Below are 113,561 nucleotides of genomic sequence, written 5' to 3'. Positions count from 1 at the left end.
GCACGGGCTCGACCCTGATGCAGATGGCCGAAGAACTGGCCCGGGAGAAAAACTGCGTGGGCATCTGGCTGGACACCTTCGACTTCCAGGCGCCGGAGTTCTACCGCAGGCACGGTTTCACCGAGTGCGGCCAGATTGACGACTACCCCCCGGGCCACCAGCGCTTCTTCTTCCAGAAACGCCTGACGCCTACAGATTGAAACGCAAACCCTGTGGGAGCGAGCTTGCTCGCGATCGGCCTATCTGCTTAAAGACACGTCGCCAACGCCGCCAACCGGCGCTTGGCCACGAAGTCGTCATGCTTGGCGTAATAACTCAACTCGGTGCCTGTCGCACCGTCATGCAGATCGACAAACGATTCGGCAGAGCGGGTGTAGACCGTCGAGCCGCCCTTCTTGCCCGGTTGCAGGTAGGCGCCGGCATCGACACCAAACACCGCTTCGTCCTGCCAGGAGAACTGCACACACTGGGCCACGACCTGTTCGGGTTTGTCCGAGGTCAGGGTCTTGTAAGGGGCCTGGGTCCGGGCCTCGTTCATCGCCGAACCCGCGCAGCCGGCCAGCAAGGTTGCGGCCAGGGCCACGGTCAACATTCGCATTGCGTTCACTCATCTAGAAAAAAACGGACTGTAGCACTGCGGCCCGGGCCTTCGTGCTGCTTTACTGAAATTTACACGGGACATCGGCCTGCGATTCGCGCACCCTGTCGCGCCATTGCCACCAGCCACGCGGAACACCCCATGACCCCCAACGCCGAATTCTACAAACCCACCGCCGAATACGCCGACAAACTGATCAGCCAGATCGGCCAGACACCGTCCTGGATCGCCAAGCGCCTCGGCGTCACCGACAAGCGGATTCGCTACATCCTCGACGGCGAACGCACCGTCAAGGGCGAAACCACGCCGATCCAGATGACCTACACCGAACAATTCGCCCTCGAATGCCTGGCGGCTGCGGCCAAGGCCAGCAAGAAGCAGTCTGCATCCCCCAAGGAGTGACCATGGCGGCAACCGAACAGCAACACGAACGAGCCCTGGAAAAATTCCTCGACGAGCGCCCCGAGCTGCGCGTCGAGCTGGACCACCTCAACCCGCTGCTGGCCCAGGCCAAGGGCGAGACTGCCGCGCAGTACCGCGCCGAGCGGTTGCATGAAGCCTTCGAAGCCGAGGCCGAGCGCCTGGGCCTGTTTGCCTGGGAACTGACCCTGCAACTGACCGCCGCTTCACCCCAGGACTACCAGGCCCAGCGCCTGGAAGTGCACAAGGAGGTGGCGGAGATGGCGGGGATGGAATGGGCGGAGTATTGCGAGTTGCATGGCCTCAAACTCCAGGACTGAGCACTTTCCCTGTGGCCTGTAGGAGCTGCCGAGCAGGAGCATTCTTTAAATGCCCCTGAACCAAACAGGTCTCGCCCCCTTCCCTGGCAATCGCCCCACCGCCCATAAAGCTTTATCATGGCCGCAGTTTTGCTGATCGGGTCTGTCATGAAGTTCGCCATCGCGCTGTTTTCCGCCGCCCATGCGCCCTCCTCGCGCCGTGCCCTGCTGTTTGCCGAGGCTGCGCTGGCGGGCGGGCATGAGATCGTGCGGCTGTTTTTCTATCAGGACGGCGTCTATAACGCCTGCGCCAGTGTCGTCACGCCCCAGGACGAACAGGACCTGCCCCGGCAATGGCGAACCTTTGTCAGCGACAACCAGCTCGACGGCGTGGTCTGCATCGCGGCGGCGTTGCGTCGTGGGGTGTTGAACGAGGAAGAGGCCCAGCGCTACCAGCGTTCGGCGGCCAGTGTCGAGGCGCCCTGGGCCTTGTCCGGGCTGGGCCAGTTGCACGATGCGATCCAGGACGCCGACCGTTTGATCTGCTTTGGAGGCGCGTGATGGCCAAGTCTTTATTGCTCATCAGCCGCCAGGCCCCATGGTCCGGCCCCGGCGCCCGTGAAGCGCTGGACATCGTCCTGGCCGGCGGTGCGTTCGACCTGCCGATCGGCCTGCTGTTTCTCGATGACGGGGTGTTCCAGCTCACCGCCAACCAAAACGCCAAGGCGGTCCAGCAAAAGGACCTGAGCGCCAACCTGCAGGCGTTGCCGATGTTCGGCGTCGAGGACCTGTTCCTCTGTGCCGACAGCGCCGCCGAACGAGGTATCGCCACCGATACCTTGGCGCTGGGCGACGTGAAAGCTCTGACCGCGCCGCAAATCGCCGCGCTCATTGACCGTTACGACCAGGTGATCACCCTCTGATGTCGACTTTGCATGTGTTGTCTCATTCGCCCTTCGGCGATAACCGCCTCGCCAGTTGCCTGCGGGTACTGGGCAATCAGGATGCGCTGCTGCTGTGCGGCGACGCGACGTACGCGTTGCAACCGGGCAGCCCACCGTTTGAGGTGCTGCAGGCCGCTGGGGTGAACCTGTTCGTGCTCGCCGAAGACCTCCAGGCCCGCGCCCTGGACACGCCAGACTGGGCCGAAGCCATCAACTACTCAGGTTTCGTCGAGCTGTCGATCGAGCACGACAAGGTCAACACCTGGCTATGAAGACGCTGAACGTGGGCGACCGCGCCATCGCGCTGGACAAGGACGGCTACCTGGCCGACCTTGACGACTGGTCGGCCGAGGTCGCCACGGCCCTGGCAACCGCCGAAGACATCGAGCTCGGCCCCGAACACTGGGAAATCCTCGAACTGCTGCGCGGCTTCTACAACGAATTCCAGCTCTCCCCCGCGACCCGGCCGCTGATCAAGTACACGGCACTGAAACTGGGCGCGGACAAAGGCAATAGCCTGCACCTGAACCGATTGTTCAAAGGCACTCCCGCCAAACTCGCCGCCAAGCTGGCGGGCCTGCCCAAACCGACGAATTGCTTATGACCGACTTCCCATCGCTGACCCTTGAGACCCCGGCCGAACACCCGTTCGCCCAGTTCGTGCGCATCCTTGGCAAAGGCAAGCGCGGTGCCCGCAACCTGACCCGCGAAGAAGCCCGCGAAGCCATGGGCCTGGTGCTCGACGAAAAGGTCGAGGACACCCAGCTTGGCGCCTTCCTGATGCTGCTGCGACACAAGGAAGAAAGTGCCGAGGAGATGGCCGGTTTCACCGAGGCCCTGCGTGAACGCCTGGTAGTCCCGGCGTTGGCGGTGGACCTCGACTGGCCGACCTACGCCGGCAAGAAACGCCATTTGCCGTGGTACCTGCTGGCGGCCAAGTGCCTTGGGCAGAACGGCGTGCGGATTTTCATGCACGGCGCCGGCGCTCATACGGCAGGTCGGCTCTACACCGAACAATTGCTGGGCTTGTTGCAGATCCCACTGTGCCGGGATTGGCAGCAGGTCGGCAGCGCGCTGGACAACGGCGGCCTGGCCTTCATGCCGCTGGTGGACTGGGCGCCGCAGATGCAGCGGATGATTGACCTGCGCAACACCCTGGGCCTGCGCTCGCCGATCCACTCCCTGGCACGCATCCTCAACCCGCTGGCCGCCCGGTGCGGCTTGCAAAGCATCTTCCACCCGGGCTATCAGGCCGTGCACCGCGATGCCAGCGGCTTGCTCGGTGATACCGCCATCGTCATCAAGGGCGACGGCGGCGAGATCGAAATCAACCCGGACGCCGACAGCCACTTGTACGGCACCACCGGCGGCGTCAGTTGGGACGAAGAATGGCCGCGATTGGCCGAGCAGCGCCACGTCAAACCGGAAAACCTCGATCCCGAGCACTTGAAGGCGATCTGGCGTGGCGACGTCGAGGACAGCTACCCACAACTGGCGCTGATCGCCACCATGGCCCTGGCCTTGCGTGGCCTGGGCCTGGCGCGCGAAGAAGCGTTCGACAAAGCCCGGCAGTATTGGGATGCCCGGGATCGTTCGATTTAACCGATCATTAGCGCCCAACCTTTGCGCTTTTACTCCGAACCTATCGGAATAGACTCGCCTCCAACGTTTATTGGCCGAGGAGATCGAGATGGGTTTGTTAGTCGAGGGCCGCTGGCAGGATCAGTGGTATGAAAGCAAGGACGGCACCTTCCAGCGCGAACAGGCGCAACGCCGTCACTGGGTGACTGCCGACGGCAGCGCCGGCCCTTCAGGCGACAGCGGTTTTGCCGCCGAGGCCGGGCGCTACCATTTGTACGTGTCCCTGGCCTGCCCCTGGGCGCACCGCACGCTGATCTTGCGCAAGCTCAAGGGCCTGGAAAACTTGATCGATGTGTCGGTGGTCAGCTACCTGATGTTGGAAAACGGCTGGACCTTCGACAAGACCCACGGCTCCACTGGCGACAAACTCGACAACCTGAGCTTCCTGCATCAGCGCTACACCGCCGACACGCCGGACTACACTGGCCGCGTTACCGTGCCGGTGCTGTGGGACAAACGCCAACAACGCATCGTCAACAATGAATCGGCGGAAATCATCCGCATGTTCAACAGTGCCTTCGACGACTTGACTGGCAACGACCTGGACCTGTATCCCGAACACCTGCGCCGCGATATCGACGCCTTGAACGAGCGGATCTACCCGGCGGTGAACAACGGTGTGTACCGTGCCGGATTCGCCACGACCCAAGCCGCGTATGAAGAAGCCTTCGACCGGCTATTTGCCGAACTGGATTGGCTGGAAGCGTTGCTGGCAACCCGCCGTTACCTGGCTGGCGAATACCTGACCGAGGCGGATATTCGCCTATTCACTACGATCATCCGCTTCGACGCGGTGTACTTCGGCCACTTCAAATGCAACCTGCGGCGCATCGCCGATTATCCGAACCTGTCGAACTGGCTGCGGGAGTTGTACCAGTGGCCAGGCATTGCCGAGACCGTGGATTTCACCCACATCCAAGGCCATTACTACGGCAGCCACAAGACCATCAACCCGAATGGGATCGTGCCCAAGGGGCCGAAGCAGGACCTTACGGTCGCCCATGATCGGGGAAGGTTGAGTGGGAAAGGGATTTGGCGTGGGGCTGGGGATTGAACCTGGGTTTTCGCTGTATTTGAGGGCCTCATCGCGAGCAAGCTCGCTCCCACATTGGACTGTATTCAAACACGGTCCACTGTGGGAGCGAGCTTGCTCGCAATCGGGACAACACGGTTTCAGACCTGGCCTTGAGCCCCTTCAAACCACGCCAGCTTCTCGCGCAGTTGCACCACTTCCCCAACGATCACCAGGGTCGGCGCATGCACTTCGTGCTCGGCCACCAGCCGTGGCAAGTCCGCCAAAGTGCCGGTAAATACCCGCTGGTTGGACGTCGTGCCCTGCTGGATCAACGCCGCTGGCGTATCCGCCGCACGGCCATGCTTGATCAGCTCGCTGCAGATCATCGGCAGGCCGACCAAGCCCATGTAGAACACCAGCGTCTGGGCCGGAGAGACCAGGTCGGCCCATGGCAAGTCGCTGGTGCCGTCCTTGAGATGGCCGGTGATGAAACGCACCGATTGGGCGTAGTCGCGATGGGTCAGCGGGATTCCGGCGTAGGCCGCGCAACCACTGGCCGCGGTGATGCCCGGGACGACCTGGAACGGGATGCCATGGGCCGCCAGCTCTTCGATCTCCTCGCCGCCGCGCCCGAAGATGAACGGATCGCCGCCCTTCAACCGCACCACGCGCTTGCCTTGGCGAGCCAGGTCCACCAATTGCTGGTTGATCTGGTCCTGGGGTACGGCATGTTCGGAACGGCGCTTGCCGACGTAGATGCGCTCGGCGTCGCGCCGGCAGAGCTCCAGGATCGCCGGCGCCACCAGGCGGTCGTACAGCACCACGTCCGCCTGTTGCATCAAGCGCAAGGCGCGGAAGGTCAACAGGTCCGGATCGCCCGGCCCGGCGCCCACCAGATAAACTTCGCCCGGCGCGTCCGGCGCCTGGCCATCGATCTTTTCCCGCAGCAGGCGCTCGGCTTCAGCGCCCTGCCCGGCCAGTTGCCGGTCGGCGATAGGACCCTGGAACACTTCTTCCCAGAACGCCCGTCGTTGCTGCACATCGGGAAACAAGCCTTTGACCTGGCTGCGAAAACGCGCCGCCAGCCCAGCCAACTGCCCGTAGGTCGACGGAATCCAGGTTTCCAGCTTGGCCCGGATCAGCCGCGCCAGCACCGGCGCGTCGCCGCCGCTGGACACCGCGATCACCAACGGTGAGCGGTCGACGATCGCCGGGAAGATCACGCTGCACAGCGCCGGCGCGTCCACCACGTTGACCGGCACACAACGCTTATGAGCGTCAGCCGAGACCTGGGCATTGAGCGGTTCGTCGTCGGTAGCGGCAATGATCAGCCCGCAACCGTCCAGGTCCGTTTCAAGGTAACCGCGCTGGAGGCACTCGCCGCCGCTGCCACTGACCAGTTCCCGCAACTGCGGTTCGATGTCGGGTGCGACCACCCGCAGCAACGCGCCGGCATCGGCCAGCAGGCGGGACTTGCGCAAGGCAATCTCCCCACCGCCGACCACCAGCACGCGGCTGCCGCGCAGGTTGTGGAACAGTGGCAAATAGTCCATTTAGCCGATGACCTCGATGCCGCCCATGTAGGGCTTCAACACTTCAGGCACACGGATCGAACCGTCGGCCTGCTGGTAGTTTTCCAGCACCGCCACCAGGGTACGCCCCACCGCCAGGCCGGAGCCATTGAGGGTGTGGACCAGTTCCGGCTTGCCGGTTTCCGGGTTGCGGAAACGCGCCTGCATGCGGCGGGCCTGGAAGTCGCCGCAGTTGGAGCACGAGGAAATCTCGCGGTACTTGTCCTGGCTCGGGATCCAGACTTCCAGGTCATAGGTCTTGACCGCACTGAAGCCCATGTCGCCGGTGCACAGCGCCAGGGTGCGATACGGCAGTTCCAGCAGCTGCAAGACCTTCTCGGCGTTGGCGGTCAGGCTTTCCAGCGCTTCCATGGACTTCGAAGGCTCGACGATCTGCACCATCTCGACCTTGTCGAACTGGTGCTGGCGGATCATGCCACGGGTGTCACGGCCCGACGCCCCGGCTTCACTGCGGAAGCACGGCGTGTGGGCAACGAACTTGATCGGCAGTTGCTTGGCGTCGACGATTTCGCCGGCCACGATGTTGGTCAGCGACACTTCGGCGGTCGGGATCAGGTACAGGTCTGCCTCGCCTTCGCGGCTGATCTTGAACAGATCTTCCTCGAACTTCGGCAACTGGCCAGTGCCTTGCAGGGCCGGGGCCTGGACCAGGTACGGCGTGTAGGCTTCTTCGTAGCCGTGCTCGGTGACATGCAGGTTGATCATGAACTGCGCCAGGGCCCGGTGCAGGCGGGCAATCGGCCCGCGCAGCAAGGCAAAACGGGCGCCCGACAGCTTGGCGGCGGTTTCGAAGTCGAGCCAGCCGAACTTCTCGCCCAAGGCCACGTGGTCCTGCACCGGGAAATCGAAGGCTTTCGGCGTGCCCCAACGGCGCACTTCGACGTTGCCCTCTTCGTCTTCACCGACCGGCACCGATTCGTGAGGCAGGTTCGGGATGCCCAGCAGGATCGAATCCAGCTCGGTCTGGATCGCGTCCAGCTCGACCTTGCCGGCGCTCAATTCTCCCGCCATGCGCTCGACATCAGCCATCAGCGGCGCGATGTCTTCACCGCGCTGCTTGGCCTGGCCGATGGACTTGGAGCGCGCGTTACGTTCAGCCTGCAGGGCTTCGGTGCGGGTCTGGACGGTCTTGCGCTGTTCTTCCAGCGCTTCGATGCGCGCGACGTCCAGGGCAAAGCCACGGGATGCCAGGCGGTCCGCTACGTCCTGAAGGTTGCTACGTAACAGTTTGGAATCGAGCATGTCGGTCTCTCGTTATCAAAGTTTGGTCAAGGACAGGCCAGCCCAGGTGGCGAGCAGCCCGCCGAATACGCTGATGGCCGCATAGCCCAGGGCCAGCGGCACTTGCCCGCTTTCCAGCAAGCGCACCGTATCCAGTGAAAAGGATGAAAAGGTCGTCAGGCCGCCAAGAAAGCCGACGATCAGGCCCGCACGCACCTCGATAGGCACTTCCGGGCGCATCAAAAACAGACCGTATAGAACACCGATCAGCAGACAGCCCAAGATATTAACGGCCAGCGTCGCGGTATAGAAGTGCCGCGGCCAATTTGCGTTGATCCAGTTGCCGGTCGCGAAGCGCACCAACGTACCCGCAACGCCACCGGCGGAAACTGCAAGAATCAAGGGGATCAAGGTTTTCTCCGCTGCCGTGGACTCAAGCGGTCCAGTTGCGCCAAGTGGTTGAGCTTCTCGCCGATCTTCAGCTCCAGGCCACGAGGCACCGGCTGATAGAAGCGCTGGGGTTCGAGTTCATCGGGAAAATAGTCTTCGCCGGCGGCATAGGCGTCCGGCTCATCGTGGGCGTAACGGTATTCTTCGCCGTAGCCCAGCTGCTTCATGAGCTTGGTCGGCGCGTTGCGCAGGTGCAGCGGCACCTCGAGGGAACCGTGCTCGGTAGCGCTGCGCATCGCCGCCTTGAAACCCATGTACACGGCGTTGCTTTTCGGCGCGCAGGCCAGGTAGGTGATCGCCTGGGCCACGGCAAGCTCGCCTTCCGGGCTGCCGAGGCGCTCCTGCACGTCCCAGGCCGCCAGGCACAGGCTCAGGGCCCGCGGGTCGGCATTACCGATGTCTTCGCTGGCCATGCGCACCACCCGCCGCGCCAGGTACAGCGGATCGCAGCCGCCGTCGATCATGCGCGCAAACCAGTACAAGGCCGCGTCGGGGTTGGAACCGCGGATCGATTTGTGCAGCGCCGAAATCTGGTCGTAGAACGCCTCGCCGCCCTTGTCGAAGCGCCGACGGGTGTCACCCAGCAGGCTTTGCAGCAGCTCGACGCCGATCTCGCTGTCGTCTTCGGCCAGGTCCGAGGCGTTTTCCAGCAGGTTGAGCAAGCGCCGGCCATCGCCATCGGCGGCTGAAAACAGGATCTGGAAGCCTTCATCGCTGAGGCTCAGATGCCGCTTGCCCAGGCCGCGCTCCTCGGTCAGCGCGCGATGCACCAACTTGCGCATCGCCGCCTCGTCGAGGCTCTTGAGCACATAGACCCGCGCCCGCGACAGCAAGGCGTTGTTGAGTTCGAACGAGGGGTTTTCGGTGGTGGCGCCGATGAAAATCAGCGTGCCGTCTTCGACGTAGGGCAGGAATGCGTCCTGCTGGGACTTGTTGAAACGGTGGACTTCGTCGACGAACAGGATCGTGCGCTTGCCGTATTGCCCGGCCTGCTGCTTGGCCACTTCCACCGCCTGGCGGATCTCCTTGACCCCGGCCAGTACCGCCGACACCGTTTCGAAATGGGCGTCCGAGACTTCCGCCAGCAGTCGCGCCAGGGTGGTCTTGCCCACGCCCGGCGGGCCCCAGAAGATCATCGAGTGCAACGCACCCTGCTCCAAGGCCTCGCGCAGAGGCTTGCCGCGGGCGAGCACATGCTCCTGGCCGACGTACTCATCCAGGTTGGTCGCGCGCAGGCGGGCGGCCAAGGGCTGGGCAATCGGGGCGCTTCGAAACAGGTCCATCACTACTTATGCAACCTCCACTGAATCCTGGTGCCGATGATCTCTGCCGGAGCAGACCTGTGGGAGCAAGGCTTGCCCGCGATTGCATCGCCTCGGTCTACCAGATACACCGAGGTGCCTGTATCGCGGGCAAGCCTTGCTCCCACAGACCAATTCCCACAGACCATTCCTACAGGCCATTTCCCACAGGGGGTCTTGGTTTATTCCTGGATCACGTCCGCACCCTTGGGGATATCGAACTTGAACTTGGACGCGGCGATCGGCTCGTTGGCCTTGACCCCGGTGAACAGGATATTGGTGCGCTGGCCAACACTGTCGATCAGTTGCATGTCGTTGACCAGGCCGTTACGGAACGACAGGCGCAGACTGTCGAACAGGCTATCCTTGGTCTTGGGCTTGAGGGTGAAGTCAATCACGCCACCGGCCTCCTTGGAGGTGATCTCGAAGCTCTGGCTGATCTCGGAAATGTCACCGGAGAGCAGCAGCGCCGGCGTCTGGGTCAGGCGCTGGTCGAGGGTCTTGATGGTCACCTGCTCCAGGTCCGGGTCCCACAGGGAAACTTTCTTGCCATCGGAGACCATCAATTGCTCGGCTGGCGCATCGGTGTGCCAGTAGAACAGGCCTGGACGCTGCAGGGCCATGTCGCCAGCGGTTTCCTGCAACTGGGTACCACTGCCATCGAGAGTCAACTGGGAGAAACGCGCGGTCAGGGTCTGGGAGCCTCCCAGCAATTGGGTCAGGCGAGCCACGTCCTTTTCGCCGGCGTGGGCCGACAAAGTAGACAAGGCCAGTACGGGCAACAGCAACATGCGAATCAGGCGCATGGGAGTCCTCATGAAGTCGTGGGGGTCGAGCGGTCTGTCAGCAGGCCGCCCGGGTCGTTAGTCGCGCATCGGGCCCGGCGCCAGTACTTCGCGCGAGCCGTTGGTGTTCATGGCCGTCACCACCCCGGCCATTTCCATGGCTTCGATCATGCGGGCGGCGCGGTTGTAGCCAATCTTCAGCTTGCGCTGAACGGCAGAAATCGAGGCCCGGCGGCTTTCCAGGACGAATTGCACCGCTTCGTCATAGAGCGCATCGGTTTCAGCATCGTCGTCACCGCCGCCGCTGCTGCCCTCGAAACCGCTGCCGGCTTCTTCGACACCGTTGAGGATGTCGTCGTTGTATTCAGGAGCGCCACGCAGTTTCCAGGCCTCCACCACGCGGTGCACTTCGTCGTCGGAGACGAACGCGCCATGCACACGGATCGGCAGGCTGGTGCCCGGCGGCATGTAGAGCATGTCACCGTGACCAAGCAGCTGCTCGGCACCGCCCTGGTCGATGATGGTCCGCGAGTCGATCTTGCTCGACACCTGGAACGCCATGCGGGTCGGGATGTTGGCCTTGATCAGGCCGGTGATCACGTCCACCGACGGCCGCTGTGTGGCGAGGATCAGGTGGATACCGGCCGCACGGGCCTTCTGGGCAATACGGGCGATCAGCTCTTCGACCTTCTTGCCGACGATCATCATCATGTCGGCGAATTCGTCCACCACCACCACGATGGTCGGCAGCTTGTGCAGCAGCGGCGCTTCGTCGTGGATATTTTCGCGGTGATACAGCGGATCGCTCAACGGCGTACCGGCCTCTTCGGCTTCCTTGACCTTGGCATTGAAGCCCGACAGGTTGCGCACGCCCATCTTCGCCATCAGCTTGTAGCGGCGCTCCATCTCGGCGACGCTCCAGCGCAAGGCGTTGGCGGCGTCCTTCATGTCGGTGACCACCGGGCAGAGCAGGTGCGGGATGCCTTCGTAGATCGACAGCTCGAGCATTTTCGGGTCGATCATGATCAGCTTGGCGTCTTCGGGACCTGACTTGAACAGAATCGACAGGATCATCGCGTTCACGCCCACCGACTTACCGGAACCGGTGGTACCGGCCACCAGCAGGTGGGGCATTTTCGCCAGGTCAGTGATGACCGGCTTGCCGCCGATGTCGTGGCCCAGGGCCAGGGTGACCGGCGACTTGTGGTTGTCGTACTCAGGCGTCGACAGCACTTCGGAGAAGCGCACGATCTGCCGGTCTTCGTTGGGAATCTCGATGCCCACGGTGGTCTTGCCGGGAATCACTTCCACCACCCGCACGCTGGTCACGGCCAGGGAACGCGCCAGGTCTTTCGCGAGGTTGGAGATGCGGCTGACCTTCACGCCGGCGGCCGGCTGGATTTCGTAGCGGGTGATGACCGGGCCCGGGTGAATCGAGTCCACCGAGACCTCGACGCCGAACTCCTTGAGCTTGATCTCCAGCAAATGGCCGACGGCCGCCAGGGATTCGGGCGAGTAGTTGAGCTGTTTCTTCTCGGCCGGGTCCAGGATCGAGATCGGCGGCAAGGTGCCTTCCACCGCGCTGTCGACGAACAGCGGCGCCTGTTTCTCTTTCTGGACGCGCTTGCTTTGCTCGGGCGGCTTGGCCGGGGCCATGGTGATGACCGGCGGCACCTGTTTCTCGCGATCGGACATGTGCTTGCTCAACGCCTGCTCACGCTCGATCAGGCGCTCCTTGACCTTGGCCTGCTCGCGCTTGTCCGGCGTCGTCGGGGCTACCACGTCGTGGACACGGTCGTCGACTTCACGCAGTTGCGCCACCAGTTGCTTGCGCTCGGTGCGCGCCGCCCACCAGCGATTCATGGCGCCCTGGATCAGCTCGATCAGGTCGAGGGTGATCTTGCCGGTGACGTCCATGACCTTGAACCATGACAGGTCGGTGAACACCGTCAGGCCGAACAGGAACAGGGCGATGAACAGCAGCGTGCTGCCCTGGATGTTCAGGGCGTTCCTGGCCAGGTCGCCGAGGCTTTCCCCCAGCGCCCCGCCCGCCCCGGCCGGCAAGCCGGTGGGCGCGTGGAAATGGATATGGGCCAGCGCGGCCCCCGACAACACCAGGAACACCAGGCCGATCAGGCGCCAGGAGAACAGCCAGCCGCTCCACTGCCACGGCTCGTGGCGCTGGCGGAAGATCTGATAGGCCTTGATCGCCAGCAGCAGCGGGAAGATGTAGGCGAAATAGCCCAGCACCATGAACAGGATGTCGGCGCTGTAGGAACCGGCCGGACCGCCGAAGTTCTGCACGTCGTCGATCTTGCTGTTATGGCTCCAGCCCGGATCGTCCTTGCCGTAGGTCAGCAGGGCCATCATCAGGAACAGGCACAGGGCGCCGATGGCGATCAACGCACCTTCCTTGAGCCGGTAGTGCAATTGCTGGCGCCAGAGCGGAACGACTGGTTTGGGTGCTGCGGTGGATTTCTTCAAAACGCTTCTTTTCCTGCGCCAACGGCGCGTCCATCTGTTGAATGACTATAAAAAACTGCCCATGACGAGCAGGTAAAAAAGTGAATGTGCACAACCGGTACTACTTTTACCACTGTGGGGTGCATCCAGAAAACCGCAGGTGTTGCCGAAGATTTTGATCTTTAGCCCATCCTGCGTTCAAAACTCAAGCATTGTACGGGTTTGTCCGCGCCAAGGCATTGCCTGACAGCATAGCCGGATACAGGGTGTACACGCGCCAATTGGACCATGCATTCTCTTTTGTGACAAAGGCTTATGAGGTGTTTTTTATGAGCGAAGTGAAGCATTCACGCCTGATCATTCTCGGTTCCGGCCCTGCGGGGTACAGCGCTGCCGTCTATGCTGCCCGCGCCAACCTCAAACCCGTTGTCATTACCGGTCTGCAGGCCGGTGGCCAGCTCACCACCACGGTGGAAGTCGATAACTGGCCCGGCGATGTCGAAGGCCTGACGGGCCCGGTACTGATGGAACGCATGCAACGGCACGCCGAGCGCTTCGACACGCAGATCGTCTACGACCATGTCCACACCGCCAAGTTGCAACAGCGCCCATTCGAATTGATCGGCGACAGCGGCACCTACACCTGCGATGCGCTGATCATTGCCACCGGTGCCTCAGCCCAATACCTGGGACTGCCTTCGGAAGAAAGCTTCGCCGGCAAGGGAGTTTCGGCGTGTGCGACCTGCGATGGCTTTTTCTATCGCAACCAGGTGGTGGCCGTGGTCGGCGGCGGCAATACCGCGGTCGAGGAAGCCCTGTACCTGTCGAACATCGCCAGGGAAGTGCACCTGATCCACCGTCGCGACAAGCTGCGTTCAGAGAAGATCCTGCAGGACAAACTCTTCGAAAAGGCCGCCAGCGGCAATATCAAGCTGCACTGGAACCAGAACCTGGACGAAGTCCTGGGCGACGCCAGCGGCGTGACTGGCGCGCGCCTGCGCCACAGCGAGACCGGCGAAACCAGCACCCTGTCCCTGGCCGGCGTGTTCATTGCTATCGGCCATAAACCCAATACCGAGCTGTTCCAGGGCCAGTTGAAGATGCGTGACGGCTACCTGCTCGTACGCGGCGGCAACGAAGGCAACGCCACCGCGACCGATATCGAAGGCGTGTTCGCCGCCGGCGATGTGGCCGACCATGTCTATCGCCAAGCGATTACCTCCGCCGGCGCTGGCTGCATGGCCGCACTCGACGCAGAGAAGTATCTCGATGACATCCCGGCCGTTTGACGGTTAACCTTCCAGGCGGGCGCTCGCTGATGGACGAGGCCCGCCACCTGCCGCCCTCCCCTTCTACTAAGCCGGATACCAATGCTGACCTGGTTACAACGCAACACTTTCGAGTTCCCGCCACTGGCAAAAGCCATGCGCGATCCCAACGGGTTATTGGCCGCCGGTGGCGATCTATCCGCCGACAGGCTGATCCAGGCCTATCGCCATGGTTGCTTCCCATGGTTTTCCGAGGGGCAGCCGATCCTCTGGTGGTCGCCGGACCCGCGCACGGTGCTGTTTCCCGACGAACTGCACATATCCCGCAGCCTGGGCAAACTGCTGCGCAAGCAGCGCTATGAAGTGACGTTCGATCGGGATTTTGCCGCGGTCATCCAGGCCTGCGCCGCGCCGCGGGACTATGCCGAGGGCACCTGGATCACCGACGCCATGCAAACCGCTTATCTGGAACTGCACCGACGCGGTTTCGCCCATTCGGTGGAAGTGTGGGACCAAGGGGCATTGGTGGGCGGCCTGTATGGCTTGGCCATGGGCCAGCTGTTTTTTGGCGAGTCCATGTTCAGCCGGGCCGACAATGCGTCGAAATTCGGCTTCGCGAGGCTGGTCCAACACCTCAAGGCCGCCGGTTTCGTGCTGATCGACTGCCAGATGCCCACCGAGCATCTGCACAGCCTGGGCGCCCGCTCGATTCCACGGACTGAGTTTGCGGGCTATCTCAAGGCCCATCTGGATCAACCCAACCACGCAACCTGGGTTTGCTGAGCGACATTCGCGCTCGTGGCTTACACTTAAATTTAAAAGCTTATCCGAGGGTTGATCATGACCGAGTTGGCGCGCTTGAAGTTCTATGCCACTCAGCCCCACTCTTGCAGTTACCTGCCAGAGGAGCAGGCCACGACGCTGTTCCTCGACCCTAGCCAGCCCATGGATGTGCATGTCTACGCAGACCTGTCGGAAATGGGCTTTCGTCGTAGTGGCGACCATCTCTACCGGCCCCATTGCCAGCATTGCAACGCCTGCGTCCCGGCGCGCATCCCTGTGGCGCAATTTTTGCCCAATCGTCAGCAGAAACGCATTTTCAAGCGCAACGCCGACCTTCAGGTCCGCCCAGCCAAGCCGCAGTTCACTGAAGAATATTTCGACCTGTACCAGCGCTACATCGAACAACGCCATGCCGATGGCGACATGTATCCGCCCAGTCGGGATCAGTTCTCGACCTTCCTGGTACGTGATCTGCCGTTTTCCCGCTTCTACGAATTCCGCCTCGAAGGGCGTCTGGTCGCCATCGCCGTCACGGACCTGCTGCCCAATGGGCTTTCGGCGGTGTACACCTTCTACGAGCCAGACGAAGAACGGCGCAGCCTGGGGCGGTTTGCCATCCTCTGGCAAATCAACGAAGCCCGGCGCCTGGGACTGGAAGCGGTGTACCTGGGCTACTGGATCAAGAACTGCAAGAAAATGAACTACAAGACCCAATATCGCCCCATTGAACTGCTGATTAACCAGCGGTGGGTTGTCCTGAGTTAGATCCCTTCGGCTTAAAAGCTAGAACCCCTTGGCTTGAACCCCCTTTTTCGGGCACAATGCACGCCGCTTTTGCCTGGCGCAGTTGCACCGGGCCATTCACTGGATACCGAGGGCTTTACTGCATGTCGAAAGAAGACAGCTTCGAAATGGAAGGCACTGTCGTCGACACCCTGCCCAACACCATGTTTCGTGTGGAGTTGGAAAATGGGCACGTCGTAACCGCGCATATCTCCGGCAAGATGCGCAAGAACTACATTCGTATTCTTACCGGTGACAAAGTGCGCGTCGAGCTGACGCCCTATGACTTGAGCAAAGGGCGCATCACTTACCGCGCTCGCTAACAAGTCAATACAAAACGCCCGGCTGATGCCGGGCGTTTTTGTTTGTGGGAGCCAAGCTTGCTCGCTCCCACAAGGGATTGGTGTGGGGCTGGAATAGCAAAAAGGCGCCTTTCGGCGCCTTTTGCTGTGTTGCGACTAACGATCAGGCCATTTCGGCCGTGGTTTCGAAGTCGAAGGTCAGTTCGCCGTCCTTGATGTCGATGTGGACCACACCGCCATGCTCGGCCAGTTCGCCAAAGAGGATTTCCTCGGCCAGCGGACGCTTGATCTTGTCCTGGATCAAGCGAGCCATCGGCCGCGCCCCCATCGTCACATCGTAACCACCTTCTGCCAGCCAACTGCGGGCCGCATCGGTGACTTCCAGCAATACACGCTTGTCCTCGAGCTGCGCCTGAAGTTCGGTAAGGAACTTGTCCACCACGCTCTTGATGACTTCATGGCTGAGGCGACCAAACTGGATAATGGTGTCCAGGCGGTTGCGGAATTCAGGCGTGAAGCTCTTCTTGATCACTTCCATCGCATCGGACGAGTGGTCCTGATGGGTGAAACCGATCGAAGCTCGAGCCGCGGTTTCGGCACCGGCGTTCGTGGTCATGATGATGATCACGTTGCGGAAGTCCGCCTTGCGCCCGTTGTTATCGGTGAGCGTACCGTGGTCCATGACCTGCAGGAGCAGGTTGAAGACTTCCGGATGCGCCTTCTCGATTTCATCGAGCAACAATACGCAGTGTGGCTGCTTGGTGATGGCTTCGGTCAGCAGGCCGCCCTGGTCGAAACCGACATAGCCTGGAGGCGCACCGATCAGACGCGATACGGTGTGGCGCTCCATGTACTCGGACATGTCGAAGCGAACCAGCTCGATACCCATTGCCTTGGCCAGCTGCCGCGCGGCCTCGGTCTTGCCGACACCGGTAGGACCGGCGAACAGGAACGAACCCACTGGCTTGTCTGGCGACTTGAGACCGGCGCGGGACAGCTTGATGGCGGTCGACAGCGAGTCGATGGCCGCATCCTGGCCGAACACCGTCAGCTTCAGGTCACGCTCCAGGTTACGCAGCAGCTCCTTGTCGGAACTGGTGACGTGCTTAGGCGGAATACGCGCGATTTTCGCCACGATGTCCTCGACCTGAGGCACTTCGATGCGCTTGACGCGTTTCTCCACCGGTTGCAGGCGCTGGTAGGCACCCGCTTCGTCGATGACGTCGATGGCCTTGTCCGGCATGTGCCGGTCGTTGATGTAACGCGAGGCCAGCTCAGCCGCCGCGCGCAGGGCTTCATCGCTGTATTCGATGTTGTGGTGCAGCTCGAAACGCCCTTTCAGGCCGCGCAGGATACCTATGGTGTCTTCCACCGAAGGCTCCGACACATCGACCTTCTGGAAACGCCGGGCCAGGGCACGGTCTTTCTCGAAGATCCCGCGGAATTCCTGGAACGTGGTCGAGCCGATGCAACGGATATCACCCGACGACAGCAACGGCTTGAGCAGGTTAGACGCATCCATGACCCCACCCGACGCCGCCCCGGCACCAATAATGGTGTGGATCTCGTCGATGAACAGGATCGCTTGCGGACGTTTTTTCAACTCGCCAAGCAACGCCTTGAAGCGTTTCTCGAAATCACCGCGGTATTTGGTACCGGCCAGCAAGGCACCCAGATCGAGGGAGTACACCACGCTGTTGGCCAGCAGGTCCGGCACCTGGTTGTCGACGATGCGCTTGGCCAGGCCTTCGGCGATTGCGGTCTTGCCCACGCCCGCCTCGCCCACCAGCAATGGGTTGTTCTTGCGACGCCGAGCCAGGATCTGTGCGACACGCTCGACTTCCGCTTCGCGCCCGACCAGCGGGTCAATGCGTCCCTGGCGTGCCAGTTCGTTCAGGTTGCTGGCATAGGCATCCAATGGGTTGCCTGAAGAAGAAGACTCACCGCCCTCGTCGTCCTGCATATCCTGCTCACCCTCGGAATGATCGCCATGCCCCGGCACCTTGGAGATGCCATGGGCGATGTAGTTGACGACATCGATACGCGCAACGCTCTGCTGCTTGAGCAGGAACACCGCCTGGCTTTCCTGCTCGCTGAAGATGGCAACCAGCACGTTGGCGCCGGTGACTTCACGCTTGCCCGAGCTCTGTACATGGAAGACAGCACGCTGCAGGACACGCTGGAAGCCCAGGGTTGGCTGGGTTTCGCGATCCTCGTCATGGACGGGGATCAATGGCGTGGTGGAGTCGATGAACTCCTGCAGATCATGCTTGAGTTTATCGAGGTTCGCGCCGCAGGCACGCAAAACGGTGGCGGCAGCCTCGTTATCCAATAGGGCCAGCAGCAGGTGTTCGACGGTCATGAATTCATGACGCTTCGAACGAGCCTCCTTGAAGGCAAGATTGAGGGTGACTTCGAGCTCGCGGTTTAACATAGCTTCACCTCATACCCAAGTGGTCGGCGTTAACCGTCCTTCTCGATTTCACAGAGTAGCGGATGCTGGCTTTCCCGGGCGTACTGGTTGACCTGCATGGCCTTCGTCTCGGCGATGTCGCGGGTAAACACTCCACATACTGCCCGTCCCTCTGTATGGACGGCCAGCATGACCTTGGTCGCCAGCTCGCGATTCAGGTTAAAAAACACCTCGAGCACTTCGACGACGAAATCCATCGGTGTGTAGTCATCGTTGAACAAAACCACCTTGTACATCGGTGGCGCCTGTAATGCAGGCTTTGCCTCCTGAACAGCAATGCCTGCGGAATCGTCGTCGTGTAGATCCGGGCGATCCTGATTGAATGTTAGTCGAATCTGGCTGACTGCATGCATGGAAAGAAAGGTTCGTTTAGTTGGCGAATACAGTGATGGGGGCGCTTGTGGGCGATTTCAACCACGACCACCCGGCCACCTTGACTATCGGCAAAACGGTGTTACAACCAATAGAGCCCATCGTGGGTTAAAAAGGTCCGTGGAATCTATCCTTACTTCAAGATTAGCCTGCGGATGGACTGGATGATACTCCAGTGATGGAGTGCGTTGCAGAGGGAAATGGGTTATGTCGGTCGTCAAGATGAATGGCAAGGTGAAATGGTTCAACAATGCCAAGGGCTACGGTTTCATTATCGCGGCCGGCAGGGATGATGAAGACCTTTTCGCCCATTACTCGGCCATCAACATGGAAGGCTATAAAACCCTGAAGGCCGGACAGCCTGTGACGTTCGACGTCATCCAGGGACCCAAGGGCCTGCACGCGGTCAACATCAGGGTTGTCACCGTCGAAGAAACGCCCGCCCCTGTCCAGGTCAGGGTCACCGAGACCCATTGACCGGCCGCCGCACCGGACAAATGAAAATGCCCGACTCGATCACTCGAGCCGGGCATTCGCGCTGAGCGCCGATCCGCTTACATGTGCGAGATCAGGGCATCACCGAAGCCCGAAGACGACACCAGCTTGGCGCCCTCCATCAGACGTTCGAAGTCATAGGTCACGGTCTTGGCCGAAATCGCGCCGTTGGTGCCCTTGATGATCAGGTCGGCCGCTTCGGTCCAACCCATGTGACGCAGCATCATTTCCGCCGACAGGATCAGCGAGCCAGGGTTGACCTGGTCCTTGCCGGCATACTTGGGCGCGGTACCGTGGGTGGCTTCGAACATTGCCACGGTGTCGGACAGGTTGGCGCCTGGCGCAATACCGATACCACCCACTTCCGCCGCCAGGGCGTCGGACAGGTAGTCACCGTTCAGGTTCAGGGTGGCGATCACGTCATATTCGGCCGGACGCAACAGGATCTGCTGCAACATCGCATCGGCGATGGCGTCCTTGACGACGACATTCTTGCCGGTCTTCGGGTTCTTGAACTGCATCCACGGCCCGCCGTCGAGCAGGGTCGCGCCGAACTCCTCGGCCGCCACTTCGTAGGCCCATTCCTTGAAGGCACCTTCGGTGAACTTCATGATGTTGCCTTTATGCACGATGGTCAGCGAATCGCGGTCATTGTCGACAACATATTGCAAGGCCTTGCGAGCCAGGCGCTGGGTGCCTTGCTTGGAAACCGGCTTGATGCCGATGCCGCAGTCCTCGTCGAAACGGATCTTGGTCACACCCATTTCTTCTTTCAGGAACTTGATGACCTTGGTGGCTTCAGCCGAACCGGCCTTCCACTCAATGCCAGCGTAGATGTCCTCGGAGTTCTCGCGAAAGATGGTCATGTCCACGTCGCCAGGCTTCTTGACCGGGCTTGGCACGCCTTCGAACCAGCGCACCGGACGCAGGCACACGTACAGGTCGAGCTGCTGGCGCAGGGCCACGTTCAGCGAACGGATACCACCGCCCACCGGCGTGGTCAGCGGACCCTTGATGGAAACCACGTAATCCTTGACCGCGTCCAGGGTTTCCTGGGGCAGCCAGGTGTCCTGGTCGTAGACCTGAGTCGCTTTCTCACCGGCATAGACTTCCATCCAGGAAATCTTGCGCTTGCCGCCATAGGCCTTCTGAACCGCAGCGTCCACAACCTTGATCATGACCGGACTGATATCGACGCCAATGCCGTCGCCTTCGATGAAGGGGATGATCGGGTTGTCGGGAACATTAAGAGAATGGTCTGCATTGACGGTAATTTTGTCACCGACGGCTGGAACCTGAATCTTTTGATACCCCATGCTGAACTCCGTTGCTTGGATTGAACATCTGGCTGCGTTCGAGCGTACCCCACTTGAATCGGCGCGCAAACCCTACGTTAGGCTCATCCGGGGTAAAGCGTTGCAGTTCGCGGTGTACAACCCTGAAAACCAAGGGAAAAGCGCCAAACATGAGCATAGCCTGCTCCTTGGGTACTGCGACGTTTAGACCAATGGACGTGTACGGAAGTCTATGAACCATCGGCAGATTGCCAGCTACCTATGTATAATGCCGCCGCTGACCACAGGGTCACACTGGCTGAGCGCTCTATCACAGGTCTTTCCGCCAGTTTAAAAGCCGGACCGTTACCGCGGCCCAACCGCTTGACGCTCGACTGATGCACCCAACATCACCGCGAAGAAACCTCGACATTCGGTTCACGGATGACTTTGAACGAACGCGCTTACCCGGCGCCCCTCGAGTTTCTGCGCATGCTTTAGCAAAGAAGAGAGTTAATCCGAATATGCCCACCCGCTCGAAGATCATCTATACCTTCACCGACGAAGCGCCCGCCCTCGCCACCTACTCGCTGCTGCCGATCGTCGAAGCCTTTACCGCTTCGGCCGATATCGCCGTGGAAACCCGCGATATCTCCCTCGCAGGGCGCATCCTGGCCAGCTTCCCCGAGCAACTGGGTGACAAAGCCGTAGCCGACCACCTCGCCGAACTGGGCGACCTGGCCGTTACGCCCGAAGCCAACATCATCAAGCTGCCGAACATCAGCGCCTCGGTACCGCAACTGCAGGCCGCGATCAAGGAATTGCAGGCCCAGGGCTACGCACTGCCGGACTACCCGGAAACCGTGACCAGCGACGCCGAGAAAGACGCTCGCGCCCGCTACGACAAGATCAAGGGCAGCGCCGTGAACCCGGTCCTGCGCGAAGGCAACTCCGACCGTCGCGCGCCGCTGTCGGTCAAGAACTACGCCCGCAAGCACCCGCACAAGATGGGCGCCTGGGCAGCCGACTCCAAATCCCATGTAGCCCACATGAGCACCGGTGATTTCTACGGCAGCGAAAAAGCCGCCCTGATCGACGCCGCCGGCAGCGTGAAAATCGAGCTGATCGCCCAGGATGGCACTGCCACTGTCCTGAAGGAAAAAACCACCGTACAAGCCGGTGAGATCCTCGACTGCGCCGTGATGAGCAAAAACGCCCTGCGCGACTTCATCGCCGCTGAAATCGAAGACGCCAAGCAAAAAGGCGTCCTGCTGTCGGTTCACCTCAAGGCCACCATGATGAAGGTCTCCGACCCGATCATGTTCGGCCAGATCGTTGCCGAGTTCTATAAAGACGCCCTGGCCAAGCACGCACAGGTGCTGGAGCAGATCGGCTTCAACCTGAACAACGGCATCGGCGACCTGTACGCCCGCATCAAGGCCCTGCCGGCCGAGCAGCAGGCGCAGATCGAAGCCGACATCCAGGCGGTCTACGCAGCGCGTCCATCCCTGGCGATGGTCAACTCCGACAAAGGCATCACCAACCTGCACGTGCCGAGCGACGTCATCGTCGACGCCTCGATGCCGGCCATGATCCGTGACTCCGGCAAGATGTGGGGCACCGACGGCCAACTGCACGACACCAAGGCCGTGATCCCGGATCGCTGCTACGCCACCATCTACCAGGCGGTGATCGAAGACTGCAAGCAACACGGCGCCTTCGACCCAACCACCATGGGCAGCGTGCCGAACGTTGGCCTGATGGCCAAGAAAGCCGAAGAGTACGGCTCCCACGACAAGACCTTCCAGATCAAGGTCGACGGCGTGGTCCGTGTTTCGGACAGCAACGGTCGCACCCTGCTGGAGCAGAGCGTCGAAGCTGGCGACATCTTCCGCATGTGCCAGACCAAAGACGCGCCGATCCAGGACTGGGTCAAACTGGCCGTCAACCGCGCCCGCGCCAGCAGCACCCCGGCGATCTTCTGGCTGGACCCGATGCGCGCCCATGACGGCGTCGTGATCGAGAAAGTCCAGACCTACCTGAAGGACTACGACACTGCCGGCCTGGACATCCGCATCATGTCGCCGGTCGACGCGATGAAGTTCACCCTGGCCCGCACCCGCGAAGGCAAGGACACCATCTCGGTGACCGGCAACGTACTGCGCGACTACCTGACCGACCTGTTCCCGATCATGGAACTGGGCACCAGCGCCAAGATGCTGTCGATCGTGCCGCTGATGAACGGCGGTGGCCTGTTCGAAACCGGCGCTGGCGGCTCGGCCCCCAAGCACGTGCAGCAGTTGCTGGAAGAAAACTTCCTGCGCTGGGATTCCCTGGGCGAGTTCCTGGCCCTGGCTGCGTCCCTCGAGCACCTGGGCGTGACTTACAACAACCCTAAAGCACTGGTGCTGGCCAAGACCCTGGACCAGGCTACCGGTGAGTTCCTGGACCGCAACAAGTCGCCTTCGCGCAAGGTCGGCGGCATCGACAACCGCGGCAGCCACTTCTACCTGACCCTGTTCTGGGCCCAGGCACTGGCCGCTCAAGACGACGACGCAGCCCTCAAGGCTCAGTTCGCTTCCCTGGCCAAGACATTGACCGACAACGAAGAAAAAATCGTTGCCGAACTCAATGCCGTGCAAGGCAAGCCCGTGGACATCGGCGGTTACTACTTCGCCAATCCGGAGCTGACCAGCAAGGCCATGCGCCCGAGCAACACCTTCAACGCGGCGATTGCTGCGCTGGTGTAAGGTTGTAGGCAGTACCACAAACCCCGGCCTAGTGCCGGGGTTTGTGTTTCTGGCATTTAGAACCCACCCCTGTGGGAGCGAGCTTGCTCGCGATTGCAATTCATCATTCAATTCAAATATTGACTGACCCACCGCTATCGCGAGCAAGCTCGCTCCCACAATAAGATCGGGGTACGGTCGGAGAGATAGGCCGGCTGTTAGGCCGCCTCGCGAGCAAGCTTTGCTCCCACAGATCTGACAGGTGTATGACCAGGAGAACCAGGCCGGCCGTTAGGCCGCCTCGCGAGCAAGCTTTGCTCCCACAGATCTGACAGGTGTATGACCAGGAGAACCAGGCCGGCTGTTAGGCCGCCTCGCGAGCAAGCTTTGCTCCCACAGATCTGACAGGTGTATGACCAGGAGAACCAGGCCGGCCGTTAGGCCGCCTCGCTTTTGATCTTGATCTGGGGCGCCCCGTTAACCACGATGGCCGAACGCAGGCATTGTGGAGTGGGCATCCCGGCATGGATGCCGGGATAGCCGCGCTGGGCCATGGATGGCCCTTCGCGGCGGCCCACGGAGCAATGCCGGAGAGAGGGCATGCCGAGCCTAAGCGAGGCACCGAGTGGTGGGGCAAGAGCGTTTTGCTTACTTTTGCGCTTTTCAAAAGTAAGCCGCCGTCAGGGCGGAACCCTAAGCGGCCGTTACTACAAAAACGGATATGTACTCGATCCCCCCCAATCTGAGCAATAAAGGAACCTTATGAACTGGCAACCCCACATCACCGTCGCCACCATCGTCGAAAACAACGGCCGCTTCCTGATGGTGGAAGAATCCAAGGCCGGACGCGCAGTGCTCAACCAGCCCGCCGGCCACCTTGACCCGAACGAAACCCTGATCGAAGCCGCCGTGCGCGAAACCCTGGAAGAAACCGGCTGGGACGTCGAACCCACGGCCGTGGTGGGTATTTACCTGTACACCGCCCCCAGCAACGGTGTGACCTACCAGCGCGTCTGTTTCGCCGCCAAGGCCTTGAAACACCACCCCGAGTATCAACTGGACGACGGCATCCTCGGCGCCAAATGGCTGACCCGCGACGAACTGCTCGAACAGCGCGAGCACTGGCGCAGCGAGCTGATCATCCGCTGCATCGACGATTATCTGGCCGGCCATTGCCACAGTCTGACGCTGATCCGTCCTTCTCTTTAGCCTTGTGCGCCCGGGCCTGATAGAATCGCGTCCTTTTTCAAGACACTCATTGAACTCCTATGCGTGATCCAGCTCCTTCTGACACATCCAAGAAGCGCGTCATTGTCGGCATGTCCGGCGGCGTGGACTCTTCCGTTTCCGCCCTTCTGCTGATCGAGCAGGGTTATGAGGTGGAAGGCCTGTTCATGAAGAACTGGGAAGAAGACGACGGCACCGAATACTGCACCGCCATGGACGACCTGGCGGACGCCCAGGCCGTGTGCGACAAGATCGGCATCAAGCTGCACACCGCCAACTTCGCCGCCGAGTACTGGGACAACGTGTTCGAGCACTTCCTGGCCGAGTACAAGGCCGGCCGCACGCCGAACCCGGACATCCTCTGCAACCGCGAAATCAAGTTCAAGGCGTTCCTCGACTACGCCATGATGCTCGGTGCCGACCTGATCGCCACCGGCCACTACGTGCGCCGCCGCGACATCGACGGCCGCACCGAACTGCTCAAGGGCCTGGACCCGAACAAGGACCAGAGCTACTTCCTGCACGCCGTCGGCGGCGAGCAGATCGCCAAGACCCTGTTCCCGGTAGGCGAACTGGAAAAGCCCGAAGTGCGCGCGATCGCCGAAAAACACCAGCTCGCCACGGCCAAGAAAAAAGACTCCACCGGGATCTGCTTTATCGGTGAGCGCCGTTTCAGCGACTTCCTCAAGCAATACCTGCCGGCCCAGCCGGGCGAGATCAAGACGACCGAAGGCGAAGTCATCGGCCGTCACCATGGCCTGATGTACCATACCATCGGCCAGCGCCAGGGCCTGGGCATCGGCGGCCTGAAAGACGCCGGCGAAGAGCCGTGGTACGTGCTGGTCAAGGACCTGGAGCACAACGAGCTGATCGTCGGCCAGGGCAACGACCACCCATGGTTGTTTTCCCGCGCCCTGCTCGCCTCCGATATCTATTGGGTCAACCCGATCGACCTCGGCGAACCACGCCGCCTGACGGCCAAGGTTCGCTACCGCCAGAGCGACCAGCCCTGCACCCTGGAAAAAACCGCCACGGGCTACCGTGCCACCTTCGATGACCCGCAGCGGGCGGTCACCCCCGGCCAGTCCGTGGTGTTCTATGACGGCGAAATCTGCCTGGGCGGCGGTGTGATCGAAGTCGCAGAGCCCTGGAGCAGCAAGGCATGACCCCCATCCAGGAACAACTGACGGCATTGGGCGGCGTATTCCTCGCCGCCGTGCTGGTGGACAGGATCGCCAAGACCGGCCAGGCCACCGAAGCGGGCGTGGCCTGCATGCTCGGCAGCCTGCTGGTTCGCGACCCCAAGGACACCCTGGAAGTCTACGGCGGCGACGACTTGAACCTGCGCGAAGGCTATCGTGCGCTGATTGGCGCCCTGGAGCGCGATCCCAGCGCCCTGCAACGCGAACCGCTGCGCTATGCCCTGTCGATGCTGGGCCTTGAGCGTCAGCTGGCCAAGCGCGACGACCTGCTGGAAACCATCGGCAAACGCTTGCCGCAGATCCAGTCCCAGGTGGAGCACTTCGGCCCGTCCCACGAAAACGTCGTCGCGGCCTGCGGCGCGCTGTACCAGGACACCCTGAGCACCTTGCGCCAGCGCATCCAGGTGCATGGCGACATGCGCAACCTGCAGCAACCGAGCAATGCCTCGAAGATCCGCGCCCTGTTGCTGGCCGGTATTCGTTCGGCACGGCTGTGGCGGCAGTTGGGCGGCCATCGCTGGCAACTGGTGATCAGCCGGCGCAAATTGCTTAAAGAGCTTTACCCGTTGATGCGCAACGAATAAGTCGCCTCAACCCGTTTTTTTAGTTCGTTACGCGTAATACGCCGGTCAGTTGGCGACGGACCGGCGATTGTTTTCATGTATGATACGCGCCCCATTTCGTTGCCCGACTGTCCGAGAACACCCCATGCAGCTCTCTTCGCTCACTGCGGTTTCCCCTGTTGACGGCCGCTACGCCGGCAAAACCCAGGCCCTGCGCCCGATTTTCAGCGAGTACGGCCTGATCCGTGCCCGCGTCCTGGTTGAAGTGCGCTGGCTCCAGCGCCTGGCCGCCCACCCTGCCATCAGCGAAGTCCCGGCGTTTTCCGCCGAAGCCAACGCGGTGTTGAACGCCCTCGCAGAAAATTTTGTGCTGGAGCACGCCGAGCGCGTCAAAGAGATCGAGCGCACCACCAACCACGACGTCAAGGCCATCGAATACCTGCTCAAGGAGCAGGCGGCCAAGCTGCCGGAACTGGCCAATGTCAGCGAGTTCATCCACTTCGCCTGCACCAGCGAGGACATCAACAACCTGTCCCACGCCCTGATGCTGCGCGAAGGCCGTGATGAGGTGATGCTGCCACTGATGCGCCAGACCGCCCAGGCCATCCGCGAGCTGGCGATCCGCTTCGCCGACGTGCCGATGCTGTCGCGCACCCACGGTCAACCGGCTTCGCCGACCACCCTGGGCAAGGAACTGGCGAACGTGGTCTACCGCCTGGAGCGCCAGATCGCCCAGGTGGCCGCCGTGCCGCTGCTGGGCAAGATCAACGGCGCCGTGGGCAACTACAACGCCCACCTGTCGGCCTACCCGGACATCGACTGGGAAGCCAACGCCCGCGCCTTCATCGAAGACGAGCTGGGCCTGAGCTTCAACCCCTACACCACCCAGATCGAACCGCATGACTACATCGCCGAACTGTTCGATGCGATCGCGCGCTTCAACACCATCCTGATCGACTTCGACCGTGACATCTGGGGCTATATTTCCCTGGGTTACTTCAAGCAGCGCACCATCGCTGGCGAAATCGGTTCCTCGACCATGCCGCACAAGGTCAACCCGATCGACTTCGAAAACTCTGAAGGCAACCTGGGCATCGCCAACGCGCTGTTCCAGCACCTGGCGAGCAAACTGCCGATCTCCCGCTGGCAGCGCGACCTGACCGACTCCACCGTGCTGCGCAACCTGGGCGTGGGTTTTGCCCATAGCGTCATTGCCTACGAAGCCAGCCTCAAGGGCATCAGCAAGCTGGAACTGAACGAGCAGAAGATCGCCGCCGACTTGGACGCCTGCTGGGAAGTCCTGGCCGAACCGATCCAGACCGTGATGCGTCGCTACAACATCGAAAACCCGTATGAAAAGCTGAAAGAACTGACCCGTGGCAAGGGCATCAGCCCTCAAGCGTTGCAGACTTTCATCGATGGCCTGGACATGCCTGCCGACGCCAAGGCTGAGCTGAAAAAGCTCACGCCGGCCAGTTACATCGGCAACGCAGCAGCACAAGCCAAGCGCATCTGATCCACGGCTTTACCTTTGAGACGCCCGGCCGCGCCGGGCGTTTTTATTCGCGTCTGAAAAGTATATTTTTTCAATAGGTTACACATGAATCCTGATATTCCTCTGCAACTCCTGGGCGGCATCACGGCACGGGAGTTCCTGCGCGACTACTGGCAGAAAAAACCCCTGCTGATCCGTCAGGCGATTCCTGACTTCCAAAGCCCGATCGATGCCGACGAACTGGCCGGCCTGGCCCTGGAAGAAGAAGTCGAGTCGCGCCTGGTGATCGAGCATGGCGAGCGTCCCTGGGAATTGCGTCGCGGCCCGTTTGCCGAAGACGAATTCAGCAAGCTGCCAGAGCGCGAGTGGACCCTGCTGGTACAGGCGGTCGATCAGTTCGTACCGGAAGTCAGCGAGCTGCTGGAGAACTTCCGCTTCCTGCCGAGCTGGCGCATCGACGACGTGATGATCAGCTTCGCCGCACCCGGTGGCAGCGTGGGTCCGCATTTCGATAACTATGACGTGTTCCTGCTGCAGGGCCACGGCCAGCGCAACTGGAAAATCGGCCAGATGTGCGACTCCGAAAGCCCGCTGCTGCAGCACGCCGACCTGCGCATCCTCGCTGAATTCGAAGCCACCGATGAGTGGACCCTGGAACCGGGCGACATGCTCTACCTGCCGCCGCGCCTGGCGCACTGCGGCGTGGCCGTGGACGACTGCATGACCTACTCGGTGGGTTTCCGTGCGCCGAGCGCCGCTGAAGTCCTGACCCACTTCACCGACTTCCTCAGCCAGTTCCTGCCGGACGAAGAACGCTACACCGACGCCGACGCACGCCCTGTAGCCGATCCGCACCAGATCCAGCAGGACGCCCTCGACCGCCTCAAGGGCTTGCTGGCCGAGCACATGAGCGACGAGCGCCTGCTGCTGACCTGGTTTGGCCAGTTCATGACCGAGCCGCGCTACCCGGAACTGGTGGTGGGCCCGGAACTGGAAGAAGACGACCTGCTGGCCAGCCTGGAACAAGGTGCCGTGATCATTCGCAACCCGAGCGCGCGCCTGGCCTGGTCGGAAGTCGATGACGACCTGCTGCTGTTCGCCAGCGGCCAGAGCCGTTACCTGCCGGGCAAGCTGCGCGAGTTGCTGAAAATGATCTGCGCCGCCGACGCCCTGCACATCGAGAACCTCGGTCCGTGGCTGGCCGACGAAGACGGTCGCGGCCTGGTCTGCGAGCTGGTCAAGCAAGGCAGCCTGGGGTTCGCTGATGAATAAAATTCACGTTCGTGTCGCAGACTGGCAAAAGGATAACGCCGAGATCCGGCGCATTCGTGAGACCGTGTTCATTGCCGAGCAGTCCGTTCCACCTGAGCTGGAATGGGATGCCGACGACCAGAGCGCGGTGCATTTTCTGGCGTTTGAAGGCGACTTTCCCATCGGCACCGCCCGCCTGCTGACCGACGGCCATATCGGCCGCGTCTCGGTCCTCAAGGACTGGCGTGGCCTGAAGGTGGGCGATGCGCTGATGCACGCCGTGATCGCCGAAGCCGAGAAGCGTGGGCTCCAGCAGCAGATGCTCAGCGCCCAGGTGCACGCCACGCCGTTCTATGAGCGGCTGGGGTTTGCAGTGGTCAGCGAGGAGTTCCTGGAAGCCGGGATTCCGCATGTGGACATGGTGCGGCGCTCGGCCTGAAACCTGTGGCGAGGGAGCTTGCTCCCTCGCCACAAATGAATCATGCAACCTCGAAACGCCCCGCCATCTACCGATGCCGGGGCGTTTTGCCGTCTAACATTCAACTTGCGCCACCCGGGGCCGACAAACTGGCAATATCAGGCCTTTGTCTCATGGAGAAATGGACATGCTTCTACGCACCCTGCTGACCCTCTTGCTGCTTGGTAGCAGCCTGTCAGCCGTGGCCGATACGCAAATCGTGCCGCTGAACTACCGCACCAGCGCCGACCTGCTGCCGGTGGCACAGAACTTCATCGGCAAGGACGGCCAGGTCAGCGCCTACGGCAACCAACTGATCGTCAACGCCGAGCCCGGCAAGATCGAAGAACTCCGGCAGTTCCTGGCCCAATTGGACACTGCGCCCAAGCGCCTGCTGATTACGGTCGACACCAACGAAAACAACCTGCAGGGCGACCAGGGTTACTCGATCAACGGCGCCGCGCCCAGCCAGACCCGCATCATCAACCGCAGCACCGCCAGCCGTGACGGCGGCGTGCAGCAGGTGCAAGCCAGCGAAGGCCAGCCGGCGCTGATCCAGGTCGGCCAGAGCGTGCCCTTCACCAGCAGCCAGACCGACAACTACGGCCGCCTGCAAAGCCAGACCGAATACCGCAACGTCACCCAGGGTTTTTATGTCACGGCGAGCGTCACCGGCGAGACCGTTCATCTCAGCATCAGTACCAACCGTGACCGCATGAGCCAGGAACGTCCCGATGTAGTGAACGTTCAGAGTACCGACACAACCGTCAGCGGTCGCCTGGGCGAATGGATCACCCTGGCCGGCGTGAATCGCCAGACTCAAGCCGACAAGCAGGGCCTGACCCGCAGCTACTCTACCCAGGGCCGCGACGACATGATTTTGCGGGTCAAGGTCGATACCCTGAACTGAAGCACCAAAAACTGACTGATGAGTCGTATTAGACCAAAGATGTAGTGCTATAAAAAAAGCACTACAAAACGTTTGACGAGGCAAAAAACCGAAGGCATGATGGCCTCGCTCCCGCTAATCAGGGGCCCTGGCAAGGGCCTTCGGGTCGACGCTTGCAACTACCCTGCGAGCCGATTCGTGTCTGTACCGCCCACAAGGTGTGTTTGACGAGGTTGCGACTGGAACGAAGTTGTCCCGAGGGACGGAAGCGTAACTAGGTAACCCGGCATCACTCTGAGTTCGTATGGAGGCCCACGACGCCCGAATGCGCCCGCAGTTCGCCCCTACCTGCTCACTTTCCCCTCGAGCCCATCGTTCATCCCGTCGCCTCCCCGCCTGAACCGACTTGTACGCCAACCCCTGGTCGGCAGGAGCAGGAATTTTCCACCAAGACCTATGCGACGAGGTTTATCTCCATGGCACTGACACGCGAACAGCAAATTGCAGCCCTTGAAAAAGACTGGGCTGAAAACCCGCGCTGGAAAGGCGTGAAGCGCAATTATTCCGCTGCTGACGTCGTCCGTCTGCGTGGCTCGGTTCAACCTGAGCACACCCTTGCGAAAATGGGCGCCGACAAGCTCTGGAACCTGGTCACCCAGGGCGCCAAGCCAGCCTTCCGTCCCGAGAAAGATTTCGTCAACTGCATGGGTGCCCTGACCGGCGGCCAGGCTGTGCAGCAAGTCAAGGCCGGCATCCAGGCGATCTACCTGTCGGGCTGGCAAGTGGCCGCGGACAACAACTCCGCCGAGTCGATGTACCCCGACCAGTCGCTGTACCCGGTGGATTCGGTTCCAACCGTGGTCAAGCGCATCAACAACTCGTTCCGTCGCGCCGACCAGATCCAGTGGAAAGCCGGCAAGAACCCGGGCGACGAAGGCTACATCGACTACTTCGCGCCGATCGTGGCTGACGCTGAAGCCGGTTTCGGTGGCGTCCTGAACGCCTACGAGCTGATGAAAAGCATGATCGAAGCAGGCGCCGCCGGCGTTCACTTCGAAGACCAACTGGCTTCGGTGAAGAAATGCGGCCACATGGGCGGCAAGGTACTGGTTCCAACCCAGGAAGCTGTGCAGAAGCTGACCGCTGCCCGCCTGGCCGCCGACGTTGCCGGTGTACCAACCATCATCCTGGCCCGTACCGACGCCAACGCCGCTGACCTGCTGACCTCCGACTGCGACCCGTACGACCAACCGTTCGTAACCGGTACCCGCACCCAGGAAGGCTTCTACAAGGTGCGTGCCGGTCTCGACCAAGCCATCGCCCGTGGCCTGGCCTACGCACCGTACGCCGACCTGATCTGGTGCGAAACCGCCAAGCCGGACCTGGACGAGGCGCGTCGCTTCGCCGAAGCGATCAAGAAGGAATACCCAGACCAGATCCTGTCGTACAACTGCTCGCCTTCCTTCAACTGGAAGAAAAACCTGGACGACGCGACCATCGCCAAGTTCCAGCGCGAACTGTCCGCCATGGGCTACAAGCACCAGTTCATCACCCTGGCCGGCATTCACAACATGTGGCACAGCATGTTCAACCTGGCGCACGACTACGCCCGCAACGACATGACCGCCTACGTGAAGCTGCAAGAGCAAGAGTTCGCTGACGCCGCCAAGGGCTACACCTTCGTCGCTCACCAGCAGGAAGTGGGCACCGGCTACTTCGACGACATGACCACCGTGATCCAGGGCGGCACTTCGTCGGTGACCGCACTGACCGGTTCCACCGAAGAAGAACAGTTCCACTGATACACGCCGTAAACGGCCCTTGCGGACCGAGTAAAAGCTAACCGCAAAGCCGATGATCTGAAGCCCCGACTGGTTCGGGGCTTTTTTTTGCCGGTTTTTCCCGCTCCGTTTTTCACACCTTGAAGTGACTGACCAACTGCTGCAACTGGTTACCCAGGCGCGCCAGTTCGATGCTGGAGGCTGCGGTTTCTTCACTGGCTGAGGCGGTCTGCTCGGATACATCGCGCACGCTCAGGATACTGCGGCTGATTTCCTCGGCCACCGAACTCTGTTGCACCGCGGCGGCGGCAATCTGCTGGTTCATGGCCTGAATGCCGGAAACCGCCTGGGTGATGTTGCCCAGGGAGGTGCCGGCTTTGCCTGCCAATTCCACGCTGCTGTCGGTCAGTTCGCGGCTGTTTCGCATGATGCTCGATACCTGGCGCGTGCCGTTCTGCAAGCCCGCCACCAGGCTTTCAATCTCTTCGGTGGAATGCTGGGTACGCTGGGCCAATCCGCGCACTTCATCGGCGACCACGGCAAAACCGCGCCCGGCGTCACCCGCGCGAGCGGCCTCGATGGCGGCGTTAAGGGCCAGCAAGTTGGTCTGCTCAGCCACCGCCCTGATCACGTCCATGATCTTGCCGATGCGCCCGCTTTCCTGTTCCAGCTCGTTCATGGCTTCGACTGAACGCCCGACCTCGCCGGCCAGGCGCTCAATCTGAACGATGGCTTGCGCGACCACCTGGTCGCCAATACGAGCTTGTGCATCGGCCTCTGATGCAGCTGCGCGAGCTTGTTCGGCATTACGCGCGACTTCATGCACGGTGACCGACATTTCGTGCATGGCGGTAGCCACCTGATCGGTCTCGGTCTTCTGACTGTTGACCCCGGCACTGGTCTGCTCGGTGACAGCCGAGAGCTCTTCGGCGGCACTGGCGATTTGGGTAACGCCATCGCGGATGCCACCGATCAGGTCGCGCAAGGTGCTGCCCATGCGCTCAATACCCTGCTGCAAGACACCCAGCTCATCACGACGGGTCACGATCACGTGCTGCGTGAGATCACCTGCTGCAATGCGATTGACCACAGCCAATGTGTCCTGCAACGGCCGTGTAATCTGGCGGGTGATGATCAGGGCGGCAAAAATCCCCAACAACATCGCCAAGGCCGTACAACTCAGCTGCAGGATGCGCGCCTGGGCGCTGTCTTCGTCACGGGAGACCAGTTGGCTGGCATACATTTCGTCAGACAGACGAGTGATGGTTTCACCCAGATCGATAGTGTCCTGCACGGCCTTGCCAATGGCCTGATTGCTGGCAGTGAAATCCTGCACCGAACGGCGGTAAGCAATCAGCGCGGTTTCCAGCTGCTTGATGGTGTCGGCATAGGTCGGACCGAAAGCGCCGTTGAGGGTTTCGATGCCCTTGAGCGCATTTTCCAGCTGGCGGGCGGCGGCGAGCTCGGTGGCGCTGTTGGGGTTGCCGGTATAGCCACGCACTTCATAACGCACCAGTGCCAAGTCCTCTTTTGCCTTGAGGATGACCCTGTACAGCTCGAAACGGCGCTCATCCGAGGCAGGCATTGCTTCTACGTCATTGATGACCTTGGCAATCAGCGCGGCACCCTTGACCGCATTGACGCCCATCTCCTTGCGCATGGCCGCGTCATTGCGATAAGCCTCGCGCATCGTATTCAGTGCCACTTGATACTGCGTGCTGGCCTGCTCGATCAGCGCAAGTTTTTTCAGGTTTTCAGGTTTTCTCAACTCGTTTGCGAGGCTTTTCTGCTTGGCGACAAACTGGTCCAGCGACGCCTGGATCAATGCACCCTTTTGTTCATCTCCCCGGTCCAGCTGGTATTGCAAGCGTGCCCTGCGCAGGTGATCAAGACGGTTGCCGAGTTCGGTGATGCTGGTCATTCGATCAGTACGCTCGATCATTTTCCCCAGGCTGAACCAGCCGGTCGCGGCGAGGATAGCGGTCAGAAGCAGCACAACGGCAAAGCCCAAAGCCAGCTTGAGCATAACGCTCATATTCGCGATCCAAGAGTTCATGGCATTCCTTGTGGTCATCAGCCGCGAACGATGAAACCTGGCGCGGCTATCTAAGAAGGGACGTTAGCCTAATCAAGTATTGATATAGATGATTAGATGAATGAAGCACAAAGATAGCCATTTGACATCATTCATTCAAGGAAAGTCGAGGATGCATCGATTGGACGGGGGCTGGCGAGCAAAAATTGGCACGAGACCGGGCCTAAAGCACCACAGCGGTGTCGCTTAAACGTGCAAACCCCATGGCCACAGGTTCTGCATTGGCTCAACTGATCGACATTGATCTGACGAACCTGGTTTTTTCACCCGTTTTTTTTGAAGCAACCTACGCTGTAAGAGCAAGCCTGCATCTGTGGGAGTCAGGCTTGCCCGCGATGAACGATTACGCTGTCTGCCTCGGGACCGCGTTGCCGGCATCGCGAGCAAGCTTGGCTCCCACAGGAGCAGTCCCCGACACAGATCCAACCTTCACCGCCCCCTCCTCCACAAAACTTCGGCGCACGGGTAGAAAAATTGATCGAACGCAGTATTGGGCAGTCCGAAAAGGAGTAAAACGTTCGGCGCTGACAATTGCAGTAGCGGCGATGTAAGACAGTCTTTCAGGCACAACACAAAGTGCACCGTAGAAAGGCCGCCACAAATAATAATAATTATCATTTGGAAGTCATTATCATTGTTGCATTCCGCACAAAATATTATTGATGAATAACCGGCCAACGCCCACCAGGCCTGGGCCGCAGGGTCTTGGAGGCACGCTATGTCCTTATTCCAATAAATAATTTCGCTATAGGAATTTTACTTGCCCGGTGTTTAGCCATAAAATCACCGCGATTGATTGCTGCGACATATCGTCACTGCGTTATTTCATTCAAGCTCAGAGACCTTTGCTCTCTGTTAAGGATTTCCAGCATGTCCGAAGCGACAGGACTCATGGCCCACAATTGGGGCTTTGCCATTTTCCTTCTGGGCGTTGTTGGCCTGTGTGCTTTCATGCTCGGTGTGTCGAGCCTGCTTGGGTCAAAAGCCTGGGGCCGCAGCAAAAATGAACCGTTCGAGTCCGGCATGCTACCTACCGGTGGCGCCCGCTTGCGGCTCTCAGCCAAATTCTATCTGGTCGCGATGCTCTTCGTGATCTTCGATATCGAAGCCCTCTTTCTCTTTGCATGGTCTGTGTCCGTCCGCGAAAGCGGCTGGACCGGATTCGTCGAAGCTCTCGTTTTCATAGCAATTCTGTTGGCAGGTCTTGTCTACCTTTACCGAGTGGGGGCGCTTGATTGGGCTCCGGAAGCTCGGCGCAAGCGGCAAGCGAAGCTGAAACAATGAGGCTTTGGCAATGCAATACAATCTCACCAGGATCGACCCCGATGCTCCTAACGAGCAGTATCCGATTGGCGAACGGGAAACCGTTGCCGATCCGTTAGAAGATCAAGTCCACAAAAACATCTTCATGGGCAAGCTCGAAGACGTGCTGAACAGCACGGTCAACTGGGGTCGCAAGAACTCCCTGTGGCCGTACAACTTCGGCCTTTCGTGCTGCTACGTGGAAATGACCACCGCCTTCACGGCGCCCCACGACATCGCGCGCTTTGGCGCCGAGGTGATCCGGGCATCGCCACGCCAGGCGGATTTCATGGTTATCGCCGGTACCTGCTTCATCAAGATGGCGCCGATCATCCAGCGTCTCTACGAGCAAATGCTCGAACCTAAGTGGGTTATCTCCATGGGTTCGTGCGCCAACTCCGGTGGCATGTACGACATCTACTCCGTCGTTCAAGGGGTGGACAAGTTCCTGCCCGTGGACGTCTACGTGCCCGGCTGCCCGCCTCGCCCTGAAGCTTTCCTGCAAGGCCTGATGCTGTTGCAGGAGTCGATTGGCCAGGAGCGTCGCCCACTGTCCTGGGTCGTTGGCGATCAAGGCGTCTATCGCGCCGACATGCCATCGCAAAAGGAACAGCGCCGCGAACAGCGTATCGCAGTCACCAACCTGCGCAGCCCCGACGAAGTCTGATCCAGCTCTGCTCTGCATAAGAAACGAGAACCTGGCTTCATTCTTTACGTTGACCGAAAGCGATAAATAACCATGACTACAGGCAGTGCTCTGTACATCCCGCCTTACAAGGCAGACGACCAGGATGTGGTCGTCGAACTGAACAACCGTTTTGGCCCCGAGGCGTTCACCGCCCAGCCGACCCGCACCGGCATGCCGGTGCTTTGGGTTGCCCGCGCCAAACTCGTCGAAGTCCTGACCTTCCTGCGCAACCTGCCCAAGCCGTACGTCATGCTCTATGACCTGCACGGCGTGGACGAGCGCCTGCGCACCAAGCGTCAAGGGCTGCCCGACGGCGTCGATTTCACCGTGTTCTATCACCTGATGTCGATCGAGCGTAATAGTGACGTAATGATCAAGGTCGCCTTGTCCGAGAGCGACCTTAGCGTGCCGACCGTGACCGGCATCTGGCCGAACGCCAACTGGTACGAGCGTGAAGTGTGGGACATGTTCGGGATCGACTTCCCCGGCCACCCGCACCTGACCCGCATCATGATGCCGCCGACCTGGGAAGGTCACCCGCTGCGCAAGGACTTCCCGGCCCGTGCCACCGAGTTCGACCCGTTCAGCCTGTCCCTGGCCAAGCAACAGCTCGAGGAAGAAGCCGCGCGCTTCAAGCCTGAAGACTGGGGCATGAAGCGTTCGGGCGCCAACGAGGACTACATGTTCCTCAACCTCGGCCCGAACCACCCTTCGGCCCACGGTGCGTTCCGCATCATCCTGCAGCTGGACGGCGAAGAGATCGTCGACTGCGTGCCTGACATCGGCTACCACCACCGTGGCGCCGAGAAAATGGCCGAGCGCCAGTCCTGGCACAGCTTCATCCCGTACACCGACCGCATCGACTACCTCGGCGGCGTGATGAACAACCTGCCGTACGTGCTGTCGGTCGAGAAACTGGCCGGGATCAAGGTACCGGAGAAGGTCGACGTCATCCGCATCATGATGGCCGAGTTCTTCCGTATCACCAGCCACCTGCTGTTCCTGGGGACCTATATCCAGGACGTGGGGGCCATGACCCCGGTGTTCTTCACCTTCACCGACCGCCAGAAGGCCTACACGGTGATCGAAGCCATCACCGGTTTCCGCCTGCACCCGGCCTGGTACCGCATCGGTGGTGTTGCCCACGACCTGCCACGCGGCTGGGAAAAGCTGGTCAAGGACTTCGTCGAGTGGATGCCCAAGCGCCTGGACGAATACACCAAGGCTGCCCTGCAGAACAGCATCCTCAAGGGTCGTACCATCGGGGTCGCCGCCTACAACACCAAAGAGGCCCTGGAATGGGGCGTCACCGGTGCCGGCCTGCGTTCCACCGGTTGCGACTTCGACCTGCGCAAGGCGCGCCCCTACTCCGGCTACGAAAACTTCGAATTCGAAGTACCGCTGGCGGCCAATGGCGATGCCTACGACCGCTGCATGGTTCGCGTCGAGGAAATGCGCCAGAGCATCAAGATCATCGACCAATGCATGCGCAACATGCCGGAAGGCCCGTACAAGGCGGATCACCCGCTGACCACGCCGCCGCCAAAAGAGCGCACGCTGCAACACATCGAGACCCTGATCACGCACTTCCTGCAGGTTTCGTGGGGCCCGGTCATGCCGGCCAACGAGTCCTTCCAGATGATCGAAGCGACCAAGGGCATCAACAGTTATTACCTGACGAGCGACGGCGGCACCATGAGCTACCGCACCCGGATTCGCACCCCAAGCTACCCGCACCTGCAGCAGATCCCTTCAGTGATCAAAGGCAGCATGGTCGCGGACTTGATCGCGTACCTGGGTAGTATCGATTTCGTTATGGCCGACGTGGACCGCTAAGCATGAACAGCACGCTTATCCAGACAGACCGTTTCGCCCTGAGCGAAACCGAGCGCTCGGCCATCGAGCACGAGCTGCATCACTACGAAGACCCGCGCGCGGCGTCGATCGAAGCCCTGAAGATCGTCCAGAAGGAACGTGGCTGGGTGCCTGACGGCGCGCTCTACGCCATCGGCGAGATCCTCGGCATCCCGGCCAGCGACGTCGAAGGCGTGGCCACCTTCTATAGCCAGATTTTCCGCCAGCCAGTAGGCCGTCACATCATTCGTGTCTGCGACAGCATGGTCTGCTACATCGGTGGCCACGAATCGGTGGTCGGCGAGATCCAGAACAAGCTGGGCATCGGTCTGGGCCAGACCACCGCCGACGGTCGTTTCACCCTGCTGCCAGTGTGCTGCCTGGGTAACTGCGACAAGGCGCCAGCGCTGATGATCGACGACGACACCTTCGGTGACGTCCAGCCTGACGGCGTCGCCAAACTGCTGGAGGGCTACGTATGACCCTGACTTCCTTCGGGCCCGCCAACCGCATCCAGCGTTCGGCCGAAACCCATCCCCTGACCTGGCGCCTGCGTGACGACGGCGAAGCCGTATGGCTGGACGAGTACCAGGCCAAGAATGGCTACGCCGCTGCGCGCAAGGCGTTCAGCGACATGGCCCAGGACGACATCGTCCAGACCGTGAAAGACTCCGGCCTCAAGGGCCGTGGCGGCGCGGGCTTCCCCACGGGTGTGAAGTGGGGCCTGATGCCCAAGGACGAATCCATCAACATCCGCTACCTGCTGTGCAACGCGGATGAAATGGAGCCCAACACCTGGAAAGACCGCATGCTGATGGAGCAACTGCCCCATCTGCTGATCGAAGGCATGCTGATCAGCGCCCGCGCGCTGAAAACCTACCGTGGCTATATCTTCCTGCGTGGCGAATACACCACCGCCGCCAAGCACCTGAACCGTGCCGTGGAAGAAGCCAAGGCCGCCGGCCTCTTGGGCAAGAACATCCTGGGCTCGGGCTTTGATTTCGAGCTGTTCGTCCACACCGGTGCCGGGCGCTACATCTGCGGTGAAGAAACCGCACTGATCAACTCCCTGGAAGGCCGTCGCGCCAACCCACGTTCCAAGCCGCCCTTCCCTGCCGCTGTAGGCGTGTGGGGCAAGCCGACCTGCGTGAACAACGTCGAGACCCTGTGCAACGTGCCGGCGATCATCGCCGACGGCGTGGACTGGTACAAATCCCTGGCCCGTGACGGCAGCGAAGACATGGGCACCAAGCTCATGGGCTTCTCCGGCAAGGTCAAGAACCCTGGCCTGTGGGAACTGCCGTTCGGCGTCACCGGCCGCGAGCTGTTCGAAGACTACGCTGGCGGCATGCGCGACGGCTACAAGCTCAAGTGCTGGCAGCCTGGCGGCGCCGGTACCGGGTTCCTGTTGCCGGAACACCTGGACGCCCAAATGTACGCCGGCGGCATCGCCAAGGTCGGCACCCGCATGGGCACCGGCCTGGCCATGGCGGTGGACGACAGCGTGAACATGGTGTCGCTGCTGCGCAACATGGAAGAGTTCTTCTCCCGTGAGTCGTGCGGTTTCTGCACCCCTTGCCGCGATGGCCTGCCGTGGAGCGTCAAGCTGCTGCGGGCCCTTGAAAACGGCGAAGGCCAGGCCGGCGACATCGAGACCCTGCTGGGTCTGGTGGGTTTCCTCGGCCCAGGCAAGACCTTCTGTGCTCACGCACCGGGTGCCGTGGAGCCGTTGGGCAGCGCGATCAAATACTTCCGTCCAGAGTTCGAAGCCGGCATCGCGCCCACCAGCGCCGTCGTCCCGCCTCTGGCAAAGCCGATCGTAGTCGGCGCGTAAACGCTTAAAAAGGCGAAGGGTCCGTGCCCTTCGTCTTCTCGTGTGATGACGCCGTAAACGGCTGTGTTGATTCACGCGAATAACAAGATTCCATTAGCCACGCCCGCTGACACCGGGCCAACGAAGAACTTTGAACCATGGCCACTATCCACGTAGACGGCAAAGAGCTCGAAGTCGATGGCGCAGACAACCTGTTACAGGCATGTCTGTCGCTGGGCCTCGACATTCCTTATTTCTGCTGGCACCCCGCCCTTGGCAGCGTTGGCGCTTGTCGCCAGTGCGCGGTCAAGCAGTACACCGACGAAAACGACAAGCGTGGTCGGATCGTCATGTCCTGCATGACCCCTGCCACCGACGGCAGCTGGATCTCCATCGACGACGAAGAAGCGAAAGTGTTTCGCGCCAGCGTCGTCGAATGGCTGATGACCAACCACCCTCACGACTGCCCGGTCTGTGAGGAAGGCGGCCATTGCCACCTGCAAGACATGACGGTGATGACCGGCCACAACGAGCGCCGTTATCGCTTCACCAAGCGTACCCACCAGAACCAGGACCTCGGCCCGTTCATCTCCCACGAGATGAACCGCTGCATCGCCTGCTACCGCTGCGTGCGTTTCTACAAGGACTACGCCGGCGGCACCGACCTGGGCGTGTTCGGCGCCCACGACAACGTGTACTTCGGTCGCGTTGAAGACGGCACCCTGGAAAGCGAATTCTCCGGCAACCTCACCGAGGTCTGCCCGACCGGTGTGTTCACCGACAAGACTCACTCCGAGCGCTACAACCGCAAGTGGGACATGCAGTTCTCGCCGAGCATCTGCCATGGCTGCTCCAGCGGTTGCAACATCTCCCCGGGCGAGCGCTACGGTGAACTGCGTCGCATCGAAAACCGCTTCAACGGTTCGGTGAACCAGTACTTCCTGTGTGACCGTGGTCGTTTCGGCTATGGCTACGTCAACCGCAAGGATCGTCCACGCCAGCCGCTGCTGGCAAACGGCGCCAAGCTGAGCCTGGACCAAGCGCTGGACAAGGCCGCCGAGCTGCTGCGCGGTCGCAACATCGTCGGCATCGGTTCGCCACGGGCCAGCCTGGAAAGCAACTACGCGCTGCGTGAACTGGTCGGCGCCGAGCACTTCTACAGTGGCATCGAAGCCGGTGAGCTGGAACGCATCCGCCTGGTGCTGCAAGTGCTCAAGGACAGCCCGCTGCCCGTGCCGAACATGCGCGACATCGAAGACCACGACGCGGTGTTCGTCCTCGGTGAAGACCTGACCCAGACCGCCGCCCGCATGGCCCTGGCCCTGCGCCAGTCGGTCAAGGGCAAGGCCGAAGACATGGCCGACGCCATGCGCGTCCAACCTTGGCTCGACGCTGCCGTGAAGAACATCGGCCAGCACGCGCTGAACCCACTGTTCATCGCCAGCCTCGCTGAAACCAAGCTCGACGACGTGGCCGAAGAGTGCGTCCACGCCGCCCCTGACGACCTGGCCCGCATCGGTTTCGCCGTGGCCCACGCCCTGGACGCCAGCGCCCCGGCCGTCGACGGCCTGGACAGCGAAGCGGCCGCTCTGGCCCAACGCATCGCCGACGCCCTGCTGGCGGCCAAGCGCCCACTGATCATCGCCGGCACCTCGTTGGGTTCCAAGGCGCTGATCGAAGCCGCGGCCAACATCGCCAAGGCCTTGAAGCTGCGCGAGAAGAACGGTTCCATCAGCCTGATCGTGCCGGAAGCCAACAGCCTTGGCCTGGCCATGCTCGGTGGCGAATCGGTGGACGCCGCCCTGCAAGCGGTGATCGACGGCAGCGCCGACGCCATCGTGGTGCTGGAAAACGACCTGTACACCCGCACTGACAAGGCCAAGGTCGATGCCGCGCTGAACGCCGCGAAAGTGCTGATCGTCGCTGACCATCAGAAAACCGCCACCACCGACCGCGCCCACCTGGTGCTGCCGGCGGCGAGCTTCGCCGAAGGCGACGGTACGCTGGTCAGCCAGGAAGGTCGCGCCCAGCGCTTCTTCCAGGTCTTCGACCCGCAATACCTGGACGCCAGCATCCTGGTTCACGAAGGCTGGCGCTGGCTGCACGCCCTGCGCGCCACCCTGCTGGACCAGCCGATCGACTGGACGCAACTGGACCACGTTACCGCCGCCGTCGCTTCGAGCAGCCCGCAACTGGCCGCCATCGTCGACGCCGCACCGTCCGCCTCGTTCCGCATCAAAGGCCTGAAGCTGGCGCGCGAACCGCTGCGCTACTCCGGTCGCACCGCCATGCGCGCCGACATCAGCGTTCACGAACCGCGCACCTCCCAGGACAACGACACCGCGTTCTCGTTCTCCATGGAAGGCTACTCGGGCTCGACCGAACCGCGCTCCCAGGTGCCATTCGCCTGGTCGCCGGGCTGGAACTCGCCGCAAGCCTGGAACAAGTTCCAGGACGAAGTCGGTGGTCACCTGCGTGCAGGCGACCCGGGCACCCGCCTGATCGAAAGCCAGGGCGATCACCTGAGCTGGTTCGCCAGCGTGCCGCGCGCCTTCAATCCGGCACCGGGCACCTGGCAGGTCGTGCCGTTCCATCACCTGTTCGGCAGCGAAGAGAACTCTTCCAAGGCCGCACCGGTGCAGGAACGCATTCCGGCCGCCTACGTGTCGCTGGCCAAGTCCGAAGCCGACCGCCTGGGCGTCAACGACGGTGCCCTGCTGAGCCTGAACGTGGCCGGCCAGACCTTGCGTCTGCCGCTGCGCATCAATGAAGAACTGGGCGCCGGCCTGGTGGCCCTGCCGGCTGGCCTGGCAGGCATCCCGCCAGCTATTTTCGGCAAAACCGTCGACGGTCTGCAGGAGGCAGCGCAATGAGCTGGTTCACCCCTGAAGTGATCGCTGTGATCCTGACGGTCCTCAAGGCCATCGTGATCCTGCTGGCCGTGGTGGTCGCAGGCGCACTGTTGAGCTTCGTCGAACGTCGCCTGCTGGGCTGGTGGCAGGACCGCTACGGTCCGAACCGCGTCGGCCCATTCGGCATGTTCCAGATCGCCGCCGACATGATCAAGATGTTCTTCAAGGAAGACTGGACGCCGCCGTTTGCCGACAAGGTGATCTTCACCCTGGCACCGGTGGTCGCCATGAGCGCCTTGCTGATCGCCTTCGCGATCATCCCGATCACCCCGACCTGGGGTGTGGCGGACCTGAACATCGGCCTGCTGTTCTTCTTCGCCATGGCCGGCCTGTCGGTGTATGCGGTGCTGTTCGCCGGCTGGTCGAGCAACAACAAGTTCGCCCTGCTGGGCAGCCTGCGGGCCTCGGCCCAGACCGTGTCCTACGAAGTGTTCATGGGCCTGTCGCTCATGGGCATCGTGATCCAGGCCGGCTCGTTCAACATGCGCGACATCGTCGAGTACCAGGCCCAGAACCTGTGGTTCATCATTCCGCAGTTCTTCGGTTTCTGTACCTTCTTCATCGCTGGCGTGGCCGTGACTCACCGTCACCCCTTCGACCAGCCGGAAGCGGAGCAAGAACTGGCCGACGGTTACCACATTGAATATGCCGGCATGAAATGGGGCATGTTCTTCGTCGGTGAATACATCGGGATCATCCTGATCTCGGCGCTGCTGGTAACGCTGTTCTTCGGTGGCTGGCACGGTCCGTTCGACATCCTGCCGCAACTGTCCTTCGTCTGGTTCGCCCTGAAGACCGCGTTCTTCATCATGCTGTTCGTCCTGCTGCGCGCCTCGATCCCGCGCCCACGCTACGACCAGGTGATGGACTTCAGCTGGAAATTCTGCCTGCCGCTGACCCTGATCAACATGCTGGTGACCGCTGCGATCGTTTTGATGAACGCGCCTGCGGCCGCGGTTCAGTGAGGATTTGACCCATGTTCAAATATATTGGCGACATCGTTAAGGGTACCGGTACCCAACTGCGAAGCCTGGTCATGATCTTCGGCCATGGCTTTCGCAAGCGCGACACCCTGCAATACCCGGAAGAGCCGGTCTACCTGGCACCACGCTATCGTGGCCGCATCGTCCTGACCCGCGACCCCGACGGCGAAGAGCGCTGCGTGGCCTGCAACCTGTGCGCCGTGGCGTGCCCGGTGGGTTGCATCTCGCTGCAGAAAGCTGAAACCGAAGACGGTCGCTGGTACCCGGACTTCTTCCGTATCAACTTCTCGCGCTGCATTTTCTGTGGCCTCTGCGAGGAAGCCTGCCCGACCACCGCGATCCAGCTCACGCCGGATTTCGAAATGGCCGAGTTCAAACGTCAGGACCTGGTGTACGAGAAAGAAGATCTGCTGATTTCCGGTCCCGGTAAAAACCCTGATTACAACTTCTATCGTGTTGCAGGTATGGCCATTGCCGGTAAGCCAAAAGGCGCCGCGCAGAACGAAGCCGAACCGATCAACGTGAAGAGCTTGCTGCCTTAAGGAAGAAAGATGGAATTCGCTTTCTATTTCGCATCGGGTATCGCGGTGGTGTCCACGCTTCGTGTGGTCACCAACACCAACCCCGTGCACGCCCTGCTCTACCTGATCATTTCGCTGATCGCCGTGGCCATGACCTTCTTCGCCCTCGGTGCACCGTTCGCCGGTGCCCTGGAAGTGATCGCCTACGCCGGCGCCATCATGGTGCTGTTCGTGTTCGTGGTGATGATGCTCAACCTCGGCCCGGCCGCGGTCCAGCAGGAACGCTCCTGGCTCAAGCCCGGCATCTGGGCGGGACCGGTGATCCTGTCCGCCCTGCTGCTGGGTGAACTGCTGTATGTGCTGTTCGCTCACCAGAGCGGCCAGGCCATCGGCCACACCACCGTAGACGCCAAGGCCGTGGGCATCAGCCTGTTCGGTCCGTACCTGCTGGTGGTCGAACTCGCCTCGATGCTGCTGCTTGCCGCAGCCGTCACGGCGTTCCATTTGGGCCGTAACGAGGCGAAGGAGTAATCACATGCCTGCTATCCCTCTCGAGCATGGTCTGGCGGTTGCCGGCATCCTGTTCTGCCTCGGTCTGGTTGGCCTGATGGTCCGCCGCAACATTCTGTTCGTGCTGATGAGCCTGGAGGTCATGATGAATGCCTCCGCCCTGGCTTTCATCGTCGCGGGCGCTCGCTGGGCGCAGCCGGATGGACAGATCATGTTCATCCTGGTGATCAGCCTGGCAGCCGCCGAGGCCAGTATCGGCCTGGCGATCCTGTTGCAGCTGTATCGCCGCTTCCACACTCTCGATATCGACGCTGCCAGCGAGATGCGCGGATGAACCTAATCTTTCTGACTTTCGTATTCCCCCTCATTGGTTTCCTGCTGCTGTCGTTCTCCCGTGGACGCTGGTCGGAAAACCTTTCGGCGCTGGTTGGCGTGGGTTCCATCGGCCTGTCTGCCATCGTCACGGCCTACGTGATCTGGCAGTTCAACGTCGCCCCGCCCGAAGGCGGTGTGTATGTGCAGGTGCTGTGGCGCTGGATGGCGGTGGAAGGCTTCACGCCGAACTTCGCCCTCTACCTGGACGGCCTGTCCATCACCATGCTCGGCGTGGTGGTCGGCGTGGGTTTCCTGATCCACCTGTTCGCCTCCTGGTACATGCGCGGTGAAGCCGGTTACTCGCGCTTCTTCGCCTACACCAACCTGTTCATCGCCAGCATGCTGTTCCTGGTGCTCGGCGATAACCTGTTGTTCCTGTACTTCGGTTGGGAAGGCGTGGGTCTGTGCTCGTACCTGTTGATCGGTTTCTACTACAGCAACCGCAACAACGGGAATGCCGCACTCAAGGCGTTCATCGTCACCCGGATCGGCGACGTGTTCATGGCCATCGGCCTGTTCATCCTGTTCCAGCAACTGGGCACGCTGAATATCCAGGAACTGCTGGTAAAGGCGCCCGAGCACTTCAAGGTCGGTGACTTCTGGATCGTCCTGGCGACCCTGATGCTGCTGGGCGGCGCCGTCGGTAAATCCGCGCAACTGCCGCTGCAAACCTGGTTGGCGGACGCGATGGCCGGCCCTACCCCGGTCTCGGCACTGATCCACGCCGCGACCATGGTGACCGCTGGCGTCTACCTGATCGCCCGTACCCACGGCCTGTTCGCCCTGGCGCCGGACATCCTGCACCTGGTGGGCATCGTCGGCGGCGTGACCCTGGTACTGGCCGGTTTTGCCGCGCTGGTACAAACCGACATCAAGCGCATCCTCGCCTACTCGACCATGAGCCAGATCGGCTACATGTTCCTGGCCCTGGGCGTTGGTGCCTGGGAAGGCGCGATCTTCCACCTGATGACCCACGCCTTCTTCAAGGCGCTGCTGTTCCTTGCTTCCGGTGCGGTGATCGTTGCCTGCCACCACGAGCAGAACATCTTCAAGATGGGCGGCCTGTGGAAGAAACTGCCGTTGGCCTACGCCAGCTTCATCGTTGGCGGCGCGGCCCTGGCGGCCCTGCCACTGGTCACCGCCGGCTTCTACTCCAAGGACGAGATCCTCTGGGAAGCGTTCGCCAGCGGTAACCAGGCACTGCTCTATGCCGGCCTGGTGGGTGCGTTCATGACCTCCCTGTACACCTTCCGCCTGATCTTCATCGCGTTCCATGGTGAAGCCAAGACCCAAGCCCATGCCGGCCATGGCATTGCTCACTGGCTGCCACTGTCGGTGCTGATCGTGCTGTCGACCTTCGTCGGCGCCATGATCACCCCACCGCTGGCCGATGTGCTGCCGCAAAGCGTCGGCCATGCCGGCGGCGAAGCCAAGCACAGCCTGGAAATCGCCTCGGGCGCCATCGCCCTGGCAGGTATCCTGCTGGCCGCCCTGCTGTTCCTGGGCAAGCGTCGTTTCGTCACGGCGATCGCCAACAGCGGTATCGGGCGATTCCTTTCGGCCTGGTGGTTCGCCGCCTGGGGCTTCGACTGGATCTACGACAAACTGTTCGTCAAGCCATACCTTGCGATCAGCCACATTCTGCGCAAAGACCCGCTCGACCAGACCATTGGCCTGATCCCGCGCATGGCCAAGGGCGGCCACACTGCCCTGAGCCGTACCGAGACCGGTCAACTGCGTTGGTATGCGGCTTCCATGGCGGCTGGCGCCGTGCTGGTTATCGGCGCCATCGTGCTGGTAGCGGTCTGATATGAACCTTGCGAACTTGCGAAAGGAAACGAGCCCGTCATGATTCTGCCCTGGCTAATCCTGATCCCCTTCATCGGCGGCCTGCTGTGCTGGATCGCGGAGCGCTCCAGCTCCACGCTCCCGCGCTGGATTGCGCTGCTGACCATGTCCCTGGAACTCGCGCTCGGCCTCTGGCTGTGGGCGACCGGCGACTATTCATTTGCTCCGGCTCCTGGCGCCGATCCAACCTGGGCGCTTGAATTCAAGCATGCCTGGATCGCGCGCTTCGGCATCAGCGTGCACCTGGCCCTCGACGGCCTGTCGCTGCTGATGATCCTGCTGACCGGCCTGCTGGGTATCCTCTCGGTACTCTGCTCCTGGAAAGAGATCCAGCGTCACGTGGGTTTCTTCCACCTGAACCTGATGTGGATCCTGGGCGGCGTCATCGGCGTGTTCCTGGCGCTGGACCTGTTCATGTTCTTCTTCTTCTGGGAAATGATGCTGGTGCCGATGTACTTCCTCATCGCGCTCTGGGGTCACAGTTCTTCGGACGGCAAGAAAACCCGGATCTACGCGGCGACCAAGTTCTTCATCTTCACCCAGGCTTCCGGCCTGATCATGTTGGTGGCGATCCTTGGCCTGGTGCTGGTCAACTTCAACAACACCGGTGTGATTACCTTCAACTACGCCGACCTGTTGAAAGTGCAGATGTCCAAGACCACCGAGTACGTGCTGATGCTCGGCTTCTTCATCGCCTTCGCGGTGAAGCTGCCAGTGGTGCCGTTCCACTCCTGGCTGCCGGACGCCCACGCCCAGGCGCCGACCGCAGGTTCCGTGGACCTGGCGGGTATCTTGCTCAAGACGGCGGCCTACGGCCTGCTGCGCTTTGCCCTGCCGCTGTTCCCCAATGCGTCGGCCGAGTTCGCGCCGATCGCCATGACCCTGGGCCTGATCGGGATTTTCTACGGTGCGTTCCTGGCGTTCGCCCAGACCGACATCAAGCGCCTGATCGCGTTTTCCAGCGTTTCGCACATGGGCTTCGTGCTGATCGGGATCTACTCCGGCAGCCAGTTGGCCCTGCAAGGCGCGGTGATCCAGATGTTGGCTCACGGCCTGTCGGCGGCGGCGCTGTTTATCCTCAGCGGCCAGTTGTACGAGCGCCTGCACACCCGGGACATGCGTGAGATGGGCGGCATCTGGTCGCGCATCGCCTACCTGCCGGCCATCAGCCTGTTCTTCGCAGCCGCTTCCCTGGGCCTGCCAGGCACTGGCAACTTCGTCGGCGAGTTCCTGATCCTGATCGGCACGTTCGCCAGCGCTCCGTGGATCACCGCCATCGCCACCTCCGGCCTGGTGTTCGGTTCGGTCTACTCGCTGATCATGATCCACCGTGCCTACTTCGGCCCGACCAAGTCGGACGAAGTGCTGCGCGGCATGGACGGTCGCGAACTGATCATGGTGCTCGGCCTTGCGGCGCTGCTGGTTTACCTCGGCGTTTCCCCGCAACCGTTCCTCGACACCTCTGCCGCCACGATGCATGGCGTGCAGCAGTGGCTCGGCACCGCCTTCTCTCAACTCGCTTCGGCCCGGTAAGAGCGCTATGGAATTCACGATTCAACACTTTATCGCGCTTGCGCCGCTGTTGATCACCAGCGCCACGATCATCGTGGTGATGCTGGCGATCGCCTGGCGCCGCAATCACTCACAGACCTTCCTGCTGTCGGTGGCGGGGCTGAACCTGGCCCTGCTGTCGATCTTGCCGGCCCTGAAAGTCGCGCCCCTGGCGGTCACCCCGCTGATTCAGATCGACAGCTTCGCCTGCCTGTACATGGCGTTGATCCTGGTCGCCACCCTGGCCTGTGTCACCCTCGCCCACGCCTACCTCGGCGATGGCGGTTCGGGTTACCCGGGCAACCGCGAAGAGCTGTACCTGCTGATCCTGATGGCCGCCGCCGGTGGCCTGGTCCTGGTCAGCGCGCAGCACCTGGCCAGCCTGTTCATCGGCCTGGAACTGCTGTCGGTACCGGTCTATGGCCTGGTGGCCTACGCCTTCTTCAACAAGCGCTCCCTGGAAGCCGGCATCAAGTACATGGTGCTGTCGGCGGCCGGTTCCGCGTTCCTGTTGTTCGGCATGGCCCTGCTCTACGCCGAAGCCGGCACCCTGAGCTTCGTCGGCATCGGCCAGGCCCTGGCCGCCACCGGCCTGCCTAGCCCGATCGCGCAACTGGGCCTGGGCATGATGCTGATCGGCCTGGCGTTCAAGCTGTCGCTGGTACCGTTCCACCTCTGGACCCCGGACGTCTACGAAGGCGCCCCGGCGCCAGTGGCGGCGTTCCTGGCCACCGCTTCGAAAGTGGCGGTGTTCGCGGTCATGGTGCGTCTGTTCCAGATCTCGCCAGTGGCCAGCAGCGGTGTGCTGAGCAACGTACTGACCATCATCGCCATCGCGTCGATCCTGTTCGGTAACCTGCTGGCACTGACCCAGAGCAACCTCAAGCGTCTGCTGGGTTACTCGTCCATCGCCCACTTCGGCTACCTGCTGATCGCCCTGATCGCCAGCAAGGGCCTGGCCGTGGAAGCCATCGGCGTGTACCTGGTCACCTACGTGATCACCAGCCTCGGCGCCTTCGGTGTGATCACCCTGATGTCCTCGCCGTACAACGGCCGCGACGCCGACGCCCTGTACGAATACCGCGGCCTGTTCTGGCGCCGTCCGTACCTGACCGCCGTGCTGACCGTGATGATGCTGTCCCTGGCCGGCATCCCGCTGACCGCCGGCTTCATCGGCAAGTTCTACATCATCGCCACCGGCGTCGAGGCTCACCAATGGTGGCTGGTCGGCTCCCTGGTGCTGGGCAGTGCCATCGGCGTGTTCTACTACCTGCGCGTCATGGTCACCTTGTACCTGATGGAACCGAACCTGCGTCGCCACGACGCCGAGTTGCACTGGGAACAGAAGGCAGGCGGCGTGATGCTGCTGGCCATCGCCGTACTGGCGTTCTTCCTCGGTGTGTACCCGCAGCCGTTGCTGACCCTGGTTCAGCAGGCTGGCTTGACGGGCTGATCGTGTAGCGGTAGATCGTAGAAAACAGAAACGGCACCTTTGGGTGCCGTTTTTTTTTTAGGCCAGTGCCATGGACGTTAGCCTTGGACACTATTTATTCAGTTACCCGATATAGCTCATGACTCAGGCCCGCCACGGTGCAAGCGCCCCTTCGAAAAGTGAAAAGGCTCCATGCAGGAAACGGTTGAAGCGAGCGGCATCACGCCGCAGCCCTGCCTGCTGACCACCAATCAGGCACAGATGGGCCACCTGACCAATCACTTCTGCTTGCCCTGGCATATGGACCAGGCGGCGGCACGTCCGTATCGCGAAATCCAGTCGTCTTGTGTCAACACGCTGCTGAAACTCGCCTACCAACGGATCGTGCAGCGACCAGGCTCGGATGGAAACTTCCCGCCCAGGTTGTTTCTCAGCGGCAATACTCAAATAGCGTTTCAGGATTTCGCCCGCGCTACTGCCCTGCCCCGCATAAGCGAGCATGCGCTCCGTGTAGTCTTCTTCCCAAGCGGCCAGCAAGGTGCGGACAAAATCCTCGCGATTGCGGAAATGGTGATAGAACGATCCGCGGGTCACATTCAATCGGCGCGATAGACTCTCGGCCGAAACACCGGTATGCCCTATTTGGTCGAGGGCCTCAAAACCAGCCGCGATCCAATGGTTACGAGTCAGTTTTCTCACCGGTCATTTCGCTCCCTATTTAGCGCCATACAGACTGTGTATGGCGCGTAACCGATCGGTACGCTGCGAACACCAGCAGAGATGGCCGTTGCGTTTTGCACGCCAGCACTTTTCATGGAGCTCGCCTTGAAGAAAATCGTTCTGGTTGCTTTCGACCAATTCACTGATATCGACCTATTCCTGATGTGGGACATCTTAGGCCGCAACACTGAGGACTGGCACGTCCGAATATTGGGTTCCAGCGCTATCGTGCGGTCGGCGCACGGCCTGCCTGTTTCGGTGCACGGTCCGCTTTGCGAGGCCAACAGTGCCGACGCGGTATTGTTCGTCAGCGGCAAGGAAGGAATACCCGCTGCACTTGCCGCCCCGGATTTCCTGCCGTCGTTCGAACTTGACTCCAGACGCCAGCGAATCGGCTCCATATGCGCCGGAGCTTTCATTCTCGAACGGCTTGGGCTGCTCAACGGCCCAGCCACTACCCACCCGGATGCGCGATCGAGCTTGCAAGCTCTGGGACTTGAACCCATGGACCAGCCTCTTGTATGCCAGGGGAACGTTGCAACCGCTGGTGGATGCCTTTCGGCGCTCTATCTGGTGGGATGGTTGGTTGAATCCTGGTTCGATGCCGACAAGCGCCGTGCGACGTTGCTCCCTGTTCTGCCGGCTGGGCAGCAAGCGCTCTATGATGCCTTGATCGGGCTCAGTATCCGACAAGGAGAAGTTGGCGCCTTCCAACAAAAAACGCGACATGGCATGTCGTCGAATTGGTAGTTAGAACTCAGGAGATATCCCCGATGCCCCGAGAATTTGAGCTCATTATGTCCGTGCCAGTCCCCTCGGGGTCCGGCATCACCCACCTTTACAAGTCGATGAACCTGGCGGACGCTTTTGCGATTCGGCTTCCTGCGGGCACATCCGGCAATCCAGATTTGCTGGCTCGATTCATCTTTTCCCACCAGCCATCCTGGATCGGATGGCTCCTGAAAGTCCGGGACACTGTCGTTGCCTGTTTTGGCCTCAAGACAGCCAGACATTTGGCAACCCTTGCTGATCGGGTAGGCGTCTTCAAGGTCTACAGCACGAATCAGACTGAAATCGTGTTGGGAGAAGACGACAAGCACCTCGACTTCCGGATATCGATCCTGTGTTCTGGAGAGGCAGAGCCAGAAGACAGTCGCCAGTTGGTTCTTTCAACCGTGGTCCAGTGCCACAACCGTCTAGGCCGGGCCTACATCTTCGTTATCGCCCCGTTCCACCGCTTGGTTGTCAAAGCCAGCCTCCTGCGTGCAGCACGCGTCGGTTGGCCTCTGGCTACCTGCCCCTGAGGCTGGGAGCGCTGTATGGCCCACGCTACATCCACTTCCCAAGCAGGGCTATCCTCAACCCGCCAACCTGCGATCCCTGAAGGAGGAACAACGTTGAGTGTCGATATCGAGTGCGTCGTCGTAGGCGCTGGGGTCGTCGGGCTTGCCGTGGCGCGAGAGACGGCCCGAGCCGGGCATGAAGTGCTGCTGATCGAAGCCGCCGAAGCCATCGGCATGGGCATCAGCTCGCGCAACTCCGAAGTCATCCATGCGGGCATCTATTACCCACCGGGCAGTCTCAAGGCGCAGTTGTGCGTCGAAGGCCGACACCAGCTGTACACCTTTTGTGAAAGCCACGGCGTCGCCACCCGCCGGCTCGGCAAGTTGATCGTTGCCACGGATCAGGCGCAGGTGGCCGGACTCGAAACATTGCTTGAGCGTGGCTTGATGAACGGCGTGGACGACCTGCGCCTGCTCGACCAAGAACAGGCGCAGGCATTGGAACCGGCCCTGGCCTGTGTCGCCGCGCTGTATTCGCCTTCCACCGGTATCGTCGATTCCCACGCTCTGATGCTGGCCTTGCTGGGTGACGCCGAAGCGGCCGGGGCGAACATTGCTTTCCACACGCCTTTACTGGGTGCTCGCGTCATCACTGGGGGGTTCATGCTGGAATTGGGCGGCACGGCGCAAATGACCTTGTCCTGTCGCCTGCTGATCAACGCCGCCGGCCTCCAGGCACCTGCCCTCGCCCGCCGCATCGAAGGCCTGGAGATGCAATCGGTGCCCGAGGACTTTTTGTGCAAGGGCAACTACTTCAGCCTCGCCGGGCGAGCACCGTTCCGGCACTTGGTCTATCCCGCCCCGGAAGCCGCCGGCCTGGGCATCCACATGACGCTGGACCTGGCCGGCCAGGCGCGTTTCGGCCCGGACACAGAATGGGTCGAGTGCGAGGACTACCGAGTGGATCCGGCCCGGGCCGAAGCGTTTTACCCGGCGATCCGCAATTATTGGCCGGGCCTGCCGGACCAGAGCCTGCAACCGGCCTACAGCGGCATTCGCCCGAAGATCTGCGCGCCCGGCGAACCGGCCCGCGACTTTGTCATCAGCAGCGAGGCCGAACACCGGGTGCCAGGGTTGATCAACCTGCTCGGGATCGAATCGCCCGGGCTGACGTCCTGCCTGGCAATCGCCAGCCGGGTCCGACAACGGATCGAAAATGTCTAGCCACCAGCGCAAAGTGCAACGCGTTTTGCCCCCCGCTCATGCAGCTTGCACGACGCCGGAAATTCTTTTCGTTTCAACTTATTGTTTTTAAAGGGTTTTAAATCGATCTTCGGCTGGCACAGCTGATGCAATCCAGCTCTTACGCGGCGTAGGCGTCTCCAAGCCTGCCCGCTTCCGTGTATTGCCGAGGAGCTACCCATGAATGCCATCGATCTGTTGAAAGCCGACCACGAACGCGTCAAAGCCATCCTGACTCAACTGAGCGAGTCGACTGAACGCGCCGTGAAAAAACGTACCGACCTGTTGGCGAAACTGGAAATGGAAATTTCCATCCATACCCGCCTGGAAGAAGAAATTCTTTATCCGGCTTTCAAGCAGGCCGGTGGCAAGGACGAGGCCGAAATGTATTACGAGGCCAAGGAAGAACACCGTACCGTCGACTCCCTGGTGCTGCCAGACCTGAAAGCCACCGATCCAACCCAGCCGGAATTCGCCGGTCGGGTGAAAGTGGTCAAGGAACTGCTTGAGCACCACATCGAGGAAGAAGAAAAGGAAATGTTCCCGCACGCGAAAAAACTGCTGGGCAAGGCAAAACTCGATGCCTTGGGTGCAGACATGGAAACCATGAAAGCGCAGTACAAAAAAGAACTGAGCAGCGCCAACCTCGCCGCCTGATCAAAGCGCCGTAGATGCTTCAGCCGTCATGTGACGGCTGAATGCGCTGCGGCGCTTTATTGCATATGTTCACGCAAGAATTCCACCAACGCCTGAACCGGGCGTGCACTTTGCCGATGCTGGGGATACACCGCAGATAGCGCCAGCGGTTCGGTCTCGAAACCTTCCAGGACCTTGATCAGCCGCCCATCCTTCAAGGCGTCGCCGAGGATGAAAGCGGGCAGATAGGTGATGCCCATGCCGGCGATGGCCGCGTCCCTGAGCAAATCCCCGTTATTGGCGCGCATGCGTCCCGTGACCTCCAGGGTCAGCGGTTTGCCGGCCCCCACGAAACGCCACTGCACCTGACGACTGTGACCATAGGGCAGGCAGTCGTGATTGCGCAGGTCTTCAGGCCGCGCGGGTGTGCCTTTTTGCGCCAGGTAGGTCGGGCTGGCGCAGTACACCCGCTCGATAGTCGCGATGCGCCGGGCAATCAGCGTCGAATCCTCCAGCACGCCGATGCGCAGCGCCAGGTCATAGCCCTCTCCCAGCAGATCCACCGAGCGGTCGCTCAGGTCCACCTCGACGCTGACACCCGGATAGCGCTGCAGAAACAGCGGCAGCAGGCTGCCCAGGTGCGCCACGGCGAAGGACAGCGGTGCGCTGAGGCGAATGGTGCCGCGGGGTTCGCTGGTCTGGCCGCTGATGCCCTGCTCCACCTGTTCGACTTCATTGAGCAGGCGCAGCGCCGCTTCGTAATAGCGCTGGCCCAGGGGCGTGACGTCCAGCCGCCGGGTCGAGCGATTGAGCAGGCGTACGCCGAGGCGTTGTTCCAGTTCCATCAGCTTGCGGCTGACGAACTGCTTGGACAGCCCCAGTTTTTCCGCCGCAGCGGTGAAACTGCCCGACTCCATGACCTGGGCAAAGATGCGCATTTCTTCGAAGGGGTTCATTGTCATTCCTGGGGTGGACAGTCAGGGGGATTGGCTGGGCATTGTGGTCTTGGTGAGTCAGATTGCCTAGCTGTTGAATGTGCCACCGCTATCGCGAGCAAGCTTTGCTCCCACAGGTTTTCCCACAGATCCAATTGTGGGAGCGAGCTTGCTCGCGATAGCGGTGGCACAACTTGCGAGGCGCTGATGCCAGACACAAAAACGCCCGCACAAGGCGGGCGTCGTTCAGCATGGACTGCTTACTTGGCCGTCAGCGCCGAGTAGCTGTTCATCAGGTTGCGGTAGTTCGGAATGCGCTGGGACAGCAGGTTGCCCAGGCCTTCGATGTCGTTGCGCCAGTCGCGGTGCAGCTCACAGGCCACCGAGAACCAGTTCATCATCTGCGCGCCGGCAGCGGTCATGCGTACCCAGGCGGCCTGTTGCACGGTTTCGTTGAACGTACCCGAGGCGTCGGTCACCACGAACACGTCAAAACCTTCAGCCAGCGCCGACAGAGTCGGGAACGCCACGCAGACATCGGTGACCACGCCAGCGATGATCAGTTGCTTGCGGCCGGTGGCCTTGATCGCCTTGACGAAATCTTCGTTGTCCCAGGCATTGATCTGGCCTGGACGCGGGATGTACGGCGCGTCCGGGAACATTTCCTTGAGCTCCGGCACGATCGGACCGTTAGGGCCTTTTTCGAAGCTGGTGGTCAGGATGGTCGGCAGTTCGAAGAACTTCGCCAGGTCGGCCAAGGCCAGCACGTTGTTCTTGAACTCGTTGGGCGAGAAGTCCTGGACCAGGGAAATCAGGCCGGTCTGGTGATCGACCAGCAGGACGACCGCGTCGTCTTTGTTCAGACGGTTGTAGGCGGGAACGTTGCTCATGGGATGACTCCTTTGGGATGGATGCATTGAAAAACAATGTGGGAGCGAGCCTGCTCGCGATGACGGTGTGTCAGCTTGCGGCGATGTCGGATGTGCCGACGCCTTCGCGAGCAGGCTCGCTCCCACAGGGGAGAATCGGTGTGTTAGTCAAAAAGCAAAGCAGGAACAGCCAAACGCGCCCCAGAAGCCTTGGAAATCGCTGACCGGGACGTTCGACAACCTCGCCCGTTCATGGCTGTGGGAATGCACCGTGCACGGACCGCTGCACTGGTGGACCTGGGCCTGCAACGGCGACGTCGGGCGCCAGTGCCCTGGGACCTTGACCACCGGCGACCAGTCCGGCAGCACCGGGACGCTGGCCGGCCCGAGTTTTTCGAAGTCGCCGGCGGCATACACCACCTTGCCGTCGACCACGGTCAGCACCGACTCGATCCACTTGATGGCTTCTTCCTCGACGCTGAAGAAGTCCGCGCTCAGGGCCGCCAGGTCTGCCAATTGGCCGACCTTGATCTGGCCTTTCTTGCCCTGCTCCGATGAGAACCAGGCGCTGCCGTGGGTGAACAGCTCCAACGCGGTCAGGCGCGGCAGGCCCTCTTCGTGCAACGAAAGGCCGCCGACCGTGCGCCCGCTGACCATCCAGTACAACGAGGTCCACGGGTTGTAGCTGGAGACGCGGGTGGCGTCGGTGCCAGCGCCCACCGGCACGCCTTCGGCGAGCATGCGCTTGATCGGCGGCGTGGCTTCGGCGGCCTTGGCGCCGTAGCGGTCGACGAAATATTCACCCTGGAAGGCCATGCGATCCTGGATCGCAATCCCGCCGCCCAACGCCCGTACGCGCTCGATGTTCTTCGGCGTGATGGTCTCGGCATGGTCGAAGAACCAGGGCAGGCCGTTGAACGGAATGTCGCGGTTCACCTTCTCGAACACATCGAGCATGCGGCTGATGGATTCGTCGTAGGTGGCATGCAGGCGGAATGGCCAGCGCTGCTCCACCAGGTGCCGGACCACCGGCTCCAGGTCCTGCTCCATGCCCGGCGGCAGGTCCGGGCGCGGCTCGAGGAAGTCCTCGAAATCCGCCGCCGAGAACACCAGCATTTCCCCGGCGCCGTTGTGCCGCAGGAAGTCATCGCCCTGGTGCAACTTGACGCTGCCGGTCCAGTTCTTGAAGTCGCTGAGTTCTTCCTTGGGCTTCTGGGTGAACAGGTTGTAGGCGATGCGCACCGTCAACTGCTGCTCGCGGGCCAACTGCTCGATCACCGCATAGTCGTCCGGGTAGTTCTGGAAGCCGCCGCCAGCATCGATGGCACTGGTCAGGCCCAGACGATTGAGTTCACGCATGAACTGGCGAGTGGAGTTGACCTGGTACTCCAACGGCAGCTTCGGCCCTTTCGCCAGCGTCGAATAAAGGATCATTGCGTTAGGCCGCGCCACCAGCATGCCGGTGGGCTCGCCCTTGCTGTCACGCACGATCTCGCCACCCGGCGGGTTCGGCGTGTCACGGGTGTAGCCGGCCACCCGCAGCGCGGCACGGTTGAGCAAGGCACGGTCATACAGGTGCAATACGAACACTGGCGTATCGGGAGCAGCCTGGTTGAGCTCTTCCAGGGTCGGCATGCGTTTTTCGGCGAACTGGAATTCGTTCCAGCCGCCCACCACACGCACCCATTGTGGCGTCGGCGTGCGGTCGGCCTGGTCCTTGAGCATGCGCAAGGCATCGGCCAGGGATGGCACGCCCTCCCAGCGCAGCTCCAGGTTGTAGTTCAGGCCGCCGCGGATCAGGTGCAAGTGCGAGTCGTTGAGCCCGGGAATGACGGTGCGGCCCTTGAGGTCGATGACCTGGGTGCCGCTGCCACGCAAGGCCATGGCCTCGGCGTCGGTGCCGACCGCGACAAAGCGCCCCTGGCTGATGGCAACCGCACTGGCGCGGGGCTTTTCACGGTCGACGGTATGGAACTGGCCATTGAACAGAATCAGATCGGCGTTCATCGGATTTCCTTCTGGATGAGTAGAGGCAAGGGACAGCCGCGGCCAGAAAGCCGCCGCAGCGCTGAGCAAGGACCCGGCGGCGAGCAATTGGCGGCGCAGCGGATCGGTTGGGTCGTCCTTATTGGCCATGGCCGGGCTCCAGGTGCACGTGGGCTTTCGAGGCCTCAAGCCACGGTGCGAACAGACGGGTCGCCAGCGGCATGCACACGTACACCACAGAGAGCACGATGGTCAGGGTGATCAGGAACGTGGCGACCACGTAGTTGGAAAGAAAACTGTTGAGTTGCAGCAACGGCCCCCAGATCAGCGGTACCAGCAAGGTATGCGGCAGGATCACCAGCAGCGTCACCACGGCCTGCTTCCAGCGCGGCGGCGGTGTAGCCGCATCGGCCAGCGGGGTGAACCAGAACTCCTTGTGCGACCCGACTTCGGTCTTGTCACCGTCGGCCAGCAACGGCATGGCCTCCTCCACCAGTTCGCGGCGCTCGGGCGAGTCCAGCCAGCGCTGCATGGCCTCGGTGGAGCAGAAACGCAGCACGCAGGTGAACAGCGCCAGCCCGCCCTGCTTGCCCCGCACCACATCCACCCCCAAATGACCCGGCCACTGGCCGGCCACGCGCACCGTGCGACGCAACCAGGCCTCGTAGGCAGCCTCCTGGCCAACCTTGATCCGGTGCTTGACCACCAAGGTCACGATTTCATCGAAGCCGGGCCTGGCCGGGCTCGCGGTGGATTCAACGGTTTGAGACTCAGACATGGCGAAGCACTCCAACAAAACGCGTATTGATTGCCAGGCGTCCGGGCCCGGCGATAAACACACTGGTAAATACGATCAACAGCAACCAGCCGAACTGGCCTTCTTCCAGGCTCCATTGCGGGTGCACCACCAGCAGCGCCACCGCCAGCAGAAACAGGATCGGCAGGCACGCCAGGCGCACCAGCACACCGGCCATGATCAGCAGCGGACACAGCACCTCGGCGAAAATCGCCAGGATCAGGGTCGGCGCCGCGCCAAGGTGAAACGGGTCTTCGATACGGGTCAGCTCGACGCTGTAGTGCAACAGCTTCGGCAGCCCATGGACCCACAGCAGAAACAATCCGCCGCTCAAGCGCAGGAACAACAAGCCCAGATCCTGCAGCGGGCGCTCATCAGTCATGTTCATCGGTGGGCTCCGTCCGCAGTGATCGAGGCCGCCGCTGGCAGCGGTTGGGACATGTGACTGGCAATGCGCGAACGCAGCCAGCGCTCGGCCGGGTCGTTGTCATGCACGCCGCTCCAGACCATCGACAGTTCAGCGGCATTGATCTCGAACGGCGGGTCCTCGGCGCGCAGTGCGCAGCCTTCCACCAGCGCGCAGGCCGCATAGTCGGGCACGGTGGCGATCAGCTCGGTGCCGGCCAGCAAGGCCCGCAGCCCACTGAACTGCGGCACCGCCAGCACCACTTTGCGGGTCCGGCCGATGCGGGCCAGGTCCAGGTCGATGTTGCCGCTCAGGTCGCCCGAGAACGAGACCATGGCGTGGGGCCGCGAACAGTATTCATCCAGGGTCAAGGGCCCCGGGCGCTTGTCGCCACGCAAGACCTTGCAAGGAATGTCCCGCAGTTTCTTGCGCTTGGCATTGGCCGGCAGATCGGTGGTGTAGCTGACGCCGACGCTGATTTCACCGCTGGCCAGCAGCGACGACATCAGCAGGAAGTTGGCTCGGCGCACCACCACGATGATCCCCGGCGCTTCTTCGCGCAGCTGGCTCAGCAGCGGTGGAAACAGGCCGAATTCGGCATCGTCGGACAGACCGATGCGAAACACGTCGCAACTGGTGGACGGATCGAACGCCTTGGCCCGGCTGACCGCGCCAGAGATAGTGTCCATGGCCGGTTGCAGCTCTTGCAGGATCGCCAGGGCCCGCGGCGTCGGCTCCATGCCGCGACCGTGGCGGATCAGCAACGGATCATCGAACAGATCCCGCAGCCGCCCCAGCGCCGCGCTCACCGCCGGCTGGCCCATGAACAGCTTTTCGGCGACACGGGTCAGGTTTTTCTCGAACATCAGCGCCTCGAAGATCACCAGCAGGTTCATGTCGAGACGGCGTAAATCATTGCGGTTCATGGGTGTTGTTCCTGTTGAATGCCAATCCTGTGGGAGCAAGCTCGCTCCCACAGGTGTGTGGCTTGATCAACCCTGGATGAACGCCAGCAGGTCCGCGTTCAGGCGGTCCTTGTGAGTGTCGGTCAGGCCGTGGGGCGCGCCGGGGTAGATCAGCAGCTGCGAGTTCTTGAGCAACTTGGCGGCGGCGATGCCAGCCGTTTCGATGGGGACCACCTGATCGTCATCGCCATGGACCACCAGGGTCGGCACGTCGATGTTGCGCAGGTCTTCGGAAAGATCGGTCTCCGAGAACGCCTTGATGCAGTCATAGGTATTCTTGTGGCCGGCGAGCATGCCCTGCATCCAGAACCAGTCGATCATGCCTTGGGAGACTTTGGCGCCCGGACGGTTGGCACCGAAAAACGCGCTGGCCACATCCTTGTATAGCTGAGAACGGTCGGCCAGGGAGGCCTGGCGGAAACCGTCGAACACTTCCACAGGCAGGCCGCCGGGGTTGGCCGGGGTCTTGAGCATCAGCGGCGTCACCGCCGAAATCAGGCCGAGCTTGGCGACACGGGCAGCACCATGGCGGCCGATGTAGCGCGCCACTTCGCCACCGCCAGTGGAGAAGCCGAGCAACACCGCGTCCTTCAAATCCAGCCGCTCGATCAGCTCGGCCAGGTCATCGGCGTAGGTGTCCATGTCGTTGCCGTCCCAGGGCTGGCTGGAGCGCCCGTGCCCACGGCGGTCATGGGCGATTACCCGGTAGCCATTGGACGCCAGGAACATCATCTGCGCCTCCCAACTGTCCGAGTTCAACGGCCAGCCGTGGCTGAAGACCACCGGTTGACCGCTGCCCCAGTCCTTGTAGTAAATCTCGGTGCCGTCGCGGGTGATGAAGGTGCTCATGACGTGACTCCTTGAGGTGGGTGGATCGCTTTATGGTCCGGCCATGGGGGGCACCTGCGTGAGTTAAACGTTGTTAATTTTTTCGGAACCGGCGTGTTAAAAGCCCGCTCCCTCGCCACAGGGTCCGGCGCCTGGAAGGCAGGGAGTAGAGCCTGCGCCGTTGCGCTTGAAGCAAAACCTGAGGAATATGCTCGGGTAAAGCCCAGGCACCGGGACCAGAACATTGAGAGCAACATGAGCCAATACCTCAGCCTGCCCGTCGAACAGACGGTGCATTTCGGCCCTTACCGAGTCCATCCTCGCCAACGCCTGGTGCTCGAGGGTGGGCAACCGTTGCGCCTGGGACGGCGGGCCGTGGAGATTCTGCTGGTGTTGCTCGAGCACGCCGGCGAGGTGGTGAGCAAGCAGCAACTGATCGCCCGGGTCTGGCCCAGGAGCGTGGTGGAAGACACCAACCTGCGCGTGCACGTCGCGGCACTGCGCAAGGCCCTCGGGGATGGCCAGGCCGGGCAGCGCTACATCGTCACCGTGGCGCAGCGCGGCTACAGTTTTGTCGCGCCGCTGTCATTCGAGCCGTTCGACCAATGGGCGCACATCCCTCATCCGTCCTTGACGCGCAACCTGCCTCTGCAACGCACGCGCATGATCGGGCGCCAGGCCCTGGTGGAAAACCTGGTGGCCCAGCTACCGAGAAAACGCTTCATTACCCTGGTCGGTACCGGCGGCATCGGCAAGACCACCGTTGCCCTGCGGGTCGCTGAACGGCTGATCGGCCAGTACCGTGACGGCACGCATCTGCTGGACCTGGCATCGCTCAACGACGCGGCCATGATCGCCCCCAACCTGTGCGCCTTGCTCGACCTGCCACTGCAGGACGGTGATCCGCTGGACGCCATCGCCCGGCAGCTCAAGGAGCGGCATCTGCTGCTGGTGATCGACAACTGCGAGCACCTGATCGACGCCATCGCCCTGCTCAGCGAAACCCTGCTGCGCGGCGCACCCCACCTGCACATCCTGGCCACCAGCCGCGAAGGCCTGCGCGCCGAAGGCGAACACGTGCAGCGCCTGGACGCCCTGGCGTTCCCGCCCCGGGAAATGCCCATCGAGGGCTACCCCGCCCTGGAATACCCGGCGCTGCAACTGTTTGCCGAACGGGCGATGGCCAGCCGTGACGACTTCGAACTGAGCGACCGCGAGGTGCCGTTGGTGGTCGACATCTGCCAACGGCTGGACGGCATTCCCCTGGCCATCGAGCTGGCTGCCGCGCAAATCGGCCGTTTCACCCTGGAGGAGCTTCACCGGCAACTGCAAGACAGCGTCGCCCTGCTTCACAACGACTCCGACGCCGCACCGCGCCAGCAAACACTGCGCGCCACGCTGGACTGGAGCTTCGCGTTGCTCACGGCCTGCGAACAGACCTGCCTGCGGCGGCTGGCGGTGTTCATGGGCAGTTTCAACCTGGCCTCGGCCGCCGCGGTGATCGTCGGCAAGCATGTCGCGCCCGAACAGGTGCTGGTGTCGGTCAGCCAGTTGGTCGCCAAATCGTTGCTCAATGTAGAGATCGGCGATGAAGAGGTGCGCTATCGCCTGCTGGACACCACCCGCCGCTATGCCTTGGAACAACTGGCCGAAGCCGGGGAGCTGGCGGTCAGCCAGGAGCGCCACGCCGAACGCTGCCTGGCGCTCATGGGACAAGCGGAAAACGATTGGGAAAACACCCCCACCCGACTGTGGATCGCCCGCTATGCCGACTATCGCGACGACATCCGCGCGGCGCTCGACCGAGGCTTGGGCCCGCAGGGTTCACACGCCGTAGCGATCCGCCTGACCGCCCGTACCCTGCCCCTCTGGCAGGAACTGTCGCTGCTCAAGGAACACGGCCTCTACGTCAACAAAGCACTGCAATTGTTGCGGGCCAGCCCCGCGCCATGCCCGCGCTTGACCCTGGCCCTGGAGCTGGCCCATGCCAGTTTCAACTACCACACCGAGGGCGGCACGCCGGCCACTGTTCGAGCCTTCGCCACGGCCCGGCAACTGGCCCGGCAATGCCAGGACCTGGCCAGCGAGCTGCGGGCCGTGTCCGGGCAAATGACCGTCGACCTCAGTTGCGGTTACTACCAACAGGCCTTGGCACACAGCCGGGATTTCGACCGGTTGGGCTTGCAGGGCGACCCGACCCTGTCCTTGAGCACCCAACGCCTGCGGGTGCTGGCGTTGCATTTCACCGGCGACCAGCGCGCGGCGCGGCGCGAAGCCGAACAGGTGATCCAGCGCCTGGCCCAGAGCGGTCACCTCAGCCGCTTCAGCCACGGCTTCGGCGTGCAATACGATCAGAGCGTGGCCGCGCTGACGGTTCTGGCGCGCATCCTCTGGCTGCAAGGTTTTGCCGAGAAAGCCCAGCGTACCGCCAACCTGGCGCTGCAGATCGCCGTGCAGATCAACCACGGTATTTCGATCTGCTACACCTTGGCGCTGGCCGGTTGCGTGATCGCCCACTACACCGGCGATCATTCGACTGCCAGGAAAAGGCTCGACCTGTTGAAGCAGCAGGCCAAGAAACATTCGGTGATGCTGTTCCATGACTGGGCTTGCCATTACGACCACGCATTCGACGATCAGCCCCTGGCAACACGCCCGACAAACGGGTTGATCCAGGACATCGCCGTCACCCTGCGCAGCGACTTCGTCAGCCCGGTGCAAATCGAACGGGCCCGCAGCGGTGCCGCGGGCTGGTGTTCGGCGGAGATCCTGCGGGCCGGTGCCGAGACCTTGCTGGCGCGCAATGAACCGTCCCTGGAAGAAGCCGCCGAAGCGCAACTGCTGGCCGCCTTGGCCGTGGCACGTCGTCACCAAGCCCTGGCCTGGGAACTGCGCAGCGCCACGTCCCTGGCCCGTTTGTGGCAGCGCCAAGGGCAGGCGCATGCCGCGCAGGCACTGCTCGGCCCCGTCTATCGACGCTTCACCGAAGGTTTCGAGACCCCCGACCTATTGGACGCCAGCGTGCTGCTCCAGGCGCTGACTTGACGGTTGGGGCCTTGAACGCCGGACTCCCCAGGCACCTTGCAGCACGTAACGCCGATGAAACACAGGCCACTGACCACTGCGCCGCAGTTTGTCCATGGCATAGGCGCGAGTGGTGTGGAGCAGATGGAAGCGCCCCCCTTCGGCAAGCGGTTCGACCATCAGCAGTGACACGCTCACCAGCCGCGACAGCAGCGAGGGTAATTGCCCGACACTCAGTTCAGCGCAACTGATCACGGCCAGCGCCGCCTTGAGCGTAAACGGCCCCTCGAACACCGCCAGGCGCCGGAATGCGGTTTGTTCGTCAGCGCTCAAACGCTCGAAACTCGAGTCCAACACCGCCTCCAGGCTGCGGTGCCGGGCCACCGCCGTACGCCGCCCATGGCTCAAGAGTGATAAACCGTGATCCAGTTGTTCCAGGACGCCAGCCACTCCCAAGGCATCGACCTGGGCCGCCGCCAGTTCCAACGCCAGCGGCAATCCGTCCAGGCGCTGGCAGATCTGTGCGAGCGTCGGCCAGTCGCGGCCACCCGGCTTGAAACCCTCCTGCCGGGCACCAACCCGTTCCATCAGCAACTGCACCGCCGGGCATGCCTCGATCTGGTGCTCCGGTTCCAGGGGCGACGCCACGGCCAGGCCCGGCAGTGACACAATCCTTTCATCCGGCAAGTCCAAGGGTTCGCGACTGCTGAGCAGCAGCGACACCCCAGGCGCCGCAGCCACTGCCTGGACCAGCTCCCTACAAGCGTCGAGCAGATGCTCGCAACCGTCGAGCACCAGCAACATCCGACAGGGTTCGAGGCAGCGGGCCAAAGCACCCTGCTCCACGCCCAGCACGCCGGCCACTTGCGCCACCACTTGTGAGGGATCGCTGGCGGCCGCCAGGTCAACAAACCAGGCACCGTCCTCAAAGTGTTCGAGCAGCAGCTCCGCCACCCGCAACACCACGGTGGTCTTGCCGACCCCGCCGGGGCCGGTCACGGTGGTCACGGCTTGACGGGGCACTTGCGCCAGTAACCGTCCCAGGAATTTGTCGCGACCCACCACCGGGCTCAAGCGCGCGGGCAGATTGTGCCGCTCGGTTTGGGGGCTGAAAGGCGACTCAACGCGCTCCTGCGCCACCAGGGGCAGCGCAAGGCAATAACCTTGTCGAGGATGATTGAGGATATAGCGAGCGCCGCCCCGCCCGTCACCGAAGGCCCGCCGCAGCGCCGCGATGTGCACCCGCAGGTTGATGGCCTCCACGACGCTGTCTGGCCAGACGTGGGCGATGAGTGTTTGCTTGCTGACGTAGTGGCCGGCGTGTTCCACCAGCACCTGCAGGACGTCCAGGGCACGGCCGCCCAGCGCAAGGGGCTGGCCGTCACGGGTGACCAGCCGCTGCTGCCGGTAGAAGGCGAACGGACCGAAGCCCACCGCCGGCTCGCTATCGGGTTTGACGTAACTGTTCATGGGCGATCCAGCGCCGGATAACCGGTGCGGGCGTCAGCGTGCGGATCACCGACCACGTCTGCCCTGGCTCCTGCGCATCCTTTCCAAAGGGTTCGCCGTTATCTTGGCAGGCGCAGGCCTCAGGACAATGCTGGCACAGGGAGCGCCACGGACATCACGGTGCCCTGGACGGACACCGATGGCTCAACTGAACTGCTGGCGATACTGCACCGGGGTCAGGCCGAGCTTTTCACCGAACAAAAAGCGCATGTGCCGCACGCTGCCGAAGCCACTGCGAAACGCCACGGTCTTGAGCGGCAGGTCGGTGGTTTCCAGCAATTGACGCGCCCGGTCGATGCGCGCGCCCTGCAGGAACTCCATGGGTGTCATCTTCACCTCACGGGCGAAGACCCGGGCGAAATGCCGCGCGCTCATGGCGGCCAACGCGGCCATGCGCTCGATGGTGAAGGGTTCATCCAGATGTTCCATCACATGATTCTGCACGCGGGTAATGGCCGACTCCTGCGTCGACACCGCCGCCACCGAGGGGCTGAACTGCGCCTGTCCACCCTGGCGTTTCATCACCACCAACAACACCTTGGCCACGTCCAACGCAACTTTGCGACCGTGGTCCTGAGCGACGATGGAAAGGGCCAGGTCGATCCCGGCGGTGACGCCGCCGGAGGTGATCAGGCGCCGGTCCTGCAGGAAGATCTTGTCGGTTTCCACCAGCGCCTTGGGGAAACGTTGTATCAGGCGGTCGGTGTAATGCCAGTGGGTGGTGACGTGATAATCGTCGAGCAAGCCCGCCTCACCGAGCACAAAGGCCCCGGTGCAGATGGAGCCGTAGCGCGTAGCCCGTTGTGCCGCGGCCCGCAACCAGATGTGCAGCCCCGGATGCTGGTCGTTATAGGCCCCCGGCCCGCCCGGCACCAGCAACACGTCATAAGCCGCCCATGCCTGGTCGATATGGATATCGGCCTGGACCATCACGCCGTTGGACGCCCGCAATGCCCCGCGCTCGGTTCCCAGGGTCAGCAATTGATAACGCAGGTCCCCTGCGAGGTAGCGATTGGCGATGGAAAACACCTCCATAGGCCCGGCCATGTCGAGCAGCAAAAAATCCGGGAACAGCACCATTGCAACGGTTTTCATCGGGGATACGCCAAAAAATCCAGAACTTGTAAATGTCCCATGTGGGAGCGAGCCTGCTCGCGATAGCGGACAATCAGTCAACACAAGCGCAAGCTGGACCGACGCTATCGCGAGCAGGCTCGCTCCCACAGGTTTTATAGCTTCAAAGTCTCAGCATTATGTCGAAGCGAAGCATCTGCCGGTAGGGTTGTCTATTGTCCACCCAAAACGGACAGTCTTTCGTTTTTCACCTACTTATTGAACATATGGATAACCATTAACCTTCTTCTGAACCCGGCGAACGGCCCAGCCGTCGCCCACAGACATCAGGAGAATTGATCATGCTGACCCTTCGCAAAGCTTCGGATCGCGGCATTGCCCGCCACGGCTGGCTGACCTCGTTCCACACCTTCTCGTTCGCCAACTACCGTGACCTCAACGAACAGGGCTTCTCCGACCTGTTGGTCATCAACGATGACCGGGTCGCCGCCGCCAAGGGTTTCGGCCAGCATCCCCACCGGGACATGGAGATCTTTTCCTATGTGCTCGAAGGGGCGCTGGAACACAAGGACACCCTGGGCACAGGCTCGGTCATTCGCCCGGGTGACGTGCAGTTGATGAGCGCCGGCAGCGGCGTGGCCCACAGCGAGTTCAACCATAGCGCGGACGAGCTGGTGCACTTCCTGCAGATCTGGATCGTGCCCAACGTCAGCGGTGCCACACCACGCTACCAACAGGAGCATTTCAGCAGCGAGCAGAAACGCGGTCGCCTGCAATTGATCATCTCCCCCGACGGCGCCGACGGCTCGCTCCAAGTGCACCAGAATGCACGGGTCTACGCCGGGTTGTTCGATGGCCAGGAAAGCGCCACCTTGACCCTGGCCCCGGATCGCTATGCCTACGTGCACGTGGCACGAGGCGCTGTCGAGCTCAACGGCATACCGTTACAGGAAGGTGATGGCGTGCGGGTGCGCGAGGAGCAGGTCCTGACCTTCAGTAACGGCCAGGATGCCGAAGTGCTGGTGTTCGATCTGCGGCCGCAGGAACTGCCACAGATGCCGTGAAGCAACCGTGCCCCCTTGTGGGAGTGAGCCAGCCCCCACAAGGGTTATCTTGCGCAATAAGCGAAGAAAGATTCGAAAGTCCTGAATCCATGATCAATGACGTATTTCAGGCGAAAAACATCTAAAAAAAATCAGCCAACCTGAATAATTCAGGCTTTGATAATGGAGGGTGGCGTATTTGGAGAGATTCACTGGGCCGCCTCAAATGCGTTCCTCTGTTGCCACGAGCCAGGTCGATCTATAAAGTTCCCGAAACGATCTCGTTTCTGACCAATGGTCGTCGGATACTAACCAACGCAAATTGACTCAATGCACGCGCCAAGGCAAAATGATTTCACTTTGCCACTAATTCTCCTGACTTGCTTATTCACGGAAGAAAGCATGAAAATCGTTATATCCCTCGCGTTACTCTCTATTGCGTGCAGTGCGGCCGCGGACGTCCAGAACATCAAGTACCTCTACGATGATTCGGATGCGGTGTACTCCATCGTTTCGTTTGTCGACGACGGTCCAGCCATCCAGGCCACCATACAAAGATCGGGCGCTTACTTCACCAACTACACAAAGCTTGAACTCGACTGCGCCACCCGCAATGTTCGGCACATGGGGATGTACAACAGCCTTTCAGGGGTGGAAAAAGCTCAGTTCGACCAGATGGAAGGGCGAATCGTCGATGGCTCGATAGCCGACGAAGTTGGAAAAGTGCTCTGCAAGGACACAACCCTGACCGCTTCGCAAGCAGCGAAGCAAACTGAAGACCTGCCCTCCGAAACACGGACAGGCGATAACACCTGATTTATGTCCGCAGCGCGGAAGCTGTGCAGGAGCAGCTCCCGCGCTAAAGCGCGGCAACGCCCTCTCCCCACCCTAACAACTCATCCCTGATTTGCCAGCGTCTTCATCGCACGGTTTGTTTGCGCTCCGATTTCGAGCGATAGCTACCAGGTGGCACACCAAAAAAATCCCGGAAACGACGCTGGAAGTGCGGGGAGCTGACGAAGCCCGTCGCCACGGCGATTTCGGTCACGGATCGATTGGTTTGCTGGATGAGCTGGCGGGCACGCGTCAAGCGCAGTTCCAGGTAATAGCGTGTGGGAGTCGCACCGAGAAAACTGCAGAACCGCCGCTCCAACTGCCGCTTGGAAATCTTGACGCACGCCGCCAGCTCATCGATGGTCAACGGCTCTTCTACGTTTTGCCACATCAGTTCCAGAGCCAGCTTGAGGCTTTCCGGCAGTGTCGGGTCGGTCTCGACGAAAACCGGCGGCAAGTCCGTCGCATCATCGCCAGACTCATCACAGCGAAGAATTTCCTCGATGGCGCCCACGAGCGCCGCCCCGCCCGTCTGGCGAATCAATTGGAGCATCATGCGCAGCGAACTGTTGGCGCCCGCGCAACTGACCCGTTCCCGATCAACCACATAGGCCCGGCTGGACACCTTCACGTGGGGAAACACCTCCGCCATCATGGCGCGGCTTTCCGGGTGGACAGCGCATTCGAAACCATCCAGCAGATTGGCATCGGCAACGAAGAAGGCACCGTTCCACAACCCGCCCAGGATCGCCCCGGACGCCGCATGGGCGCGCAGCTTGCGGCGCAGCAAGGGATGGCCTTGCAACTTCACGCGAAAGCCCCCGGCGACGATCAGCACGTCCTGGTTTTCCGGCATCTGCGCCAGTTCGATGTCGGTCGAGATGACAATGCCCAGGTCGCTCGTGACTTGCCCACCTGAAACCCCCACCGTCAGCACCTCGTAGAGGGGCATGTCGCTCATCAGGTTGGCGGTCACCAGCGCATCCACCGCACCGGTGAAAGACATCATCGAGAAGTTGTCCATCAATACAAACGCGACGCGGATCGGCGCCTGGCTGGCGGGCGCCGCGCCGAGCGGTCGATAAGCCATGTTCTTGTTTTTGAGTACGCTCTCGAATGCGCTTGGCATAGGGCCTCGTTAATACATTAAAGACGATGAGGATTGCTGCACGAGGGTGCCTTGAACCCCAGGGCGAAGGCGCAGGGCAAACCACGTTATCTTCCAGACTAGTGACGCCGGCTGCAATCGCGCCTGCGCCGTCTACCGATCATCCCGCGCCAAAATGGCAAGCCTCAAGTGCCTACGACTTTGGTCGATACACTGGCAGTAGGCATGGGTGCTTTTCCCTTAAGAGACTCGCAACGCCAACCACTGCTGTTTCCGCCATCCAAACACTTAAAATATCCCGCGGGAGAAGTCATGAATATCAAACAGAAGCTGACATGGGCGTTCGCGGCCATCGCCTGCCTTCCGGTTATCCTGGTGGCGGTGCTGGTCGTGCTGAACCTGCGCGACGCCGCAAAAGCCAACTTTCTAGACAGCAGTGGCCGTGAAATCCGCCAGATCGACAACGGCATGAAGCAGTTCTTCGATGGCATCAGCCAGAACGTCGAACTCTTTGCCAGGGATCCGCGGGTCATCGCCGCCAAGGGCTTGAAAAACTATTCCAGCGCCGACGCCGCACAAGCCCCCTTCCCTGAGATCAATCAACAGCTTCTGGAGATCTTCGAAAGATTCGCCAAGAGCCATCCGACCACCGCCTATCTTTCCGTGGGCATGGATGACGGCGGCTACGCGAGCTGGCCGGACGATCCCAAAATGGCCAAGTACGATCCGCGCGTGCGTCCATGGTACAAGGCCGCCATGGCCGCACCGGGCACAACTGTGCGCACAGACGCCTATTACTGGGCGCCGGACGATGTGTCGCTGATCGGCACCGTACAAACTGTCGCTGACTCCAGCGGTAAATTGGTGGGTGTTGTTTGCCTGGACGTGTCGCTCAAACAGCTCACCGAACTGGTCAAGAACATCAAGCTGGGTGAAAGCGGCTACCTGATGCTGGTCGAAGCCAACGGCAACGTCCTGGTGGATGCTGCCGATGCCAAGCATAACTTCAAGCCGTTGGCCGACTTGGGCCCCAACTATGCCGAGCTGGCCAAAAGCAGCGATGGCGTGACCCAGATCGAGATCGACGGCGTGCCCTACATGGCCAACGTGGTCAGCTCCAAAGGGTTGGGCTGGCGCTTCATCGGCCTGATCAAGCGCGATGAAGTGATGGCCGAGGCTTCGAGCCTGACTTGGCTGATCGCCGCCATTGCTGCCGTACTGGCTGTGGTATTCGCTTTGGTAGGCGCCAGTTTCGCCAGCGTGATCGTGCGGCCGATTCGCGGTGTTGCCAACGGCCTGCAGGAAATCGCCGAAGGTGAAGGTGACCTCACCCGCAAACTCATCGTGCAAGGCAAGGACGAAACGGCCACCCTGGCGGGCTGGTTCAACCAGTTCCTGGGCATGATCGCGCAACTGATGCAGCGCATCGGCAGCGCCTCTTCCGACCTGCAAACCGCCGCAGCCGATACCAGCCACGTGGCCCAGAACATGAACGACGCTGCCGGGCGCCAGCGCCAGGCCGTGGAGCTGGTGAGCACCGCGTTCAACGAAATGGTTGCCACCGCCAACGAAGTGGCCCGCTCTTGCAGCCAGGCCGCCTCCAGTGCGGACGAAGGCTATCGCGATGTACACGATGGCCAGCATCACATCGGCGAAGCCACCGGCAGCGTGCTGAAACTGAGCGACGACCTGCAAAAGTCGACCCAGACCATGCAGGCGCTGGAACAGGACAGCAAGAACATCAACACCATCCTCGACACCATCCGCTCGATCGCTGAACAGACCAACCTGTTGGCCCTGAACGCCGCCATCGAAGCTGCACGGGCCGGCGATCAAGGTCGCGGGTTCGCCGTGGTGGCCGACGAAGTCCGGGCGCTGGCACGGCGTACCGCCGACTCCACCGGTGAGATCGACAGCCTGCTGGGCAACCTCGCACGGCGCACCCAGGAAGTGACCCAACAGATGCAAAGCAGCCTGCAGGTGTCGCAAACCAGCGTGGAACGCATCCAACAGGCCCGCGACAGCTTCGACAAGATCCGCCACTCGGTGGACTCGATTCGCGACCAGAATACGCAGATCGCCACAGCGGCTGAGGAGCAGCACCAGGTGGCCGAAGACATCAACCGGCACATCGCGCAGATCCATGCCGATGCCCAGTTGGTCGAGGAATTCGCCCACTCGGCGCAGACCGGCTCGGGGCGTCTGACGGATATTTCCGGACAACTCAAGGGTTTGGTGGGGCGCTTCAAGTTCTAAGCGGTAGTGCCTGGGAGAGCCAGGGATGGCTCTCTGCTTATGACGACTGGACGGTAGGGAAAATCGCTGGCAAGGCGCTTGACCTACCCTTTCGCCTTGACTGCATACAGGCCACCGATCACCACCAGGCTAGCCCCTACCACTGTCCATAGGTCCGGCAATTCGCCGAACACGAACAGGCCGATGAACGTGGCGAATACCAGCAGCGTGTAATTGAAAGGCTGGAGCGTGGCCGCCGTCGCATACCTGAGCGCCTGGATGAGTAAAAGCTGGGCCACTACACCTGTGGTAGCAAGCACTCCCATCAAGACCCACTGCATCGGGCTCGGAACAACCCATCCGGGAAGGCCGGGTACGGTGACGGCCATTGCGCCGAAAAAACCCATGTAGAGCATGTTCGTAGCAAACGAATCGTCGCGGCTAATCCGCCGCGTCAACACATTGAACACAGCGAACCCCAGCGCGGACATCAAGGGAATCAGCGCTGCGAGTTCGAAGACACCGCCGCCGGGGCGAAGAATGACCAAGGTGCCCAGGAAACCTATCGCAGCGGCAATCCATCGACGCACGCCGACGAACTCCCCCAGCAATGCTCCCGCCAAGGCCAGCGTCATCAGCGGGAAAACCGCATACAAAGCATGCATCTCAGCCAAGCCAAGATAACGCAGGCCAAATCCAAACAAAGCGATTTCACCCACCCCAACCAGGGCACGAGTTATCTGGAGAAAGGGATGCTGGCTTCGACATGCGGTTCGCAAACTTCCCTGATAAACGCTATAGCCAACAGCAAACGCAAGGAATACCCAATAGCGCACCATGACGAGCTGGGCGACGGGCAGATCCCTTACCAGCAGTTTGGTGACGCCATCCTGGCTGGCAAAGATCAGCATGGACAAAAGACACAAGGCGATGCCTAGCTGAGGCCGCGGCGCATCATGATCACGCACCATGCACACCGCCCTTGGCCGATGCCATCAGGGCGGTATCGTCACGCAGGCCTTTATTTGCGCGCTGTCGTGCGATGCTATGGCGCAACGTATCCCTCTCCAGCGTCTCGACCGCTACAAAGGCTTCAACGCCGGCCCCAGCTTCCACCTTTTCAATGAGATTCAAAATCGCCTTCTTCATGAACCAATGTGAGGTGCGATCCAACTTGGCCGCCGCCGATTTCAGCCTGGCACGCGTTTCCCCATCCAATTTGATGCCCATTGTTGTTACCGACATAACTCAGCCTCTGAATGAATCAAGCCCCATAAAGCAAGAAGTGGAACGCACGTCGATCTCATTGCATGAATACAAGAAGGCGGATTGAAGACAACGCCCCCCGCACCAGGACTCCACCACCCAACATCCTCCCGATACCAGTCACCCGGCGAAAGAACGAGGTAGAACTCGGCAGGCGGGTGTTGGTGATAGGGGTAGCTGGTCTTGGGCATCATCAGCGCCAACCCCAAGGTCAAGGTGGAACATTCAAATAGCGCTCCAGGGCCGGCGATCATCCCGTGGCGATGGCGCTCCACAAAAGCGCTGTCCTGGTTGGCCCGGGCTTGGCGGTTTATCCAGGGAAGATGGGGCAAGAGCGTGCTCAGCTCAGCCAGTATCGATATCAGGTCATCATCGGTCCTGGGCGCAGCGTCAAGCGCCTCGGATAAGTGACGCTCCAAACACCGGGGCAGCACATTTGAAGTCTGCGCAGTCTTGCTGATATTCCATTGGGCCGTGCTCAGAGACGCGACATGTGCTGGCGCCTCATTGCAACCGCTGCCCGACAGGACGCTCTGGAGCGAACGCCTGAGCGACTTCCCACTACGGATAATGTCCTGGTCCCACGATGGATCTTCAGTGCTGTTCATCATCGTTTTCGATCCCATTTCCCGAGCAACTTATCGAACTGGCTTACAGACGGCTCAGTTGTTCCAACAGGTCAACGGGAACACTGATCCCATCATTCTGTGCGGTGAGCGTTAAGTGTTGCCGTTCCCATCCCGGCCTGTGGACGCCCATCTGCGTCAGGCGGGTCAGTTGGCTGGACAGTCGCTGTTCAAACCCGCTTGAAAAGAAGGCCGGCGCCAGGAGCAGGATCAACAGGCCACAGCCAGGCGTCTGGTTTCCCTGGTTAAACGCCGGCGCATCCAACGACCAGTTGGCACCCGTGAGCCCCGCCGCCAGGACCTCGACCATGAGCATCAGATTGGCCCCACGATGTCCGCCAAAAGGCAGCAGCGCACCGCTCAACGCCGCCAAGGCATTACGTGTGCCGTTGCCCTGTTGGTCCACCGCCCAACCGTCAGGGATGTCGCTGCCCGTCGAAGCGGCGTGGGCGATATTCACGAATGCCGCGGCACTGCACGCCTGGTCGAACATCAGCGGGATGCCGTCGGCTGAGGGCGCGGAAAATGAAAGCGGATTGGTCGAGTAGGTCTTGCCCTTGGCACCAGGAACGGCGACCAGGGCCGGCCCGTTTGCGACCGCCAATGCAATCAGCCCGGCCTGGGCAAACCGCAACGTGTAGTCACCCAGTTCACCGCTGGTGAAACTGTTGCACTGGCTCAGCGTTGCCATACCATTGGCGTGCGCGGCATGGCACAGCGAATCGAAACAGCGATCGACACCCAGTTGGGCAATTCCGCCTTGGGCATCGGACTTGAAGATAATCGCGCCAGCGCGGGAGATGCGTGGTTCGGCACGTGGATTGATTCGTCCGGAAGAAAAGCCCGGCAAGTAATCGGCGAGGTGGCGAAACCCCACGGCCTGGTTACCGCGCGCTTGCGCAGCCACGGTGGCGTGAGCCAATGAGAGGGCAACCGCGGGTGAGCAGCCCTTCGATTCACAGAGATGCTTCACCCAGTCGACCGCCTCATCCAGGGTAAAGCGACGATAGGCTGTGGTTTTCAAGGGTATCGCCTGAATGTTCGTTCGATGCATCCGATGCCCTTCACGCAGGACATCGGACTGCAACTCAACTATTGAATAGCAGCAGCCATCACTGGGACGGTGTGACGGAGGCGGTCTGACTGCCGAACATCGCCTCGAAGCGAGGCTTGTTGGCGGCGTAGTACTCTGCAACGACCTTGTCTGCCGAACTGTCACGGGCGGTGGACATCAACTTCTCAAGGTCAGCCTTGGGGATCTTGAAGTTGGCGAAGAACCGGGCGACATCAGGATGCTCGGCGCTGAAGCCTTTGCGGGCAACCGCATGGATTTGCTCAGCACCACCGAAAATCTGCTTCGGATCATCCAGGTAGCGCAGCGGCCACTTGGCGAACATCCAGTGGGGACTCCAGGCGTTGATCAACGACCATTTGTCACGCTTGATGTTGCGATCCAGCTCGCTCAGCATTCCAGACTCTGAAGAGGCGACCATCTTGTAACCATCGAGCTTATATTCCTTGATGGCCTTTTCCGTCAGCTTGTACTGACCATTGCCCACTTCCGACGTCAGGATCTTGCCGCCCAGTTTTTCCCGTACTTCAGGCTTGTTGAGGTCTTCGACACTGGCGATCTCGCTGGTCGGAATGGACGTTGGCACGGCCATGCCGATCCGACCTTCATACAGCACGCCGAGGTCTTCGAGCTTGTCCTGGTATTTGTCGTAGAACGCCTTGTGAGTGCTCGGCAGCCAGACCATCGGAATCAGGTCGATATTGCCGTTAGCCAGGGCCTGGAACTGAATGCCGATATCGGCGAGTACCAATTTGACCGGTTGCTTCAAGTGGTCACGCAATGCCGTATCTGCCAGCTTTACAGCGATTTCCGTATCCGACCAATTCACCCATCCAATACGGATAGGCGTGGGTTCCTCGGCGTGAGCCGTCAGGCTACCGGCGACCATCGCCAGGCCTGCAAGCCAGCCGATACAAGTTTTACTGGATAACGTAATCATGGTGCATCTCCGCGTACTGTATTAATAGTTATTGGCAGGGCAGCAGAAGAATTAACTTCCCTCATAAAAGCAGAGTGCCATTACACCCTCAAGGGATTTTATGTTATGCATGGATAAGTTTTAGTTATACGAAAAGTCTTCATGTATTCAGGTCGTTCGGCCCTCCTCCGCCACTTGGCGGAGCTTATGAATGTAATCACTCACAATGCTTTTTCGAGCGCCGGCAAGGCCTCGAACAAATCCGCCACCAACATGTAATCCGCCACCTGGGCAATCGGCGCCTCGGCGTCCTGGTTGATCGCAACAATGACCTTCGAGCCACTCATGCCCGCCAAATGTTGAATGGCGCCGCTGATACCCGCAGCGATGTATAGCTCTGGCGCGACGATTTTCCCCGTCTGCCCGACCTGCAAATCATTGGGGGCAAAACCCGAATCCACCGCGGCACGCGAGGCCCCTACGGCACCACCGAGCTTGTCGGCCACACGCTCGATCAAGGCGAAATGTTCCTTGGATTGCATGCCGCGGCCACCGGAAACAACGACGCGGGCACTCGACAAATCGGGCCTTTCACTGGCCGTCAGTTGTTCGCTCACGAAACGCACGTTGCTTGTGCTTTGCCCGCCCTCCACCGCCACCACTTCGCAACGATGTTCATGGGACAAGGCCTGGGTGAACGCCGAGGCACGAACGGTCAGCAACTTGATCGGGTCAAGGGACTGCACCGTGGCGACGGCATTGCCGGCATAAATGGGACGCTGGAAGGTGTCCGCCGAAACGATGTGGGTGACGTCGGAGAGCATGCCGACATCCAGGCTGGCCGCGACCCGCGGCAACACATTGCGGCCCATGCTGCTGGCGTCGGCAACGACGTGCGTATACCCCTCGGCCACCAGTGAAGTGATCAGCGGTTGGGCATTTTCAGCCAGGGCGTTTTCGAACATCGCACCTTGTGCGAGCAGCACCCGGCCCAGGCCCTGGGTCAGTGCTGCCTGTTGCGCCACTGCCGACGCGTCCGTCCCGCCCATCACCAGCAAATCCGTCTCGGCACCCAGCGCCATGGCGGCGGTCACGGCACTCCACGTACCCGCCGTCAGCTCACCTGCACTGTGCTCGGCGATCACCAATGTGCGCATCAAATCACCCCCGCAACGTTTTTCAGTTTATCCACCAGCTCGGCCACCGAACCGACGTTGATGCCCGCTTTGCGCACCGCAGGCGGGACAACCCCTAACAATCGAGCGTGTTCCTTCACGCTCGCGCCCAAGGTGTCAGCAGCAATGATTTCAAGCGGTTTTTTCTTGGCTTTCATGATGTTCGGCAACGAGGCGTAGCGCGGTTGGTTCAGGCGCAAATCACAGGTCACCACGGCCGGCATGGCGAGGGCGAGCACCTGGCTGCCACCGTCGACCTCACGCTCGACCACCCATTGCCCGTCGACGTGATTGATTGCCGAGGCGTAAGTGGCCTGACCGCTGCCAATCAGCTGCGCGACCATTTGCCCGACCTGGTTGTTCTCCTGGTCGATCGCCTGTTTGCCGAACAGGATCAGTTGCGGCTTTTCCTGATCGATCACTTTGCTCAGGTACTTGGCGACGTTGAGCGGCTCGAGCAGCTCACTCGTCTCGACCAGCAGCGCCCGGTCCGCGCCGAGTGCCAATGCCGTGCGCAGTTGCTCCTGGGCGGCCGAAGTGCCCACCGAGACCACCACCACTTCGGATACCAGCCCCTTCTCCTTGAGGCGAATCGCCTCTTCCACCGCGATTTCGCAGAACGGATTCAAGGCCATCTTCACGCCATTGAGCTCGACGGCTGAACCGTCGGCTTTCACCCGGACTTTCACATTCGGATCGATGGCGCGTTTTACCGCAACGAGCACTTTCATAGTTCTTTGCATAGCCCCCTTGCACTCTGGATCGATGCGGGATGACCGACCGGATACGCCGGATCCCCCCTGTTTCGACTGGATGGTAATCCTGGTTTTTCCACCACGCAAGAAAAATGTACACCTGTGTCTCAATCGTTGACACACATGAACATTCGACATACCGTTATGTCAAACCAAGCCTGATGTTCTGTTCCCGGAGCGCAACACCATGTCCAGCGATCCTCTGCTGCAGCCCTATAAGATCAAACACCTGACCCTCAAAAACCGGATCATGACCACCTCCCATGAGCCCGCTTATCCTGTCGACGGCATGCCGAAGGATCTGTACCGCGCCTACCACGTTGAACGTGCCAAGGCTGGTGTGGCGCTGACCATGACGGCGGGCTCCGCCGCCGTTTCCCGGGACAGCCCGCCGGTGTTCAACAACGTGCTGGCGTACAAGGATGAAGTGGTCAAATGGATGAAGGACCTGACCGACGAATGCCACGAACACGGCGCGGCGGTGATGATCCAGCTGACCCACCTGGGACGGCGCACACGCTGGGACAAGGCCGACTGGCTCCCGGTCGTCTCGCCTTCCCATCGTCGCGAAGCGTCCCACCGGGCCTTCCCGAAAAAGATGGAAGAATGGGACATCGACCGGATCATCAAGGATTACGTGGACGCCGCCGAGCGCATGAAGGCCGCCGGTCTCGATGGGTTGGAATTGCAGGCCTACGGGCACCTCATGGATCAGTTCTGGTCGCCACTGACCAACGATCTCGACGGGCCCTACGGTGGTTCGCTGGAAAACCGGATGCGCTTCACTTTTGATGTGTTACGCGGCATTCGCCAGCGTTGTGGCGAGGATTTCCTGCTCGGGGTGCGCTACACCGGCGATGAAGACCTGCCCGGCGGCTTCGGTGCCAGCGATGGCCTGCAGATCTCCCACATGCTCAAGGACAGTGGGCTGGTGGACTTCCTCAACGTCGTTCGCGGACACATCGATACCGATGCCGGCCTCACCGACGTGATTCCGATCCAGGGCATGCGCAACTCGCCGCACCTGGATTTCGCCGGCGAGATTCGTTCGGCCACCGGCTTCCCGACGTTCCATGCTGCCAAGATCCCGGACGTCGCCACGGCGCGACACGCCATCGCCTCCGGCAAGGTGGACATGATCGGCATGACACGCGCGCACATGACCGACCCGCACATCGTGCGCAAGATCATCGAAAAGCGCGAAGAAGAAATCCGTCCCTGCGTCGGCGCCAACTATTGCCTGGACCGCATCTATCAGGGCGGGGCTGCGTATTGCATCCACAACGCCGCCACTGGCCGCGAAACCAGCATGCCCCACGAAATCCCCAAGGCGGCTGTCAAGCGCAAGGTGGTGGTGATCGGCACCGGCCCGGCGGGCCTGGAGGCGGCACGGGTGGCCGGCGAACGTGGCCACGACGTCACGGTGTTCGAAGTGGCGGATCAGCCCGGTGGGCAGATCCGCCTGACTGCCCAGAGCGAGCGTCGCCGCGAAATGATCAGCATCATCGACTGGCGCATGGCGCAATGCGAACGGCTGGGCGTGAAGTTCCATTTCAACACCTGGGCCGAAGCCGAGACCGTCATGGCCGAGGCGCCGGACGTGGTGATCGTCGCCACCGGCGGTTTGCCCCATACCGAGGTGCTCAAGCACGGCAATGAACTGGTGGTGTCGACCTGGGACATCATTTCCGGCGACGTCAAGCCCGGCCAGAACGTGCTGATCTTCGACGACGCCGGCGACCATGCGGCGTTGCAGGCGGCCGAGGTCATCGCCAACAGCGGTGCAAAACTGGAGATCGTCACGCCGGACCGGTCGTTTGCGCCGGAGGTGATGGCGATGAACCTGGTGCCTTACATGCGCAGCCTGCAAGACCTGAACGTCACCTTCACGGTCACCTATCGGGTCGACTCCGTGGAGAAGCGCGACGGTCAGTTGGTGGCCAACTTCGGCAGCGATTACGGCCAGGTGCACAAGCAGCGCGTGGTCGATCAGGTGGTGGTCAACCACGGCACCCTGCCCCTGGACGATTTGTACTTCGAACTGCGCTCGCATTCGAGTAATAACGGCGCGGTGGAACAACACGATCTGATCGCCGGCAAAACCCAGAATATCGTGACCAACCCGCAGGGCCGTTTCCAGTTGTTCCGGATCGGCGACGCGGTGTCGGCGCGCAATACCCACGCGGCCATCTACGATGCGCTGCGACTGGTCAAGGACATCTGAAGTCATGCCCCTGATCCTGGATCAGGGGCCATTTTTCCTATTCGACACGAGGCTCTTCCATGTCAGCACAGACCTTGAAATCAAGGGCTGCGGTCGCATTCGCGCCCAATGAACCGTTGCGGTTGGTCACCATCGATGTGGCGCCGCCCAAGGCCGGTGAAGTCCGGGTTCGCATCATCGCCACTGGCGTTTGCCATACCGACGCTTTCACCCTTTCGGGCAGCGATCCCGAAGGCATTTTCCCCACGGTGCTGGGGCATGAAGGTGGTGGTGTCGTCGAGTCCATCGGCGAAGGCGTGACGTCGCTGCAAGTCGGCGACCATGTGATCCCGCTCTACACCGCTGAATGTCGGCAGTGCAAATTCTGCCTATCCGGCAAGACCAACCTCTGCCAGGCCGTCAGGGCCACCCAGGGCAAAGGCTTGATGCCCGATGGCACCTCGCGTTTTTCCTATGAAGGCCAACCGCTGTTCCATTACATGGGCTGCTCGACTTTTTCCGAATACACGGTGCTGCCGGAAATTTCCCTGGCGAAGATTTCAAAAGACGCGCCGCTGGATCAGGTTTGCCTGCTCGGCTGCGGGGTGACCACGGGGATTGGCGCGGTACTCAACACGGCAAAAGTCGAAGCCGGTGCCAGCGTGGCGATCTTCGGGTTGGGCGGTATCGGCCTGGCCGCGATCATCGGTGCAAAGATGGCCAATGCCGGACGCATTCTGGCCATCGATATCAACCCAGCCAAGCGCGACGTTGCCCTGTCATTGGGCGCAACGGACTTCATCAACCCCAAGGACGATGACCGCCCCATCCAGGACGTCATCGTCGAACTCACCGACGGTGGCGTGGATTACTCCTTCGAATGCGTCGGCAATGTGCAACTGATGCGCGCGGCGCTGGAGTGCTGCCACAAGGGTTGGGGCGAGTCGATCATCATCGGTGTGGCCGGTGCCGGCCAGGAAATCAGCACCCGCCCGTTCCAGCTTGTCACCGGTCGCGTATGGCGCGGCAGCGCCTTCGGCGGCGTGAAGGGCCGCACCGAGCTTCCCAGTTATGTAGAGAAGGCCAGCCGCGGGGAAATCCCGCTGGAAACCTTCATCACCCACAACATGCCCCTGGACAAGATCAACGACGCCTTCGAGTTGATGCACAGCGGGCAAAGCATTCGCACCGTCATTCATTTCTGAGCGCCGGTCGATCGTCCAACTACCCATAGAAAGGAAACCAAGATGTCTGTTTTTACCCATGTCACCGTCGGCACCAACAACCTGGCAAAAGCACGTGCGTTTTATGATGCCACCTTGAAAGAGATCGGCCTCAAGCGTGTTGCCGATCTCAACGAGGCCGGTTCCATCTGGGGCGTCGATAAGCCTTCATTCTTTGTACTCAACCCGGCCAATGGCAGTCCGGCGACCATTGGTAACGGTGTTACGGTGAGCTTCGAGGCACCGAACCGTGCTGCGGTTCTGGCGTTCCATACGGCTGCATTGGCGAACGGTGGCGTATGTGAAGGCCTGCCAGGCCCGCGTGGCTGGGCGGACAATGCCTATGCGGCTTATGCTCGGGATCTGGATGGGAACAAGCTGGCGGTGTATTGCTTCAAGGCTGAATAGGATTTGAGGTTGGCTTGAGGAAAACGGCGCCTTTCGTTTTTTGGAGGAGTGCCGTTTTTTATCTGGGGGTGGGGTTGCTCGCGAAAGCGGTGTCACAGTCAATGAATATGTTGGATGTGCTGGCCTCTTCGCGAGCAAGCCCGCTCCCACAAAGGGTTTGTGTTGGGCATGTATGTTGTGTCCGCTGAAGATCGAATGTGGGAGCGAGCCTGCTCGCGATGCGGTGGTGGCCGTTACCCGACCCCGATCGTTTTATCAGGCTTGAAGCCCCGTGCGGGCCACCGCGGCACCTGCTTGCAGCGCCCTTCCAATCTGCTCTTCGAAATACCCCTGGGTCATCGCCTGCAAGGCGGCGGCCGTTACACCGCGGTAGGCCACCAAGGCGTCGATCATCTGCTGGGCATCACGGTTGGCCAGCAGCTGGCTGCTGTGGACCACGACGTTTTTCGCGGCAAGCTGCGCGATATCACCAGGTATACCGGCCAGCATCGCCTGATTGGCCAGCGCCGTCATCAACAAGGCCGGAAAGGCCGGGCCGGTGCCTGAGAGTGCAGAGAGGTAATCGATGAAGTCTTCTTCCTGGACTTCAGCAGCGGTGCCCACACACTCAAACAAGCGCTGCACCAGGATTTTCGTCGTCGCCTCTACCCCGCCCGAACAATACCAGGGCGTAAAGGACTGCTCGATTTCCACCGCCGCATTGGGCATCGCCCGTACGACTGCCGACGCCATGGTCTGTGTAGCAATTGCCTGTGCCGTGATGCCGGCCATCAAGGAGATCACGGTTTTGCCCGTCGCATTGATGTTCAAGCTGGCGAACTGCTCGGGGCGAACCGCGATGATCACGACGACGCTGCGATCCACCAGGTCCTGGTTGTTCGTGACCAGACTGGCACCTTGTTGGACCAACGGGTGGTTTCCCGAACGATTGGAGATGATCAGATTTCCCGCCGGCACCAGTCCCTTTGCCAGGACGGCCTTGGCAATCGCGCCGCCCAACCAGCCGGTTCCGCCAATGATCCCCACGGTCTCATTGGTCATCGCCGTTGCCTTCGAAAGTGTCCGTCAACGGAACAAAGACCCCGGGCTCTTTTTCGGCATAGCCGAACTTCCCATAGAAACGATCCAGCTCACGCTGCTTGGGGACTTTGCCGGTGAAGATGCTCACGTAATGAGGGATGCGCTGGAAACGCACGGTGATCAGCTCACTCGTATTCATGGTGATATAGCCGATTTGAGTCAGATAAATCGTTCGGGCCCGGGTATCAGCTCCCTGGCTGTCATAACCAAAGCGCTTGAACATGTTCGCCAGGGCGTTCATTCGCTGCTCGTCTACCGCAGCGACCTCCTGGGCCACTTCAGCGGACTGCAGCGCCCAGCTGCGCACGGCAAACTCGAACTGCGAGTCGAACAATTGTGGGTTGAGCCAGCACTCGAACACATTCAGGATCGCCTCGGAGATGCTTTCGGCATAGCTTTCACATTGCCGGATCAAGCCCCCCGTATTGGTCTCTCGCCAACGCGACAGCAACGCCGCCAGCAGTTGCTCGCGATCCTCGAAGAACCAGTAGAAGCTGGTGCGTGACAAGCCCAGGCGCTTGGCCAGCGGCATGACTCGAACAGCATCGATGCCCGATTCCTTCAGGGCCTCGTAGGCCGCTTCCAGCCAGCCCTCCGGCGAGCCCCGCCAGCCTGCGTCCTGGGCCTTGCCGCGTGCCTTCCCTACCTGGGGCATCTTTGCTTACCTTCTTTAAAATAATGCGTAACGTGAATGTACTCGGATGACCGTCGAATGTACACCTGAGTACATTTGATTGACTTTTTCGCCCGAGAAGTGGTGAACAATTAATGATCAAAACTCATGAGACACTGACATAAAATGGTTTGTCAGCAAAAGGCACTTGGATAACTATCTTCCACAGGCAACGGACTCCAAACCAAAACAACAACGAGCCGCCATCATGAATCTTGCAGTGCACACCTCTGAAGGACACTCGACACCCGGCCAAAGAATGCCGGGGCGACTGGCTTTGATACACGCGTCTTCCGTTACTCATCCCCTGCCCAAACTTCGATAACTGCTCACGCGACGCCTCGCGCAGTCGTTTTGTGTTGCCTGGAACCTGGCACACGGAGCTGCGCCCGGGCGGTTGCTGGCGTGCTGTTTCTTTCCATCAGCCGGATTAGTGATATGTGGATTACACAAGAAAAGCTTCCACTGGGTGAACATATCGCCCGGTATGTCGAATGGTTGACACAACATGGTGCTGGAGTTTTCGACGCCATATCGCTGTCGCTGTCGGGCGTCATCTCCGCGTTTACCAGCGCACTCCTCTGGTTCAACCCCTTGGCGTTGATCGCTGTATTTGCGCTGCTTGCCTATTACATCCAACGCAAGGCCAGTCTCACCCTCTTTGTCACCCTCTCCTTCCTGCTGATATTCAATCTCGGTTACTGGCAGGAGACCATGGAGACCCTCGCCCAAGTGACCTTCGCCACACTTGTCTGCGTGGTCATCGGTGTACCGTTGGGCATCGTTGCAGCCCATCGACCATGGTTCTATGCAGCCTTGCGGCCGGTGCTCGACCTGATGCAGACCGTGCCCACCTTCGTGTACCTGATCCCGACCCTGACACTTTTCGGCCTGGGGGTAGTCCCAGGCCTGATTTCCACGGTGGTGTTCGCGATTGCCGCGCCCATCCGCCTGACCTACCTGGGCATCCGCGACGTACCGGACGAACTGATGGACGCTGGCAAAGCCTTCGGCTGCTCCCGTCGCCAGCTCCTGTCGCGCATTGAACTGCCCCATGCGATGCCGAGCATCGCGGCCGGCATCACCCAGTGCATCATGCTGTCGTTGTCGATGGTGGTGATCGCCGCACTGGTGGGCGCCGATGGCCTGGGCAAACCCGTGGTCAACGCACTTAATACCGCCGATATCTCGATGGGTTTTGAAGCCGGCCTGGCGATCGTGCTGCTGGCCATCATCCTCGACCGAATCTGCAAACAACGTGAAGCCGTGAAAAGAGGTGACGCATGAGCATCATCCGTTTTGAAGACGTTGACGTCATCTTCTCTGCCCGTCCGAAGCCCGCCCTGGATCTACTCGACAAAGGTTTTTCCCGCCCGGAGATTCTTCAGAAAACCGGTTTGATCGTTGGCGTGGAGAAAGCCAACCTGGAGATCAACAAAGGCGAGATCTGTGTGCTCATGGGCCTGTCCGGCTCCGGTAAATCCAGCCTGTTGCGCTGCATCAATGGTTTGAACACCGTCAGCCGCGGCAAGCTGTTCGTCGAACATGAAGGCCGGCAGATCGACATCGCCTCCTGTACCCCCGCCGAACTGAAGATGATGCGCACCCAGCGCATCGCCATGGTGTTCCAGAAGTTCGCCCTGATGCCCTGGTTGACCGTGCGCGAGAACATCAGCTTCGGCCTGGAAATGCAGGGCCGTCCTGAGAGAGAACTCCGCAAGCTGGTGGATGAGAAGCTGGAGCTGGTGGGCCTGACCCAATGGCGCAACAAGAAGCCCGACGAGTTGTCCGGTGGCATGCAGCAACGGGTCGGCCTGGCCCGCGCCCTGGCGATGGACGCCGACATCCTGCTGATGGACGAACCCTTCTCCGCCCTCGACCCGTTGATCCGCCAAGGCCTGCAAGATGAGTTGCTCGATCTGCAGCGCAAGCTGCACAAGACCATCGTATTCGTCAGCCATGACCTGGACGAAGCCCTGAAGCTGGGCACGCGCATCGCCATCATGAAAGACGGCAAAATCATCCAGTACAGCAAACCCGAGGAGATCGTGCTGAACCCGGCTGACGACTACGTGCGTAACTTCGTCGCCCACACCAACCCGTTGAATGTGCTGTGTGCGAAAAGTTTGATGACCCCGCTGGACCAGTGCATTTTCGTCCGCGACGAATATTGCCTGGATACAGCTCAAAACCTGTGGATGGTGGTGAACCCGCAGGGTCATTTGACCAGCCTTCGAAAAGGCGCTACGACAGCGCACGTCCAACCATGGAATCCGCCCCAGCCAATCGAGACCCTGGCTCGACAGCCCACTTGCGTACCGTCGACGACTACCATGCGCGACGCCCTGCAGATTCGCTATGAAACGGGCCATCCACTGATCGTGCAGAACGAGGCCGGTACTGTCCTGGGCATATTGGGCGACGGTGAACTGTATCGGGCACTGCTGGGACATAACCTGTCACAGCCCGCGCCTTCTGAACCCGCAAGAGAATCTTCGGTGGCTTGATTCACCAGGCAACGACGTCGGAACGCACCTATGCAACCCAGCGATATCGATAAAAAGGTCAAGGGCTATCGGCGGTTGATACCGTCGATGACGGCGTTGCTGGAATTCGAAGCCGTGGCGCGATTGGCCAGTTTCACCCTGGCCGCCCAAGAGCTGGGCGTGACCCAGGCGGCCGTCAGCAAACAAATCCGGTTGTTGGAAGATACCCTGGGGACCAAGCTGTTCCATCGGCTTCATCGGGCGATCAAGCTGACTCACGAAGGCTATATCCTGCATCTGGTCGTCGCTGAGTCCATTCATCGCATGGCCAGTGTCTTCGACAAAATTGCCGAGGGCATTGGTGAGCAGGAGATCACCATCGCCTGCACGGAGGCGTTCTCTCACTTGAGAATACTCCCCAGATTGATCGCTCTGCGCACCCTGCAACCGAAGTTGAAATTGCGCCTGATGACGCAGCAGGTCTCGCCAAGTTCTTATCGGGATGACGTCGACCTGGCCATCCGTTTCGGTAATGGAAAATGGGAGGATGGCAGCTCGGTCTTCCTGTTCGATGAAGAAGTGTTTCCCGTTTGCTCGCCGGCCTGGCTCGCCGCCAACCCGGCACCTTCATCCATTACCGATTTTCTGGACACGGCGCTGATTGACTCAGATTCCACCCTTGAAGGCTGGATGACCTGGAACCGTTGGTGCCGGGAACTGGGCGATATGCGCCCCAAGCTCAATTATTCATTTCGCTGCAGTTCCTACAACGATGCGATCCAGGCGGCCATTCAAGGCCACGGCATTGCACTGGGATGGAGTCGGCTGATCGCGCACCGTCTCAACAGTGGCGAACTGATCAGAATCACGCCCTACGTGGTCAAGCCAAAAGACGCTTATTACCTGGTGATTCCGAGCGGTCGAAAACTTGAGCCCATTACCCAGGCACTGGTCGATTGGTTGCGCGATGACAGTTATCTAACTCACTGATAATCAACAAGTTAAAGTCAACTTTCAGGCATAACGCAAAGTTATGCGAGCGTGAAAATAAAGCGCGTTGACGGTCTTATTCCACCTTTCCAAACTGTACTCGCCGCCTGATCAATTTGAATGTGAGCGAGACCTATAATGACAATCAATGCCGTGAAGACCCATCGTGAACTCCTGGCCGACCGCACGCCCGGCCATGGCATGCCAGGCGGTTTGTTTGGTCGCCAGGATATTTTTGAAACCGATGTCGAGGTCTTCTTCACCAAACATTGGATTCTGGTGGGCGTCACCAGCGATGTCCCCGAACCCGGTGATGTCTCGACCCTTGATATTGGCAAATCCTCCATCCTCCTGGTACGCGACGATGACGAGCACGTGCAAGCGTTTCGCAATGTCTGCCGTCACCGCGGGGCTCGCCTGAAACAGGCCGGCAAGTCGACGGTGGGCATGCTGGTCTGCCCCTACCACCAGTGGAGCTACGACCTGGATGGCAGCCTGAAACATGCGGCACACATGGGCAAGGACTTCGACCCTAAATGCAAAAGCCTGATCCCTGTGCACACCCGGGTCATCGGCACCCATGTCTTCGTCTGCCTCGGCGACGAACCACCAGAAGACATCCTGTACCTTGACCAGGTCATGACGCCGCGTTTCGCCCAATACGACATCGCCCACTCAAAGATCGCCTACGAATCGGAAATCATCGAGAACGGCAATTGGAAACTAGTGATCGAGAATAACCGCGAGTGTTATCACTGCGCCGCCACCCACCCGGAATTGACCGCTTCTTTCCTGCCCGAAGATTTCGGTTTCTGCACCGATGGGCTGGGCGAGGATTCACTTCAGGCACTGGCCGAATATCACCGCCGCAATGCCGACACCAAGGCCAACTGGGAGCGCGAAGGCTATATCTGCGATGCCGTCGAACACCTGGGTGAAGACGCCGTGACCCAATTCCGCTCGCAGCGACTGGCCATTGCCGGCAACGGCGAATCCCAGACCCTGGACACCCGCGTGGCGTGCACCCGGCTGTTTGGCGACCTCACCCGCCGCGACTTGGGCGACGTGCATCTTTGGACGCACAACTCCTGGACCCATGTCATGAGCGATCACGCCGTAGTCTCCTACATCATCCCGCTGGCACCCGATAAAACCCTGGTGCGCACCAAATGGCTGGTTCATGCCGATGCCGTCGAAGGCGTCGACTACCAGGTGGATAAGCTGACCGAAGTCTGGGCGGCGACCAACCTGCAAGACGCCAGCCTCGTCGGCATCACCCACAGCGGCACCCAGGATCCCGCCTACACGCCCGGGCCGTTCTCGGCCTTTACCGAAACCTATGTCGACCAGTTCTCGCGCTGGTACGCGGCGCGTCTGGCCGCCCACGGCGTGTGAGGAATGAACATGACGACTTACGAAAACCTGACGTGTCCTGGAAACACCAGCGCGGTCCAGCGCTTTACCGATCCGACCACCTGGGGCACGTTCGGCTCGCAATGGCACAGCGGGGAACAGAAAACCCTGCAATGCTGCGCTGTGCGCCAGGAAACCCATGACGTAAAAACCTTCATTTTTCGTTGTGCGGACTTCAGCGCACTGAGTTTCGAACCCGGTCAATTCATCACGATCTCACCGGTCATTGGCGGGCAGACCCTCTTCCGCTGCTACACCCTGTCGTCCTCCCCGACCCGGCCCTTTGCGTTTTCCATTACCGTCAAACGTGTGCCGGGGGGCGCGGTATCGAACTGGCTGCATGACCACCTCAAGCCCGGCGACAGCCTGAAGGCGTCCGGTCCGGCGGGCAGCTTTACACCGGTCGGCCATCCTGCGACCAAGTTGTTGTACCTGTCGGCCGGCTCGGGTGTAACGCCCCTGATGTCGATGACCCGGGCCGCCTGCGACATGGCCGGCAACCTCGACATTGTCTTCGTACACAGCGCGCGTACTCCTGCCGATATCATCTTCCACGCAGAATTGACGCGCATGCAGGCCGCCATGCCGGGACTGCGGGTCATCAGTGTGTGCGAAGGACTTGGCGACACCGCTCAATGGCAGCAACCGATAGGCCGGCTCGATTTGCCGTTGCTGAGCCAGCAAGTGCCGGACTACAAGGAACGGGAAATCTTTACCTGTGGTCCCCAGGGCTACATGGAAGCGGTCAAGTCGCTGCTCAGGGAAGCGGCGTTCGATTTCGCCCACTATCATCAGGAAAGCTTCGACATCAGCGCACTGAACGAGGAACCGTTGCTCGAGCAAGCCCCTTCCCTCGATCAGCAGGAGGTGTTCACGGTAACCTTGTCGCGCTCGGGGAAGACGTTCAGCATGCCGGGCAATCAGACCGTGCTGAGCGCCGCAAAAAAGGCCGGGGCAATCGTGCCCTCCTCCTGCAGCCAGGGCGTTTGCGGCACCTGCAAGACCGCCCTGCTACAGGGTACGGTCGAGATGAATCACAACGGCGGTATCCGGCAACGGGAAATCGACAAAGGCCTGCGTTTGCTGTGCTGCAGCAAGCCCACTTCTGACCTGGTCCTTGATCTTTAGCCTTGCATCGCGAATAAGGTAGTCACTGCACACTGGCTTCTGCACAATCTCCGTGCGCTTACCCTAATAAGACAGTGGCCCAGCCTGATGAAACTGCAACCCTTGCCGCCCCTCAACAGCCTGGTGGCATTCGAGGCCGCCGCCCGCCACTTGAGCTTCACCGTGGCGGCACGCGAACTGAACGTCACCCAAGGCGCAATCAGCCGCCAGGTGCGCTTGCTCGAAGACTACCTGGGCACGGCGCTGTTCACCCGCACGACCCGCGAAATCAACCTCACCGCCACCGGCAGCCAGTATTACGAAAGCGTGCGCGATACGCTGCAACAGATCGCCCAGGCCACGGCGGGAATACGCCATTGGCAAGGCGCGCAGCAGGTCACTGTCGTCACCAGTACGGCGATGGCCTCATTGTGGCTGCTGCCGCTCGTGTCGGAGTTCCAGCGCCAGAATGAAGAGATTGACCTGCGCATCATCGCGACGGATCAAGTCAGTGATTTTTCCCGGCTGGACTGTGACCTGGCGCTGTATTACTGCAGCACACCGCCGAAAAACATGAAAGTCACGCCGTTATTCAACGAAGAGATTTTCCCGGTATGCAGCCCTGCCTATCTGGCGCAGCATCCAGGGATCGAGACGCTGAAGCAGTTGGGCGGATGCACCTGGTTATGGCTGGAAGACCAGCACCGCGACTGGATTGGCTGGAAGGAATGGTTCCAACGCCTTGGTTACCAGGCGCCAGAACCTCGACGGCGCATCAATATCAACAGCTACTCCATGTTGATCCAGTCGGCGCTGGCTGGCCAGGGGATTGCCTTGGCCTGGTCGGGCCTGCTCAGCAATCACTTGCAAACCGGCAACCTGGTGCGGCCGACGCAAGCCATCCTGCGCACCGATGCGCAGTTCTGCCTGCTGGAACCTCAAGGCCGGGCCCCAAACAGACAAAGCGTCAACCTCTTCCGCCAGTGGCTGATGGCGCATCTGGCGGAGACAGTCGACGTTTGATGGGCCTGGCGACCTAGCCGATTTTCACATTCATGGTGATGCGCGCCGTGAAGACCTTCACCCCAGCCTCGTCGAAGATCTCGACCGGGACAATCTTGTCGCCCGAAGTCTGCCAGTCGATTTCGCTACCGTCGGCAATCGCATGGATGGAGGTCTTGGCCTTGGCCAAGTACTCGACGGTCATGCCTTTGGGAATCCAGCGCGCGCCGCTGGGGATGGACACCTCGGTCATCATCCCGCCCGCCAGTTCTGCCGCGTTGCACAACGCGATCGCGTGAACGGACGCCAGGTGATTGGTGATTTCCTTGCGAAACGGCACCTTCACTTCACCGCGACCGGGGGTCAACACAGAAATTTCCGGGTTGATGGTGCCGAAATACGGTGCCATCTGGCAGGCCATATTGCTGAAAGCGGACGGGCCAACGCTTTGGTACATGCTGAGAGTCTGGCTCATGGGGGATCTCTGGTCAGGTGGATTGAAGTCACGGACAGAACATCATTCCATTACAGAATATTGCTCTGTTACAGAACAATATTCTGTAAATGTCCGCCCTGTCAATCGCTCGTGCCTGGCCGTCGTTTCAATTACCATGGCCCCTTTTTGCCTGGGCCGAAAAATGGAACCTGTCGATCTCCTCGAGCGTTGCTACCCAGGGCGCCGTGCCGAGTCCAAGCGGCACATTCTCCGATGTGCCCTGGCGCTGTTTAACCAACAGGGCATAGAAGCGACCACCATCGACATCATCCGGGCCGAAAGCCAGATGAGCGTGGGAGCGATCTATCACCATTTCGATAACAAGGAAGGCTTGGTCGCGGCGTTGTACATGACCGCCCTGGATGACCAGGCACGGCTCAGGGACAGCTACCTCGGCGCTGTCACGTCAACCAGGGAATGGGTCCACGCCTTGGTGTTCAGCTACGTGGATTGGGTGGTCAGCCAACCCGATTGGGCGCGGTTCCAGTACCAGGCTCGCTTTGCGGTCGCACGCAGCAGCTTCAACGAGCGGCTCGCCGAGGCGAATGTCGCCAGGAACGCCGCGCTCAAGCAATGGTTCAGCGACCCTGCCCACCAGCAGGATTTGCAGGACCTGCCTTTTGAACTGATCCCGTCACTGATCATCGGTTCAGCGGAGAGCTATTGCCGCGCCTGGCTCTCGGCCCGAGTCAAACGCAGCCCTGAACTCTACCGGCAGCAACTGGCCGAGGCCGCCTGGCGCGCCGTTGGCGCTGGCGGCTGAGCAGTTCGCTCGCGTTTCTCCGGGTTCATGGCGCTCCCAGTCAACTCTGGCCGTTGCGCTCAAGCATCACCCAACACCGGGACTTAAAGTCGAAGTGCCAGGGGACATTCCCCCGCTCACAATTCCAAGAATAGAGCCACTTCAATGAGCCTGACCAAATCCCTGCCAGCGTGCCTGGCACTCAGCTTCGCGTCATTTGCCGCCCATGCAGCCGACGGCCCTCCTCCACCTTCCGTAAGCCAACCCAGCGGTATCAACCTGGGCGGCACCAGCTTCTACGACGGGTTTGCGGGGCCACCCGGGCTGACTCACCAGACCTACCTGAAGTTCAGCACCGCCAGCAGCATCAGGACCAACGGCGGCAAGAAAAACGGCGCCTTCGATGACCCGAAGATCAACGTCATCACGATGATCAATCAGCTGAGCTACTACTCACCCGACACCTTCGCGGGAGGGGCACACCTGGGTTGGAGCCTGCTGGTACCCGTTGTTTCCCTGGACGGCGACTTCGGTGACAACGGTGCCAAGCTCAAGGACAACGCTACCGGCCTGGGCGATGTCACGGTCGGGCCACAGGTCCAGTTCGATCCGATCGTCGACGCCAGCGGCCGGCCGGTTTTCGTGCAGCGCATGGCCTTCGACACCATCCTGCCAACGGGCAAGTACGACAAAGACAAAGACCTGAACCCTGGCTCCAACCACTTCTCCCTGAACCCCTACTGGGCAGCGACCTGGATGCCGGCACCCCGTTGGGAAGTGAGCTGGAGACTGAACTATCTGTACAACTTCAAGAACGACGATCCGGCGAGCAGTTCGCAGCAGTTCTTTGAAGGGCAAGCGGTGCGCGACACCCAGTCAGGACAGTCGGCATGGGCCAACTTCACCGCCTCGTACGAAGTGTTTCCGAAGGTCTCGGTGGGCATCAACGGCTACTACTTCCGGCAGATCTCGGATGACAAGGTCAACGGCAACACCCTGACCGACTCCCGGGAAAAGGTGCTGGGCTTTGGCCCGGGTCTGTTCTGGAAAATCACCGAAGACAAAGCCTTCTGGCTCAACACCTATAAAGAAACCGGCGTCGAGAACCGCTCCCGAGCGGATTACCAGGTGCAGGTTCGCTACGTCCACAAGTTCTGATTGACGTGTAGGCCGGCTCACGCATGAGCGGGCTCTTTACCTGAGGTGATGCTTCATGAACGCACTCGACTCCATCGACAGCAAAAAATCACTGGGCGCCATCTGCCTGATGATGGTCATTTCCCTGGGGACTCTACAGATCCAGCCGATCCTGGGCGGTGCCTTGATCGACCAACTCGGCCTGCCGCTCAATGCAATCGGCGCTCTTTTCGCCGCTGAACTCATGGCGATGGCCATCGCTTGCGGGGTCTGCGCCCTATTCATGGCGAGCGTCGACCGCCGTCGCTTCGCCCTGGTGGCCTTGTTGATCCTGGCATTGGGTAACCTGGCCAGCACACAACTGCACAGCCAGGCCGGACTGGTCATTTCCAGGATGATCTGCGGCGCCAGCGGCGGCGCGGTCATGGCGGTTGTCTATGCCACCGCAGCGCTGCGCACGTCCAAGGACGCGACTTTCGCGATCATCAACATCGGCAACCTGCTGTGGGGCATGCTGCTGGTGACCTCCATGCCGCTGGTCCTTCAAGCATTTGGCGTGAATGGCGCGTTTTCCCTGTTGGCGATCACCAGCGTGCTCGCGGCGCTGGGTTGCTGGAGAGTACCCAAGCGCTACCCGGACGCCCATCGCGCGGCCAATGGCTCGATCCAGCCATTTGGTCTCACTGCCGTGCTGTTGATCCTGCTGTTTGCCCTGCTGTTCTTCGGCCACTCCGCCCTGTGGGTGTACCAGGAACGCATCGGCAAGAGCATCGGCCTGGAGCCCCAGCAGATTGGCGGAATCCTCGGCGGCAGCATCCTTGCCGGTGCCCTAGGCGCCGGGCTGGCCGGGCTGATCGGACGGCGCCTGGGCCTGCTGTTTCCACAACTGTTGAGCTTCGGCACGGCATTGCTGGCGACTTTGATCATGGTCTATGGCACCAGCCCCGTTGCCTTTATCACCACGGCCTGCCTGATCCATATGGTCTGGTTTTTCAGCCTGCCCTACCTGCTTTCCATGGCGGCGGAACTGGACCCTTCCGGCCGACTGGCAGGCCTGGGTAACGCTGCGATTTTCATCGGCCAGGGACTCGGCCCGTTTGGCGCCGCACTGGTCGTGGGCGAGGGACACTTGCGCGCGGTCGGATGGCTGGCCGCCTCAGCCTATCTGCTAGCCTTGGTGATCTCGTGCCTGGTCGTTGCACGCTTTCGCCGCGGCGTGAAACCTTCCGGGCCGGCGATGTCCCCGCAATCGGCCTGAACATGAACGAACCCGCACATTGACGAGATTGCCCGATGAGTATTCCATTCCCTCAAACCCCTGAATTTTCCGGCGCTCTCTATACGCCCAGCCGCGTGGAAGCAGAGGTGTTCGATCTTGAGATCGAAGGCATCCTGCCCGCTTCGATCTGTGGGACTTTTTATCAGGTGGCGCCAGACCCGCAGTACCCTCCCATGCTGGGTAACGACATTTTCTTCAACGGCGACGGCATGGTTAGCCGCTTCAACTTTGCCAATGGCAAAGTCTCGATGCGACGCCGCTACGTGAAGACCGATCGCCTGCTGGCCCAGCGCCGTGAAGGGCGTTCGCTCAACGGCGTCTATCGAAACGTCTACACCAATGACCCCCTCGCGGCGAAAAACAACACCACCGCCAACACCACCGTCATCCCCCACAACGGCGTCCTGTTGGCGCTCAAGGAAGATGCCCTGCCTTGGGCGATGGATCTCGAAACCCTGGAGACCCTCGGCGAATGGAGCTTTGATGGGCAGATCAAAGCTGCGACGTTCACCGCCCACCCCAAACTCGATCCGGTGACAGGCAACCTGCTGGCCTGCAGTTATGAGGCCAAAGGCGACGGCACGCCCGACCTGGCCTATTTCGAAATCTCGCCGGACGGAAAGCTGCTGCACGAGATCTGGTTCCAGGCGCCTTATGCGGCCATGGTGCACGATTTCGCGGTGACCGAACGCTACGTCGTGTTCCCGTTGATTCCGTTGACGGTTGACGTCGATCGCATGAAAAACGGCGGGCCGCATTTCCAGTGGCAACCCGACCTGCCCCAGCTGTTCGCCATCGTGCCGCGCAACGGGCGTGGGCAAGATGTGCGTTGGTTCAAGGGGCCCAAGGACGGTTTCCAGGGGCATACGCTCAATGCGTTCGATGAGGACGACAAGGTGTATGTGGACATGCCGGTCACCGGCGGGAATATCTTCTACTTCTTCCCCCAGGCCGACGGCTACGTACCACCGCCTGAAACCCTGGCCGCCAGCCTGATGCGCTGGACCTTCGACCTGCATGGCGCGCAGGAGGACGTTCAACCGCAGCCACTGACGGAATATCCCTGCGAGTTCCCACGGTGTGATGATCGCTACATCGGTCGAAAGTACCAGCATGGTTTCCTGCTCGCCTTCGATCCTGAGCGCCCCTACAACCCGGCGAATGGGCCAATCCCCTTCCAGTTTTTCAACCTGCTGGCGCACCTGGACCTGCAGACAGGCCGCACCGACGCCTGGTTTCCCGGCGACAGCGGATGCTTCCAGGAACCCATCTTCATACCGCGCTCGGCGGATGCAGAGGAAGCCGATGGCTACGTCGTAGCCCTGCTCAACCTCATCGCAGAGGGACGCAGTGAGCTGGTTGTGCTGGACACCCGTGACATGGCCAGCGGGCCCATTGCCCGCATCAGGATTCCCTTCCGGATGCGCATGTCGCTGCATGGCTGCTGGGCACCAATCGATTGATTGGCATCGGGTCCTGATGCCCGTCAATTAAGCACAATCCCTGTGGGAGCGAGCTTGCTCGCGATGGCGGCGGTTCAGTTACATGAGTATTGAACTGGCTGGCCTCATCGCGAGCAAGCTCGCTCCCACAGGTTTAGAGCCCTTTTCGCACCTCCCCTTGCTCCCCAGGTCCGCCAAAGGGACAGTCGCGCCAAAAAATACATAAATTCCATATTTTAGGATTTTTGTACAAATCCTACTTTACAGGATTTTATAGCAAGACTAGATTAACCCTCATTGCACCCTTCCTCTCTCCAGGAGCCTCCATGAAACTCGCAAGTTTTATTGTCCAAGGCCGTAGCAGCTACGGTGTGGTCGAAGGTGATCAAATCATCGACCTGGAATCGCTCAAGCCAACCCTTGGCAGCGATCTCAAACAGGCCATCGGTCATAACCGCCTGAACGAACTGAGCACTGCGCGCCTGGCAAGCCTGCCGCGTATCCCCTTGGCTGACGTGACCTTCCTGCCGGTGATCCCGAACCCGGGCAAAGTGCTGTGCATCGGCATCAACTACGCCACTCACGTGCGCGAAACCGGTCGGGAAATGCCGACCTATCCGATGATCTTTACCCGCTTCGCCGACAGCCAGACCGCCCACCTGCAACCCATCGTTCGCCCGACCGCGTCCCACAAGCTTGATTTCGAGGGCGAGCTGGCGGTGGTGATCGGTAAAGCGGCCCGCCACGTCAAACCTGCCGACGCGCTGGACTACGTCGCCGGTTATGCCTGCTACAACGACGGCAGTGTCCGCGACTGGCAGAAGCACACCATTCAGTTCGTCCCAGGCAAGAACTTCCCGAACACCGGTGGTTTCGGCCCCTGGCTGGTGACCGGCGACGAGATCGGCGACCCGCAGGACCTGGAATTGACCACCCGGCTGAACGGCGAAGTGATGCAGCACACCCGCACCAGCGACATGATTTTCGATGTGCGCCAGCTGATCGAGTACTGCTCCACCTTCACCGAACTGGCCCCCGGTGACGTGATTGTCACCGGCACCACTGGCGGCGTCGGAGCGTTCCGCGAGCCGCCGGTGTGGATGAAACCGGGCGACGAAGTCGAGATCGAGATCGCTCGAATCGGCACCCTGCGCAACAGCATCGTGGACGAGCAATAAGCATGGAAAACCTACACACCCCTGACGCCCTGCCCGAGCAGGATGGCGACAGCAAAGGCTCGAGCCTGGAGCGCATGCTGCGGGTACTCGACCTGTTCACCGAACAGAGCCCGATCTGGGCGGTGGACGACATGGGCGGCGCCTTGGGTTTTACCCGTTCGACGATCTACCGCTACGTGCGCGAATTGGCCGAGGCCAACCTGTTGTTCCAGGTCGAAGCCGGGCGTTATGCCCTGGGCGCGCGGATCATTACCTGGGATCGCCAGCTGCGCCTGAGCGACCCCCTCGTACGCGCCGCACAATCGCTTGAGCCCAGCTTCCCGCAGTGGAGCGAACATCAGGTGTGGCTGATCTGCCGGCTGTTCAAGGACCAGGTCGTGTGCATTCACCAGCACGGAGACCTGTTCAGTGAGGTCAGCTACTCCCGTGGCTCGCCCAGGCCTTTGTTCCTGGGGGCGACGTCCAAGGCGATCCTCGCCAACATGACCTCGCGCCAACACAGCCAACTGTTTCTCGACCACCCCGATGAAGTGCGCGCCAGTCAACTTGGCCAGACCTGGGAGGCATTTCGTCGCTCGCTGCAGCAACTGCGTCGCCAAGGCTATGTGGCCAGCGCAGGTGAAGTCGACGCGGGCGTCTATGGCCTGGCCGCGCCGATCTTCGATGGCGATGGCAAGGTCGTCGGCAGCATCAGTTGCGTGCGCCCGGTGCGAGAACGCGACAGTGCCCAGGAGGAGACACAAGGGCAGCAGATCCTTGCCCTGGCGCAGGAACTGTCGCAACGCATGGGTGCGCTCGCCAACCGCGCCAAGCCACTGGGCTGAGCCATCCGGAAGGGAATAACAATGACAACCCTCAAACGCATCAATACCCAGGTCCTGGTCATCGGTGCCGGTCCTACCGGGCTGACCCTGGCCAACCTGCTCGGCCAAGCCGATGTGGACACGCTGATCATCGATCGCAAGCCGGGCACCGTGACCGAGCCGCGCGCGGTTTCAATCGATGACGAATCCTTGCGCACCATGCAGGCCATCGGGCTCGATGCCGCCGTGCTGCGTGATGTCGTGCCCGGCTACGGCGTGCATTACTTCACCCGGCCCGGCGGTCGCTGCTTCGGCAAGGTCGAGCCGACCGGCAAGCTGTATGGCTTCCCCAAGCGCAACGCCTTTCGCCAACCGCTGTTTGAAAACACCCTCAGGACAGGTCTCGAACGCTTTGCCAGCCTGACGGCTCGGTTCAGCCACGAGCTGGTGGAATTCACCCAGGACCCACACGGCGTGTGCGCGCTGGTGCGTGACGCTGATGGGCAACTGATGGAAGTCCACGCGGCTTACCTGGTGGCCTGCGACGGCGGCCGTAGCCCGGTGCGCAAGCAACTCGGGATCGAGATGGTCGGCTCGAGCTTCTCCTCGCGCTGGCTGGTGGTCGATACCGACCAGGACGACGACCCCTTCTGGCAGACCCGCGTGTATTGCGACGCCAGACGCCCGGTGGTGGAAGTACCCGGCCCTCACCGTACGCGCCGATTCGAGTTCCTGCTCAAGCCCGATGAAACGGACGAACAGGTGCTCGACGAAACCTGCCTGCAAGCATTGCTGCGCCCGTTCAAGGGAGACGCGCCGGTTTCCATCGTGCGCAAGACGGTCTACACCTTCCACGCCCGGGTCGCCGAGCGGTGGCAGGTGCAGCGGGTGTTTCTCGCCGGCGACGCCGCGCACCTGACCCCGCCCTATGCCGGGCAAGGCATGAACAGCGGCGTGCGCGATGCCCACAACCTGGGCTGGAAGCTGGTCGGCGTGCTGAAGGGAAAAATGGCGGAAAGCGCACTGCTGTCCTACGAAAGCGAGCGTCGTGATCATGCATGGGCCTTGATCAAGTTGGCCTTGAACCTCGGCGTGGTCATGGCACCGGCCACCGTCCTGCGCGCTCGCCTGATCAGTGGTGCATTCGCCTTGATCGGCCTGTTGCCGCCGTTGCGCGATTATTTCCTGCAAATGCGCTTCAAGCCCAAACCCCGCTTCACCCGGGGCCTGGTGCTGACCGAGGGGCAAGCAGGCACGTTGTCCTGCGGACAGATGTTCCCGCAACCGATACTCACCGACGCCCACGGCCAGGAACGCCTGCTCGATGACGCCATCGGCGCCGGCTTCGCCTTGATTCAATACGGCGACCCGACCCGCCAGCGTATCGATGAACTCAAGCATGGCCTCTGGAGCCACCTTGAAGCCAGACGCATCCTGATCCTGCCCGCGTCTGTCCAGGCGATGCCGTCGATCCCCGGCTGCACGGTGCTCCAGGACCGTGAAGACCAGCTCAAAACCCTGCTGGGCGATTCGCACCCGTTCCTGCTGCTGCGTCCGGATCGCTATATCGCCGCGATTTTCGACAAGGCTACCGAAACCCGGGCCGCCGAATCGTTGCAGTCGCTGTTCGGCATCGCCGTGGCCCACAGCAGCGCAATCGAGCCGAGCATCGCGCCCGTCTTTCATTAAACCTTCAAGCACAGAGGTGGTTATGCAAACACTCCAGACTTCCACACCTGCACGCCTGTGCTACCTGCACCTGGCGAGCAAGGACGCGCAACGGCAAATCGATTTCTATCGACGGATGCTGGACATGGACAGCCAGGCGCAAGCCGATGGCAGCTGGATGCTCAGCGGCCCGCAACGCGCCATGCTCGTGTCTCCCGCCGACCACAGCGGCCTGCTCGCGGCGGCGTTCGACCTGGGCAGTCAGCCTCGACTGCAATCACTGCGGGTTCGCCTGCTCGGCAACGGCTGCGTCATCGAAGAGGTCGACTCGCCGCTGCTCGAAACGGGGGCTTTCCTGATCCGTGATCCCCAGGGCCGGCAAACGATATTTGGCGTCGCTCACCCCGCTCTCCAGGCCTCCGGCCAAGGCATGCCCGGCCGCTTGCAACATGTGGTGTTCCAGACCACAGAGCTGGAAGCCATGATCGATTTCTACGTCAACACGGTGGGCTTCACTGTTTCGGACAATGTCGTGGATGAGCAGACCGGCCAACTGATGACGTGCTTCCTGCGCTCGGACGACGAGCACCACACCTTGGCATTTTTCCGCGGTTCGAAAAACGAGTGGGACCACCACTGTTACGAAACCAACGAATGGAATGACATCCGCGACTGGGGCGATCGTTTCGCCAAGGAGCGCATCACCATTTTCTTCGGGCCCGGCCGACATGGGCCGGGCAACAACCTGTTCTTCATGGTGGTCGATGCCGATCGCAACCGCCTGGAGTTCTCGGCTGAGCTCGAAGTCACCGATGCCAGCCGCCAGCCCGGTGTCTGGGCACAGGAGGAATACACACTCAATTCCTGGGGCCGCGCCTGGATCAGGAGCTGAGCAATTTTCCCCATCGGCGTTTGCACCCTTGATTTCTAAACGAGGCGACCACCTGCCTCCAAAGGTAAAAGACCATGACGACTCAACCGCTCGTGCCCTACGCCATCAACGGCGACCAATACATCAACGGCACCTGGCGTGCAGGGCGCTCCGCACGCCGCCTGGACGACCGCAACCCTTTCAACGACGAACAGCTGCTGGAGATGCCCCTGGCCTCGATTGCCGATCTCGACGACGCCTATCAGGCAGCGCAGCAGGCGCAGGCAGCGTGGGCACAGCTGCACCCCACCCAGCGCGGCGCACAACTTGAAAAGCTCGCCCAGGTCATCCAGAACCGCCGCGAAGAAATCATCGACTGGCTGATCCACGAGTCCGGCAGCACCCGGATCAAGGCGAGCATGGAATGGCAATTCACGCTGAACCTGGTGCGCGAATGCACGACGATGCCGATGCAGGTAGAAGGTCGGATCCTGACCAGCTACAAGCCCGGCGAACAGAGTTTTGTCTTCCGTGAGCCCTTGGGTGTGGTGGGCGTGATCAGCCCATGGAATTTCCCGCTGTACCTGAGCATGCGCTCGGTGGTGCCGGCACTCGCCCTGGGCAACACGATTGTGCTCAAGCCCGCCAGCGACACAGCGGTGACCGGCGGCCTGCTGATCGCCCACCTGTTCGAAGAAGCCGGCTTCCCCGAGGGTTCGCTCAACGTCGTGGTCGGCGCAGGCTCGGAAATCGGCGATGCCTTCGTCGAGCACCCGGTGCCGAGCCTGATTTCCTTCACCGGTTCGACGGATGTGGGGCGCAATGTCGGCCGTATTGCCACCGGAGGCAAACACATCAAGCGCGTGGCCCTGGAACTGGGCGGCAACGCGCCGCTGGTGGTGCTGGATGACGCCGATATCGAAATTGCGGCACACGCCGCGGTGGTCGGGCGTTTCCTGCACCAGGGCCAGATCTGCATGAGCGTCAACCGGGTGATCGTCGACCGCTCGCTGTATGCCGATTTCGCAGCGCTGGTGGTGGAGCGCGTGCGCAACCTCAAGATTGGTGATCCGACCAAGGCCGACACGGTGATCGGGCCAGTGGTCAATCAGAGCCAGCTCGATGGCCTGCTGCGTAAGCTCGACGGCGCCCGGAGTGCTGGCCTCAAGCAGCTTTGCGGCGGCCCGGCATTCGGGCTGGTGCTACCTGCCCATGTGTTCGGTGAAGTGGGAGCCGATCAGGAACTAGCCCGCGATGAGACGTTCGGCCCCCTGCTGCCGCTGCTGGTCGCAGAAAACGAAACCCATGCATTGGCGTTGGCGAACGCCAGCGAGTATGGCCTGTCCAGCGCCGTGTTCACCCGGGACATGGCCCGTGGCTTGAACTTCGCCCGTGGCATTGTGGCGGGCATGACCCATATCAACGACATCACCGTCGATGACCAGCCCAATGCCCCGTTCGGTGGTGAAAAGAATTCCGGCCTCGGTCGCTTCAACGGTCACTATGCCCTGGATGAGTTTACCCGTGCCCATTGGGTGACCTGGCAGCCCGGAGGCCATCACTACCCGTTCTGAGTCTTTGGCACCCTTGATCAGGCCCGGATCGGGCAAATCGACCCCTTTGCCCGATCCGTCAGAAAACAATAATAAATAGAGGCGAAAAATGAATCATTTAGCCTGCGTGTCCACCGATCAGGTTGTTCGCTCCGACCGCCTGATGAAATGGAAAGAGTTCATGAGCGATCACCTGGGGCGTACGCCGGACTATATAAAACGGCTGGAATCGACGTTCATCGACCCGTTGCATGAGAGCAACTTCCAGGGTCGGCTGGAGTACGGGGACCTGGGCCAGTTGCGTTTCTGTCGAATGACCGCCAGCGCCCATCGATATTCGCGCCACCTGAGCAAGGCGGTCGACGCCCTCGATACGCCGCGCATGTTGATCATGCAGGTGGCTGGTGTCAGTCATTTCGAGCAGGGCCAGCAAAGCAGCGTACTGGCCCCTGACGAAATGCTCCTGGTCGACTGCGGCAAACCTTTCAATGTGACCAGCACGCAAGGTTGCGAACACTTCATCCTGCTGTTCCAGGGTGCATCCGGGCAACTGGCGCAAACCGGCGACATGCACCTTAACGGTCGCAATGGACTGGGGCGGATGCTCATGCACCTGATCAGCGATGCCTACAATCAATATCCCTTGCTGAACAACCATTCGGCCGGGCTGATCGGTGACAGCATCACCGGGCTGCTGGATAACGCGCTGAAGAACAAACAGGAAGAAAAGCAACTCGAACACGACTTCCGCTTCTTCAAGCAGAACCGCCTCAAGGCGTACATCGAGCGCCACCTGGCCGACCGCGACCTGACCATCGAACGCATCGCCAACGCCGAACAGTGCTCGGTCCGCAGCCTGCACCGCGCCTTCCAGGATGAACTGGGGTGCAGTGTCAGCGAATACATCTGGCAGCGGCGCCTGTCACGTTGCGCCGAAGACCTGCGCAACCGGGAACATGCCCACCGCTCGCTCACCGAGATCGCCTACGCCTGGGGCTATGGCAGCAGTTCCCACTTCAGCCGGCATTTCAAATCGACGTTCGGCATGTCACCCAGACTGTTCCGCGACACCGCGAGTGACAGCCGGGAAAAATCGACAGCGGCTTGAGCCTGTTTCCAATTCCTATGGTTCACCATTGCCCTGTGGGAGCTGGATTCGGTGCTCACCACAAATCTTCTGTGGGAGCTGAGCTTGCTCCCACGGGGTGCTCCGGGGAGGCATGGGTCCGATGCTCACCACAGATCCCCTGTGGGAGCAAAGCTTGCTCGCGATGGCGGTGGGTCAGTCTGCCGTGATGTTGGATGTGCTGACGCTATCGCGAGCAAGCTTTGCTCCCACAGGGGCGGGTTCCTTAATTCCAGCCGCCGCCCATCACCTTGTACAACGTCACGCGGTTGCTCTGCTCGGTCAGGCGCAGGGTGATCAGGTCCTGTTGCGCGCTGTACAGGGAACGCTGGGCGTCGAGGGCTTCGAGATAGCTTTGCGAACCGCCACGGTATAACGCGTCGGAGAGTTCGAAGCTCTTGCGACTGGCGTCGGTCAACGCCTGTTGGGCCTCGATACGGCGATCCAGCGTGCTGCGCTCCGCCAGGGCATCGGCCACTTCCTTGAAGGCGCTCTGCAGTGTTTGCTGATAGGTCTGCACCTGAATCTCGCGCTCGGTCTTGGCCGAGTCCAGCGTCGCGCGGTTACTGCCGGCATCGAAGATCGGCAGGCTGATGCTCGGGGCAAATGTCCAGGCGCCACTGCCGGACTTGAACAGGCCGGACAGGGCCGAGCTTGAGGAGCCGGCATTGGCCGTCAGGCTGATGCTGGGAAAGAACGCCGCACGGGCGGCGCCGATGTCGATATTGGCCGACTTGAGCGTATGCTCGGCGGCCAGCACATCGGGGCGTCGTTGCAACAGGCTGGAAGGCAGCTCTGCCGGCACCTGCACCAGCGCCGCGGCCGATTCCAGGTACGCGCCCGGCAACAACTCTTCGGGAATGTCGCTGCCCACCAGCAAGCGCAGTGCGTTGCGATCCTGCAGGATCTGGCTTTCATACGCCGCCGCGTCGACCCGCGCCGACTCCACGGTGGTTTGCGCCTGGGCCACGGACAGACCGGAGGAGCCGCCCAAGGCGTGGCTGCGTTGGGTCAGTTCGTAGGTCGCCTGCTGGCTGCGCAAGGTTTCCTGGGCCAGGTGCAGGCGCTCGTTGTCGGCCGCCAGGGTCAGCCAGGCCGTGGCCACTTCGGCCACCAGGCTGATCTGCGTGCTGCGTCGGGTTTCGGTCAGGGCCAGATAGTCTTCCAGGGCTTCGTCCTGGAGGTTCTGCACCCGTCCAAACAGGTCCACTTCATAACTGCTCAAACCCAGTTGCGCACTGTAGTCATGGGTGGTGGCCGCCGAGCCCGTGTTGGACAACAAGCCGGGCGTGCGACTGTGAGTGCCACTGACACTGGCATCGATCGAAGGCAAGGACTCGGCGCGCTGGATACGGTATTGCGCCTGGGCCTTTTCAACGTTCAGGACCGCCAGGCGCAGGTCGCGGTTGTTGCTCAGCGCCAGGGACTGCAAGCGCGCCAGGCGGCTGTCGGTGAAGAAGCTTTGCCACTCGATGTCGGCGCTCACCTGGCCCTTGGGCGTGCTAGCGGCCGGCAGCCATTGCTCGGCGACTGGCGCCTCAGGGCGTTCATACTGCGGCGCCAGATTCATGCAGCCACCGAGCAGCGTGAGGATGGCCAGCAATGGCCAGCGGAACTTGATCATGCGTCACCTGACTGGGCGGATGGAACAGAGGTCGAAGCCGTGGAAACGCGACCGAAACGCCGGCGAATCTGCACGAAAAACAAAGGAACGAAGAAGATCCCCAACACCGTGGCGGACAACATGCCGCCCAGCACACCGGTACCAATGGCCTGACGTCCGGCGGAACCGGCACCGCTACTCAGGGCCAAGGGCAATACGCCGAACATGAAGGCCAGGGACGTCATGAGAATCGGCCGCAGGCGTTGGCGCACAGCGATCAATGTCGCCTCGCGCAAGCTGTTGCCCTGCTCTTGCAGGTGCTTGGCGAACTCGACGATCAGAATGGCGTTCTTGGCGGCCAATCCCACGGTGGTCAAAAGCCCGACCTGAAAGTACACGTCGTTGCTCAAGCCACTGACACGCGTGGCCAGCACCGCGCCCACCACCCCAAGCGGCACCACCAGCATCACCGAAAAAGGCACCGACCAACTCTCATAGAGCGCAGCGAGGCAGAGGAATACGAACAGCACCGAAATCCCGTACAGCAACGGTGCCTGCGAACCGGAAAGGCGCAACTGATAGGACTGCCCGGTCCACTCGTAGCCGATGCCCTCCGGCAATTGCTTGACCAGCGCTTCCACCGTATCCATGGCGTCCCCGGAACTGACGCCGGGCGCCGGATCGCCAACCACCTCCAGCGAGGCGTTGCCGTTGTAGCGCTCCAGCAACGGCGAGCCGTAGCTCCAGGAACTGCTGGCGAACGAGGAAAACGGCACCATTTCATCGTTGCTGTTGCGTACGAACCAGTGCTCCAGGTCAGCCGCCTGCATCCGCGCCGCAGCTTCACCCTGGACGTAGACCTTCTTCACCCGCCCCTGGTTGAGGAAGTCATTGACGTAAGTGCCGCCCAACGCCGTGGACAACGTGGTGTTGATGTCGCTGGTGCTCAGGCCCAAGGCCCCGGCCTTGCGATCATCGATGCTGACCTTGAGCTGCGGTGCGTCGTCCAGGCCATTGCTGCGTACCCCGAGCAAGCGAGGGTCCTGGTTGGCCAGCTCGATGAGTTTTTCCCGCGCCGCCACCAGCGCATCATGCCCCAGGCCGGCAAGGTCCTTGAGTTGCAGGTCGAAGCCGGACGTCTGTCCCAGGCCGCGCACGGCCGGCGGTTGCATGACGAACACATTGGCATCGCCGATGCTCGACAGCGCCATGGTCGCGCGCTGGGCGAAGGACGCCGCACCCTGCCCTGCGCCCGTGCGCTCGCTCCAGTCCTTGAGCCGGATAAAAGCACGGGCGCTGTTCTGGCTGTTGCCGTTCATGCCCAGGCCGGAAATGCTGATCAGCGCTTCGACTTCCGGCTGTTCGAGGAGGTAGCTTTCGAACTGCTTGACCACCGCTTGGGTGCGGCTGTCCGTGGCCCCGACTGGCAACTGCACCTGGGCCATGAGAATGCCCTGGTCTTCGTCAGGCAGGAACGAAGTCGGCAGGCTGAAATAACCGGCGGCCATCACCAGCAGCACCAGCCCATACACCAGCCAGCCGACGCGCCCGCGCTGCAAAATGCCCCCCACCTGGCGTTTATAGGCCTCGGCAGCCCGCTCGAACGTGCGGTTGAACCAACCGAAGAATCCGCGTTGAGCGCCATGGCCCTGACCATCGGACGGCTTGAGCAGGGTCGCGCACAATGCCGGCGTCAGCGTCATGGCGACGAGTACCGAGAGCACCATGGCCGAGACGATGGTGACCGAAAACTGCCGGTAGATAACGCCTGTGGAGCCGCCAAAAAACGCCATGGGAATGAACACCGCACTGAGCACCAGGGCGATGCCGACCAGGGCGCTGGTGATTTCATCCATCGACTGGCGCGTGGCGTCCAGGGCCGACAGCCCCTGCTCGCCCATTACCCGCTCGACGTTCTCCACCACCACAATCGCGTCGTCCACCAACAGGCCGATGGCCAGGACCATGGCGAACATGGTCAGGGTGTTGATCGAATAACCGAACAGCGCCAGCACGCCGAATGTACCCAGCAGCACCACCGGCACCGTGATCGCGGGGATCAACGTGGCCCGCAAGTTCTGCAGGAAAAGGAACATGATCAGCACCACCAGGACAATCGCCTCGCCCAGTGACTTGACCACTTCTTCGATGGACAGGCTGACAAAGGGCGTGGTGTCGTAGGCAATCACGTTCTTGAGTTGCATCTCCGTCGGATAGAACGGTTCCAGCTCCTTGAGCTTGGCCTTCACCGCCTCGCCGACGTTCAGGGCATTGGCCCCGGCGGCGAGCTGGACGCCCATGGCGGCAGCGGGTTTGCCGTTGAGGGCAGAACTGACGTCGTAGCTTTCACTACCCAATTCAACCCGCGCCACATCCCCAAGCAGCACCACCGCACCGTCGCTGGTAGACTTGACCACCACATTGCGAAACTCCTCGACGGTTTGCAGCTTGCTGCGGGCGCTGATGGTGGCGTTCAACTGCTGCCCCTTCACCGCCGGCATGGCGCCGAGTTGACCGGCAGAAACCTCGGTGTTCTGCGCCTCCAGGGCCGTGCTGACATCCGAAGGCATCAGCGCGTATTTTTCCAGCAGGGCCGGGTCCAGCCAGATGCGCATGGCATAGCCGGAGCCCAATGTCTGCACATCGCCGACACCGTCGATGCGGCTGATGGAATCGAGCAAGGTGCTGGAAATGTAATCCCCGATCTGCGTGCCGGTGACGCTCGGATTGTCGGAGGCCAAGGCGGCAATCATCAGGAAGTCCGAACCGCCCTTGGTCACGGTCAGCCCCTCGCTTTGCACCGACTGCGGCAGCCTCGACTCGGCCTGTTGCAGCTTGTTCTGCACTTGCATCTGGGCCACGTCCGGGTTGGTGCCGGCGGTGAAGGTCAGGCTGATGCTGGCGCTGCCATCCGAGCTGCTGGAGGCCGACATGTAGGTCAGGTTGTCCAGGCCCTTCATTTGCTGTTCGATGACCTGGGTCACCGAGTCTTCCACGGTCTTGGCCGAGGCGCCGGTGTAGGTCGCGGAAATGCGCACCGTCGGCGGCGCGATGTCCGGGTACTGTTCCAAGGGCAACTGGCTGATGGACAAGGCGCCAGCGAGCATGATGACGATGGCGATGACCCAGGCGAAAATCGGCCGGTCGATAAAGAAACGCGCCATGTTCAGCCCTCCTGCGCAATGGCAACAGGTGTCGCTTTCTGCGTACGGCTGCGGGTGCCGGCGTTCTGTGCCACGACGCTTTCACCGACCCGGACCTTTTGCCCGCCCTCGACAATCACCTGGTCTCCCGCGTTCAGCCCCGCCGTGACCCACCATTGGTTATCCACGGCGCGGTCGATGGTCAACATGCGCTGCTCGACCTTGCCATTGACCACCACCAGCACCGAAGTCGCACCGCTGGCACTGCGGGTCACCGCCTTCTGTGGAATCAGGATGGCCTTGTCATCCCGCGCCTGCTCCAGCACCGCTCTCACGTACATGCCCGGCAGCAACAGTCGGTCCGGGTTGGCGATTTGCGCCCGCAGGGTCACCGTGCCCGTGCCCTCATTGACGCTGACCCCACTGAACTTCAAGCGACCTTCATGGGCATAGGTGCTGCCGTCATCGAGCTTGAGGCTGATCCGCGCTTCACCTTCGCCATTGCTCTGCAGCACACCGCTGGCCAGGTCGCGCTTGAGCCGCAACAGTTCGGTGGTCGACTGAGTGACGTCTACATACATCGGGTCCAACTGCTGCACGGTGGTCAGTGCGCTGTCCTGGTTGGCCACCACCAGCGCGCCGGGCGTGACCGTCGAGGTTTCGATGCGCCCACTGACGGGGGAACTGATTCGGGTATACGCCAGGTTGATGCGTGCGGTGTCAACATCGGCCTGGGCCACTTGCACTTCCGCTTCGGCGGTCAGCAGGCTGGCCTGGGCATCCTCGTTGTCCTGCTGGCTGATGGCATCGATCTTTACCAACTGGGCGTCACGCTTGGCCGTGGCCTGGGCCGACTTCAAGGTGGCGCGTGCCTTGGCGAGGTTCGCCTGGGCCTCAGCCAATGCGGCCTTGTAAGAGGAAGCATCCAGTTGATACAGCGCCTGTCCGGCCTTGACCTCGGCCCCTTCGACAAACAACCGCTGCTGGACGATACCGCCAACCTGCGGGCGTATCTCGGCGATCATGAACGCCTGGGTGCGTCCGGCCAGCTCAGTGGTCAGCGCCTGGCTTTGCGGCTGCACGGTGATCACCGAGACCTTGGGCGGTTCGGGCGTGGGTGCCGATTCGCCGGAGCAACCGCCCAACATGAACAAAACGATCAAGCACACCAGGATGGCGGCGGTCACCAGGGATTTGGCGAATAATTTGGTCGACATAAATGCCTCTGCAGGACGGATGGTTCAAGCCAGGCGCCATACTGCGAGGCAAATGTGCAGGAAAATTGAAGATTGCCCGCCACCCTTGAATCTTCATCGCACCAGGGCCTAAATGGTCGGGCCATTCATCGAACTGCCCGAGCCCATGAAACTGAGCATCTCCACCAAGCTGTTTATTGCCGTCATGGCCAGCGTGCTGTTTGTCATCCTGAGCATGGGGGTGGCCAACGGCTGGAGCTTTGGCAACGGTTTTCTCGACTACCTCAACGAACAGGCACTGTTGCGCATGAAGCCGGTGCTACCCCGCCTGGCCAGTGCCTACGAACGCGAAGGCAACTGGGAGTTCCTGCGCAACCAGCCGGATCGCTGGTTCGAACTCCTGCGTCCGGAGCCGGGGGAAAACACCACCTACCCGGAACGGCCGCCCATGTCGATGTCCGACCTGACCGGGGCTGTGTTTCGCATCGCCCTGCTCGACCAACAAAAGCAATTGGTCATGGGCTACTCGGCGATTGCCGACGACGCGCTGATGCGCCCGATCGAGGTTGCCGGCAAAACCGTCGGCTGGCTGGCAGTGACGCCGTTCCAGAACGTGACCGAAGCTGGCGGTGAACGCTTTCGTCAGTATTTGGTGCGCACCAGCCTGGCCGTGGGCGTGCTCTCGTTGCTGTTGGCGATGCTGATTGCCTGGTGGATCGCCCGTACCCTGCTTGACCCGGTCAAGCGGGTGGCCGCCGCCACGCACCGCTTGGCCGCTGGGGAATACAGCAACCGCGTGTCGGTGGCCTCCAATGACGAAGTCGGTCAGTTGGCCCGAGACTTCAACCAACTGGCGTATACCCTGGAACGCAACGAAAAAATGCGCCGGGAATTCATGGCCGATGTGTCCCACGAACTGCGCACCCCGTTGTCGGTATTGCGCGGCGAGCTGGAAGCCATCGAAGACGGCGTGCGCACCCTCGACCCTTCCTCGATGAAATCGCTGCAAGGCGAAGTCAGCATGCTCAGCAAACTGGTGGATGATCTCTACGAACTGTCCCTGGCCGATGTCGGCGCGCTGACCTACCGCAAGAGCGAATGCGACCTCAACGACTTGCTGGACGGTTGCGTGGCGATGTTCCAGGAGCGCTGCAATGCCCGGCATCTGCGTTTGGAGCTGGAACTGCCGACAACACCGCTGCAGGTCGAAGCCGACCCCAAGCGTTTGCAACAACTGTTCAGCAATCTGTTGGAAAACGCGGTGCGCTATACCGATGAAGGCGGTGTGCTGCGCATTCGTGCCGCCAGCGAGGACGACGTCGTGCGCATCGACTTTCTCGACTCCGGCCCCGGGGTCGATGCGGATCAACTGCCGCGATTGTTCGAGCGCTTTTACCGCGGCGAAACCTCACGCAATCGCGCCAGTGGCGGCGCCGGCCTGGGACTGGCCATCTGTCACAGCATCGCCCTGGCCCATGGCGGCAGCCTCAGCGCCGATCACTCGCCGCTGGGCGGCCTTTGGCTGACCCTGCGCCTGCCACGGAATGCCTGAACATGACCCCTGACAGCCCAATCCTTATTGTCGAAGACGAACCCAAACTGGCTGCTTTGATGCGCGACTACCTGATTGCCGCCGGCTACGCGACCCAATGCCTGGACAATGGCCTTCAAGTGGTGCCGGCGGTACGGGCCAGCGAGCCACGGTTGATCCTGCTCGACCTCATGCTGCCGGGGCGCGACGGCCTGCAAGTCTGCCAGGAGCTGCGCAGCTTCAGTGCCGTGCCAATCATCATGATCACTGCCCGCGTGGAGGAAGTGGATCGCCTGCTCGGGTTGGACCTGGGGGCCGACGACTACATCTGCAAGCCCTTCAGCCCGCGTGAAGTGGTGGCCAGGGTCAAGGCGATCCTGCGGCGCAGCCCGCAACTACTCGTCACCGCGCCAGCCCGCCTGCTGATTGATGAAGACCGCTACCAGGCGTCACTCGATGGCGTCGCCCTGGACCTGACGCCCTTGGAACTGCGCCTGCTCAGCACGCTGGCCCAGTCCCCCGGGCGGGTGTTTTCCCGGGATCAGTTGCTCGACCGGATCTATTCCGATCATCGGGTGGTTACCGATCGTACGGTTGACAGCCATATCCGTAATCTGCGGCGCAAGCTTGAGCAGGCCTGCCCGGCGGAGAATCCTATCGAGTCGTTGTATGGGGTGGGTTATCGGTTTCAGCTTGCTGACGTTTGAAGCGTGGCTAAAACGGTGCGTCATGGTGAAAGGGAGGATGGGTACATATCCGTTTTTTCGGTAACGGCGGCTTAGGGTTCCGCCGAATAGATAATGGTTTGCGCACTCCCCCCCGCAGCAGGCCGGCGAGTGAAATAGGTGTCGCCTTCGTCTGTCTGGATCTCGTAGTCGGCCTTGCTGGCGACCCGGCTCGCTGCATCGGTGTGCTTGATGATTTTCAGCACCCGCTGGAACTTCACGCCTTGCGTGCCGTTCTGGGCGGGGCCGGTGAGTACATTGACTTTCTGGAACCAACCTTCCTGCTTTTTGTTCGACACCAAGGTGCCGCTCAGTGCTTCAAAACGCTCAAGACGGGTAAATCCCCAGAGTGTCTGTTCCTCGACCACCTTGCCCGGGGTGGCGGAACCGGTGAAGACGAACAGGTTAAGGCTCGGATTGTCTTCGCAGAAGAAGTCATAAGGCACCAGACCGTCGACCATTCTCTTGCCGGGAACGAAACCCTTCTTATGAACCAGAAACATGAGCACCTCCACGCTGAAACACCAGCAAACGCTGAGTAAGTTTGAGCGCAAAGTCTACTGAGGCGGGGCGTACAGGGCCGTCAAGCCAATGTAATATCGTGTAAAGATCACGCCCTACGAGGCAAGCTGATTTCCACGGTCAGCCCACCGGACGGCTCGTTGTGCGCCAGGATGGAGCCGCCGTGTATTTCCACGGCCCTTGAGGCAATGGCCAGGCCCAGGCCGAAGCCGGCACTGGCTTCGTTCAAGCCACGTTCGAACGGGTTGAAGATGCTCTGTAGCCGCGAATGTTCAACACCCGGGCCCTGATCGCGGATCTGCACCGTCAGGCCGTCTGCGGCGCCATTGACCTCGGCCACGACCATCACCGTGGTGTTTGGCCGGGTATGGCGCACCGCGTTTCGAATGACGTTCTCGAAACACCGATACAACAGCTCACCGCTGACCCGACTGACAAACGCCGGGCATGCCTGCAAGGTGACCTGGCAGCCTTTCATTTGTGCTTCGAATCGGGCGTCCTCGACGATCACCGACAGCAACTCGACGACATCGATTGGCTCGCGCTCGATACTCTCCGGTCGCCCCTGCAGGCGTGCCAGGGTCAACAGCGCTTCGATCAGCGTGTCCATGCGCACCGACTCACGGTCGATGCGTTCCACCATTTCCAGGCGAGCCGGATCTTGCTGCAGCAGCCCGATGGCCGCTTGCATGCGGGTCAGCGGTGAGCGCAGTTCGTGGGAGATGTCGTGCAACAAGTGTTGCTGGGCGTCTACCAACAGCTTCAACTGGTTGGCCATTCGATCGCAGTCTTCGGCCAGATCGACGATTTCATCACGTCGCGCGCCCATGATCGGCTTGACCCGGGTCTCGAAGCGCCCCTGGGCCACGTCACTCATGGCGCGCCGAAGATAGGCCAGCGGCCATGCCAGGTAGAACGCCATGTAGCCGCTGAACAGCGCACTCATGACCGTGCCAATGATCAACGGCGTCCAGTGGCTGGGCCCTCTGTCGCCTTTCTTGCCCAGGGGATGGGTTGACTTGAGCGACAGCACGATGCCGTCCTTGCCGATGATCGATCGCTCGTAGGCCGGTTGCCGCACCGGCGTGCCGGCCAACAGCTGACCGGCGCTGTCATAGACGCCAACGGCCTGGTCATCCGGGTGTTCCCACACCGCCAGCAGTTGCCGGCCCGACTCGATGCCAAACTGTCGCAATAGCTGCTCTTCCGTGGCAAGGATCGTTTCCAGATGAGGATCACCAGGCCTGGAACTGCCCATGACGAAGAGACCCAACCCCACCAGAAACGTCAAGCTGGTGGCGAGCCAGAACGCCAGGAACAGTTTCCAGAACAGTCGGCTAGGCTTCATCATTCGGCGATCAACAGGTAACCGAGGCCCCGCACGCTCTGGATCCAGGCCTTGGCATCGGGGCGCGGTCCCAGCTTGTGGCGAATGCTGCTGATGTGCACATCGATGCGCCGGTCATAGCGAGTCAAGGGGCAGCCCAGGGCATTGAGCGACAGGTTCTGTTTACTCACCACCTGCCCGGCACAGCGGGCCAGTTCCTCGAGCAAACTGAACTCGGTGCTGGTCACCCCCAGTTCGCGCCCCTGCCAGAGCGCCTGGCGCTTGCCGGGCCACAGGACCAGCGGCCCGGTCCTGATTACTTCACTGGTGGACTGATCCACTGGCTGCACCCGGCGCATGATCGCCCGCAAACGCGCCACCAGCTCCCCCGGCGAACTGGGCTTGGGCACATAGTCATCGGCGCCCAGCTCCAGGCCGGTGATCTTGTCGATGTTGTCGCCACGAGCCGTCAGCAACACCACCGGCACCTGGCTCACGGCCCGAATGCGCCTGAGCACCTCGATACCCGACAATCGCGGCAGCATCACGTCCAGCACCACGATGCTGTAGCGACCGGACAGCGCTTGCACTTCGCCCTCCTCCCCCGTGTGCACGGCAGTCGCCTCAAAGCCTTCGCGCTCCAGGTATTGGCTGAGCATTCCCGTCAGTTCCTGGTCATCGTCGACTAGCAATACAGAGATCATGGGGCGCTCTTGAGTAGGTGTCGGCCCATTATCGCCCGTGCGCCGCGCACCGTCATCGCCGCAGGCCAACCTTTACCTAACTTGACATTGGGTTAACCGCACCAAACGCAGCGAACTTTTATGCTTGCTCGCCACCAGCCCGCTCGCTCCCGCGGTGACTCGTCTTGCGGTGAGATATCCGCGTCCACCTACACCACCTGTCGATGTGTCCTGGATAAGATCTTGATGAATTTTTCGCGCCTGCTCTGCTCGGCTGCACTGCTGCTCAATGTCACACTTGCCCACGCCCAAGGCTTCAAGATTTCCGATATTCGTATCAACGGCCTCCAGCGCGTTTCCGCAGGCAGTGTCTTCGGTGCCTTGCCATTGAACGTCGGTGATAACGCGGATGAGCGGCGCCTGGTGGAGTCCACGCGTGCGCTGTTCAAGACCGGTTTTTTCCAGGATATCCAACTGGGACACGACGGTGATGTGCTGGTCATTACCGTTGTCGAGCGTCCCTCTATCGCCAGTATCGAGATCGAAGGCAACAAGGCGATATCCACTGAAGACCTGATGAAAGGCCTCAAGCAATCCGGCCTGGCCGAAGGCGAGATCTTCCAGCGCGCCACCCTCGAAGGTGTACGTAACGAGCTGCAACGCCAGTACGTTGCCCAGGGCCGCTACT

At 61.1% G+C, this 113,561-nt stretch carries 106 protein-coding genes and 2 pseudogenes (1 of these 108 running past the window's edge); 68 read left to right on the top strand and 40 right to left on the bottom strand.

Translation table 11 applies throughout. The annotated features are described in order from the left end of the window. Positions 1 to 200, top strand: partial view of a GNAT family N-acetyltransferase gene (locus F7R20_RS17300; protein ID WP_003203299.1) — the end only. Its footprint begins 232 nt before the window's first position; the window shows 200 of its 432 coding nt (coding positions 233–432); the start codon falls outside the window, past its left edge; its stop codon occupies positions 198 to 200. A 47-nt stretch (positions 201 to 247) separates the two neighbouring features. Here F7R20_RS17300 and F7R20_RS17295 read toward each other — a convergent pair whose 3' ends face one another. Beyond that, positions 248 to 598 carry a hypothetical protein gene (locus tag F7R20_RS17295; RefSeq protein WP_003203301.1) on the bottom strand — a complete coding sequence of 117 codons (351 nt, stop codon included), beginning with the start codon at positions 596 to 598 and terminating at the stop codon, positions 248 to 250. Positions 599 to 739: 141 nt separating this feature from the next. Between F7R20_RS17295 and F7R20_RS17290 the strand changes: the two genes are divergently transcribed. The 8 genes from F7R20_RS17290 to F7R20_RS17255 all read left to right on the top strand — a co-directional run bounded on the left by F7R20_RS17290 (position 740) and on the right by F7R20_RS17255 (position 4,956). Beyond that, entirely contained in the window at positions 740 to 1,000 is a 261-nt protein-coding gene (locus F7R20_RS17290) for a hypothetical protein (RefSeq protein ID WP_003203303.1), read from the top strand. A 2-nt stretch (positions 1,001 to 1,002) separates the two neighbouring features. After that, a complete protein-coding gene (locus tag F7R20_RS17285; RefSeq protein ID WP_003203305.1) occupies positions 1,003 to 1,338 on the top strand; it encodes a DUF6388 family protein in 336 nt (111 codons plus the stop codon). A gap of 147 nt (positions 1,339 to 1,485) precedes the next feature. Then, positions 1,486 to 1,878: a sulfurtransferase complex subunit TusD gene (gene tusD, locus F7R20_RS17280; protein ID WP_003203307.1), complete on the top strand. Its 393-nt coding sequence runs from the start codon at positions 1,486 to 1,488 to the stop codon at positions 1,876 to 1,878. Further along, positions 1,878 to 2,240 carry a sulfurtransferase complex subunit TusC gene (gene tusC, locus F7R20_RS17275; protein ID WP_003203309.1) on the top strand — a complete coding sequence of 121 codons (363 nt, stop codon included), beginning with the start codon at positions 1,878 to 1,880 and terminating at the stop codon, positions 2,238 to 2,240. Before tusD ends, tusC begins: the two co-directional genes overlap by 1 nt. Next, positions 2,240 to 2,533: a sulfurtransferase complex subunit TusB gene (tusB, locus tag F7R20_RS17270; RefSeq protein ID WP_003203312.1), complete on the top strand. Its 294-nt coding sequence runs from the start codon at positions 2,240 to 2,242 to the stop codon at positions 2,531 to 2,533. Before tusC ends, tusB begins: the two co-directional genes overlap by 1 nt. Next, positions 2,530 to 2,865 (top strand): TusE/DsrC/DsvC family sulfur relay protein, encoded by a 336-nt coding sequence (locus F7R20_RS17265; protein ID WP_003203314.1) that lies wholly within the window; start codon positions 2,530 to 2,532, stop codon positions 2,863 to 2,865. The genes tusB and F7R20_RS17265 overlap by 4 nt, the downstream gene beginning before the upstream one ends. Next, complete coding sequence (locus F7R20_RS17260; protein ID WP_003203316.1) at positions 2,862 to 3,863, top strand: glycosyl transferase family protein; 1,002 nt, start codon at positions 2,862 to 2,864, stop codon at positions 3,861 to 3,863. The genes F7R20_RS17265 and F7R20_RS17260 overlap by 4 nt, the downstream gene beginning before the upstream one ends. Before the next feature lie 88 nt (positions 3,864 to 3,951). Next, entirely contained in the window at positions 3,952 to 4,956 is a 1,005-nt protein-coding gene (locus F7R20_RS17255) for a glutathione S-transferase family protein (protein ID WP_003203319.1), read from the top strand. 119 nt (positions 4,957 to 5,075) lie between these two features. Here F7R20_RS17255 and cysG read toward each other — a convergent pair whose 3' ends face one another. The 6 genes from cysG to F7R20_RS17225 all read right to left on the bottom strand — a co-directional run bounded on the left by cysG (position 5,076) and on the right by F7R20_RS17225 (position 12,750). Next, positions 5,076 to 6,470, bottom strand: coding sequence for a siroheme synthase CysG (gene cysG, locus F7R20_RS17250; protein WP_003203321.1), 1,395 nt, complete (start codon positions 6,468 to 6,470; stop codon positions 5,076 to 5,078). After that, on the bottom strand, positions 6,471 to 7,751 hold the full coding sequence (serS, locus tag F7R20_RS17245) for a serine--tRNA ligase (protein WP_003203323.1): 1,281 nt from the start codon (positions 7,749 to 7,751) through the stop codon (positions 6,471 to 6,473). A 15-nt stretch (positions 7,752 to 7,766) separates the two neighbouring features. Then, on the bottom strand, positions 7,767 to 8,141 hold the full coding sequence (gene crcB, locus F7R20_RS17240) for a fluoride efflux transporter CrcB (protein WP_003203325.1): 375 nt from the start codon (positions 8,139 to 8,141) through the stop codon (positions 7,767 to 7,769). After that, on the bottom strand, positions 8,138 to 9,463 hold the full coding sequence (locus F7R20_RS17235; RefSeq protein WP_003203328.1) for a replication-associated recombination protein A: 1,326 nt from the start codon (positions 9,461 to 9,463) through the stop codon (positions 8,138 to 8,140). Before F7R20_RS17235 ends, crcB begins: the two co-directional genes overlap by 4 nt. A gap of 200 nt (positions 9,464 to 9,663) precedes the next feature. Continuing rightward, entirely contained in the window at positions 9,664 to 10,287 is a 624-nt protein-coding gene (gene lolA / locus F7R20_RS17230) for an outer membrane lipoprotein chaperone LolA (protein ID WP_003203330.1), read from the bottom strand. Between the two features lie 57 nt (positions 10,288 to 10,344). Then, positions 10,345 to 12,750, bottom strand: coding sequence for a DNA translocase FtsK (locus tag F7R20_RS17225; protein ID WP_003203332.1), 2,406 nt, complete (start codon positions 12,748 to 12,750; stop codon positions 10,345 to 10,347). A 308-nt stretch (positions 12,751 to 13,058) separates the two neighbouring features. Here F7R20_RS17225 and trxB point away from each other — a divergent pair, with 308 nt between their 5' ends. The 4 genes from trxB to infA all read left to right on the top strand — a co-directional run bounded on the left by trxB (position 13,059) and on the right by infA (position 15,886). Beyond that, entirely contained in the window at positions 13,059 to 14,018 is a 960-nt protein-coding gene (gene trxB / locus F7R20_RS17220; protein WP_003203334.1) for a thioredoxin-disulfide reductase, read from the top strand. Between the two features lie 81 nt (positions 14,019 to 14,099). Next, complete coding sequence (gene aat / locus F7R20_RS17215; RefSeq protein ID WP_003203336.1) at positions 14,100 to 14,780, top strand: leucyl/phenylalanyl-tRNA--protein transferase; 681 nt, start codon at positions 14,100 to 14,102, stop codon at positions 14,778 to 14,780. A gap of 57 nt (positions 14,781 to 14,837) precedes the next feature. Then, positions 14,838 to 15,545 (top strand): arginyltransferase, encoded by a 708-nt coding sequence (locus tag F7R20_RS17210; RefSeq protein ID WP_003203338.1) that lies wholly within the window; start codon positions 14,838 to 14,840, stop codon positions 15,543 to 15,545. A 122-nt stretch (positions 15,546 to 15,667) separates the two neighbouring features. Beyond that, entirely contained in the window at positions 15,668 to 15,886 is a 219-nt protein-coding gene (infA, locus tag F7R20_RS17205; protein WP_002553999.1) for a translation initiation factor IF-1, read from the top strand. A gap of 142 nt (positions 15,887 to 16,028) precedes the next feature. Here the strand turns inward: infA and clpA are convergent, their stop codons facing one another. After that, positions 16,029 to 18,299, bottom strand: coding sequence for an ATP-dependent Clp protease ATP-binding subunit ClpA (gene clpA, locus F7R20_RS17200; RefSeq protein ID WP_003203340.1), 2,271 nt, complete (start codon positions 18,297 to 18,299; stop codon positions 16,029 to 16,031). 29 nt (positions 18,300 to 18,328) lie between these two features. Beyond that, complete coding sequence (gene clpS / locus F7R20_RS17195) at positions 18,329 to 18,691, bottom strand: ATP-dependent Clp protease adapter ClpS (RefSeq protein ID WP_003180089.1); 363 nt, start codon at positions 18,689 to 18,691, stop codon at positions 18,329 to 18,331. Positions 18,692 to 18,917: 226 nt separating this feature from the next. Between clpS and F7R20_RS17190 the strand changes: the two genes are divergently transcribed. Continuing rightward, positions 18,918 to 19,187 (top strand): cold shock domain-containing protein, encoded by a 270-nt coding sequence (locus F7R20_RS17190; RefSeq protein ID WP_003203343.1) that lies wholly within the window; start codon positions 18,918 to 18,920, stop codon positions 19,185 to 19,187. A gap of 77 nt (positions 19,188 to 19,264) precedes the next feature. Here F7R20_RS17190 and icd read toward each other — a convergent pair whose 3' ends face one another. After that, positions 19,265 to 20,521 (bottom strand): NADP-dependent isocitrate dehydrogenase, encoded by a 1,257-nt coding sequence (gene icd / locus F7R20_RS17185; protein ID WP_003203344.1) that lies wholly within the window; start codon positions 20,519 to 20,521, stop codon positions 19,265 to 19,267. Positions 20,522 to 21,003: 482 nt separating this feature from the next. Between icd and F7R20_RS17175 the strand changes: the two genes are divergently transcribed. After that, a complete protein-coding gene (locus F7R20_RS17175) occupies positions 21,004 to 23,229 on the top strand; it encodes an NADP-dependent isocitrate dehydrogenase (RefSeq protein ID WP_003203346.1) in 2,226 nt (741 codons plus the stop codon). A gap of 416 nt (positions 23,230 to 23,645) precedes the next feature. On the opposite strand, the gene F7R20_RS31660 is transcribed toward F7R20_RS17175, so the two are convergent. Continuing rightward, the gene (locus tag F7R20_RS31660) at positions 23,646 to 23,786 is read right to left on the bottom strand and encodes a hypothetical protein (RefSeq protein WP_155767776.1); all 141 of its coding nucleotides are present in this window, start codon (positions 23,784 to 23,786) and stop codon (positions 23,646 to 23,648) included. A gap of 184 nt (positions 23,787 to 23,970) precedes the next feature. Between F7R20_RS31660 and F7R20_RS17165 the strand changes: the two genes are divergently transcribed. The 8 genes from F7R20_RS17165 to aceA all read left to right on the top strand — a co-directional run bounded on the left by F7R20_RS17165 (position 23,971) and on the right by aceA (position 32,094). After that, complete coding sequence (locus F7R20_RS17165) at positions 23,971 to 24,417, top strand: NUDIX hydrolase (RefSeq protein WP_003203348.1); 447 nt, start codon at positions 23,971 to 23,973, stop codon at positions 24,415 to 24,417. A 59-nt stretch (positions 24,418 to 24,476) separates the two neighbouring features. Continuing rightward, the gene (mnmA, locus tag F7R20_RS17160; protein WP_003203350.1) at positions 24,477 to 25,601 is read left to right on the top strand and encodes a tRNA 2-thiouridine(34) synthase MnmA; all 1,125 of its coding nucleotides are present in this window, start codon (positions 24,477 to 24,479) and stop codon (positions 25,599 to 25,601) included. Then, a complete protein-coding gene (hflD, locus tag F7R20_RS17155) occupies positions 25,598 to 26,221 on the top strand; it encodes a high frequency lysogenization protein HflD (RefSeq protein ID WP_003203353.1) in 624 nt (207 codons plus the stop codon). The genes mnmA and hflD overlap by 4 nt, the downstream gene beginning before the upstream one ends. A gap of 124 nt (positions 26,222 to 26,345) precedes the next feature. Then, entirely contained in the window at positions 26,346 to 27,716 is a 1,371-nt protein-coding gene (purB, locus tag F7R20_RS17150) for an adenylosuccinate lyase (protein ID WP_003203355.1), read from the top strand. 84 nt (positions 27,717 to 27,800) lie between these two features. After that, positions 27,801 to 28,967 carry a ribosomal protein uL16 3-hydroxylase gene (locus tag F7R20_RS17145; protein ID WP_003203358.1) on the top strand — a complete coding sequence of 389 codons (1,167 nt, stop codon included), beginning with the start codon at positions 27,801 to 27,803 and terminating at the stop codon, positions 28,965 to 28,967. Further along, on the top strand, positions 28,960 to 29,385 hold the full coding sequence (locus tag F7R20_RS17140; RefSeq protein ID WP_003203360.1) for a GNAT family N-acetyltransferase: 426 nt from the start codon (positions 28,960 to 28,962) through the stop codon (positions 29,383 to 29,385). Before F7R20_RS17145 ends, F7R20_RS17140 begins: the two co-directional genes overlap by 8 nt. 166 nt (positions 29,386 to 29,551) lie before the next feature. Continuing rightward, the gene (locus F7R20_RS17135) at positions 29,552 to 30,313 is read left to right on the top strand and encodes a secretin N-terminal domain-containing protein (protein WP_003203361.1); all 762 of its coding nucleotides are present in this window, start codon (positions 29,552 to 29,554) and stop codon (positions 30,311 to 30,313) included. 455 nt (positions 30,314 to 30,768) lie between these two features. Then, positions 30,769 to 32,094 carry an isocitrate lyase gene (gene aceA / locus F7R20_RS17130; RefSeq protein ID WP_003203364.1) on the top strand — a complete coding sequence of 442 codons (1,326 nt, stop codon included), beginning with the start codon at positions 30,769 to 30,771 and terminating at the stop codon, positions 32,092 to 32,094. A 112-nt stretch (positions 32,095 to 32,206) separates the two neighbouring features. On the opposite strand, the gene F7R20_RS32355 is transcribed toward aceA, so the two are convergent. Beyond that, on the bottom strand, positions 32,207 to 32,911 hold the full coding sequence (locus F7R20_RS32355) for a methyl-accepting chemotaxis protein (protein ID WP_373557694.1): 705 nt from the start codon (positions 32,909 to 32,911) through the stop codon (positions 32,207 to 32,209). Positions 32,912 to 33,109: 198 nt separating this feature from the next. Then, positions 33,110 to 33,994 (bottom strand): annotated as a pseudogene (locus tag F7R20_RS32350) (methyl-accepting chemotaxis protein); the annotation flags it as partial. Between the two features lie 377 nt (positions 33,995 to 34,371). Between F7R20_RS32350 and F7R20_RS17120 the strand changes: the two are divergent. From F7R20_RS17120 to nuoN, 14 genes are all read left to right on the top strand, one after another. Continuing rightward, complete coding sequence (locus F7R20_RS17120; protein ID WP_146002236.1) at positions 34,372 to 34,719, top strand: hypothetical protein; 348 nt, start codon at positions 34,372 to 34,374, stop codon at positions 34,717 to 34,719. Between the two features lie 319 nt (positions 34,720 to 35,038). Continuing rightward, positions 35,039 to 35,452, top strand: a complete 414-nt coding sequence (locus tag F7R20_RS17115) for an NADH-quinone oxidoreductase subunit A (protein ID WP_003203367.1) — start codon at positions 35,039 to 35,041, stop codon at positions 35,450 to 35,452. Positions 35,453 to 35,462: 10 nt separating this feature from the next. After that, positions 35,463 to 36,137, top strand: coding sequence for a NuoB/complex I 20 kDa subunit family protein (locus tag F7R20_RS17110; protein WP_013693708.1), 675 nt, complete (start codon positions 35,463 to 35,465; stop codon positions 36,135 to 36,137). A 72-nt stretch (positions 36,138 to 36,209) separates the two neighbouring features. Then, complete coding sequence (gene nuoC, locus F7R20_RS17105) at positions 36,210 to 37,994, top strand: NADH-quinone oxidoreductase subunit C/D (protein WP_003203370.1); 1,785 nt, start codon at positions 36,210 to 36,212, stop codon at positions 37,992 to 37,994. 2 nt (positions 37,995 to 37,996) lie between these two features. Then, positions 37,997 to 38,494 (top strand): NADH-quinone oxidoreductase subunit NuoE, encoded by a 498-nt coding sequence (nuoE, locus tag F7R20_RS17100; protein WP_003203372.1) that lies wholly within the window; start codon positions 37,997 to 37,999, stop codon positions 38,492 to 38,494. Continuing rightward, positions 38,491 to 39,846: an NADH-quinone oxidoreductase subunit NuoF gene (gene nuoF / locus F7R20_RS17095; RefSeq protein WP_003203373.1), complete on the top strand. Its 1,356-nt coding sequence runs from the start codon at positions 38,491 to 38,493 to the stop codon at positions 39,844 to 39,846. Before nuoE ends, nuoF begins: the two co-directional genes overlap by 4 nt. Positions 39,847 to 39,983: 137 nt before the next feature. After that, a complete protein-coding gene (gene nuoG, locus F7R20_RS17090) occupies positions 39,984 to 42,698 on the top strand; it encodes an NADH-quinone oxidoreductase subunit NuoG (RefSeq protein WP_003203377.1) in 2,715 nt (904 codons plus the stop codon). Beyond that, entirely contained in the window at positions 42,695 to 43,702 is a 1,008-nt protein-coding gene (gene nuoH, locus F7R20_RS17085) for an NADH-quinone oxidoreductase subunit NuoH (protein WP_003203379.1), read from the top strand. The genes nuoG and nuoH overlap by 4 nt, the downstream gene beginning before the upstream one ends. 11 nt (positions 43,703 to 43,713) lie before the next feature. Further along, entirely contained in the window at positions 43,714 to 44,262 is a 549-nt protein-coding gene (nuoI, locus tag F7R20_RS17080) for an NADH-quinone oxidoreductase subunit NuoI (RefSeq protein ID WP_003180051.1), read from the top strand. A gap of 9 nt (positions 44,263 to 44,271) precedes the next feature. Then, positions 44,272 to 44,772: an NADH-quinone oxidoreductase subunit J gene (gene nuoJ / locus F7R20_RS17075; protein WP_003203382.1), complete on the top strand. Its 501-nt coding sequence runs from the start codon at positions 44,272 to 44,274 to the stop codon at positions 44,770 to 44,772. Between the two features lie 4 nt (positions 44,773 to 44,776). After that, the gene (gene nuoK, locus F7R20_RS17070; RefSeq protein WP_003180046.1) at positions 44,777 to 45,085 is read left to right on the top strand and encodes an NADH-quinone oxidoreductase subunit NuoK; all 309 of its coding nucleotides are present in this window, start codon (positions 44,777 to 44,779) and stop codon (positions 45,083 to 45,085) included. Beyond that, positions 45,082 to 46,935 (top strand): NADH-quinone oxidoreductase subunit L, encoded by a 1,854-nt coding sequence (gene nuoL / locus F7R20_RS17065; protein ID WP_003203384.1) that lies wholly within the window; start codon positions 45,082 to 45,084, stop codon positions 46,933 to 46,935. Before nuoK ends, nuoL begins: the two co-directional genes overlap by 4 nt. A 39-nt stretch (positions 46,936 to 46,974) precedes the next feature. Continuing rightward, the gene (nuoM, locus tag F7R20_RS17060) at positions 46,975 to 48,507 is read left to right on the top strand and encodes an NADH-quinone oxidoreductase subunit M (protein ID WP_003203386.1); all 1,533 of its coding nucleotides are present in this window, start codon (positions 46,975 to 46,977) and stop codon (positions 48,505 to 48,507) included. Between the two features lie 7 nt (positions 48,508 to 48,514). Beyond that, the gene (gene nuoN, locus F7R20_RS17055) at positions 48,515 to 49,978 is read left to right on the top strand and encodes an NADH-quinone oxidoreductase subunit NuoN (protein WP_003203388.1); all 1,464 of its coding nucleotides are present in this window, start codon (positions 48,515 to 48,517) and stop codon (positions 49,976 to 49,978) included. Positions 49,979 to 50,101: 123 nt separating this feature from the next. Here the strand turns inward: nuoN and F7R20_RS17050 are convergent, their stop codons facing one another. Continuing rightward, on the bottom strand, positions 50,102 to 50,656 hold the full coding sequence (locus F7R20_RS17050) for a TetR/AcrR family transcriptional regulator (RefSeq protein ID WP_003203390.1): 555 nt from the start codon (positions 50,654 to 50,656) through the stop codon (positions 50,102 to 50,104). A 126-nt stretch (positions 50,657 to 50,782) separates the two neighbouring features. On the opposite strand from F7R20_RS17050, the gene F7R20_RS17045 reads away from it, so the two are divergent. The 4 genes from F7R20_RS17045 (at position 50,783) to F7R20_RS17030 (ending at position 53,859) form a co-directional block, all read left to right on the top strand. Next, positions 50,783 to 51,427 carry a DJ-1/PfpI family protein gene (locus F7R20_RS17045; protein WP_003203392.1) on the top strand — a complete coding sequence of 215 codons (645 nt, stop codon included), beginning with the start codon at positions 50,783 to 50,785 and terminating at the stop codon, positions 51,425 to 51,427. 23 nt (positions 51,428 to 51,450) lie between these two features. Continuing rightward, on the top strand, positions 51,451 to 51,981 hold the full coding sequence (locus F7R20_RS17040; RefSeq protein WP_013693712.1) for a DUF2867 domain-containing protein: 531 nt from the start codon (positions 51,451 to 51,453) through the stop codon (positions 51,979 to 51,981). Between the two features lie 93 nt (positions 51,982 to 52,074). Next, positions 52,075 to 53,184 (top strand): NAD(P)/FAD-dependent oxidoreductase, encoded by a 1,110-nt coding sequence (locus F7R20_RS17035; protein WP_003203394.1) that lies wholly within the window; start codon positions 52,075 to 52,077, stop codon positions 53,182 to 53,184. A 198-nt stretch (positions 53,185 to 53,382) separates the two neighbouring features. Next, positions 53,383 to 53,859 carry a hemerythrin domain-containing protein gene (locus F7R20_RS17030; protein WP_003203396.1) on the top strand — a complete coding sequence of 159 codons (477 nt, stop codon included), beginning with the start codon at positions 53,383 to 53,385 and terminating at the stop codon, positions 53,857 to 53,859. 56 nt (positions 53,860 to 53,915) lie between these two features. Here F7R20_RS17030 and F7R20_RS17025 read toward each other — a convergent pair whose 3' ends face one another. The 7 genes from F7R20_RS17025 to F7R20_RS16995 all read right to left on the bottom strand — a co-directional run bounded on the left by F7R20_RS17025 (position 53,916) and on the right by F7R20_RS16995 (position 60,644). Further along, positions 53,916 to 54,794: a LysR family transcriptional regulator gene (locus F7R20_RS17025; RefSeq protein WP_003203398.1), complete on the bottom strand. Its 879-nt coding sequence runs from the start codon at positions 54,792 to 54,794 to the stop codon at positions 53,916 to 53,918. 239 nt (positions 54,795 to 55,033) lie between these two features. Continuing rightward, entirely contained in the window at positions 55,034 to 55,663 is a 630-nt protein-coding gene (gene ycaC / locus F7R20_RS17020; protein ID WP_003203400.1) for an isochorismate family cysteine hydrolase YcaC, read from the bottom strand. A 147-nt stretch (positions 55,664 to 55,810) separates the two neighbouring features. After that, a complete protein-coding gene (locus F7R20_RS17015) occupies positions 55,811 to 57,649 on the bottom strand; it encodes an amidohydrolase (RefSeq protein WP_003203401.1) in 1,839 nt (612 codons plus the stop codon). Positions 57,650 to 57,767: 118 nt separating this feature from the next. After that, the gene (locus F7R20_RS17010) at positions 57,768 to 58,406 is read right to left on the bottom strand and encodes an antibiotic biosynthesis monooxygenase (RefSeq protein WP_003203402.1); all 639 of its coding nucleotides are present in this window, start codon (positions 58,404 to 58,406) and stop codon (positions 57,768 to 57,770) included. Then, the gene (locus F7R20_RS17005) at positions 58,399 to 58,812 is read right to left on the bottom strand and encodes a DoxX family protein (protein ID WP_003203404.1); all 414 of its coding nucleotides are present in this window, start codon (positions 58,810 to 58,812) and stop codon (positions 58,399 to 58,401) included. Before F7R20_RS17005 ends, F7R20_RS17010 begins: the two co-directional genes overlap by 8 nt. After that, positions 58,809 to 59,756, bottom strand: a complete 948-nt coding sequence (locus F7R20_RS17000; RefSeq protein WP_013693718.1) for a LysR family transcriptional regulator — start codon at positions 59,754 to 59,756, stop codon at positions 58,809 to 58,811. The genes F7R20_RS17005 and F7R20_RS17000 overlap by 4 nt, the downstream gene beginning before the upstream one ends. A 66-nt stretch (positions 59,757 to 59,822) precedes the next feature. After that, positions 59,823 to 60,644 (bottom strand): alpha/beta fold hydrolase, encoded by an 822-nt coding sequence (locus tag F7R20_RS16995; RefSeq protein WP_003203408.1) that lies wholly within the window; start codon positions 60,642 to 60,644, stop codon positions 59,823 to 59,825. A gap of 234 nt (positions 60,645 to 60,878) precedes the next feature. On the opposite strand from F7R20_RS16995, the gene F7R20_RS16990 reads away from it, so the two are divergent. Next, entirely contained in the window at positions 60,879 to 63,668 is a 2,790-nt protein-coding gene (locus F7R20_RS16990) for an ATP-binding protein (RefSeq protein WP_003203410.1), read from the top strand. On the opposite strand, the gene F7R20_RS16985 is transcribed toward F7R20_RS16990, so the two are convergent. Both F7R20_RS16985 and F7R20_RS16980 read right to left on the bottom strand, forming a co-directional pair. Further along, a complete protein-coding gene (locus tag F7R20_RS16985; protein WP_003203412.1) occupies positions 63,630 to 65,117 on the bottom strand; it encodes an ATP-binding protein in 1,488 nt (495 codons plus the stop codon). The genes F7R20_RS16990 and F7R20_RS16985 overlap by 39 nt on opposite strands. 183 nt (positions 65,118 to 65,300) lie before the next feature. Continuing rightward, positions 65,301 to 66,251 (bottom strand): GlxA family transcriptional regulator, encoded by a 951-nt coding sequence (locus tag F7R20_RS16980; protein WP_003203414.1) that lies wholly within the window; start codon positions 66,249 to 66,251, stop codon positions 65,301 to 65,303. Between the two features lie 320 nt (positions 66,252 to 66,571). Between F7R20_RS16980 and F7R20_RS16975 the strand changes: the two genes are divergently transcribed. After that, entirely contained in the window at positions 66,572 to 67,294 is a 723-nt protein-coding gene (locus F7R20_RS16975; protein WP_003203416.1) for a pirin family protein, read from the top strand. A gap of 381 nt (positions 67,295 to 67,675) precedes the next feature. Then, positions 67,676 to 68,089: a hypothetical protein gene (locus tag F7R20_RS16970; RefSeq protein ID WP_003203418.1), complete on the top strand. Its 414-nt coding sequence runs from the start codon at positions 67,676 to 67,678 to the stop codon at positions 68,087 to 68,089. A gap of 103 nt (positions 68,090 to 68,192) precedes the next feature. On the opposite strand, the gene F7R20_RS16965 is transcribed toward F7R20_RS16970, so the two are convergent. Then, the gene (locus F7R20_RS16965) at positions 68,193 to 69,236 is read right to left on the bottom strand and encodes a GlxA family transcriptional regulator (RefSeq protein ID WP_003203420.1); all 1,044 of its coding nucleotides are present in this window, start codon (positions 69,234 to 69,236) and stop codon (positions 68,193 to 68,195) included. A 204-nt stretch (positions 69,237 to 69,440) separates the two neighbouring features. On the opposite strand from F7R20_RS16965, the pseudogene F7R20_RS32345 reads away from it, so the two are divergent. Both F7R20_RS32345 and F7R20_RS32340 read left to right on the top strand, forming a co-directional pair. Continuing rightward, a pseudogene (locus F7R20_RS32345) lies at positions 69,441 to 70,610 on the top strand (HAMP domain-containing protein); the annotation flags it as partial. A gap of 6 nt (positions 70,611 to 70,616) precedes the next feature. Further along, positions 70,617 to 71,471, top strand: a complete 855-nt coding sequence (locus tag F7R20_RS32340; protein WP_375538864.1) for a methyl-accepting chemotaxis protein — start codon at positions 70,617 to 70,619, stop codon at positions 71,469 to 71,471. An 83-nt stretch (positions 71,472 to 71,554) separates the two neighbouring features. On the opposite strand, the gene F7R20_RS16955 is transcribed toward F7R20_RS32340, so the two are convergent. From F7R20_RS16955 to F7R20_RS16925, 7 genes are all read right to left on the bottom strand, one after another. Then, entirely contained in the window at positions 71,555 to 72,421 is an 867-nt protein-coding gene (locus F7R20_RS16955; RefSeq protein ID WP_003203424.1) for a DMT family transporter, read from the bottom strand. Continuing rightward, positions 72,411 to 72,680 (bottom strand): transcriptional regulator, encoded by a 270-nt coding sequence (locus tag F7R20_RS16950; RefSeq protein WP_170291495.1) that lies wholly within the window; start codon positions 72,678 to 72,680, stop codon positions 72,411 to 72,413. Before F7R20_RS16950 ends, F7R20_RS16955 begins: the two co-directional genes overlap by 11 nt. Before the next feature lie 5 nt (positions 72,681 to 72,685). After that, on the bottom strand, positions 72,686 to 73,324 hold the full coding sequence (locus F7R20_RS16945) for a dimethylsulfonioproprionate lyase family protein (protein ID WP_223528422.1): 639 nt from the start codon (positions 73,322 to 73,324) through the stop codon (positions 72,686 to 72,688). A 43-nt stretch (positions 73,325 to 73,367) separates the two neighbouring features. Continuing rightward, a complete protein-coding gene (locus tag F7R20_RS16940) occupies positions 73,368 to 74,366 on the bottom strand; it encodes an Ldh family oxidoreductase (RefSeq protein WP_311195860.1) in 999 nt (332 codons plus the stop codon). Between the two features lie 88 nt (positions 74,367 to 74,454). Further along, the gene (locus F7R20_RS16935) at positions 74,455 to 75,354 is read right to left on the bottom strand and encodes a glycine betaine ABC transporter substrate-binding protein (protein WP_003203433.1); all 900 of its coding nucleotides are present in this window, start codon (positions 75,352 to 75,354) and stop codon (positions 74,455 to 74,457) included. 200 nt (positions 75,355 to 75,554) lie between these two features. After that, entirely contained in the window at positions 75,555 to 76,490 is a 936-nt protein-coding gene (locus F7R20_RS16930; RefSeq protein WP_003203434.1) for an electron transfer flavoprotein subunit alpha/FixB family protein, read from the bottom strand. Next, on the bottom strand, positions 76,490 to 77,239 hold the full coding sequence (locus F7R20_RS16925) for an electron transfer flavoprotein subunit beta/FixA family protein (RefSeq protein ID WP_003203436.1): 750 nt from the start codon (positions 77,237 to 77,239) through the stop codon (positions 76,490 to 76,492). The genes F7R20_RS16930 and F7R20_RS16925 overlap by 1 nt, the downstream gene beginning before the upstream one ends. A gap of 211 nt (positions 77,240 to 77,450) precedes the next feature. Here F7R20_RS16925 and F7R20_RS16920 point away from each other — a divergent pair, with 211 nt between their 5' ends. Genes F7R20_RS16920 through F7R20_RS16910 form a run of 3 tightly spaced genes read left to right on the top strand, consistent with a single transcriptional unit; the run spans position 77,451 to position 81,097 of the window. After that, positions 77,451 to 79,487, top strand: a complete 2,037-nt coding sequence (locus F7R20_RS16920) for an NADH:flavin oxidoreductase (protein ID WP_003203438.1) — start codon at positions 77,451 to 77,453, stop codon at positions 79,485 to 79,487. Between the two features lie 59 nt (positions 79,488 to 79,546). Next, a complete protein-coding gene (locus tag F7R20_RS16915) occupies positions 79,547 to 80,671 on the top strand; it encodes an S-(hydroxymethyl)glutathione dehydrogenase/class III alcohol dehydrogenase (RefSeq protein ID WP_003203440.1) in 1,125 nt (374 codons plus the stop codon). 42 nt (positions 80,672 to 80,713) lie between these two features. Next, complete coding sequence (locus F7R20_RS16910) at positions 80,714 to 81,097, top strand: VOC family protein (protein ID WP_003203443.1); 384 nt, start codon at positions 80,714 to 80,716, stop codon at positions 81,095 to 81,097. Between the two features lie 255 nt (positions 81,098 to 81,352). On the opposite strand, the gene F7R20_RS16905 is transcribed toward F7R20_RS16910, so the two are convergent. Continuing rightward, positions 81,353 to 82,138 (bottom strand): pyrroline-5-carboxylate reductase family protein, encoded by a 786-nt coding sequence (locus tag F7R20_RS16905; protein ID WP_027911972.1) that lies wholly within the window; start codon positions 82,136 to 82,138, stop codon positions 81,353 to 81,355. After that, positions 82,128 to 82,832, bottom strand: coding sequence for a TetR/AcrR family transcriptional regulator (locus F7R20_RS16900; RefSeq protein ID WP_003203446.1), 705 nt, complete (start codon positions 82,830 to 82,832; stop codon positions 82,128 to 82,130). Before F7R20_RS16900 ends, F7R20_RS16905 begins: the two co-directional genes overlap by 11 nt. A 456-nt stretch (positions 82,833 to 83,288) precedes the next feature. On the opposite strand from F7R20_RS16900, the gene choW reads away from it, so the two are divergent. The 6 genes from choW (at position 83,289) to F7R20_RS16870 (ending at position 89,869) form a co-directional block, all read left to right on the top strand. Continuing rightward, positions 83,289 to 84,137: a choline ABC transporter permease subunit gene (gene choW / locus F7R20_RS16895; RefSeq protein ID WP_003203447.1), complete on the top strand. Its 849-nt coding sequence runs from the start codon at positions 83,289 to 83,291 to the stop codon at positions 84,135 to 84,137. Continuing rightward, a complete protein-coding gene (choV, locus tag F7R20_RS16890; protein ID WP_003203453.1) occupies positions 84,134 to 85,357 on the top strand; it encodes a choline ABC transporter ATP-binding protein in 1,224 nt (407 codons plus the stop codon). Before choW ends, choV begins: the two co-directional genes overlap by 4 nt. A 30-nt stretch (positions 85,358 to 85,387) precedes the next feature. Then, entirely contained in the window at positions 85,388 to 86,326 is a 939-nt protein-coding gene (locus F7R20_RS16885; protein WP_003203455.1) for a LysR substrate-binding domain-containing protein, read from the top strand. 138 nt (positions 86,327 to 86,464) lie between these two features. Beyond that, entirely contained in the window at positions 86,465 to 87,721 is a 1,257-nt protein-coding gene (locus tag F7R20_RS16880) for an aromatic ring-hydroxylating oxygenase subunit alpha (RefSeq protein ID WP_003203456.1), read from the top strand. Positions 87,722 to 87,730: 9 nt separating this feature from the next. After that, complete coding sequence (locus F7R20_RS16875) at positions 87,731 to 88,867, top strand: hybrid-cluster NAD(P)-dependent oxidoreductase (protein WP_003203458.1); 1,137 nt, start codon at positions 87,731 to 87,733, stop codon at positions 88,865 to 88,867. Positions 88,868 to 88,954: 87 nt separating this feature from the next. Then, positions 88,955 to 89,869: a LysR substrate-binding domain-containing protein gene (locus F7R20_RS16870; RefSeq protein WP_003203461.1), complete on the top strand. Its 915-nt coding sequence runs from the start codon at positions 88,955 to 88,957 to the stop codon at positions 89,867 to 89,869. A gap of 13 nt (positions 89,870 to 89,882) precedes the next feature. On the opposite strand, the gene F7R20_RS16865 is transcribed toward F7R20_RS16870, so the two are convergent. Further along, positions 89,883 to 90,323, bottom strand: coding sequence for a hotdog fold domain-containing protein (locus F7R20_RS16865; RefSeq protein ID WP_003203463.1), 441 nt, complete (start codon positions 90,321 to 90,323; stop codon positions 89,883 to 89,885). A gap of 163 nt (positions 90,324 to 90,486) precedes the next feature. Between F7R20_RS16865 and F7R20_RS16860 the strand changes: the two genes are divergently transcribed. From F7R20_RS16860 to F7R20_RS16815, 10 genes are all read left to right on the top strand, one after another. Beyond that, the gene (locus tag F7R20_RS16860; RefSeq protein ID WP_003203465.1) at positions 90,487 to 91,107 is read left to right on the top strand and encodes a TetR/AcrR family transcriptional regulator; all 621 of its coding nucleotides are present in this window, start codon (positions 90,487 to 90,489) and stop codon (positions 91,105 to 91,107) included. 144 nt (positions 91,108 to 91,251) lie between these two features. Continuing rightward, positions 91,252 to 92,244 carry a SphA family protein gene (locus F7R20_RS16855; RefSeq protein ID WP_003203467.1) on the top strand — a complete coding sequence of 331 codons (993 nt, stop codon included), beginning with the start codon at positions 91,252 to 91,254 and terminating at the stop codon, positions 92,242 to 92,244. A gap of 55 nt (positions 92,245 to 92,299) precedes the next feature. Continuing rightward, on the top strand, positions 92,300 to 93,481 hold the full coding sequence (locus F7R20_RS16850; protein ID WP_003203469.1) for an MFS transporter: 1,182 nt from the start codon (positions 92,300 to 92,302) through the stop codon (positions 93,479 to 93,481). A gap of 35 nt (positions 93,482 to 93,516) precedes the next feature. After that, positions 93,517 to 94,965 (top strand): carotenoid oxygenase family protein, encoded by a 1,449-nt coding sequence (locus tag F7R20_RS16845; protein ID WP_003203472.1) that lies wholly within the window; start codon positions 93,517 to 93,519, stop codon positions 94,963 to 94,965. A gap of 305 nt (positions 94,966 to 95,270) precedes the next feature. Next, the gene (locus tag F7R20_RS16840) at positions 95,271 to 96,122 is read left to right on the top strand and encodes a fumarylacetoacetate hydrolase family protein (protein ID WP_003203474.1); all 852 of its coding nucleotides are present in this window, start codon (positions 95,271 to 95,273) and stop codon (positions 96,120 to 96,122) included. Between the two features lie 2 nt (positions 96,123 to 96,124). Continuing rightward, on the top strand, positions 96,125 to 96,946 hold the full coding sequence (locus F7R20_RS16835; RefSeq protein ID WP_003203477.1) for an IclR family transcriptional regulator: 822 nt from the start codon (positions 96,125 to 96,127) through the stop codon (positions 96,944 to 96,946). A 21-nt stretch (positions 96,947 to 96,967) separates the two neighbouring features. Then, positions 96,968 to 98,614, top strand: a complete 1,647-nt coding sequence (locus tag F7R20_RS16830; RefSeq protein ID WP_003203480.1) for a bifunctional 3-(3-hydroxy-phenyl)propionate/3-hydroxycinnamic acid hydroxylase — start codon at positions 96,968 to 96,970, stop codon at positions 98,612 to 98,614. A gap of 22 nt (positions 98,615 to 98,636) precedes the next feature. Further along, on the top strand, positions 98,637 to 99,485 hold the full coding sequence (locus F7R20_RS16825; protein WP_003203482.1) for a VOC family protein: 849 nt from the start codon (positions 98,637 to 98,639) through the stop codon (positions 99,483 to 99,485). Positions 99,486 to 99,559: 74 nt separating this feature from the next. Then, positions 99,560 to 101,038, top strand: coding sequence for an aldehyde dehydrogenase family protein (locus F7R20_RS16820; protein WP_003203484.1), 1,479 nt, complete (start codon positions 99,560 to 99,562; stop codon positions 101,036 to 101,038). Between the two features lie 88 nt (positions 101,039 to 101,126). After that, positions 101,127 to 102,125: a helix-turn-helix domain-containing protein gene (locus tag F7R20_RS16815; RefSeq protein ID WP_003203486.1), complete on the top strand. Its 999-nt coding sequence runs from the start codon at positions 101,127 to 101,129 to the stop codon at positions 102,123 to 102,125. 244 nt (positions 102,126 to 102,369) lie between these two features. On the opposite strand, the gene F7R20_RS16810 is transcribed toward F7R20_RS16815, so the two are convergent. The 3 genes from F7R20_RS16810 to F7R20_RS16800 are packed head-to-tail and all read right to left on the bottom strand — an operon-like array spanning position 102,370 to position 108,106. Further along, positions 102,370 to 103,767 (bottom strand): efflux transporter outer membrane subunit, encoded by a 1,398-nt coding sequence (locus F7R20_RS16810; RefSeq protein WP_003203487.1) that lies wholly within the window; start codon positions 103,765 to 103,767, stop codon positions 102,370 to 102,372. Next, entirely contained in the window at positions 103,764 to 106,910 is a 3,147-nt protein-coding gene (locus tag F7R20_RS16805; protein ID WP_003203489.1) for an efflux RND transporter permease subunit, read from the bottom strand. Before F7R20_RS16805 ends, F7R20_RS16810 begins: the two co-directional genes overlap by 4 nt. A 2-nt stretch (positions 106,911 to 106,912) precedes the next feature. Then, entirely contained in the window at positions 106,913 to 108,106 is a 1,194-nt protein-coding gene (locus tag F7R20_RS16800; RefSeq protein ID WP_003203491.1) for an efflux RND transporter periplasmic adaptor subunit, read from the bottom strand. 112 nt (positions 108,107 to 108,218) lie between these two features. Between F7R20_RS16800 and baeS the strand changes: the two genes are divergently transcribed. Continuing rightward, a complete protein-coding gene (gene baeS, locus F7R20_RS16795) occupies positions 108,219 to 109,637 on the top strand; it encodes a sensor histidine kinase efflux regulator BaeS (RefSeq protein WP_003203492.1) in 1,419 nt (472 codons plus the stop codon). Between the two features lie 2 nt (positions 109,638 to 109,639). Then, positions 109,640 to 110,323 (top strand): response regulator, encoded by a 684-nt coding sequence (locus F7R20_RS16790; RefSeq protein ID WP_003203494.1) that lies wholly within the window; start codon positions 109,640 to 109,642, stop codon positions 110,321 to 110,323. 71 nt (positions 110,324 to 110,394) lie between these two features. Here the strand turns inward: F7R20_RS16790 and F7R20_RS16785 are convergent, their stop codons facing one another. The 3 genes from F7R20_RS16785 to F7R20_RS16775 form a co-directional block, all read right to left on the bottom strand. After that, positions 110,395 to 110,844: a hypothetical protein gene (locus F7R20_RS16785; RefSeq protein WP_003203497.1), complete on the bottom strand. Its 450-nt coding sequence runs from the start codon at positions 110,842 to 110,844 to the stop codon at positions 110,395 to 110,397. Positions 110,845 to 110,951: 107 nt separating this feature from the next. Next, on the bottom strand, positions 110,952 to 112,214 hold the full coding sequence (locus F7R20_RS16780) for a HAMP domain-containing sensor histidine kinase (protein ID WP_003203499.1): 1,263 nt from the start codon (positions 112,212 to 112,214) through the stop codon (positions 110,952 to 110,954). Next, on the bottom strand, positions 112,211 to 112,894 hold the full coding sequence (locus F7R20_RS16775; protein WP_003203501.1) for a response regulator transcription factor: 684 nt from the start codon (positions 112,892 to 112,894) through the stop codon (positions 112,211 to 112,213). The genes F7R20_RS16780 and F7R20_RS16775 overlap by 4 nt, the downstream gene beginning before the upstream one ends. Positions 112,895 to 113,119: 225 nt before the next feature. Between F7R20_RS16775 and F7R20_RS16770 the strand changes: the two genes are divergently transcribed. Further along, positions 113,120 to 113,561, top strand: a 442-nt coding sequence (locus F7R20_RS16770; protein ID WP_282961114.1) for a POTRA domain-containing protein, incomplete at its 3' end; no start/stop codon positions are given.

Origin of the sequence: Pseudomonas brassicacearum subsp. brassicacearum (assembly GCF_008801605.1) — a bacterium.
Classification (GTDB): domain Bacteria; phylum Pseudomonadota; class Gammaproteobacteria; order Pseudomonadales; family Pseudomonadaceae; genus Aquipseudomonas; species Aquipseudomonas brassicacearum.
Note: the sequence above shows the minus strand (reverse complement) of the source record. Positions and strands in the feature narration are given on the sequence as shown.

Excerpts from the sequence above, each read along its gene's own strand:
- F7R20_RS17295 (WP_003203301.1), bottom strand. The coding sequence starts at position 598 with ATGCGAATGTTGACCGTGGCCCTGGCCGCAACCTTGCTGGCCGGCTGC.
- F7R20_RS17290 (WP_003203303.1), top strand. The coding sequence starts at position 740 with ATGACCCCCAACGCCGAATTCTACAAACCCACCGCCGAATACGCCGAC.
- F7R20_RS17285 (WP_003203305.1), top strand. The coding sequence starts at position 1,003 with ATGGCGGCAACCGAACAGCAACACGAACGAGCCCTGGAAAAATTCCTC.
- tusD (WP_003203307.1), top strand. The coding sequence starts at position 1,486 with ATGAAGTTCGCCATCGCGCTGTTTTCCGCCGCCCATGCGCCCTCCTCG.
- tusC (WP_003203309.1), top strand. The coding sequence starts at position 1,878 with ATGGCCAAGTCTTTATTGCTCATCAGCCGCCAGGCCCCATGGTCCGGC.
- tusB (WP_003203312.1), top strand. The coding sequence starts at position 2,240 with ATGTCGACTTTGCATGTGTTGTCTCATTCGCCCTTCGGCGATAACCGC.
- F7R20_RS17265 (WP_003203314.1), top strand. The coding sequence starts at position 2,530 with ATGAAGACGCTGAACGTGGGCGACCGCGCCATCGCGCTGGACAAGGAC.
- F7R20_RS17260 (WP_003203316.1), top strand. The coding sequence starts at position 2,862 with ATGACCGACTTCCCATCGCTGACCCTTGAGACCCCGGCCGAACACCCG.
- F7R20_RS17255 (WP_003203319.1), top strand. The coding sequence starts at position 3,952 with ATGGGTTTGTTAGTCGAGGGCCGCTGGCAGGATCAGTGGTATGAAAGC.
- cysG (WP_003203321.1), bottom strand. The coding sequence starts at position 6,470 with ATGGACTATTTGCCACTGTTCCACAACCTGCGCGGCAGCCGCGTGCTG.
- serS (WP_003203323.1), bottom strand. The coding sequence starts at position 7,751 with ATGCTCGATTCCAAACTGTTACGTAGCAACCTTCAGGACGTAGCGGAC.
- F7R20_RS17235 (WP_003203328.1), bottom strand. The coding sequence starts at position 9,463 with ATGGACCTGTTTCGAAGCGCCCCGATTGCCCAGCCCTTGGCCGCCCGC.
- lolA (WP_003203330.1), bottom strand. The coding sequence starts at position 10,287 with ATGCGCCTGATTCGCATGTTGCTGTTGCCCGTACTGGCCTTGTCTACT.
- trxB (WP_003203334.1), top strand. The coding sequence starts at position 13,059 with ATGAGCGAAGTGAAGCATTCACGCCTGATCATTCTCGGTTCCGGCCCT.
- aat (WP_003203336.1), top strand. The coding sequence starts at position 14,100 with ATGCTGACCTGGTTACAACGCAACACTTTCGAGTTCCCGCCACTGGCA.
- F7R20_RS17210 (WP_003203338.1), top strand. The coding sequence starts at position 14,838 with ATGACCGAGTTGGCGCGCTTGAAGTTCTATGCCACTCAGCCCCACTCT.
- infA (WP_002553999.1), top strand. The coding sequence starts at position 15,668 with ATGTCGAAAGAAGACAGCTTCGAAATGGAAGGCACTGTCGTCGACACC.
- clpA (WP_003203340.1), bottom strand. The coding sequence starts at position 18,299 with ATGTTAAACCGCGAGCTCGAAGTCACCCTCAATCTTGCCTTCAAGGAG.
- clpS (WP_003180089.1), bottom strand. The coding sequence starts at position 18,691 with ATGCATGCAGTCAGCCAGATTCGACTAACATTCAATCAGGATCGCCCG.
- F7R20_RS17190 (WP_003203343.1), top strand. The coding sequence starts at position 18,918 with ATGTCGGTCGTCAAGATGAATGGCAAGGTGAAATGGTTCAACAATGCC.
- icd (WP_003203344.1), bottom strand. The coding sequence starts at position 20,521 with ATGGGGTATCAAAAGATTCAGGTTCCAGCCGTCGGTGACAAAATTACC.
- F7R20_RS17175 (WP_003203346.1), top strand. The coding sequence starts at position 21,004 with ATGCCCACCCGCTCGAAGATCATCTATACCTTCACCGACGAAGCGCCC.
- F7R20_RS17165 (WP_003203348.1), top strand. The coding sequence starts at position 23,971 with ATGAACTGGCAACCCCACATCACCGTCGCCACCATCGTCGAAAACAAC.
- mnmA (WP_003203350.1), top strand. The coding sequence starts at position 24,477 with ATGCGTGATCCAGCTCCTTCTGACACATCCAAGAAGCGCGTCATTGTC.
- hflD (WP_003203353.1), top strand. The coding sequence starts at position 25,598 with ATGACCCCCATCCAGGAACAACTGACGGCATTGGGCGGCGTATTCCTC.
- purB (WP_003203355.1), top strand. The coding sequence starts at position 26,346 with ATGCAGCTCTCTTCGCTCACTGCGGTTTCCCCTGTTGACGGCCGCTAC.
- F7R20_RS17145 (WP_003203358.1), top strand. The coding sequence starts at position 27,801 with ATGAATCCTGATATTCCTCTGCAACTCCTGGGCGGCATCACGGCACGG.
- F7R20_RS17140 (WP_003203360.1), top strand. The coding sequence starts at position 28,960 with ATGAATAAAATTCACGTTCGTGTCGCAGACTGGCAAAAGGATAACGCC.
- F7R20_RS17135 (WP_003203361.1), top strand. The coding sequence starts at position 29,552 with ATGCTTCTACGCACCCTGCTGACCCTCTTGCTGCTTGGTAGCAGCCTG.
- aceA (WP_003203364.1), top strand. The coding sequence starts at position 30,769 with ATGGCACTGACACGCGAACAGCAAATTGCAGCCCTTGAAAAAGACTGG.
- F7R20_RS32355 (WP_373557694.1), bottom strand. The coding sequence starts at position 32,911 with ATGTCGGTCACCGTGCATGAAGTCGCGCGTAATGCCGAACAAGCTCGC.
- F7R20_RS17120 (WP_146002236.1), top strand. The coding sequence starts at position 34,372 with ATGGCCACAGGTTCTGCATTGGCTCAACTGATCGACATTGATCTGACG.
- F7R20_RS17115 (WP_003203367.1), top strand. The coding sequence starts at position 35,039 with ATGTCCGAAGCGACAGGACTCATGGCCCACAATTGGGGCTTTGCCATT.
- F7R20_RS17110 (WP_013693708.1), top strand. The coding sequence starts at position 35,463 with ATGCAATACAATCTCACCAGGATCGACCCCGATGCTCCTAACGAGCAG.
- nuoC (WP_003203370.1), top strand. The coding sequence starts at position 36,210 with ATGACTACAGGCAGTGCTCTGTACATCCCGCCTTACAAGGCAGACGAC.
- nuoE (WP_003203372.1), top strand. The coding sequence starts at position 37,997 with ATGAACAGCACGCTTATCCAGACAGACCGTTTCGCCCTGAGCGAAACC.
- nuoF (WP_003203373.1), top strand. The coding sequence starts at position 38,491 with ATGACCCTGACTTCCTTCGGGCCCGCCAACCGCATCCAGCGTTCGGCC.
- nuoG (WP_003203377.1), top strand. The coding sequence starts at position 39,984 with ATGGCCACTATCCACGTAGACGGCAAAGAGCTCGAAGTCGATGGCGCA.
- nuoH (WP_003203379.1), top strand. The coding sequence starts at position 42,695 with ATGAGCTGGTTCACCCCTGAAGTGATCGCTGTGATCCTGACGGTCCTC.
- nuoI (WP_003180051.1), top strand. The coding sequence starts at position 43,714 with ATGTTCAAATATATTGGCGACATCGTTAAGGGTACCGGTACCCAACTG.
- nuoJ (WP_003203382.1), top strand. The coding sequence starts at position 44,272 with ATGGAATTCGCTTTCTATTTCGCATCGGGTATCGCGGTGGTGTCCACG.
- nuoK (WP_003180046.1), top strand. The coding sequence starts at position 44,777 with ATGCCTGCTATCCCTCTCGAGCATGGTCTGGCGGTTGCCGGCATCCTG.
- nuoL (WP_003203384.1), top strand. The coding sequence starts at position 45,082 with ATGAACCTAATCTTTCTGACTTTCGTATTCCCCCTCATTGGTTTCCTG.
- nuoM (WP_003203386.1), top strand. The coding sequence starts at position 46,975 with ATGATTCTGCCCTGGCTAATCCTGATCCCCTTCATCGGCGGCCTGCTG.
- nuoN (WP_003203388.1), top strand. The coding sequence starts at position 48,515 with ATGGAATTCACGATTCAACACTTTATCGCGCTTGCGCCGCTGTTGATC.
- F7R20_RS17040 (WP_013693712.1), top strand. The coding sequence starts at position 51,451 with ATGCCCCGAGAATTTGAGCTCATTATGTCCGTGCCAGTCCCCTCGGGG.
- F7R20_RS17030 (WP_003203396.1), top strand. The coding sequence starts at position 53,383 with ATGAATGCCATCGATCTGTTGAAAGCCGACCACGAACGCGTCAAAGCC.
- F7R20_RS17025 (WP_003203398.1), bottom strand. The coding sequence starts at position 54,794 with ATGAACCCCTTCGAAGAAATGCGCATCTTTGCCCAGGTCATGGAGTCG.
- ycaC (WP_003203400.1), bottom strand. The coding sequence starts at position 55,663 with ATGAGCAACGTTCCCGCCTACAACCGTCTGAACAAAGACGACGCGGTC.
- F7R20_RS17015 (WP_003203401.1), bottom strand. The coding sequence starts at position 57,649 with ATGAACGCCGATCTGATTCTGTTCAATGGCCAGTTCCATACCGTCGAC.
- F7R20_RS17010 (WP_003203402.1), bottom strand. The coding sequence starts at position 58,406 with ATGTCTGAGTCTCAAACCGTTGAATCCACCGCGAGCCCGGCCAGGCCC.
- F7R20_RS17005 (WP_003203404.1), bottom strand. The coding sequence starts at position 58,812 with ATGAACATGACTGATGAGCGCCCGCTGCAGGATCTGGGCTTGTTGTTC.
- F7R20_RS17000 (WP_013693718.1), bottom strand. The coding sequence starts at position 59,756 with ATGAACCGCAATGATTTACGCCGTCTCGACATGAACCTGCTGGTGATC.
- F7R20_RS16995 (WP_003203408.1), bottom strand. The coding sequence starts at position 60,644 with ATGAGCACCTTCATCACCCGCGACGGCACCGAGATTTACTACAAGGAC.
- F7R20_RS16990 (WP_003203410.1), top strand. The coding sequence starts at position 60,879 with ATGAGCCAATACCTCAGCCTGCCCGTCGAACAGACGGTGCATTTCGGC.
- F7R20_RS16985 (WP_003203412.1), bottom strand. The coding sequence starts at position 65,117 with ATGAACAGTTACGTCAAACCCGATAGCGAGCCGGCGGTGGGCTTCGGT.
- F7R20_RS16980 (WP_003203414.1), bottom strand. The coding sequence starts at position 66,251 with ATGAAAACCGTTGCAATGGTGCTGTTCCCGGATTTTTTGCTGCTCGAC.
- F7R20_RS16975 (WP_003203416.1), top strand. The coding sequence starts at position 66,572 with ATGCTGACCCTTCGCAAAGCTTCGGATCGCGGCATTGCCCGCCACGGC.
- F7R20_RS16970 (WP_003203418.1), top strand. The coding sequence starts at position 67,676 with ATGAAAATCGTTATATCCCTCGCGTTACTCTCTATTGCGTGCAGTGCG.
- F7R20_RS16965 (WP_003203420.1), bottom strand. The coding sequence starts at position 69,236 with ATGCCAAGCGCATTCGAGAGCGTACTCAAAAACAAGAACATGGCTTAT.
- F7R20_RS32340 (WP_375538864.1), top strand. The coding sequence starts at position 70,617 with ATGATCGCGCAACTGATGCAGCGCATCGGCAGCGCCTCTTCCGACCTG.
- F7R20_RS16955 (WP_003203424.1), bottom strand. The coding sequence starts at position 72,421 with ATGGTGCGTGATCATGATGCGCCGCGGCCTCAGCTAGGCATCGCCTTG.
- F7R20_RS16950 (WP_170291495.1), bottom strand. The coding sequence starts at position 72,680 with ATGGGCATCAAATTGGATGGGGAAACGCGTGCCAGGCTGAAATCGGCG.
- F7R20_RS16945 (WP_223528422.1), bottom strand. The coding sequence starts at position 73,324 with ATGAACAGCACTGAAGATCCATCGTGGGACCAGGACATTATCCGTAGT.
- F7R20_RS16935 (WP_003203433.1), bottom strand. The coding sequence starts at position 75,354 with ATGATTACGTTATCCAGTAAAACTTGTATCGGCTGGCTTGCAGGCCTG.
- F7R20_RS16930 (WP_003203434.1), bottom strand. The coding sequence starts at position 76,490 with ATGCGCACATTGGTGATCGCCGAGCACAGTGCAGGTGAGCTGACGGCG.
- F7R20_RS16925 (WP_003203436.1), bottom strand. The coding sequence starts at position 77,239 with ATGAAAGTGCTCGTTGCGGTAAAACGCGCCATCGATCCGAATGTGAAA.
- F7R20_RS16920 (WP_003203438.1), top strand. The coding sequence starts at position 77,451 with ATGTCCAGCGATCCTCTGCTGCAGCCCTATAAGATCAAACACCTGACC.
- F7R20_RS16915 (WP_003203440.1), top strand. The coding sequence starts at position 79,547 with ATGTCAGCACAGACCTTGAAATCAAGGGCTGCGGTCGCATTCGCGCCC.
- F7R20_RS16910 (WP_003203443.1), top strand. The coding sequence starts at position 80,714 with ATGTCTGTTTTTACCCATGTCACCGTCGGCACCAACAACCTGGCAAAA.
- F7R20_RS16905 (WP_027911972.1), bottom strand. The coding sequence starts at position 82,138 with ATGACCAATGAGACCGTGGGGATCATTGGCGGAACCGGCTGGTTGGGC.
- F7R20_RS16900 (WP_003203446.1), bottom strand. The coding sequence starts at position 82,832 with ATGCCCCAGGTAGGGAAGGCACGCGGCAAGGCCCAGGACGCAGGCTGG.
- choW (WP_003203447.1), top strand. The coding sequence starts at position 83,289 with ATGTGGATTACACAAGAAAAGCTTCCACTGGGTGAACATATCGCCCGG.
- choV (WP_003203453.1), top strand. The coding sequence starts at position 84,134 with ATGAGCATCATCCGTTTTGAAGACGTTGACGTCATCTTCTCTGCCCGT.
- F7R20_RS16885 (WP_003203455.1), top strand. The coding sequence starts at position 85,388 with ATGCAACCCAGCGATATCGATAAAAAGGTCAAGGGCTATCGGCGGTTG.
- F7R20_RS16880 (WP_003203456.1), top strand. The coding sequence starts at position 86,465 with ATGACAATCAATGCCGTGAAGACCCATCGTGAACTCCTGGCCGACCGC.
- F7R20_RS16875 (WP_003203458.1), top strand. The coding sequence starts at position 87,731 with ATGACGACTTACGAAAACCTGACGTGTCCTGGAAACACCAGCGCGGTC.
- F7R20_RS16870 (WP_003203461.1), top strand. The coding sequence starts at position 88,955 with ATGAAACTGCAACCCTTGCCGCCCCTCAACAGCCTGGTGGCATTCGAG.
- F7R20_RS16865 (WP_003203463.1), bottom strand. The coding sequence starts at position 90,323 with ATGAGCCAGACTCTCAGCATGTACCAAAGCGTTGGCCCGTCCGCTTTC.
- F7R20_RS16860 (WP_003203465.1), top strand. The coding sequence starts at position 90,487 with ATGGAACCTGTCGATCTCCTCGAGCGTTGCTACCCAGGGCGCCGTGCC.
- F7R20_RS16855 (WP_003203467.1), top strand. The coding sequence starts at position 91,252 with ATGAGCCTGACCAAATCCCTGCCAGCGTGCCTGGCACTCAGCTTCGCG.
- F7R20_RS16850 (WP_003203469.1), top strand. The coding sequence starts at position 92,300 with ATGAACGCACTCGACTCCATCGACAGCAAAAAATCACTGGGCGCCATC.
- F7R20_RS16845 (WP_003203472.1), top strand. The coding sequence starts at position 93,517 with ATGAGTATTCCATTCCCTCAAACCCCTGAATTTTCCGGCGCTCTCTAT.
- F7R20_RS16840 (WP_003203474.1), top strand. The coding sequence starts at position 95,271 with ATGAAACTCGCAAGTTTTATTGTCCAAGGCCGTAGCAGCTACGGTGTG.
- F7R20_RS16835 (WP_003203477.1), top strand. The coding sequence starts at position 96,125 with ATGGAAAACCTACACACCCCTGACGCCCTGCCCGAGCAGGATGGCGAC.
- F7R20_RS16830 (WP_003203480.1), top strand. The coding sequence starts at position 96,968 with ATGACAACCCTCAAACGCATCAATACCCAGGTCCTGGTCATCGGTGCC.
- F7R20_RS16825 (WP_003203482.1), top strand. The coding sequence starts at position 98,637 with ATGCAAACACTCCAGACTTCCACACCTGCACGCCTGTGCTACCTGCAC.
- F7R20_RS16820 (WP_003203484.1), top strand. The coding sequence starts at position 99,560 with ATGACGACTCAACCGCTCGTGCCCTACGCCATCAACGGCGACCAATAC.
- F7R20_RS16815 (WP_003203486.1), top strand. The coding sequence starts at position 101,127 with ATGAATCATTTAGCCTGCGTGTCCACCGATCAGGTTGTTCGCTCCGAC.
- F7R20_RS16810 (WP_003203487.1), bottom strand. The coding sequence starts at position 103,767 with ATGATCAAGTTCCGCTGGCCATTGCTGGCCATCCTCACGCTGCTCGGT.
- F7R20_RS16805 (WP_003203489.1), bottom strand. The coding sequence starts at position 106,910 with ATGGCGCGTTTCTTTATCGACCGGCCGATTTTCGCCTGGGTCATCGCC.
- F7R20_RS16800 (WP_003203491.1), bottom strand. The coding sequence starts at position 108,106 with ATGTCGACCAAATTATTCGCCAAATCCCTGGTGACCGCCGCCATCCTG.
- baeS (WP_003203492.1), top strand. The coding sequence starts at position 108,219 with ATGGTCGGGCCATTCATCGAACTGCCCGAGCCCATGAAACTGAGCATC.
- F7R20_RS16790 (WP_003203494.1), top strand. The coding sequence starts at position 109,640 with ATGACCCCTGACAGCCCAATCCTTATTGTCGAAGACGAACCCAAACTG.
- F7R20_RS16785 (WP_003203497.1), bottom strand. The coding sequence starts at position 110,844 with ATGTTTCTGGTTCATAAGAAGGGTTTCGTTCCCGGCAAGAGAATGGTC.
- F7R20_RS16780 (WP_003203499.1), bottom strand. The coding sequence starts at position 112,214 with ATGATGAAGCCTAGCCGACTGTTCTGGAAACTGTTCCTGGCGTTCTGG.
- F7R20_RS16775 (WP_003203501.1), bottom strand. The coding sequence starts at position 112,894 with ATGATCTCTGTATTGCTAGTCGACGATGACCAGGAACTGACGGGAATG.